This window comes from Methylobacterium sp. AC832, assembly GCF_979256025.1.
The window spans coordinates 1441656-1547326 of sequence record NZ_CEEDMV010000001.1 but is presented as its reverse complement, the minus strand read 5'-3'; the positions used below and the strand labels follow the sequence as shown (position 1 = coordinate 1547326).

The 105671-nt window shown below is 65.3% G+C and carries 95 protein-coding genes and 6 tRNA genes (1 of these 101 only partly in view); 49 read left to right on the top strand and 52 right to left on the bottom strand.

The genetic code is table 11. The features are described 5' to 3' along the window. Positions 1–123: 123 nt before the first annotated feature. From AC0IXR_RS07225 to AC0IXR_RS07190, 8 genes are all read right to left on the bottom strand, one after another. Complete coding sequence (locus AC0IXR_RS07225) at positions 124–1170, bottom strand: vWA domain-containing protein (RefSeq protein WP_471760201.1); 1047 nt, start codon at positions 1168–1170, stop codon at positions 124–126. Positions 1171–1250: 80 nt separating this feature from the next. Further along, a complete protein-coding gene (locus AC0IXR_RS07220) occupies positions 1251–2171 on the bottom strand; it encodes a nonribosomal peptide synthetase MxaA (protein ID WP_471760199.1) in 921 nt (306 codons plus the stop codon). An 8-nt stretch (positions 2172–2179) separates the two neighbouring features. Beyond that, positions 2180–3052, bottom strand: coding sequence for a DUF58 domain-containing protein (locus tag AC0IXR_RS07215; protein WP_471760197.1), 873 nt, complete (start codon positions 3050–3052; stop codon positions 2180–2182). Further along, on the bottom strand, positions 3049–4080 hold the full coding sequence (locus AC0IXR_RS07210) for an AAA family ATPase (RefSeq protein ID WP_471760195.1): 1032 nt from the start codon (positions 4078–4080) through the stop codon (positions 3049–3051). Before AC0IXR_RS07210 ends, AC0IXR_RS07215 begins: the two co-directional genes overlap by 4 nt. A 110-nt stretch (positions 4081–4190) precedes the next feature. Then, a complete protein-coding gene (locus AC0IXR_RS07205) occupies positions 4191–4481 on the bottom strand; it encodes a methanol dehydrogenase [cytochrome c] subunit (protein ID WP_056255295.1) in 291 nt (96 codons plus the stop codon). A 90-nt stretch (positions 4482–4571) separates the two neighbouring features. Then, complete coding sequence (gene moxG / locus AC0IXR_RS07200; RefSeq protein WP_471760194.1) at positions 4572–5162, bottom strand: cytochrome c(L), periplasmic; 591 nt, start codon at positions 5160–5162, stop codon at positions 4572–4574. Between the two features lie 88 nt (positions 5163–5250). After that, a complete protein-coding gene (gene moxJ / locus AC0IXR_RS07195) occupies positions 5251–6099 on the bottom strand; it encodes a methanol oxidation system protein MoxJ (protein ID WP_311274746.1) in 849 nt (282 codons plus the stop codon). Positions 6100–6337: 238 nt separating this feature from the next. Further along, positions 6338–8221 carry a methanol/ethanol family PQQ-dependent dehydrogenase gene (locus AC0IXR_RS07190; protein ID WP_420604569.1) on the bottom strand — a complete coding sequence of 628 codons (1884 nt, stop codon included), beginning with the start codon at positions 8219–8221 and terminating at the stop codon, positions 6338–6340. A 569-nt stretch (positions 8222–8790) separates the two neighbouring features. Here AC0IXR_RS07190 and AC0IXR_RS07185 point away from each other — a divergent pair. Together AC0IXR_RS07185 and AC0IXR_RS07180 are read left to right on the top strand one after the other, a co-directional pair. Continuing rightward, the gene (locus tag AC0IXR_RS07185; RefSeq protein ID WP_244483667.1) at positions 8791–9093 is read left to right on the top strand and encodes a hypothetical protein; all 303 of its coding nucleotides are present in this window, start codon (positions 8791–8793) and stop codon (positions 9091–9093) included. A 203-nt stretch (positions 9094–9296) separates the two neighbouring features. Further along, positions 9297–10073, top strand: a complete 777-nt coding sequence (locus tag AC0IXR_RS07180) for a serine protease (RefSeq protein ID WP_471760192.1) — start codon at positions 9297–9299, stop codon at positions 10071–10073. A gap of 207 nt (positions 10074–10280) precedes the next feature. On the opposite strand, the gene AC0IXR_RS07175 is transcribed toward AC0IXR_RS07180, so the two are convergent. Together AC0IXR_RS07175 and AC0IXR_RS07170 are read right to left on the bottom strand one after the other, a co-directional pair. Beyond that, positions 10281–10541 carry a DUF6894 family protein gene (locus AC0IXR_RS07175; protein WP_056430323.1) on the bottom strand — a complete coding sequence of 87 codons (261 nt, stop codon included), beginning with the start codon at positions 10539–10541 and terminating at the stop codon, positions 10281–10283. A 368-nt stretch (positions 10542–10909) separates the two neighbouring features. After that, a complete protein-coding gene (locus AC0IXR_RS07170; RefSeq protein ID WP_471760190.1) occupies positions 10910–12346 on the bottom strand; it encodes an amino acid permease in 1437 nt (478 codons plus the stop codon). Positions 12347–12500: 154 nt separating this feature from the next. On the opposite strand from AC0IXR_RS07170, the gene AC0IXR_RS07165 reads away from it, so the two are divergent. Then, on the top strand, positions 12501–13568 hold the full coding sequence (locus AC0IXR_RS07165; RefSeq protein ID WP_471760188.1) for an ornithine cyclodeaminase: 1068 nt from the start codon (positions 12501–12503) through the stop codon (positions 13566–13568). A gap of 72 nt (positions 13569–13640) precedes the next feature. After that, complete coding sequence (gene rocF, locus AC0IXR_RS07160; protein WP_471760187.1) at positions 13641–14570, top strand: arginase; 930 nt, start codon at positions 13641–13643, stop codon at positions 14568–14570. Positions 14571–14706: 136 nt separating this feature from the next. Here the strand turns inward: rocF and AC0IXR_RS07155 are convergent, their stop codons facing one another. From AC0IXR_RS07155 to AC0IXR_RS07140, 4 genes are all read right to left on the bottom strand, one after another. Then, positions 14707–14979 carry a hypothetical protein gene (locus AC0IXR_RS07155; RefSeq protein ID WP_471760186.1) on the bottom strand — a complete coding sequence of 91 codons (273 nt, stop codon included), beginning with the start codon at positions 14977–14979 and terminating at the stop codon, positions 14707–14709. A gap of 1 nt (position 14980) precedes the next feature. Further along, positions 14981–15655 (bottom strand): RNase A-like domain-containing protein, encoded by a 675-nt coding sequence (locus AC0IXR_RS07150; RefSeq protein WP_471760184.1) that lies wholly within the window; start codon positions 15653–15655, stop codon positions 14981–14983. Positions 15656–15797: 142 nt separating this feature from the next. Further along, positions 15798–17210 carry a type I glutamate--ammonia ligase gene (glnA, locus tag AC0IXR_RS07145; RefSeq protein WP_056430308.1) on the bottom strand — a complete coding sequence of 471 codons (1413 nt, stop codon included), beginning with the start codon at positions 17208–17210 and terminating at the stop codon, positions 15798–15800. Positions 17211–17444: 234 nt separating this feature from the next. After that, positions 17445–17783, bottom strand: coding sequence for a P-II family nitrogen regulator (locus AC0IXR_RS07140; RefSeq protein WP_003600526.1), 339 nt, complete (start codon positions 17781–17783; stop codon positions 17445–17447). A 214-nt stretch (positions 17784–17997) separates the two neighbouring features. On the opposite strand from AC0IXR_RS07140, the gene AC0IXR_RS07135 reads away from it, so the two are divergent. Continuing rightward, positions 17998–19491 carry an NAD(P)H-hydrate dehydratase gene (locus tag AC0IXR_RS07135; protein WP_471760182.1) on the top strand — a complete coding sequence of 498 codons (1494 nt, stop codon included), beginning with the start codon at positions 17998–18000 and terminating at the stop codon, positions 19489–19491. Here AC0IXR_RS07135 and AC0IXR_RS07130 read toward each other — a convergent pair. Further along, on the bottom strand, positions 19484–21013 hold the full coding sequence (locus AC0IXR_RS07130; RefSeq protein WP_471760181.1) for a multicopper oxidase family protein: 1530 nt from the start codon (positions 21011–21013) through the stop codon (positions 19484–19486). The two genes, AC0IXR_RS07135 and AC0IXR_RS07130, sit on opposite strands and share 8 nt — an antisense overlap. A 196-nt stretch (positions 21014–21209) precedes the next feature. Between AC0IXR_RS07130 and AC0IXR_RS07125 the strand changes: the two genes are divergently transcribed. From AC0IXR_RS07125 to AC0IXR_RS07095, 7 genes are all read left to right on the top strand, one after another. After that, positions 21210–21294 (top strand) — tRNA-Leu (locus AC0IXR_RS07125). A gap of 175 nt (positions 21295–21469) precedes the next feature. Then, positions 21470–22906, top strand: a complete 1437-nt coding sequence (tig, locus tag AC0IXR_RS07120) for a trigger factor (protein ID WP_056430576.1) — start codon at positions 21470–21472, stop codon at positions 22904–22906. 131 nt (positions 22907–23037) lie between these two features. Beyond that, complete coding sequence (locus AC0IXR_RS07115) at positions 23038–23664, top strand: ATP-dependent Clp protease proteolytic subunit (RefSeq protein WP_026176059.1); 627 nt, start codon at positions 23038–23040, stop codon at positions 23662–23664. Between the two features lie 223 nt (positions 23665–23887). Beyond that, entirely contained in the window at positions 23888–25159 is a 1272-nt protein-coding gene (clpX, locus tag AC0IXR_RS07110) for an ATP-dependent Clp protease ATP-binding subunit ClpX (protein ID WP_019904739.1), read from the top strand. A 254-nt stretch (positions 25160–25413) separates the two neighbouring features. Beyond that, complete coding sequence (gene lon / locus AC0IXR_RS07105; RefSeq protein WP_056430302.1) at positions 25414–27843, top strand: endopeptidase La; 2430 nt, start codon at positions 25414–25416, stop codon at positions 27841–27843. Positions 27844–27976: 133 nt separating this feature from the next. Further along, positions 27977–28052: transfer RNA gene (locus tag AC0IXR_RS07100), tRNA-Val, on the top strand. 39 nt (positions 28053–28091) lie between these two features. Beyond that, entirely contained in the window at positions 28092–28346 is a 255-nt protein-coding gene (locus AC0IXR_RS07095) for a hypothetical protein (protein WP_207410612.1), read from the top strand. A 25-nt stretch (positions 28347–28371) separates the two neighbouring features. Here AC0IXR_RS07095 and AC0IXR_RS07090 read toward each other — a convergent pair whose 3' ends face one another. From AC0IXR_RS07090 to AC0IXR_RS07075, 4 genes are all read right to left on the bottom strand, one after another. Further along, positions 28372–28887 carry a CAP domain-containing protein gene (locus AC0IXR_RS07090; protein WP_471760180.1) on the bottom strand — a complete coding sequence of 172 codons (516 nt, stop codon included), beginning with the start codon at positions 28885–28887 and terminating at the stop codon, positions 28372–28374. Between the two features lie 178 nt (positions 28888–29065). Beyond that, positions 29066–29281, bottom strand: a complete 216-nt coding sequence (locus tag AC0IXR_RS07085) for a hypothetical protein (RefSeq protein ID WP_056430291.1) — start codon at positions 29279–29281, stop codon at positions 29066–29068. Positions 29282–29408: 127 nt separating this feature from the next. Next, positions 29409–29485 (bottom strand) — tRNA-Asp (locus AC0IXR_RS07080). A gap of 57 nt (positions 29486–29542) precedes the next feature. Further along, positions 29543–29619 (bottom strand) — tRNA-Asp (locus AC0IXR_RS07075). A gap of 318 nt (positions 29620–29937) precedes the next feature. On the opposite strand from AC0IXR_RS07075, the gene rpmI reads away from it, so the two are divergent. The 12 genes from rpmI to AC0IXR_RS07015 all read left to right on the top strand — a co-directional run bounded on the left by rpmI (position 29938) and on the right by AC0IXR_RS07015 (position 41035). Then, the gene (rpmI, locus tag AC0IXR_RS07070; protein ID WP_018044555.1) at positions 29938–30141 is read left to right on the top strand and encodes a 50S ribosomal protein L35; all 204 of its coding nucleotides are present in this window, start codon (positions 29938–29940) and stop codon (positions 30139–30141) included. A gap of 46 nt (positions 30142–30187) precedes the next feature. Further along, positions 30188–30562, top strand: coding sequence for a 50S ribosomal protein L20 (gene rplT, locus AC0IXR_RS07065; protein WP_018044556.1), 375 nt, complete (start codon positions 30188–30190; stop codon positions 30560–30562). A 199-nt stretch (positions 30563–30761) separates the two neighbouring features. Then, the gene (gene pheS, locus AC0IXR_RS07060; protein ID WP_056430288.1) at positions 30762–31844 is read left to right on the top strand and encodes a phenylalanine--tRNA ligase subunit alpha; all 1083 of its coding nucleotides are present in this window, start codon (positions 30762–30764) and stop codon (positions 31842–31844) included. A gap of 22 nt (positions 31845–31866) precedes the next feature. Next, positions 31867–32175 (top strand): hypothetical protein, encoded by a 309-nt coding sequence (locus AC0IXR_RS07055; RefSeq protein WP_056146206.1) that lies wholly within the window; start codon positions 31867–31869, stop codon positions 32173–32175. Then, the gene (locus tag AC0IXR_RS07050) at positions 32175–32660 is read left to right on the top strand and encodes a hypothetical protein (protein ID WP_056430285.1); all 486 of its coding nucleotides are present in this window, start codon (positions 32175–32177) and stop codon (positions 32658–32660) included. The genes AC0IXR_RS07055 and AC0IXR_RS07050 overlap by 1 nt, the downstream gene beginning before the upstream one ends. 17 nt (positions 32661–32677) lie before the next feature. Continuing rightward, the gene (gene pheT / locus AC0IXR_RS07045) at positions 32678–35101 is read left to right on the top strand and encodes a phenylalanine--tRNA ligase subunit beta (protein WP_471760178.1); all 2424 of its coding nucleotides are present in this window, start codon (positions 32678–32680) and stop codon (positions 35099–35101) included. Between the two features lie 38 nt (positions 35102–35139). After that, a complete protein-coding gene (locus AC0IXR_RS07040) occupies positions 35140–35976 on the top strand; it encodes a DUF1186 domain-containing protein (protein ID WP_471760177.1) in 837 nt (278 codons plus the stop codon). A gap of 120 nt (positions 35977–36096) precedes the next feature. Next, positions 36097–36675 (top strand): NADPH-dependent FMN reductase, encoded by a 579-nt coding sequence (locus AC0IXR_RS07035; protein WP_420604571.1) that lies wholly within the window; start codon positions 36097–36099, stop codon positions 36673–36675. A 299-nt stretch (positions 36676–36974) separates the two neighbouring features. Next, positions 36975–37301, top strand: a complete 327-nt coding sequence (locus AC0IXR_RS07030; RefSeq protein ID WP_471760176.1) for a hypothetical protein — start codon at positions 36975–36977, stop codon at positions 37299–37301. A gap of 138 nt (positions 37302–37439) precedes the next feature. Next, a complete protein-coding gene (gene rnr, locus AC0IXR_RS07025; protein ID WP_471760175.1) occupies positions 37440–39752 on the top strand; it encodes a ribonuclease R in 2313 nt (770 codons plus the stop codon). Between the two features lie 103 nt (positions 39753–39855). Continuing rightward, positions 39856–40335 (top strand): DUF983 domain-containing protein, encoded by a 480-nt coding sequence (locus AC0IXR_RS07020; RefSeq protein WP_056430270.1) that lies wholly within the window; start codon positions 39856–39858, stop codon positions 40333–40335. Then, the gene (locus AC0IXR_RS07015) at positions 40292–41035 is read left to right on the top strand and encodes an NUDIX hydrolase (protein ID WP_311275297.1); all 744 of its coding nucleotides are present in this window, start codon (positions 40292–40294) and stop codon (positions 41033–41035) included. Before AC0IXR_RS07020 ends, AC0IXR_RS07015 begins: the two co-directional genes overlap by 44 nt. Positions 41036–41310: 275 nt before the next feature. Here the strand turns inward: AC0IXR_RS07015 and AC0IXR_RS07010 are convergent, their stop codons facing one another. The 5 genes from AC0IXR_RS07010 to AC0IXR_RS06990 all read right to left on the bottom strand — a co-directional run bounded on the left by AC0IXR_RS07010 (position 41311) and on the right by AC0IXR_RS06990 (position 47487). After that, positions 41311–42711 (bottom strand): class II 3-deoxy-7-phosphoheptulonate synthase, encoded by a 1401-nt coding sequence (locus AC0IXR_RS07010; RefSeq protein WP_207410630.1) that lies wholly within the window; start codon positions 42709–42711, stop codon positions 41311–41313. A 228-nt stretch (positions 42712–42939) separates the two neighbouring features. Beyond that, complete coding sequence (locus AC0IXR_RS07005) at positions 42940–43239, bottom strand: RNA polymerase sigma factor region1.1 domain-containing protein (RefSeq protein ID WP_056430260.1); 300 nt, start codon at positions 43237–43239, stop codon at positions 42940–42942. Between the two features lie 82 nt (positions 43240–43321). After that, positions 43322–45619 carry an FdhF/YdeP family oxidoreductase gene (locus AC0IXR_RS07000; protein WP_471760267.1) on the bottom strand — a complete coding sequence of 766 codons (2298 nt, stop codon included), beginning with the start codon at positions 45617–45619 and terminating at the stop codon, positions 43322–43324. A gap of 84 nt (positions 45620–45703) precedes the next feature. After that, the gene (gene gor, locus AC0IXR_RS06995; RefSeq protein WP_471760172.1) at positions 45704–47089 is read right to left on the bottom strand and encodes a glutathione-disulfide reductase; all 1386 of its coding nucleotides are present in this window, start codon (positions 47087–47089) and stop codon (positions 45704–45706) included. Positions 47090–47202: 113 nt separating this feature from the next. Beyond that, positions 47203–47487 carry a hypothetical protein gene (locus tag AC0IXR_RS06990; protein ID WP_471760170.1) on the bottom strand — a complete coding sequence of 95 codons (285 nt, stop codon included), beginning with the start codon at positions 47485–47487 and terminating at the stop codon, positions 47203–47205. Between AC0IXR_RS06990 and AC0IXR_RS06985 the strand changes: the two genes are divergently transcribed. The 5 genes from AC0IXR_RS06985 to AC0IXR_RS06965 all read left to right on the top strand — a co-directional run bounded on the left by AC0IXR_RS06985 (position 47486) and on the right by AC0IXR_RS06965 (position 52898). Next, entirely contained in the window at positions 47486–47872 is a 387-nt protein-coding gene (locus AC0IXR_RS06985; protein ID WP_056430254.1) for a hypothetical protein, read from the top strand. The two genes, AC0IXR_RS06990 and AC0IXR_RS06985, sit on opposite strands and share 2 nt — an antisense overlap. A 50-nt stretch (positions 47873–47922) precedes the next feature. After that, the gene (locus AC0IXR_RS06980) at positions 47923–48558 is read left to right on the top strand and encodes a general stress protein (protein ID WP_056453977.1); all 636 of its coding nucleotides are present in this window, start codon (positions 47923–47925) and stop codon (positions 48556–48558) included. A gap of 258 nt (positions 48559–48816) precedes the next feature. After that, positions 48817–50022, top strand: coding sequence for a tyrosine-type recombinase/integrase (locus tag AC0IXR_RS06975; protein ID WP_471760168.1), 1206 nt, complete (start codon positions 48817–48819; stop codon positions 50020–50022). Positions 50023–50800: 778 nt separating this feature from the next. Further along, positions 50801–51016 carry a helix-turn-helix transcriptional regulator gene (locus tag AC0IXR_RS06970; RefSeq protein WP_471760167.1) on the top strand — a complete coding sequence of 72 codons (216 nt, stop codon included), beginning with the start codon at positions 50801–50803 and terminating at the stop codon, positions 51014–51016. Positions 51017–51164: 148 nt separating this feature from the next. Beyond that, on the top strand, positions 51165–52898 hold the full coding sequence (locus AC0IXR_RS06965; RefSeq protein WP_471760166.1) for a bifunctional DNA primase/polymerase: 1734 nt from the start codon (positions 51165–51167) through the stop codon (positions 52896–52898). Between the two features lie 219 nt (positions 52899–53117). Here AC0IXR_RS06965 and AC0IXR_RS06960 read toward each other — a convergent pair whose 3' ends face one another. Further along, positions 53118–54416: a DUF4238 domain-containing protein gene (locus tag AC0IXR_RS06960; RefSeq protein ID WP_471760165.1), complete on the bottom strand. Its 1299-nt coding sequence runs from the start codon at positions 54414–54416 to the stop codon at positions 53118–53120. A gap of 187 nt (positions 54417–54603) precedes the next feature. Beyond that, a complete protein-coding gene (locus AC0IXR_RS06955; RefSeq protein WP_471760164.1) occupies positions 54604–56988 on the bottom strand; it encodes a type I restriction endonuclease in 2385 nt (794 codons plus the stop codon). A gap of 1089 nt (positions 56989–58077) precedes the next feature. Between AC0IXR_RS06955 and AC0IXR_RS06950 the strand changes: the two genes are divergently transcribed. Continuing rightward, a complete protein-coding gene (locus AC0IXR_RS06950) occupies positions 58078–59103 on the top strand; it encodes an AAA family ATPase (RefSeq protein WP_471760163.1) in 1026 nt (341 codons plus the stop codon). Positions 59104–59163: 60 nt separating this feature from the next. Then, positions 59164–61710, top strand: a complete 2547-nt coding sequence (locus AC0IXR_RS06945) for a S8 family peptidase (RefSeq protein ID WP_471760162.1) — start codon at positions 59164–59166, stop codon at positions 61708–61710. 124 nt (positions 61711–61834) lie between these two features. Here AC0IXR_RS06945 and rpmG read toward each other — a convergent pair whose 3' ends face one another. The 11 genes from rpmG to AC0IXR_RS06890 form a co-directional block, all read right to left on the bottom strand. Then, complete coding sequence (gene rpmG / locus AC0IXR_RS06940; RefSeq protein WP_056255359.1) at positions 61835–62002, bottom strand: 50S ribosomal protein L33; 168 nt, start codon at positions 62000–62002, stop codon at positions 61835–61837. A 99-nt stretch (positions 62003–62101) separates the two neighbouring features. Next, positions 62102–63283, bottom strand: a complete 1182-nt coding sequence (locus tag AC0IXR_RS06935) for an MFS transporter (RefSeq protein WP_056430246.1) — start codon at positions 63281–63283, stop codon at positions 62102–62104. 123 nt (positions 63284–63406) lie between these two features. Further along, on the bottom strand, positions 63407–64738 hold the full coding sequence (locus tag AC0IXR_RS06930; RefSeq protein ID WP_471760161.1) for an efflux RND transporter periplasmic adaptor subunit: 1332 nt from the start codon (positions 64736–64738) through the stop codon (positions 63407–63409). Beyond that, positions 64735–67962, bottom strand: coding sequence for an efflux RND transporter permease subunit (locus AC0IXR_RS06925; RefSeq protein ID WP_471760160.1), 3228 nt, complete (start codon positions 67960–67962; stop codon positions 64735–64737). Before AC0IXR_RS06925 ends, AC0IXR_RS06930 begins: the two co-directional genes overlap by 4 nt. 159 nt (positions 67963–68121) lie before the next feature. Beyond that, positions 68122–69219, bottom strand: a complete 1098-nt coding sequence (locus tag AC0IXR_RS06920) for a M48 family metallopeptidase (RefSeq protein ID WP_471760158.1) — start codon at positions 69217–69219, stop codon at positions 68122–68124. Continuing rightward, positions 69219–70511 (bottom strand): YjgN family protein, encoded by a 1293-nt coding sequence (locus AC0IXR_RS06915; RefSeq protein ID WP_471760157.1) that lies wholly within the window; start codon positions 70509–70511, stop codon positions 69219–69221. Before AC0IXR_RS06915 ends, AC0IXR_RS06920 begins: the two co-directional genes overlap by 1 nt. A gap of 249 nt (positions 70512–70760) precedes the next feature. Further along, positions 70761–70985: a YbdD/YjiX family protein gene (locus tag AC0IXR_RS06910; RefSeq protein ID WP_461224671.1), complete on the bottom strand. Its 225-nt coding sequence runs from the start codon at positions 70983–70985 to the stop codon at positions 70761–70763. Positions 70986–70990: 5 nt separating this feature from the next. Further along, on the bottom strand, positions 70991–73051 hold the full coding sequence (locus AC0IXR_RS06905) for a carbon starvation CstA family protein (RefSeq protein WP_471760156.1): 2061 nt from the start codon (positions 73049–73051) through the stop codon (positions 70991–70993). A 107-nt stretch (positions 73052–73158) separates the two neighbouring features. Then, positions 73159–73770 (bottom strand): TPM domain-containing protein, encoded by a 612-nt coding sequence (locus tag AC0IXR_RS06900; RefSeq protein ID WP_207410641.1) that lies wholly within the window; start codon positions 73768–73770, stop codon positions 73159–73161. 1 nt (position 73771) lies between these two features. Then, positions 73772–74560, bottom strand: a complete 789-nt coding sequence (locus AC0IXR_RS06895) for a TPM domain-containing protein (protein ID WP_471760155.1) — start codon at positions 74558–74560, stop codon at positions 73772–73774. A gap of 7 nt (positions 74561–74567) precedes the next feature. Beyond that, complete coding sequence (locus AC0IXR_RS06890) at positions 74568–75221, bottom strand: LemA family protein (protein ID WP_156467849.1); 654 nt, start codon at positions 75219–75221, stop codon at positions 74568–74570. Between the two features lie 199 nt (positions 75222–75420). On the opposite strand from AC0IXR_RS06890, the gene AC0IXR_RS06885 reads away from it, so the two are divergent. From AC0IXR_RS06885 to AC0IXR_RS06860, 6 genes are all read left to right on the top strand, one after another. Continuing rightward, entirely contained in the window at positions 75421–75726 is a 306-nt protein-coding gene (locus AC0IXR_RS06885) for an Rdx family protein (protein ID WP_056430561.1), read from the top strand. 65 nt (positions 75727–75791) lie between these two features. Further along, the gene (locus AC0IXR_RS06880; RefSeq protein ID WP_471760266.1) at positions 75792–77996 is read left to right on the top strand and encodes a sensor histidine kinase; all 2205 of its coding nucleotides are present in this window, start codon (positions 75792–75794) and stop codon (positions 77994–77996) included. 511 nt (positions 77997–78507) lie between these two features. After that, positions 78508–79890 carry a methyl-accepting chemotaxis protein gene (locus AC0IXR_RS06875; RefSeq protein ID WP_419951463.1) on the top strand — a complete coding sequence of 461 codons (1383 nt, stop codon included), beginning with the start codon at positions 78508–78510 and terminating at the stop codon, positions 79888–79890. Between the two features lie 123 nt (positions 79891–80013). After that, positions 80014–81552 carry a class I adenylate-forming enzyme family protein gene (locus tag AC0IXR_RS06870; protein WP_471760154.1) on the top strand — a complete coding sequence of 513 codons (1539 nt, stop codon included), beginning with the start codon at positions 80014–80016 and terminating at the stop codon, positions 81550–81552. Between the two features lie 100 nt (positions 81553–81652). Then, positions 81653–82483, top strand: coding sequence for a glycosyltransferase family 2 protein (locus tag AC0IXR_RS06865; RefSeq protein WP_471760153.1), 831 nt, complete (start codon positions 81653–81655; stop codon positions 82481–82483). A gap of 12 nt (positions 82484–82495) precedes the next feature. Then, positions 82496–82587 (top strand) — tRNA-Ser (locus tag AC0IXR_RS06860). Between the two features lies 1 nt (position 82588). On the opposite strand, the gene AC0IXR_RS06855 is transcribed toward AC0IXR_RS06860, so the two are convergent. The 3 genes from AC0IXR_RS06855 to AC0IXR_RS06845 form a co-directional block, all read right to left on the bottom strand. Continuing rightward, entirely contained in the window at positions 82589–82975 is a 387-nt protein-coding gene (locus AC0IXR_RS06855; protein WP_471760151.1) for an alpha/beta fold hydrolase, read from the bottom strand. 265 nt (positions 82976–83240) lie between these two features. Further along, on the bottom strand, positions 83241–83576 hold the full coding sequence (locus AC0IXR_RS06850) for an alpha/beta fold hydrolase (RefSeq protein ID WP_471760150.1): 336 nt from the start codon (positions 83574–83576) through the stop codon (positions 83241–83243). After that, positions 83551–84696, bottom strand: coding sequence for an MFS transporter (locus AC0IXR_RS06845; protein WP_471760149.1), 1146 nt, complete (start codon positions 84694–84696; stop codon positions 83551–83553). The genes AC0IXR_RS06850 and AC0IXR_RS06845 overlap by 26 nt, the downstream gene beginning before the upstream one ends. Before the next feature lie 117 nt (positions 84697–84813). Between AC0IXR_RS06845 and AC0IXR_RS06840 the strand changes: the two genes are divergently transcribed. From AC0IXR_RS06840 to AC0IXR_RS06830, 3 genes are all read left to right on the top strand, one after another. Continuing rightward, positions 84814–85323: a MarR family winged helix-turn-helix transcriptional regulator gene (locus AC0IXR_RS06840; protein WP_207410654.1), complete on the top strand. Its 510-nt coding sequence runs from the start codon at positions 84814–84816 to the stop codon at positions 85321–85323. A 259-nt stretch (positions 85324–85582) separates the two neighbouring features. Then, complete coding sequence (locus tag AC0IXR_RS06835; RefSeq protein WP_471760148.1) at positions 85583–86731, top strand: alpha/beta hydrolase fold domain-containing protein; 1149 nt, start codon at positions 85583–85585, stop codon at positions 86729–86731. 270 nt (positions 86732–87001) lie between these two features. Next, positions 87002–87199 (top strand): hypothetical protein, encoded by a 198-nt coding sequence (locus AC0IXR_RS06830; protein ID WP_471760147.1) that lies wholly within the window; start codon positions 87002–87004, stop codon positions 87197–87199. A gap of 50 nt (positions 87200–87249) precedes the next feature. Here AC0IXR_RS06830 and AC0IXR_RS06825 read toward each other — a convergent pair whose 3' ends face one another. Beyond that, positions 87250–88044 carry a bestrophin-like domain gene (locus tag AC0IXR_RS06825; protein ID WP_471760145.1) on the bottom strand — a complete coding sequence of 265 codons (795 nt, stop codon included), beginning with the start codon at positions 88042–88044 and terminating at the stop codon, positions 87250–87252. A 332-nt stretch (positions 88045–88376) separates the two neighbouring features. Between AC0IXR_RS06825 and AC0IXR_RS06820 the strand changes: the two genes are divergently transcribed. Both AC0IXR_RS06820 and AC0IXR_RS06815 read left to right on the top strand, forming a co-directional pair. Beyond that, on the top strand, positions 88377–88796 hold the full coding sequence (locus AC0IXR_RS06820) for a hypothetical protein (protein ID WP_056430548.1): 420 nt from the start codon (positions 88377–88379) through the stop codon (positions 88794–88796). Between the two features lie 62 nt (positions 88797–88858). Next, a complete protein-coding gene (locus AC0IXR_RS06815; RefSeq protein WP_471760265.1) occupies positions 88859–90085 on the top strand; it encodes an extracellular catalytic domain type 1 short-chain-length polyhydroxyalkanoate depolymerase in 1227 nt (408 codons plus the stop codon). A 61-nt stretch (positions 90086–90146) separates the two neighbouring features. On the opposite strand, the gene AC0IXR_RS06810 is transcribed toward AC0IXR_RS06815, so the two are convergent. The 4 genes from AC0IXR_RS06810 to AC0IXR_RS06795 form a co-directional block, all read right to left on the bottom strand. Then, a complete protein-coding gene (locus tag AC0IXR_RS06810) occupies positions 90147–90284 on the bottom strand; it encodes a DUF2474 domain-containing protein (RefSeq protein WP_471760144.1) in 138 nt (45 codons plus the stop codon). Further along, positions 90284–91291 carry a cytochrome d ubiquinol oxidase subunit II gene (cydB, locus tag AC0IXR_RS06805; protein ID WP_311275322.1) on the bottom strand — a complete coding sequence of 336 codons (1008 nt, stop codon included), beginning with the start codon at positions 91289–91291 and terminating at the stop codon, positions 90284–90286. Before cydB ends, AC0IXR_RS06810 begins: the two co-directional genes overlap by 1 nt. A gap of 10 nt (positions 91292–91301) precedes the next feature. Then, on the bottom strand, positions 91302–92720 hold the full coding sequence (locus AC0IXR_RS06800; RefSeq protein WP_419951472.1) for a cytochrome ubiquinol oxidase subunit I: 1419 nt from the start codon (positions 92718–92720) through the stop codon (positions 91302–91304). Positions 92721–92812: 92 nt separating this feature from the next. Next, the gene (locus AC0IXR_RS06795) at positions 92813–93217 is read right to left on the bottom strand and encodes a DUF983 domain-containing protein (protein WP_056430199.1); all 405 of its coding nucleotides are present in this window, start codon (positions 93215–93217) and stop codon (positions 92813–92815) included. 186 nt (positions 93218–93403) lie between these two features. Between AC0IXR_RS06795 and AC0IXR_RS06790 the strand changes: the two genes are divergently transcribed. The 3 genes from AC0IXR_RS06790 (at position 93404) to AC0IXR_RS06780 (ending at position 96254) form a co-directional block, all read left to right on the top strand. Continuing rightward, positions 93404–94795, top strand: coding sequence for an aminotransferase-like domain-containing protein (locus AC0IXR_RS06790; protein WP_471760142.1), 1392 nt, complete (start codon positions 93404–93406; stop codon positions 94793–94795). 257 nt (positions 94796–95052) lie between these two features. Then, on the top strand, positions 95053–95817 hold the full coding sequence (locus tag AC0IXR_RS06785; RefSeq protein ID WP_471760141.1) for a sigma-70 family RNA polymerase sigma factor: 765 nt from the start codon (positions 95053–95055) through the stop codon (positions 95815–95817). A gap of 212 nt (positions 95818–96029) precedes the next feature. Further along, entirely contained in the window at positions 96030–96254 is a 225-nt protein-coding gene (locus AC0IXR_RS06780) for a hypothetical protein (RefSeq protein ID WP_056430194.1), read from the top strand. Between the two features lie 148 nt (positions 96255–96402). Here AC0IXR_RS06780 and AC0IXR_RS06775 read toward each other — a convergent pair. Further along, positions 96403–96477, bottom strand: a tRNA-Glu gene (locus AC0IXR_RS06775). A gap of 155 nt (positions 96478–96632) precedes the next feature. Between AC0IXR_RS06775 and rlmB the strand changes: the two genes are divergently transcribed. After that, the gene (gene rlmB / locus AC0IXR_RS06770) at positions 96633–97448 is read left to right on the top strand and encodes a 23S rRNA (guanosine(2251)-2'-O)-methyltransferase RlmB (RefSeq protein ID WP_056430189.1); all 816 of its coding nucleotides are present in this window, start codon (positions 96633–96635) and stop codon (positions 97446–97448) included. Positions 97449–97458: 10 nt separating this feature from the next. Here the strand turns inward: rlmB and AC0IXR_RS06765 are convergent, their stop codons facing one another. Continuing rightward, on the bottom strand, positions 97459–99006 hold the full coding sequence (locus tag AC0IXR_RS06765; protein WP_471760140.1) for a CYTH and CHAD domain-containing protein: 1548 nt from the start codon (positions 99004–99006) through the stop codon (positions 97459–97461). A 209-nt stretch (positions 99007–99215) separates the two neighbouring features. Between AC0IXR_RS06765 and AC0IXR_RS06760 the strand changes: the two genes are divergently transcribed. The 3 genes from AC0IXR_RS06760 to AC0IXR_RS06750 all read left to right on the top strand — a co-directional run bounded on the left by AC0IXR_RS06760 (position 99216) and on the right by AC0IXR_RS06750 (position 101568). Next, the gene (locus AC0IXR_RS06760) at positions 99216–99962 is read left to right on the top strand and encodes a TlyA family RNA methyltransferase (RefSeq protein ID WP_471760139.1); all 747 of its coding nucleotides are present in this window, start codon (positions 99216–99218) and stop codon (positions 99960–99962) included. Positions 99963–99973: 11 nt separating this feature from the next. Then, positions 99974–101239, top strand: a complete 1266-nt coding sequence (locus AC0IXR_RS06755) for a class I SAM-dependent RNA methyltransferase (RefSeq protein WP_471760138.1) — start codon at positions 99974–99976, stop codon at positions 101237–101239. Between the two features lie 173 nt (positions 101240–101412). Continuing rightward, on the top strand, positions 101413–101568 hold the full coding sequence (locus tag AC0IXR_RS06750) for a hypothetical protein (RefSeq protein WP_471760137.1): 156 nt from the start codon (positions 101413–101415) through the stop codon (positions 101566–101568). 17 nt (positions 101569–101585) lie between these two features. Here the strand turns inward: AC0IXR_RS06750 and AC0IXR_RS06745 are convergent, their stop codons facing one another. From AC0IXR_RS06745 to AC0IXR_RS06725, 5 genes are all read right to left on the bottom strand, one after another. Then, positions 101586–102347 carry an SOS response-associated peptidase gene (locus AC0IXR_RS06745; protein ID WP_471760136.1) on the bottom strand — a complete coding sequence of 254 codons (762 nt, stop codon included), beginning with the start codon at positions 102345–102347 and terminating at the stop codon, positions 101586–101588. Between the two features lie 85 nt (positions 102348–102432). Continuing rightward, positions 102433–103437, bottom strand: a complete 1005-nt coding sequence (locus AC0IXR_RS06740; RefSeq protein WP_056430177.1) for a magnesium transporter CorA family protein — start codon at positions 103435–103437, stop codon at positions 102433–102435. Positions 103438–103447: 10 nt separating this feature from the next. Next, entirely contained in the window at positions 103448–104314 is an 867-nt protein-coding gene (locus tag AC0IXR_RS06735) for an SDR family oxidoreductase (protein ID WP_471760135.1), read from the bottom strand. A gap of 10 nt (positions 104315–104324) precedes the next feature. Then, positions 104325–105134, bottom strand: coding sequence for an SDR family NAD(P)-dependent oxidoreductase (locus AC0IXR_RS06730; RefSeq protein WP_471760263.1), 810 nt, complete (start codon positions 105132–105134; stop codon positions 104325–104327). Between the two features lie 38 nt (positions 105135–105172). Further along, a protein-coding gene (locus AC0IXR_RS06725) for an enoyl-CoA hydratase-related protein (RefSeq protein WP_471760134.1) crosses the window boundary here: on the bottom strand, positions 105173–105671 show its 3' portion. The gene runs 260 nt beyond the window's last position; only the last 499 of its 759 coding nucleotides appear in the window; the start codon falls outside the window, past its right edge — the gene reads right to left on this strand; the stop codon is at positions 105173–105175.

Genomic DNA, 105671 nt, shown 5'->3' with positions numbered 1-105671 from the left:
AGGGTCGGGAGAGGGGAGCGCGCTGTCCGGAGAGGTCGCCCCCTCTCCCGGTCGCTCCGCGACCACCCTCCCCCGCAGAGGGGGGAGGGTTGGCGCCCTGTGGGGCAAATTTCGGCGAGGTCATCATGCGGCGAGCCTCCGTTGCGGAGTGGTCGGCACGCCTGTTTGCGAGGTCCGCGACCTCCCCCTGTTCCGCCCCAGATCCGCCTCGGCGAGCTTGGCCGCGACGAGCAGGATCAGGCCTAACAGGCTGATTCCATAGGCCCATCCCGCGAGGTCACGGCGCGGCCGCTGTTCGATATAGGGGATCGGGTCGCGCTCCAGACGCTCGATCTGGCCGATGGCATCGGCCACCGCCTCGGCGCCCTCGGCCTCGAAGGCGCGGTAGGGGATGCCGAGGCTCTTGAAGAACAGGTCGAGATGACGTTCGGGCGCGGCCTGAGGGGTGTCCTCGCCCGCTGGCCTGTCGGAGATGGAAGGCGAGCCCTTCGTCCGCAGGAACAGCCAGTAGAGGTTGGGACGAAGTCGCGAGAATTCGGCGCGCAACGTCCCCTGGACGCGGGGATCGATCACCGCAGCGCCGTCGGAGACGATGAGCAGGGCGCGCGAGACATTGGCGGTACTGGCGCCGAACTGCGAGAGCGCCATGCCGAGGCCGCGCGCCACGTTGGTGTAGTCGAGGCCCGGCCGGTCGATGGCGGCGATGGCCGCGCGGACCGCCTCGTGCCGGTCGGTCATCGGCACCACGAGCATGGGGGCCGTGGAGAAGGCCGAGACGGCGAACTGGTCATGGGCGCGGCTGCCGACGAACTCGCCGAGCAGCCGGCGCGAGGCCGCCGCCTTCGATTCCTCGGCACCGTAGGGCTGCAATCCGGCGAAGGTCTCGTTCATGCTTCCCGAGCGATCGACCAGGATCGAGACCTGGGCCCCGATGCCGGTCCGGGTGATGGTCTCGCCCTGGCGATAGGGGCCGGACAGGGCGACGACGAGGCCGCCGATGGCGAGGATTCCGGCCGCGCGCAGGCTCCAGCCGATGAGGCGCGACAGGCCGTCGACGGGGCTGGCCGCGATGCTCGACAGCGGGGTGACCCGCTGGCTCGACGCAGCGAGCGGCAGCAGCGCCAAAGGCAGCAGCCACAAGACCCACGGAAAATCCGCCATCAAGCGCATGACACCACCGCCATCAGACCCATGCTTCGACCGCCATCAGACCCATGCTTCGACCGCCATCGGACGGGTTTTCGGCTCGTTCATGATTGCCGCTCGATGGCGGTGAGTTTCCGGGTCAGGGCGACGATGTCGGCCAAGGGCAGACGCTGCATGGTGGCGGCCGGACCGGGTCCGAAGAAGCTGTGACGCGACGCGTCGAGGAAGGCGGCAAGGCCGGCCCGTTCCCGCGCATAGGCGGGATGGCGGGTGAGGAAGGCCGGCAGGTCGTCGGCCAGGACCCGGCGCCCGTCGGTCTCGTCCAGCGCCCGGTGAAGCGCGAGAAGCGCGGTCTCGTAGGCCGCCTCGTCCTCCCTCCGTCCGGCGAGGACGCGCAGGCGGCGCAGGCACGCCGCGAAGGCGCGTCCTTCGCGCTTGGCGAAGGGCCACCATGTCCGGTCCCAGGCGAGACCCGCGAAGGCCAGCAGGGCCATGGCTATGAAGCCGGCGCCGCCGACGACGAGGGGTTGCGTGTCGAGGGACGCGACCCGCCCGTCCGGACGCAGGTAGTTCCTCGGGTCTTTCTGAGCCGGCGGCTGGACCTCGCGCAGGGGCGAGATGTTGAACGACCACGGCGGAACCTGGGCCTTGGCCGTGGTCGCGCCCGTGTCCGTCTCGCTCACGAAGGTGACGACGAAGCCGGGGATCTCCAGGGCGCGGGCATCGAGGGCGGCGTAGAAGTTCTGGTAGGTGAGATCGAGGCGCACCCGGCTGCCGCCGCCCACGGATGCCTGCGTCACCGCGACGGTGCGAAGGTCGAGCCAATAGGTGATCGCGCCGGGCTGGGGCAGCGAGGCGGCCTGCAGGGCAAAACCCGGCTCGACCACGATATCGACCTGGGCGCGGACGAGATCGCCGAGGAAGTAGCCGAACGGGCGCGGCGTGCGCACCTCGACGGTCCGCACCTGGGACTGGGCGGCGAGCGATGAGCAGAGCAGGAACAGGAGCGGGGCGAGGCGGCGCATGGGATGCCTCAACTCGCCAGGAGGTGGCGGCTGATCGCGTCCGGGTCGAAGCGGCCCGCGAGGCGGAAAGGCGGTCGCCCATAGGTGGAGGCGATCCGGCGCAGGGTCTCCGCCCGCTCCGCTTCGCGCGCGATCCAGCGGCGGCGCAGGCTCGGGCGCATGAAGACCACGCGGCGGCCGGCACCTTCGAGATCATCGAGTTCCATCAGGCCCCATTCGGGCAGGCCGTCTTCCTCGGCAGCATCGGCTAGGACCACCGGCACGAGGTCGTGGCCCGACAGGCTCGCGAAGGTCTCGGTAATGAGTGCCTCCGGCCAGCGGAAATCGGAGACCAGGAACACGATCTTGGGACGGCCGACGAGGCGGCGGGCCGCCTGCCCCATCCCGTCCGCGCGGTCGCCGGTACAGGCGGCGTCCATCAGCCTGGAGACGACGTCGCCGGCAATGCTGCGGCGACGGCTCGCGGGCAGGAACACGTCCTCCCGCAGGGTGGCATCGCAGCCGAGCAGGCCGAAAGCGTCCCCGATGCGCGTGGCCGAGGCGGCGAGGCAGCCGCAGAAGGACAAGACGAGCCCCATCCTGTCCGCCTCGCCGGAGAAGCGCATGGAGGCGGTGAGATCGACCAGTGCCCAGATTTCGAGCGCCGTGCGGCTCTCGAACCGCCGGACATAGGTGCCTTCGAACGGATCGCGCAGGGTGGCGCGGACGTCGATGCGGCGGGCATCCGGCATGCGCAGGAACGGCACCTGGTCGCGGAAGGTGCCGAGACCGCCGGCATCGCGGCCGCGATGGGCACCCGCCATCGTGCCGGGAACGCGGCCGCGCGGGCGGTAGACGATGTCCGGCGTCGGCTCCTGGGGCGTTCTCTCGGGCGCCGTCACGGGGCGGGCACGGTGTCGAACACGGCGCGGCAGAGCTCCGGCACGATGGTGCTGCGGCGCATCTCGTAGATCGGCTCGAGGAAGACGCGGTGGGCCATCACCTCGGGGAAGATCGCCCGGATATCCTCGGGCACGAGCCAGTCGCGGCCCTCCAGCCAGGCGCGGACGCGGGCGGCGCGGACGAGGAAGGCGACGCCGCGCGGCGAGGCCCCGCCCTGGATCAGCGCCGACATGTCGATGCCGGGCAGGCGGATGCCGGCCTCGTGCGGGCGGACCAGGGCTTCCCACAGGCCGACCACGTAGGCCTCGATGGCCGGGCTCGCCTGGATGCCGTGCTGGATCGCCGCGCCGATCCCGGCCATGGCCGCGTGATCGAGGACGCTGCCGTCGATGCCGGCGATGAGGGCATCGGTGTCGTGGAAGCGCGGATCGAAGACGAGGGCGCGGCGCGCCTCGGCATCGCGCGGGGCTTCGAGCCCGATCTCCATCAGGAAGCGGTCGCGGGCGGCGGCCGGGAGCTCGAAGGTTTCCTCGCGCTCGACGCGGTTGCGGTCGGCGAAGACCTGGAGGTTGGGGAAACGGTATTCGCGGTTGAACGCGGTCAGGCTGCGCTCGGCCATGAGGCGGAGCAGGAGCGAATGGACCTGCGGACGCGCGCGGTTGATCTCGTTGAAGAAGAAGATCGAAAGGTCTTCGGATTGCCGCAGCACCGGCCCCGGCTCCACGCGCGGGCGGCCGTCATCGGCGAGGTAGGTGTGATAGATGAGGTCGGACGGCATCATGTCCACCGTGCCCTCGATGCGCTCGTAGGCGCCGCCGAGCGCCCGCGCCACGGCGCGCAGCAGGGTGGTCTTGCCGACGCCGACATCGCCTTCCAGCAGCACATGGCCCCGGGCGAAGAGGGCGATGGTGAGAAGCCGGATCGCGCGGTCCTGGCCCACCACGGCGCCGCGGACCGCGCGTTCGAAACGGCCGGCCGCCTCGCGCCAATCGGTGAGCATCGCGTCGCCGGAGCGGATGTCGTTCATGGGGTTTGCCTTTGAGGACAGCGGCCGCGATCCCCGGACGGAGCGGTCCAGGCGCCTGAGGGGATCGCGGTCACCGTGATGGCCGCCCAAAGCGATGGGCGGCGACGACGTCAGTTGGAGGAAATCTTGGTGACGTCGTATTCGAACTTGCCGGTCTTCTTGGCGGCTTCGATGCGCTTCTTGTTGCGCTCTTCCATCTGCTTGATCGAATCGGCCTGCTTGTTCAGTTCTTTCGGATCGTGCTTCGGGTCGTATTTCGTGCCGGCGATCTTCTCGGGGAAGCCGGGCTTGGGCTGCCAGCAATCGCCGGCGGCCTTGCACTTGGTGCCGTCATAGGCGAGCGCGGGAACGGCGAGCAGCGCGCCCGCACCGATTGCGAGAGCCGTGATGAGTGTCCGCATGGTCGTTTCCTCTGGTTTGATTGTTACGGCGTTCGCCGCTTCTCGCTCACCGCGCGAGGCATCCTCGCGCGACGTGACTTCCCAAGACTGCTACTCCAGCGGTGGGCACTGGCCCGGAGCGTCCTTGGGGAAGGTCTCGCCCTGCTTGTAGGGCGTGTAATTCTTCTTCTGCTCGTCGTTGAGCCAGACGGCGTCCTTGACCGGGCCGGTATAGAGGTGCCGGATCCAGGCGATCGTCTGCAGCATCTCGTCGGGCGTCAGGTTCTCGTTGTGCGGACCCATCATGCCGTTGGCGCCGCCGAAGATGGTGGCGAACAGGCCGGTATCCTCGGTGTTGGACGGATAGGTCCAGTAATTGTCGTTGAGGCCGGGGCCGAGCTTGCCTTCGGCGAGGTGGCCGTGACAGCCGGAGCACGAGGTCGCGAACAGCGACTCGCCGTTACGCAGGCAGGACTTGTCGTCGATGTAGAGGTTCTTGCCGGTCTGGAAGAACTCCTTGACGGCGGGAGTGTCGCGCCCGCCCTCCTTGCCTTCCGAGACGTTCAATTCTTCGCCGGTCACGGTGTTGCGGAAGGTGATCCCCGTCGAGGGGCCCGCGGAGGGCTGGGCCAGGGCCGCCAGACCGGCGGAGGCGAGGCCGAGCCCCAGAAGGGCGGCGAGGACACGGTTCGTATGACGCATCAATTTGCTCTGTTTATCCCCGGACTTGCGGCCGAGGTGGGCGTACCGGTGCTCAGCGCACCGGCGACGCGGGACAGGGTTCGGAGAATCAGTTGGAAACGGGGGTGACGGGCACGCCGTCCTGGCGGAGGATCGCCTCGATCTGCGGGCGAGCCTTGGCGATCGCGGCGTCGAGGGCCGTCTTGAGGGCCTGGTCGTCGCGGCGGACGCCCATGGACTGGTCGAAGCTCTGCGGCACTTTCTGGCCGTCGCTGCGCACCGTATCGTCTGGCACCGGATTCATGCGCAGGGGCTGGCTCGAATCCTTGACGTAGCGGGCGACGTCCGGCGCGAAGGCCACGGCCACGTCGGCCTTGTTGGCGACGACTTCGCTGACCATCCGGGCCGGATCGATCTGCGTGTAGGTGTTGCGGGCCGCGCGGAAGTTCACCAGCGAGTAGAGGTAGGCCATATCCTCCTCGTAGCGGCCGATATCCTTCAGCATCGCCTCGCCGGGCGTGCCGAAACCGACGACCATGTGGTCGATGGTCTTCAGGCGCGGATCGGACCAGGACTTGATGTCGAGGTCCCGGTCGGCGCGGGTGATGAAGACGTAGCCGCTGCGGTAATAGGGCTTCGTGGTGAGCACGCGCGGGTCGTCGCTGTCGAGGCCGACCACCACGTCGCAGAGCTTCTTGTCGAGACTGTCGCGCACGAGATAGATCGCGGCCTTGTCGGACCAGACGAACTGCGCCTTGCGCCCCATGGCCTCGGCCACGGCGGAGACGATGCGGTTCTCGAGCCCTGAGCCGTCCTTCATCGAGAGCGGCGGCTGGTTGGCCGCGCAGACCCGGAGCACGGTGTCGTCGGGCGCGGATTTCGTATCGGCCTGCGCGAACGCGGCACTGCCGAGGGCGAGGAGAGCCGCGACGGACAGGCATCCTTTGGCGAAGGACATGAGAGCGTTTCCGTTGTTTTTATGGGTCGGATTCTTTGGGATCGAGCCGGCACAGTTGGACGCGGCCCTCCTCCCCAGCGGATCTCGGGCTTGCCCGAGATCCGTCGAGATTGTGGGGAGGAGTTGGAGGTGGGGGTGGCTCCGCTGGCCTCTGCAGCCTGCGGGTCACCCAACCACCCCCACTCCTAACCTCTCCCCACAAGGGGGAGAGGGACGCGCTCGTTTCCCGATGCAGCCGTTACTTGGCGGCTGCGGTCTGGTACTCGCCGATGCTCGGATCGTCGTACGGACCCTTGCCGTTCAGCGAGAACACCATCACGCCGCCGCCCATCTGGGTGTAGTTCGCGAGCTTCTTGAACGCGCCCACCGCGCCGAGGCCGGCAGTCGGGTCCTGAAGGTCGAACACGAGGCCGACACCCGGCCAGCCGCCGACGCCGTAGTAGATAGCGACGTACTGATCACCCTTGTGGCTGTAGGTGATCGGGTAGCCAATGGCGCCCGACGGCATCTTGAACTTCCAGAGAAGGTCTCCGTTGTCCGAATTGCGCGCCTTGATGTAGCCGTCCAGCGTTCCGTAGAACACGAGACCGCCGGCGGTCGCCGTCGTTCCGCCCCACACGGCGAAGCGCTCCATCTTCTCCCATTTGAACTCGCCGGTGATGGCGTTGTAGCCCTTGATCTGGCCCAGACCTTCGTAGTTCTGGCGATCGCCCTTCGGGCCGGGATACATGTTCAGAGTGGCACCGACGAAGAACTGACCGGCACGGTAGGGAAGCATGAAGGGCTCCCAATCCATGCAGATGTGGTTGATGCCCATGAAGAAGAGCTTGCGCTCGGGATCGTAGGAATCGTGGCCCTGGTTGTGGTAGCCCATCGCCGAGGGACAGATGTCCTTGGCGAGGTGGTCCATGCGGGTGCCGTATTCGGGATCGCGCACCGGCTGGCCGGTCTTCAGGTCGACCGACTTGAACACGTTGACGGTGTCGTCGATCTTGTTGGCCGAGACGAGCGAGCCGTCCGTCCGGTCGAGCGTGTAGACGATGCCGTTCCGGTCCGGATGGGTCAGGAGCTTGCGGTCCTTGCCGTCCTTGTCCTTCTGGTTCGACAGCATCATCACGTTGACGCCGGCGTAATCCCACTCGTCGTGCGGGGTCTTCTGGTAGCCGAACTTGGCCTCACCCGTATCGGCGTCGCGGCCGAAGATGGTCATCGTCCACTTGTTGTCACCGGGACGCATGGTCTCGTTCCACGGCGCCGGGTTGCCGGTGCCGAAGTAGATCAGGTTGGTGCCGGGATCGTAGGCGTACCAGCCCCAGTTGGTGCCGCCGCCGATCTTCCAGGCATCGCCCTCCCAGGTAGAGGTGCCGAGGTTCTTCTGGCCGTAATGGGGGTTCTTGATGTTGAAGTCGGAGGCGAGCAGCAGGTCCTTGTCCGGGCCGGTCGCGTAGGCGCGCCAGACCTGGGAACCGGTCTTCACGTCGTAGGCGGTGAGGTAGCCGCGCACGCCGAGCTCGGCGCCCGAGGAGCCGATGATGACCTTGTCCTTCACCACGTAGGGGGCGATCGTCAGCGTGGAGCCGACCTTGATGTCGGAATTCTCGACCTTCCACACCGTCTCGCCGGTCTCGGCGTTGAGCGCCATGACGTTGCCGTCGAGCAGGGTCTTGAGGATCAGCGCCGGGGTCTTTCCGTCGCCGGGCCAGTAGGCGAGACCGCGATTGACGAGATCGCAGCAGGCGACGGCGCGGGCGGCCGGGTTCTGCTTGGGCTTGTCCTGCCACAGGATCTTGCCCGGATCGTCGAGGGCGAGAGCAAAGGTGTTGTTCGGGAAGGAGGTGTGGATATACATCTTGTTGTCGACGACGACGGGCGCGCCCTCGTGGCCGTTGAGCAGGCCGGTCGAGAACGACCAGGAGACCTTGAGGTCCTTCACGTTCGTCGTGTTGATCTGCTTGAGCTTGCTGTAATTGTCCGAGTCGTAGTTCTTGCCCGGCATCACCCAGTTTTCATCGCTGTTCGACAGATCGATGAGCTTGTCGTTGGCCGAGGCGATCCCTGACAATCCGATCGGTGCCAGGGCCAAGACGGCCAGCACCGAGACTGAATTCAGTAACCTGTTCATTCTGCGTCTCCTGCCCTTCTGCCGCGTGCTCGACCCCAGGGGATCGGCCGCAGCCATTGCTTTCGCCGGTTCAGCAAACAGTCAGTCGATCGATATTATGAACGTATTTATAAGAATAACCTGACGCTGGCCGCTCTTATAAAAGACTTATTACTGATCCATCGGCTAGCTATATAATCATTTGCTTTGCCTGATGTCTTTAGCCACTTCAACCTTTTTTTACAGGACGATTTGGCAACTTGTTCCATGCTTTTATCCCTGTTCGGAGGGTGATCCTGGCCAAGACTTGTGGAAGAGCGACATAGGTGAACGACCGGTCTTTCCCTTTCGGTCGAAGCACTTGCTCTGTGGATTGAAGCACTTGCGCTGCAGGTTGGCCGTCGTCGGCCTCTCGGAGCGGTCCGGCGTTCGGTGGCGCAGAGGCACGGGAGCCGGACGATGCGCGGTCGCGATGCGCAAGGTTTATGCACAGTGTCGCAGCAGGAAAAGCGTCCTGTGCCGGTGAGCCTGTGCTTTACTCGTTGCCGACCAGCGCTAAACTGATGGTGGGTAGGAAACAAAAACGAGACATGCCGATGATCAGAAGAACAACTGCGCTCGTGATTTGCCTGATTGTCCTGCCGTCGATTGCCGATGCGGCACGGTTGACCATGGACGACAAGGTATCGCGCTGGCCCCGCGCTTCCACGGACGAGAAGATCGATTTCGCCACCCGCATGGGCAAGGCCTTCTCCAGCCTGAACGCCGAGCTCGACAAGAATTACTTCATCCGCTGCCTGGAAGAGACCGCGAATATCGGCAATCCGGGCGAGATCAAACTGGAATCTGCGGTGAAGATGTGCGTGTCCGTGAAGAAGGACCCGCCGGAATAAGCGGTCCCCGCGGGGCCCTGCCCCGTGCGCGAGGCCGACGACATTCCGAACCGCCCTCCTCCTCGGATCGAGCGGCGATGGCGCAGCATCAGCATCGGTTCACATCACAGATGATTCCTGTCGCAGCCGACAGCTCGATCCGCCGGAGGCACAATGGCCGGTCCCGCCCGCTGCGGAGATGGGCGCTGGCCGGGCTCGCAATCATGGTGTCAGGGGCGGCCTCGGCGGAGGAAGGGCGCATGGCCGCTCTCTATCCGCATGACGGGCGCCGCGATCTGACGGGGGCCGACATCACCCGCTATCCCGGCGCGGGCGTCCTGTTCTGCCATCGCCGGCCGGACGGTATCCCGCAGAAGGCGGCGGCCGCCTGGCTCGTCGGTTCGTCACGCCTCGTGGTGATGAACGCGCACAATTTTCGCAACCGCCGCATGGAGGTGACGCGGGAGGTGGAGGATTGCTTCTTCCAGATCGGCGGGCGGAATTACGGCTTCGTGCCGGCGAGCCTGCGCCTCGGCGCGGCGCCCGACGCCAAGGCGCTGCACATCACCGACGATTGGGCCTTGCTCGACCTCACCGAGGCGGTGGTCGGCGCGCCGCCGCAGCCGGTCCCCGAGGCGCCGTCTCTGGCAACGGGCGTCGCGGAGATTCCCGTGGTGATGGTCTCACCCGGCGGGCACGAGAATTATCGCGGGCCGAGCAGCACCGAGACCTGCGCGATCCACCAGATCGATCCGCCGACGGAGGACGACATCCGCCGCGCCCGGCACAATTGCAACGATGGGTTCGGCGGCTCGGGCTCCGGCCTGTTCGACCTGTCGGGCCGTCTCGTGGCGATGCAGAGCGCCTCGCTCTCGATGAACTCGCGCCGCCCCTTCGACCTCGACTTCCATTACGGTTCCGCCCTGCTCTTCGAAGGCGCCCTTCTGGCGGCGATCCGGCAGGCCGTTACGGCGGAAAGCGAGGCTCCCAAGACCCGGTGAGGCGCGGGGGGCGTCCACGGCTTGTTTCCGTCGTTTTTCCAGGGCTTCACCTCATCCTGAGGTGCCGCGTAGCGGCCTCGAAGGAGGCTTCCAGGGATCGCGCGCCCGCTGGAGGGCTCCTTCGAGGCCCGCTGACGCGGGTACCTCAGGATGAGGTGGTCTGCTGGGATGATCGGCTCCGGCATGAGCATCCAATCAAGCCGGCACTCAATGCACGGTGGGGCCCGGCTCTTCCGGCGCGAGGGTGACCACCTCGGAAAACGGGAATTCGAGAACCGTTTCGCCGGATTCGTCGGTGACGACGAGGATTGCCCCCATCAGGCGGGCCTGGGCCTCCGCCTCGCTCATCGTCGCCTGAATCGTGTCGCGGGCGACCTCCCAGGCATGGTCGGCATCCCGCAATTCGGTGCCGGTGGGATCGGCGATGACCTCCCGGCCGATATGGGTGTGAAAGAAGAAGCGGGGCATCGCGACACTCGATCGGCTTGAGGAACAGCCGATATCAGCTGGAAACCGAGGTGCGGCGGCGCAAGTCCCGCTGGCCCGTCTTGCAGGGCGGAACCGGTCCTCCGCTGTGTCATCGCAGGCAGGCAAAGCCCATGAGGCACGCTCGTCGCAGTCTGGTCTCAGAGCAGATGTGAGGTATTTTTCCAACGCACCACCTCATCCTGAGGTGCCGCGAAGAGGCCTCGAAGGAGGCCTCCAGTCGACGCGCGATCCCTGGAGGCTCCCTCAAAGCCCTTTGCTTGCGCAAAGGTCACCTCAGGATGAGGTGGTCGGCTTGGATGATCGATCCTGGCAAGACGATACGCAGGGAAACCTCATCAGACCGGCTCTCAGGCCCGAGCCAATCGCGAATGACGCTGGGAATAGGCGGTGTAGATCACCAGCGCGACACCGATCCAGAGCGCGAAGAGCAGGTAGGTGTCCCGTGGCAGCGCCGCGATGAGCATCAGGCAGCAGGCGAGGCTCGCGAGGGGCACGAGCGGGTAGAGCGGCACGTGAAATCCTCGCGGCAAGTCGGGGCGCCGCCGGCGCAGGATCATGACGCTGAGGGAGACCGCCGTGAAGGCCACGAGGGTGCCCATGCTGGTGAGGTTGGCGAGCACGTCTAGGGGAACGAGCGCCGCCAGCGAGGCGACTAAGAGCGCCACCGCCAGCGTATTGGCGTTCGGGCTCCGGCTGCGCCGGTCCACGCGCTGGAACAGCGTCGGCAGCAGCCCGTCCCGGCTCATGGCGAAGAGGATACGGGTCTGGCCATACATCGTCACCAGGGTCACGGAGAAGATGGAGATGACCGCCCCGATCGACAGGACGAGGGCCGGCCAGGCCGTTCCGGTGACGTTGCGCAGGATCACCGCCAGCCCGGCATCCTGCCCGGCAAAGTGCGTCCAGGGTTGGGCTCCGATCCCCGCGAGGGCGACGAGGAGGTAGATCGCGGTGACGATGACCAGGGAGAGGAGAATGCCCAGGGGCAGCGTGCGGGCCGGGTCGCGCACCTCCTCGCTCGCCGTCGAGATCGTATCGAGGCCGATATAGGAGAAGAAGATTGTCGAGGCGGCGGTGCCGATCCCGGCCCAGCCGAGCGGCGCGAAGGGCGTGAGGTTCGCTGGCTCGAACGCCGTGAGGGCGACGACGGCGAAGAACACCAGCACGGCGAGCTTCAGGACCACGAGGAATGCGTTGATCGCAGTGGATTCGGCGGTGCCGCGCAGGAGCAGCAGGGTGCACAGGCCGATGAGGACGATGGCCGGCAGGTTGACGTAGCCGCCCCGGCCGGGGGGCTGGCTGATGGAATCGGGCATGGTCCAGCCGAGGAGCGCACCGAAGACCTCGTTGAGATACTGGCCCCATCCGACGGCGATGGCCGAGGCGGAGACCGCGTATTCGAGGAGGAGGCAGGCGCCGACCAGGAAGGCCGCGAGTTCCCCGAGGGTGGCGTAAGCATAGGAATAGGACGAGCCCGAGAGTGGAAGCGCCGAAGCCAGTTCCGCGTAGCAGAGCGCCGTGAGCCCCGCCGTGACGGCGGCCAGCAGGAACGAGACCAGGATGGCGGGTCCTGCCTCGGGCACCGCCGCGCTCAGGATCACGAAGATGCCGGTGCCGACCGTGGCGCCGACCCCGAGCATGACGAGACGGAAGAGGCCGATGGAGCGTTCGAGGGGCCGGGCTCCGGTATCGGCACCCTGCGTCGCGGGGGATACGGGTTTCCGCCGTAGTACCGACCGGCGCCAGTCGCTTGGTCCCCCGCTCGATCCGATCAACGACCCCATCGCGACGCGACCTCACAGCGACCGGGTCGAGAGGTGCCGATCATGATGCCCTGTCCATTTCGCCCTCTCTCATCGCAGCAAGGGCTATGCCGCATCGCGCGGGCGCGCATCCTGCCTATGATCGATTCGGTATCGGTCCGGGAGACGAGGCGTCATGGCGGACAAACTGAATGTCGTTCCCTTCGTCAGCGTCGACAACATGATGAGGCTCGTCCTGGCGATCGGCGTCGAGCGGTTCCTGCGGGAATTGGCCGCCACGATCGAGGAGGATTTCCGGCGCTGGCACCTGTTCGACAAGCAGCCGCGCCTGGCCTCCCACAGCGCCGACGGCGTGATCGAACTGATGCCGACCAGCGACGGCACCACCTACGGCTTCAAATACGTCAACGGTCACCCGAAGAACGCCCGCAGCGGGCGCCAGACCGTGGCCGCCTTCGGCGTGCTGGCCGATGTGGGCAACGGTTATCCGATGCTGCTCACCGAGATGACGATCCTCACGGCTCTGCGCACCGCCGCCATGTCGGCGGTCGCGGCGAAATACCTCGCCCCGAAAGGTGCGCGGACCATGGCGATCATCGGGAACGGCGCCCAGGCCGAGTTCCAGGCCCTGGCCTTCAAGGCCCTCATCGGCATCGATTCCCTGCGCCTCTACGACATCGACCCGGCCGCCAGCGCCAAGTGCCGGCGCAACCTCGCGGGGTTCGGCTTCCGGATCGCGATCTGTTCGAGCACCGCCGAGGCGGTGGAGGGCGCCGACACCGTCACCACGGCGACGGCCGACAAGCAATGCGCCACCATCCTCACCGACAACCTCGTCGGCCCCGGCATCCACATCAACGCCGTCGGCGGGGATTGCCCCGGCAAGACCGAGCTCCACCCCGACATCCTTCGCCGTTCGGACATCGTCGTCGAATACGCGCCCCAGACCCGGCTCGAAGGCGAGATCCAGCAATTGCCGGCCGATCACCCCGTCACCGAACTCTGGCGGGTGATCGCCGGCGAGGTGCCGGGCCGGCGGAACGACAGGCAGATCACGCTGTTCGATTCCGTCGGTTTCGCGGTCGAGGATTTCTCCGCCCTGCGATACCTGCGCTCGGTGCTGGCCGGCACCGGCTTCTTCGAGGATCTCGACCTGCTGGCGGACCCGGACGATCCCCGCGACCTGTTCGGGATGCTGCTTCGGGTGGAGGGCCGGGCTGGTCCCGATCCTGCGGCGCCATGACGATCCGCCGGCCCGCGCCTCACGGCTGTCGTGCGCGACCCCTATGGTGTCGGCGGATCGGAGAATGAACCCATGGACGAGAAACGCTGCATCCTCATCGGCGTGCCGGTCCAGGAGGGCACGAGCCGGCTGGGCTGCGACATGGGCCCGAGCGCTTACCGGGCCGCCGGTTTGGGCGGCGCCCTCACCTCCCTCGGCCTGGTGGTGGAGGATCGCGGGAACATCGCCCCTCCCCCCGGCGAGGCCGTCGCCCATCCCAATCCGAGCGTGACCAACCTCTCCGACTTCGCGCGCTGGACGTCGGCGCTCAGCGAGGCCGCCTATCGGGCCGGGGGCGAGGGCCTTCCGATCTTCCTCGGCGGCGATCACAGCCTCTCGGCCGGTACGGTCTCGGGCATGAGCCGGCGGGCGGCCGAGGCGGGCCGCGAGTTGCACGTGCTCTGGCTCGACGCGCATCCCGACCTCCACACCCTGGAGACGACGACGAGCGGCAATCTCCACGGCGTGCCGATGGCCTATGCGATCGGTCTCAAGGGGTTCGCCCCCTACCTGCCGCCGCCCGTCGCGCCGGTGAAACCGCACAACGTCTGCATGATCGGCCTGCGCAGCGTCGATCCGGCGGAGCGGCAGACGATCCGCGAGGCCGGGATCACCGTGCACGACATGCGCGCCATCGACGAGTTCGGCATCGGCATTCTGCTGAAGGCCTTCCTCGAACGGGTGGCTGCTGCCGGCGGGTGGCTGCATGTGAGCCTCGACGTGGATTTTCTCGATCCCGGCATCGCGCCCGGCGTCGGCACCACGGTTCCGGGCGGGGCGACGTTCCGCGAGGCGCATCTCGCCATGGAGATGCTGCACGATAGCGGCCTCGTCCGCAGCCTCGATCTCGTCGAGCTCAATCCGTTCCTCGACGAGCGCGGTCGCACCGCGATCCTGATGACGGATCTCGCCGCCAGCCTGATGGGACGCAGCGTCCTCGACCGGCCGACGCGGAGTTTTTGACCGACCGGGTTCACACCACTCCTCGGACAGGCGGAGCGCGTCCCTCTCCCCACAAGGGGGAGGAGAGCCGCGTATCCCGCGAAATGTGTGATGATCGTAGGCTGCCGACACCCGCGCAGGGCGAACGAAACGGCGTTCAGAGCCGGTCGCGGGCGCCGGTCAGGAATGCGCGCGGATCCTGCGCGGTGGGGAAGTAGATGTCGGCGTCCGTCTCCTTCCACAATCCCTTCAACGTCTCGTCGGACGCCTCGCGGAGGGCGCGGTCGATGAACTGCCGCAACCGGACGCGCTCCTCGCCGCGGAAGAGGTTGAGAACGAAATCGTACATCTCGTCGAGCGTCGGCGCGCCGCCACCGATGTCCTGCATGAACCAACGGCCGAACTTCAGGAATTCCGGGGACGCTCGCATGTCAATCTCCGTCGTTGCCCGGATAGGCGGTATGGATGCGGTACCCGCGGGGGTTGCCCGGATCGTGAAGGATAAAGATTCCGACACCGTAAGTCGTGCGCATGTACGGCTCAAGCTGCCCCGCCGTGTAGGCTTCCCGAACAGTTTTGTATCCAAATCGGGACTTTAGGAATGCATTGGCCTTTTTCCCGGTTGCGACGTCATCAACTTCGGAGGCGTTCTGTTCCAAGGTGCGGTTGATGAGATCGTTTGCGGTCTCCACAGACTCGAACGTGCCATCTCGCCTGAGGCCATAGTCTACGAACAGAAATCTCCTTTTGCTGGACTGGACGCGCTGCATCATCTGCGCGTCCGTCTTACCGACATGCTCGCGAAGCGTATGGCCGCCGCGCACCTCTTCTTCGGAGAGCACGACCGTGTACCGACGGTTGAGGTCATCCGAGACGTGGACGATCCGCGCATCGTCACCGGAATCATATCCGTCGCCCGCACCGCCGTCCGTCCATTGGCCGCCGTCCGGATGTCCGGCCGGCACGCGGGGTTGATCGGCGTGGTACGCACGGAGCGACAGACGCAACCGCTGAAACGCGACCTGAACACGGCACGACGTGATCAGCCATTTCGCCCGCAGAAGGGCCGTTGCGCTCGACGACATCGGATTCACCCCCTTGATCAAGCCATTATACCTATAAAGGAATAATAGCATAATATCAGTTACGAAATCGGGGGGGTGAAACGCGAAACGCCGGAGCCCCTTTCGAGGCCCCGGCGTCGCGCATTGTCCGAATGGCCGGGCGAGCGCGCCCGACCCGCTCGCCTCAGAGCGAGTAGTACATCGTGAACTCGACCGGATGCGGGGTCATCTCGTAGCGCATCACTTCCGTCATCTTCAGTTCGATGAAGGAGTCGATCTGGTCGTCCGAGAACACACCGCCGGCCTTCAGGAAGCCGCGGTCGCGGTCGAGGTTGGTCAGCGCTTCACGCAGGCTGCCACAGACGGTGGGGATCTTCTTCAACTCGCGCGGGGGCAGGTCGTAGAGATCCTTGTCCATGGCCGGGCCCGGATCGATCTTGTTGATGATGCCGTCGAGACCGGCCATCAGCAGGGCCGAGAAGGCGAGGTAGGGGTTCGCCATCGGGTCGGGGAAGCGGACCTCGACGCGCTTGGCCTTCGGGTTCGTCGTCCACGGAATACGACAGGAGGCCGAGCGGTTGCGGGCCGAGTAGGCCAGCAGCACGGGGGCCTCGTAGCCGGGCACCAGACGCTTGTAGGAGTTGGTGGACGGGTTGGTGAAGGCGTTCAGCGCCTTGGCGTGCTTGATGATGCCGCCGATGTACCAGAGGCATTCCTGGCTGAGATCGGCATACTTGTCGCCGGCGAAGATCGGCTTGCCGTCCTTCCAGATCGACTGGTGCACGTGCATGCCCGAGCCGTTATCGCCGTAGACGGGCTTCGGCATGAAGGTCGCGGTCTTGCCGTAGCTCTGGGCCACGTTGTGGATCGCGTATTTGTAGATCTGCATGTGGTCGGCGAGCAGGGTCAGCGTGTCGAACTTCATGCCGAGCTCGTGCTGGGCCGAGGCGACCTCGTGGTGGTGCTTCTCGACCTTGACGCCCATGGATTGCATGGCGGCCAGCATTTCGCCGCGCATGTCCTGCGCCGAATCCTGCGGCGGCACCGGGAAGTAGCCGCCCTTGGTGGCGACGCGGTGGCCGAGGTTGCCGCCCTCGTAATCGGTGAAGCCGTTGGTCGGCAGTTCCACCGAATCGAGCTGGAAGCCGGTATGGTACGGGTCGGAGCCGAACTTCACGTCGTCGAACACGAAGAACTCGGCCTCGGGGCCGACATAGATCGTGTCGCCGATACCGGTGGACTTGAGGAACGCTTCGGCGAGCTTGGCGGTGCTGCGCGGATCGCGCGAATACGGCAGGCCGGACGAGGGCTCGAGCACGTCGCAGACGATCGACATGGTGGAGGCCGAGAAGAACGGGTCCATGCAGGCCGTCGCCGGGTCGGGCATCAGCAGCATGTCGGATTCGTTGATCGCCTTCCAGCCGGCGATCGACGAGCCGTCGAACATCGTGCCTTCGGCGAAGATTTCCTCATCGACGAGGGACACGTCGAACGTGACGTGCTGCCACTTGCCCCGGGGATCGGTGAAGCGGAAATCGACGTACTTGACGTCGTTGTCCTTGATTTCCTTGAGGACCTGATCGGCGGTCTTTGCCATCCCTGTGTCTCCTTCGAGGCTCAGCCTGTCTCGGCCGTGGTTTTGCCGCACCACGCGGTGGCGTGCCGCGGATTGGGAAGGGGCGTGCGCGAGGGACTTAGCTTCTAGGGCGGCGCGAGGCTAGAGCCGCGCTTGGCCGGATTGTAACAGGCCGGCGCCTTCGCCCCATCGTTCCGTTCGACCGCCGCCGCCGGCCGGCCGGAGCCATGCCGGAACATCCGCCGGAAGCGGGCGCTAGATCGCGTCGGTGCCGGTCTCGCCGGTGCGGATGCGGATCGCTTCCTCGATGGTCGAGACGAAGATCTTGCCGTCGCCGATGCGTCCGGTCTGGGCCGACTTGCGGATGGCTTCCACGGCACCTTCGACCAGAGCGTCGGAGAGGACGATCTCGAGCTTCACCTTGGGCAGGAAATCGACCACGTATTCGGCGCCGCGATAGAGCTCGGTATGGCCCTTCTGCCGGCCGAACCCCTTGGCTTCGATCACGGTGATGCCCTGAAGGCCGACCTCTTGAAGGGCCTCCTTCACCTCGTCCAGCTTGAATGGCTTGATGATCGCTTCGATCTTCTTCATGCCGAACGGGCCTGACCTGAATGCTGCTCCGGGCCCTTTTCCTACCATCGCGGCACGGCCTTCGCCACGCCGTTTTCCCCGAGACAGGCGTTAAATTGCCCATTCGGTAGGCAACGAATGCAAATCGTTTCAGCCAAGCCCGCTTTGCGCCTGAAATAACGGCGCGGCATGAGCGGTGCGCAGGCATGGACACATGGACAAGGCGAAGTTTCGAATGCCCCCACACCGTCTGATCACCGTCGAAGCGATGCGGAGAATGGACGCCGCCGCCATAGCGGCGGGCGTTCCGGGGATCGAGCTGATGCGCCGAGCGGGCGCCGCCGTGGCCGAGAGGGCCGCCACGATGGTCGCCGCGCCCTCCCGCATCCTCGTCCTGTGCGGACCCGGCAACAATGGTGGGGACGGTCTCATTGCCGCCCGCCTCCTCGAACGCAGCGGCTATGCGGTCGACCTCGTCTGCACCGTGCCGGTGGAGAGCCTGACCGGCGACGCCGCGTTGGCCGCCGCTGACTGGGAGGGGTCCGTCCTATCCGAGGCCGATCCGGCGGGGGCCGCCCTCGTCATCGATGCCCTGTTCGGGGCGGGCCTGTCCCGCGACCTCGACGGCGCGGCGAAGGCCATGGTCGAGCGGGTCGCGGCGGCGAACGTGCCCGTTCTCGCCGTCGATATTCCGAGCGGGATCGACGGCGATACGGGCGCTCTACGCGGGGTGGCGCTCAGGGCGCGCGAGACGGTGACTTTCGTCGCGTTGAAGCCGGGCCACCTGCTGCAGCCGGGCCGCGACCATTGCGGCCATCTCCATGTGGCCGATATCGGCATCGGCGATGCCGCCATCCAGGAAGGACTGGCCGGCACTCCGAGGGTTTGGCGCAACGGGCCCGATCTCTGGGGCTCTGATTTTCTGAGGCTCGACGCCGTGAGTCACAAATACACGAGGGGGCATGTCCTCGCCCTGTCCGGGCCCGCCTTCAAGACCGGGGCGATCCGCCTCGCGGCACGGGCGGCGTTGCGGGTCGGGGCCGGCCTCGTCACCGTGGCCTCCCCCACCGCCGCCATGGCCGAGAACGCCGCGCATCTGACCGCGATCATGCTGACGCCATGCGAGACCGCAGACGACCTCGACGATCTCCTCGTGGACGAGCGCCTCAACGTCATCCTCGCCGGCCCCGGCATGGGGAGCGGCGAGGCGACCCGCGAGCGTGTCGCCGTGGCGGCCGGCGTCGGGCGAAGCCTCGTCCTCGATGCCGACGCGCTCACGAGCTTCAAGGGTCAGGTCGACCAATTGGCGAGCTTCATCGCGGATGGCGGGGGGCAGGCAGTGCTGACCCCGCATTCCGGTGAGTTCGGCCGCCTCTTTGCCGATACGGCCGCTATCGACCCGAAGGCGAGCAAGCTCGAACGGGCCCTGAGGGCGGCCTCCCTCGTGGGGGCGGTCGTCGTGCTGAAGGGCGCCGATACCATCGTCGCCGCCCCCGACGGACGCGCCGCGATCAACGACCACGCCACGCCCTATCTCGGCACGGCCGGTTCGGGCGACGTCCTCGGCGGCCTCGCGGCCGGCCTGCTGGCGCAGGGCATGCCGGCCTTCGAGGCCGCCTGCGCGGCGGTCTGGCTCCACGGCGATGCCGGTTTGCGGCATGGGCCGGGTCTCGTCGCCGAGGATCTGCCGGAGATGATGCCGCGGGTTCTCGCCGGCCTGGTCAAGTGACCTCGAAGCTCGTCCACAATCCGGTGTCGAACCGCTCCAGCACCGTGGAGCCGATGACCCAGCGGCCGGGATTGTCCGCCTTGAAGGCGATCCGGGCCGTGCGGCCTTCGAGCAGCTGGAACGTGTCGAGCCAATAGGGCTCCCAGCCGTCGTCCAGCGGGTGAAGCAGCCGGAAGGCGTGGCCGTGGACGTGCAGGGCCTGCGGGAAGGCGGTGTCGTTCCGGATCGCCAGGACCACCACCTGGCCGCGCTTCACAGTGAAGGAGGGAGCGGTGCCGGAGGCTCCCGTGATCCCGTTGATGGCCCAGACCCGATTCGGATCACCGGAATAGGCCGGTTCGGCGTTGGGCTTGTCCTTGTCGAGCTTGGCGCCGCCGGTGATCGCGATGTCGCGGCGGATTGCGTTCTGGAGCTTGACCTCGGCGGGCAGGAGCTTGTTCTCGCCCACCGGTGCGATCGGCGGACGCTTCTCCGTCACCGGCTGGCCCTTGACGGTGAGTGTCGCCAGGACGAGGCCGTTGCCCACCAGGGCATTGACCGTGACGCTGGCGCCGGCTTCCGCCGGCATGTCGAGCATCAGGTCGTAGCGGGTGCCGGGGGGGAAGGGCAGCGTCGCCCGCAACGGCTCGAACGTGTCGGTGGGCTGGCCGTCCACCGCCACCACGTAGACCTTGGCGCCCTCGAACCGGATGCGGGTTCCGCGCGCGTTGCAGACATTGCCGAGCCGCAGGCGGATCCGCGATCCCGGGCGAACCTCCACCGCTTCGGGAACCGGCTTACCGTTGATCGTGACGAGATTGCCGAGGCGCCCGGAGGCCGCGGCGAAAGCCGCCTGCCCGAACGGCATCAGCGCGCCGTTCTCCTCCAGCCGCCAATCCTGCATCAACAAGGTGAGATCCTGGTCGAGCGAGGGCGGCGAGGTCTCCTCGACGATCAACGCGCCGGCAAGGCCCCGCCCCGACGGTTCGCTCGAACCGCCCACAACGAGGGGCCGGATCAGGAACGTGCCCGCATCCGGCGGGACGAAGGAGTAAGTGAAGTCCGTCCCCGGAGCGATCGGCGGCTGGGTCACGCCGCCGACGCCGTCCATGGCGTTCTGGTTGCGGACCCCGTGCCAGTGGAGGGAGAGCGGCTTGTCCGTCTTGTTTTCGACGCGCAGGCGGACGGTGTCGCCGAGTTTCGCCCGGATGACGGGAAGGCTCGCTTTGCCGTCGAAGGTCCAGATCGGCGTCTCGGCGGCCGGCTCGGGTTTCAGGCGGTTCGTGCCCGGTCCGGCGACGAGCGCGCGCGGTTCGGGCAACGGCTCGGCCGGCTTGGTCTCGGCTGGCTTGGTCTCGGCCGGCTTGGCCGGCACGGGCGCTGCCTTTGGGGTCGCCTTGCCCGATCCCGTCTGCGCCACCGCGCCCGCGATGAAGGCCGGTCCGGCAAGGCCGAGGGCCGCCGCCCGGCCGATCAGCGAACGGCGGGACAGGCCGCCGGTCTCCGAGGGCGGGTGGTCATTCTTCAGGTCGGAACTCGGCATATCACCTCGGACGGGAATGAAGGGATGCTCAGGCGCATCCGGCGCTTTCGCCCGCTTGTAGACGGCGGTCCCGCGCGGCGCCAACCGCCGCCACGCCCCTGATGGGCGAGGTCTTATTTTTTTGCTGCGGACTTGCGCGCGCATGCTATAGGACCGCGCTCTGGCGGCTGAAAAGGCACGCCGGGCGTTGGCGCTTGCGGGCGTGGCGGAACTGGTAGACGCGCTGGATTTAGGTTCCAGTGACGAGAGTCGTGGGGGTTCGAGCCCCTCCGCCCGCACCAGCCTTCGCCGTTGGGAACGGAATGGCTCACAGCGATGGCCGGCCCGCTCTGCCGCTCGGAGTCGGCCTCCGGTCGGGCGTGCTTCGTCAAACGCCGCCTGTGGTGTCCCGCCCTCGACGGCGGCGCCATTCGAGATTTTTTGACCGATCACACGGACGACAGCGGGAAGACGACGATGCAGGTGACCGAGACACTCTCCCAGGGTCTGAAGCGCGAGTTCCAGGTGCTTCTGGCCGCCAAGGAGCTCGAAGAGCGCCTGACGACCGAGCTGTCCACCCTCAAGGACAAGGCCCAGATCAAGGGCTTCCGCCCCGGCAAGGTGCCGGTGGCCCATCTGCGCAAGCTCTACGGCCGCTCGGTGATGGCCGACGTGCTGCAGAACGCGGTCAACGAGGCCAACCAGAAGATCGTCACCGACAACAACCTCAAGCTCGCCCTCGAGCCGAAGATCGAATTCCCCGGTGAGGCTTCCATCGTCGACCGGGCGCTCGAGGCCAAGGACGACCTGTCCTTCAACGTCGCCCTCGAAGTCCTGCCGAGCTTCGAGCTCGTCGACCTGTCCGACGTCACCCTGACGAAGCAGGTCGCCAAGCCGAGCGACGAAGAGGTCGACGAGGCAATCAACCGCATGGCCTCCTCGAACCGCGCCTTCACCCCGAAGGACGAGGGCGCCGAGGCCGCCACGGGCGACCGCGTCACGATCGATTTCGTCGGCAAGATCGACGGCGTCGAGTTCGACGGCGGCAAGGGCGAAGGCGTGGATCTGGAGCTCGGCTCGGGCTCGTTCATCCCCGGCTTCGAAGACCAGCTGGTCGGCGCCAAGGTCGGCCAGTCGCTGGTGGTGAAGTCGACCTTCCCCGAGGCCTACGGTGCAGAGCATCTCGCCGGCAAGGATGCCGAGTTCGACGTGACCGTCACGGCGATCCAGGCTCCGGGCGAGACCAAGATCGACGACGAGCTCGCCAAGGGCTTCGGCATGGAATCGCTGGAGAAGCTGAAGGAAGCCGTCGCCGGCGCCCTCGGTGGTGATTTCGAGGCCCAGTCGCGCCGCAAGCTCAAGAAGGAGCTCCTCGACGCCCTCGACGGCAAGTACGCTTTCGACCTGCCCCCGAGCCTCGTCCACCAGGAATTCGCTGCCGTGTGGGCCCAGGTCGAGCAGGACCTGAAGACCCGCGGCAAGACCTTCGAGGACGAGGGAACCACCGAGGAAAAGGCCACGGCCGAGTACCGCAAGATTGCCGAGCGGCGCGTCCGTCTCGGCTTGGTGCTTGCGCAGGTGGGCGAGACCGCCGATATCAAGGTCAGTGACGACGAGGTGAACCAGGCCCTGATCGCCCGTGTCCGGCAGTATCCCGGGCAGGAGCAGCAGGTCTGGGACTTCTACCGGAAGAACGCACAGGCCCTGGCCGAGCTTCGCGCACCCCTGTTCGAGGAGAAGGTCGTCGACCATGTCCTCGCCCAGGTGAAGCTGGTCGAAGAGCCCGTTTCGAAGGATGCTTTGTTCGCGGATGAGGACGCCGATGCGGCCAGCGCCGGATCGACGGAGTCGGAGACGGACAAATCCCAGGCTCCTTCGGGCGACGATCTCCCGGCCGTCGCAAAGGCCGATTGAGCTCGAGGCTCCGAAAAGGGCGGCGGGCTTGGATGTAAAGGCGGCGTTCACCGCCGCCGTAGTTCGCTGACACGTCCGGCTCGCGCGCCATTCGCGCGGCCGGACCCCTTGAAGCCTGGGGCACGAGAATGATGAGAGATCCGGTCGACTATTATAACAGCGCACTCGTTCCCATGGTGGTCGAGCAGTCGAGCCGCGGCGAGCGTGCGTTCGACATCTATTCCCGCCTGCTGCGTGAGCGGATCATATTCCTCACCGGCCCGGTCGAAGATTACGGCGCTTCGCTGATCGTCGCGCAGCTGCTGTTCCTCGAAGCCGAAAACCCGAAGAAGGAAATTTCCTTCTACATCAACTCGCCCGGTGGCGTGGTGACGTCGGGCCTGTCGATCTACGACACGATGCAGTTCATCCGCTGCCCGGTGACGACCCTCTGCGTCGGCCAGGCCGCCTCGATGGGATCGCTGCTGCTCACCGCCGGTGAGCCCGGCCACCGCTTCGCCCTGCCGAACGCCCGAATCATGGTCCACCAGCCGTCCGGCGGGTTCCAGGGCCAGGCCACGGACATCCTGATCCATGCCCGCGAGATCGAAGCGCTGAAGAAGCGCCTCAACGAGATCTACGTGAAGCATACCGGCCGCGACTACGACACCATCGTCCAGGCGCTCGAGCGCGACAATTTCATGACCGCCGACGCGGCCAAGGAATTCGGCCTGATCGACGAAGTGATCCAGAAGCGTCCCGAGCCGGCCGCAGCCTGATCTCGACCGCGCCGTGGCCGCATGGCGGCCCCGGCGCGTCCTTTAGAGGCGGGCCGCCAATGCGGCTTTGCCTTGATCCCGTCGCGGCAGCATGCTTGCATCGCGAGTCTGACCTACCGGCAGAAAGCGCGCAGGTGACTGTTTCTTTAGGCGGGCGCCCTTAGATCTTAGAAGATGCGCGTGCGCCCCGGGGCTGGCGTCGCACCCGCGAACGGAGACCGATATGAGCAAGACTGGCGGCAACGACTCGAAGAGCACGCTGTACTGCTCGTTTTGCGGCAAGAGCCAGCACGAGGTCCGCAAGCTGATCGCGGGCCCGACGGTGTTCATCTGCGACGAGTGTGTCGAACTGTGCATGGACATCATCCGTGAGGAATCGAAGTCCTCGCTGGTGAAATCGCGCGACGGCGTGCCCACGCCGAAGGAGATCCGCCGCGTCCTGGACGATTACGTCATCGGCCAGGATTTCGCGAAGAAGGTTCTCTCCGTCGCGGTCCACAACCATTACAAGCGCCTCGCCCACGCCTCGAAGCACAACGACGTCGAGCTGGCGAAGTCCAACATCATGCTGATCGGGCCGACCGGTTCGGGCAAGACTCTGCTCGCGCAGACCCTCGCCCGCATCCTCGACGTGCCCTTCACCATGGCCGACGCGACGACGCTGACCGAAGCCGGCTATGTCGGCGAGGATGTCGAGAACATCATCCTGAAGCTGCTCCAGGCGTCGGATTACAATGTCGAGCGGGCGCAGCGCGGCATCGTCTACATCGACGAGATCGACAAGATCTCGCGGAAGTCCGACAACCCGTCGATCACCCGCGACGTGTCGGGTGAAGGCGTGCAGCAGGCCCTCCTGAAGATCATGGAAGGCACCGTCGCCTCCGTGCCCCCGCAGGGCGGTCGCAAGCACCCGCAGCAGGAATTCCTGCAGGTCGACACCACCAACATCCTCTTCATCTGCGGCGGCGCGTTCGCCGGGCTGGAGCGGATCATCTCGGCGCGCGGCAAGGGCACCTCGATCGGCTTCGGCGCGACCGTGCAGGCCCCGGACGACCGCCGCACCGGCGAAATCTTCCGCAATGTCGAGCCCGAGGACCTGCTGAAGTTCGGCCTGATCCCCGAGTTCGTCGGCCGTCTGCCCGTGCTGGCGACGCTGGAGGACCTCGATGAGGTCGCCCTCAAGCGCATCCTGCAGGAGCCGAAGAACGCCCTGGTGAAGCAGTACCAGCGCCTGTTCGAGATGGAGAATGTCGACCTGACGTTCCAGGAAGAGGCGCTCTCCATGGTGGCCCGCAAGGCCATCGAGCGGAAGACCGGCGCCCGCGGCCTGCGCTCGATCCTGGAGACGATCCTGCTCGAGACGATGTACGACCTGCCCGGCCTGGATTCGGTGGAGCAGGTGGTGATCGGTCCCGAGGTGGTCGAGGGCAAGTCGCGCCCGCTCTACATCCATGGCGACCGCAACAAGGACGTTCCCGCGAGCGTCAGCGCCTGAGGGCGCAAAGCGGCGGCAGAGACTTAGCCGCCGAAACGGTCCGGGGAGAATTCTTGAAAAAGCTCTCCCCGGCTTCCATCTGAAGTGTCAGACGGCGATGGCCGCACGCTCACCTTCTGAGGTGCGGTGTCCCGCCTCCAGCCTCACAGTTCAGCGATGCTTCCGACCCCGCGATGCGGACTGGTCGGTCCGTGGCAGGATGCTTGCTCATTTCGAGGAGCTAGAGCCCGGAATCCATCAAGAGGAAGTCCGACATGACCCAATCGAAATCTCGCCAGCCGGTCGTCCCGGGTTCGACGGGCTCCTACGCCGTTCTGCCCCTGCGTGACATCGTCGTCTTCCCGCACATGATCGTGCCGCTCTTCGTCGGCCGCGAGAAGTCGATCCGCGCCCTCGAAGAGGCCGTCCGCACCGACCGCCACATCCTGCTGGCCACCCAGATCAATGCCAGCGACGACGATCCGTCGACCGATGCGATCTACAAGATCGGCACGCTCGCCAGCGTCCTTCAGCTCCTGAAGCTGCCCGACGGTACCGTGAAGGTGCTCGTCGAAGGCGCGGGCCGCGCCAAGATCACGAACTTCAACAAGTCGGATTCCTTCTACGAAGCCGATGTCGAGACGCTGACGGATGAGCTCGGCGATCCCGTCGAGGCAGAGGCCCTCGCCCGCTCGGTCATCTCCGAGTTCGAGAACTACGTGAAGCTCAACAAGAAGATCTCGCCCGAGGTGGTCTCTGCGGTTACCCAGATCGACGAGCCGTCGAAGCTCGCCGATACTGTCGGCTCGCATCTCGCGGTCAAGATCGCCGACAAGCAGGCGATCCTCGAAATCCCCACGGTGGCGGAGCGCCTCGAGCGCGTCCTGTCGCTGATGGAGAGCGAGATCTCCGTGCTGCAGGTGGAAAAGCGCATCCGGACCCGCGTGAAGCGGCAGATGGAGAAGACCCAGCGCGAGTACTACCTCAACGAGCAGATGAAGGCGATCCAGAAGGAACTGGGCGATTCCGAGGACGGCAAGGACGAGCTCGCCGAAATCGAAGAGAAGATCGAGAAGACCAAGTTCTCGAAGGAAGCCCGCGAGAAGGCGATGGCCGAGCTGAAGAAGCTTCGCCAGATGTCGCCGATGTCGGCCGAGGCCACGGTCGTGCGCAACTACCTCGATTGGATGCTCGGCATCCCGTGGTCGAAGCGGTCGCGGATCAAGAAGGATCTGCTGGGCGCCCAGGTCATGCTCGACCAGGACCATTTCGGTCTGGAAAAGGTCAAGGAGCGCATCGTCGAGTATCTCGCCGTGCAGCAGCGCGCGAACAAGCTCACCGGTCCGATCCTGTGCCTCGTCGGTCCTCCCGGCGTCGGCAAGACCTCGCTCGGCAAGTCCATCGCCAAGGCGACCGGTCGCGAATTCGTCCGGATGTCGCTGGGTGGTGTGCGTGACGAGGCCGAGATCCGCGGTCACCGCCGGACCTATATCGGCTCGATGCCCGGCAAGATCGTGCAGTCGATGCGCAAGGCCAAGACCTCGAACCCGCTCATCCTGCTCGATGAGATCGACAAGATGGGCCAGGACTTCCGCGGCGATCCGTCCGCGGCTCTCCTCGAGGTGCTCGACCCGGAGCAGAACGGCACGTTCAACGATCACTACCTGGAGGTCGATTACGATCTCTCGGACGTGATGTTCGTGACGACGGCGAATACGCTCAACATCCCTGCGCCCCTGATGGACCGCATGGAGGTGATCCGCATCGCCGGCTACACCGAGGAAGAGAAGCTTCAGATCGCCCGCAAGCACCTCATCCCGGGGGCGGTGAAGAAGCACGGCCTCACGGCCAAGGAATGGGAGATCGACGATTCCGGCGTCCTCATGCTCATCCGCCGTTACACGCGGGAAGCGGGCGTGCGTAACCTGGAGCGCGAGATCTCGAACCTGATCCGCAAGGCGGTGAAGGAGATCCTCATCACCAAGGTGAAGGCCGTTGCCGTCACCGAGGAGAACCTGCCGGTCTTCCTCGGCGCGCCGAAGTTCCGCTACGGCGAGATTGACGAGGAGGATCAGGTCGGCGTGGTGACGGGTCTCGCCTGGACCGAGGTCGGCGGCGAGTTGCTGACGATCGAAGGCGTCATGATGCCCGGCAAGGGCAAGATGACGGTCACCGGCAACCTGCGTGACGTGATGAAGGAGTCGATCTCGGCGGCGGCGAGCTATGTCCGCTCCCGGGCCCTCGACTTCGGCATCGAGCCGCCGCTGTTCGAGCGTCGCGACATCCACGTCCACGTTCCGGAAGGGGCGACCCCGAAGGACGGTCCGTCGGCCGGTATCGGCATGGCCACCGCCATCATCTCGACCCTCACCGGCATCCCGGTGAGGAAGGATGTGGCGATGACCGGAGAGGTCACCCTGCGTGGCCGCATCCTGCCCATCGGCGGTCTGAAGGAGAAGCTGCTCGCTGCCCTGCGCGGCGGCATCAAGACGGTCCTCATCCCCGAGGAGAACGCCAAGGACATCGCCGAGGTGCCCGACAGCGTGAAGAACGGGATGGAGATCATCCCGGTCTCCCGGATGGACCAGGTGCTTCAGCACGCCCTCGTGAGGGTGCCGGAGCGCATCGAGTGGGAAGAGCCGCTCCCGGTCGCCCGCCGCCCGGTGGTCGGCGAGGACGAGCCGACCACGGTGATCGCCCACTGAGCGTCATCCGCAGGTGGAAAAATGGAAAGGCCCCGGGGTTTCCCCGGGGCCTTTTCGTATGGTCCTCCACCGGCCTCGTGCCGAGGAGGGTTGCCATCCCGACGATGCTTGGATTAACGATGCGGCGCGCACCGGGCGGTTAGCTCAGTTGGTAGAGCGTCTCCTTTACACGGAGAGGGTCGGCGGTTCGAGCCCGTCACCGCCCACCATCCCGCTGCCCCTCCCCTTCCCGGCGACAGAGACGAGCGATGACCGCGCGCGGCTTCCCCACCCCCTGGCTCGTCGTCGAGAAAGTCGAGAGTTTCTGCGTCGAGGATGCGGACGGAGCGGCCGTCGCCTGGACCTACTTCTCCGACGAGCCGGAGAAGCGAGAGGCAACCGGCCTCATGACCCGCGAGGAGGCGTTGCGGATCGCCAGGGCCATCGCGATGATCCCCGAGATGCGCACGATCATTCGCAGCATCCAGGACGGGTTGACCGAGTCGGATCAACTTACGGATTGAGCCGCGCGGCGAGGACGTATGCGCCTCAGTTTCCGGCGAGGACCAAGGCCCAGAAGCGCTTGTAGCGCGTACCCGGCGCATCGACACGGGCGATGCCGATTCGCTTCAGCTGAGGCATCAGCATGTTCTTGTTGTGCTCGGATGAGGCTTTCCAGCGTGCCAGCACCTCGTCGAACGTATTCGAACCGGCGCTGAGGTTCTCGGCGGCGAAGGAGCGGCCGAATCCCGCCCGCGCCATGCGCGAATCGAACGTGCCACCGATCTCGTGGCTGAGCTTGCCGGCCCGGGCATTGGATTCCGCCTGGTAGGAGGCCGCCCGGATCAGGCTCGAATCCAGCACCACCGGGCCGAGCCCGTGCGACGCCCTGTAGCGGGAGATCGCGGCGGCGGCGGCACCCTCGTCGAGAATCACCGGGCTCGTGAGGTTGTCGGCATCGGGCAGGATCGTCGGTCCGCCGCAGCCGCCCATCGCCAGCAGGCTTCCCAAGAGGACGATGCCGCCCAGCCGCGACAGGGGGGGTGAAAGGGGGAAAGCCATCATCGCTCGGTGCCGGTTCGCTGCGCTGCCATGTCGTCGGCTTCGCCATCCCGGTGCGATGGGGCGAAATCGCGGCGGCGGCGCGAACGGGATCGCGGCACGGGCCGGTGTGTCCGATCCGCCACGCCATTGCACTCTGGCGAAGAAACTTGATCGATGCGCGAGAAGGTGCCGATTCGCGTCAGATCCGCGTACCGAGATCGCGGGGCGGCGACCCGCAGCGCCACGCGGTGATGCGGTAATCGGGATGGGTGTCGACCCATCGCGCCAGCTGCGGCTGTGCTACGCGGATGCATCCTCGCGCATCGACGACGTCGAGCGGAAGACGCTTCGATTCGCAGGTATCCGGTGCATTCGCCATGCAGGCGGTGAAGTACAGGAAGAAGAAGCCCGCCATGGTTCGGACAGCCCGTTTCGCGAGTCACGCTCGGGAAAAGGCTAGTGCACGAATGCCCCATGTCGAGGTCATCACGCAAAGCAACCCGTTTGGAGGCTGCGTCATCGGATGCGTGAATTCTTGAGAATGGCGCGGGCGACGGGACTCGAACCCGCGACCTCCGGCGTGACAGGCCGGCACTCTAACCAACTGAGCTACGCCCGCGTATCTGGGTAGCCGGGCATTCGGATCGTCCCGCATGATGCAGGCCGATGATGGACGTGGCGCGGGCGACGGGACTCGAACCCGCGACCTCCGGCGTGACAGGCCGGCACTCTAACCAACTGAGCTACGCCCGCACGGCGTCCCGCCCCGTTTCCGGCGGTGTCGGGGGTCTAGTTTCCGCACCCCGGCCTGTCAAGCAACCGGACGCAGCATTTCCAAGGAAAATCCGACGGCGGTCGCTTTGCCGAGCGCTCGGGGGCGAGAGGCGACGACCCGGCGAGCGCAGCCGCCATTGAAACCACGTCTCTTTTCTGTCATACGCCCCCTCGCGTTGAACCGCCCGGCCGATAGGGCTGCCGTGGCGGTTCGTGCTGCTCCATCAGAAGCATCAACCGAGCGCACGCCTTCGACCTGTCCCAGGGTCGGAGGGCATGCGCGTTCAGGAGAGCCAAATGCCCAAGCTGAAAACCAAGTCGGGCGCGAAAAAGCGCTTCAAGATCACCGGCACCGGCAAGGTCATGTATGCCCAGGCCGGCAAGCGCCACGGAATGATCAAGCGGACGACGAAGCAGATCCGCAACCTGCGCGGCACCACCACCCTGTTCGAGGGCGATGCTGCCAACGTGAAGAAGTATTTCCTGCCCAACAGCCGGTAATCCTTCGCCGCAGCCGATACTGTTTTCGTAATCCAGGAGAGAACCCATGGCCCGCGTCAAGCGCGGCGTGACCAGTCACGCAAAGCACAAGAAAGTCCTCAAGGCCGCCCGTGGCTATTACGGCCGGCGCAAGAATACGATCCGGATCGCCAAGCAGGCGGTCGAGAAGGGCATGCAGTATGCCTACCGTGATCGTAAGAACAAGAAGCGCACGTTCCGCGCTCTCTGGATCCAGCGCCTCAACGCCGCTGTCCGCGAGCACGGCCTGACCTATTCGCGCTTCATCAACGGTCTCGCGAAGTCCGGCATCGAGGTGGACCGCAAGGCTCTGTCCGAGCTCGCCATTCACGAGCCGGCCAGCTTCGCGGTCGTCGTGGAGAAGGCCAAGGCCGCTCTTCCGGACCTCGCCAAAGCTGCCTGATTCGTGAAGGCTGCCTGAGGCGCGTTCACACGCCCTCTCATTCGTCGATGCGAAAGGCGCGGGCCGAGAGGTGCCGCGCCTTCGTCTTTTGCAAAGGATCGTCGGCAGGCGCGCTTGCATTGGCGGCGCTTACCCGCAAAACCGCTCGCGGGGGCCGCACACGATCCGAAGGCCAGATGCCAACCGGTGGTTTGAACCGATGACCGATCTCGAAACCCTCGAAGGTGATCTGCTCGGACAGGTCGGGAGCGCATCCGACGAGGCCTCCCTCGACGCCGTGCGCGTCGCTGCGCTCGGCAAGAAGGGCTCGATCTCCGACCTGCTGAAGACCCTCGGCAGCATGACGCCGGAGGAGCGCAAGGAGCGCGGTCCGCTCATCAACGGCCTGCGCGACAGGGTGCAGGGCGCCATCGCCACGCGGCGCGAGGCGCTCACAGAGGCCGCCCTCGAAGCCCGCCTCGCGGCGGAGCGGATCGACGTCACCCTGCCGGTGCGTGAGGCGCCGGAAGCGCGTGGGCGCATCCATCCGATCAGCCAGGTCATGGACGAGATCACCGCGATCTTCGCCGATATGGGCTTCTCGGTGGCCGAAGGCCCGGACATCGAGACCGACGACTACAACTTCACCGCTCTCAACTTCCCGCCCGGCCATCCGGCGCGCGAGATGCACGACACCTTCTTCCTGGCGCCCGACCGCAACGGCCAGCGCAAGGTGCTGCGCACCCATACGTCGCCGGTCCAGATCCGCACCATGCGGTCCCAGGAGCCGCCGATCCGCGTGATCTGCCCCGGCCGTACCTACCGGCACGATTCCGACCAGACCCATACGCCGATGTTCCATCAGGTGGAGGGGCTGGTGATCGACAAGAGCGCCACCATCGCCAACCTGAAATGGGTGCTGGAGGAGTTCTGCCGCACCTTCTTCGAGGTCGATGCGGTGAAGATGCGCTTCCGGCCGTCCTTCTTCCCCTTCACCGAGCCGTCGGCCGAGGTCGATATCCAGTGTTCGCGCAAAGGCGGCGAGATCCGCTTCGGTGAGGGCACCGACTGGCTCGAAATCCTCGGCTGCGGCATGGTCCATCCGAACGTGCTCAGGAATTGCGGCTACGACCCGGACTTCGTCCAAGGCTTCGCCTTCGGCATGGGCATCGACCGGATCGCCATGCTGAAATACGGCACGCCCGATCTGCGCCCGTTCTTCGAGGCGGATGTGCGCTGGCTGGAGCATTACGGCTTCCGCCCGCTGGACATCCCGAGCCTGGTGGCCGGGCTGACGAGTTAGGATGCCGAGGGAGGGATCGTGCATGACCGAGCAGGAGATCCGACAGGTCGCCAACGAGGTGCTGCGGGAAACGCTCGGACCACACGGGTTCGAGAGCGCCGATGTTCGTCCGGCTCCCGACTTCGACGGTGAGCCCTCGCTTCATGTGACGGCGCATTTCAGGCCGAAGGCAGGGGTGACCAGCGGAGACGCTTCGACCAGGGCTCTGTCGGCTCTACGGAAACGGCTGCTCGATAAGGGGGAGGAGCGATTTCCGTACATCCGCTACGATTATCCGGATGACGAAGTGCTCGGCGACGACCCATCGGAACCAATGCCGGACCGGCACTGATGCCGAGGCTCGGAAATCCACTCGTCTACGATCTCCTGGAAACATCCCGCACGCTCGCGGACACGCGCGGCCGGGTGAACCTGCGCAAAGCGGCGATGCGCCGGGCGGTCAGCGGGGCCTACTATTCTGTCTTTCACGCTCTCTGCTTCATTTGCGCGAGTGAATTGATCGGGTGGACCCAGGAGAACGACATCGTCGAACCGATCTACCGCCTGCTCGATCATGGAACGGCAAAGAAGCGTCTCAACAGCCGGGATGCGAACCTGATCGGACCGACCGTTACCGATATCGGCAATAACTTCCTGAGTTTGCAGGAAGCTCGAAACGCCGCCGACTATTCGCCGCCTACTCTGAAGGTTCGTCATGACGAGACGTTGCGCTACATCGAGCTTGCGGAACAGACCGTGACGTTGATCGAATCTCTCACGACGCTCGACCGCAAGAAGCTTGCGGTTCTCCTGATCGCCAGAACCCGGCCCCTCTGAGCCGAAGAGACGAACTCATGAAATTCACCCTCTCCTGGCTCAAGGAGCACCTCGACACCGACTCGTCTCTGGAGAACATCTCCGAGACGCTGACGCGGATCGGTCTCGAAGTCGAAGGCATCGAGGACAAGGCGGCGGCGCTCGCGCCTTTTGTCGTCGCCCATGTGCTCACGGCCGAACAGCACCCCAATGCCGACCGTTTGCGTGTCTGCACCGTGGATGCCGGCGACGGGCAACCCGTCCAGGTCGTCTGCGGAGCGCCGAATGCGCGCGCCGGGATGAAGACGGTGTTCGCGCCCCCCGGCACCTACGTGCCCGGTCTCGACAAGACCTTGGCGGTCGGCAATATCCGGGGCGTCGAGAGCCTCGGCATGCTGTGCTCGGGCGCCGAACTCGGCCTCGGCGAGGAGTCCAGCGGCATCCTCGATCTGCCGGCGGACGCCCCGACCGGCCAGGCCTACGCGCTCTATGCCGGGCTCGACGATCCGGTCATCGAGATCAACCTCACCCCGAACCGCCCGGATTGTACCTCGATCCACGGCATCGCCCGCGATCTCTCGGCTGCCGGCATCGGCGTCTTGAAGCGCGAGCCGATGCCGCCTGTGCGTGGCGAGGGCGAGTGCCCCGTGCCGGTCGCCCTCGATTTCGAGCCCGCGGACAAGGGATTGTGCCCCTATTTCGCCCTGCGCCTCGTGCGCGGCGTGAAGAACGGACCCTCCCCGGACTGGATGCAGGCCCGCCTGCGCGCCATCGGCCTTCGCCCGATCAACGCTCTCGTCGACATCACCAACTACCTCACCTTCGATCGCGGACGCCCGCTCCACGTCTTCGACGCGGCCAAGGTGAAGGGCGCTCTGACGGTCCGACGCGCCCGCGACGGCGAGAGCCTGAAGGCGCTCGACGGCAAGACCTATGCGCTCGATGACGGCATCGTCGTCATCGCCGACGAGAACGGCCCCGAATCCATCGGCGGCATTATCGGCGGCGAGGCCTCCGGCTGCGACGACGCCACCGTGGACGTGATCATCGAATCCGCCCTGTGGGACCCGGTGAACATCGCCCAGAGCGGCCGGCGCCTCGGCATCATCACCGATGCCCGCTACCGCTTCGAGCGCGGCGTCGACCCCGTTTTCGCCCTGCCGGGGCTCGACCTCGCCGCCCGCATGGTCGTCGAGATCTGCGGCGGCACGGCGAGCGAGGCGGTGATCGCCGGTGACTTGCCCGAGACCGAGCGTGTCATCGATTTCCCCTGGACCGAGACCCGCCGACTCGCCGGGATCGAGCTGTCCCGCGCCGAGATGAAGGTGACGTTGGAGACCCTCGGGTTCCACGTGGCCGGCTCGGGCGACCGGGTGAAGGTTCTCACCCCGTCCTGGCGCCCGGATGTGGAAGGCAAGGCCGATCTCGTGGAGGAGATCATCCGCATCGCCGGCCTCGACCGGATTGAGCCGAAGCCGCTGACCCGTGGCGATGCCGCCATCGCCAAGGCGACGCTGACGCCCCTGCAGAAGCGCACGCGTCTCGCCAAGCGGGCGCTGGCCACGCGCGGCCTCGTGGAGGCGGTGACGTGGTCGTTCATCCCGCATGACGACGCCGTCCTGTTCGGCGGCGGCAAGGCGGATCTGGCGCTGGCCAACCCCATCGCCGCCGATCTCTCGGACATGCGCCCGAGCCTCGTTCCGGGCCTGCTCCGGGCGGCCCAGCGCAACGCCGACCGCGGCTATGGCGACGTAGCCCTGTTCGAGGTCGGGCAGTGCTTCGAGACCGACCAGCCCGAAGGCCAGTCGATCCGCGCCACGGCCATTCGCCGGGGAACGGCACGCCACGATGGCGCCGGCCGCCATTGGGCGGGGGCCGCCGCCACCGTCGATGCATTCGAGGCCAAGGCCGACGCCCTGGCGCTCCTCACCGCCCTCGGCGTGCCGACCGGCGGTCTCCAGCTCGTGGCGGGTGGCCCCGCCTGGCTTCATCCCGGACGCTCCGGCACGATGCAGTTCGGGCCGAAGAACCCAATCGGCTATTTCGGCGAGATCCATCCCCGTGTGATGAAGGCTCTGGACCTGAAGGGCACGCTCGTGGCCTTCGAGATCACGCTGGATACGATCCCCCTGCCGAAATACCGCCCCACCAAGGTGAAGCCTGCGCTTGCCCTCTCCGACTTCCAGGCGATCTCGCGCGACTTCGCCTTCGTCGTCGGGCGCGACGTTGCGGCGGGCGACGTGGTGAAGGCGGCGCAAGCTGCCGAGCGCAAGCTCATCGCCGGGATCGACGTCTTCGACATCTACGAGGGGACGGGCATTCCCGACGGCTCGAAATCCGTCGCCATCGCGGTTCGGCTCCAACCGGTGGAGCGGACCCTCACCGACGCGGAGATCGAGGCCGTGACGGCCAAGATCGTCGCCGAGGTCGCCCGCAAGACCGGCGCGACTTTGAGAGGCTGAGGCCGGCTCTCGGAACCTCAGACAAGGAAGCCGATCACATGGCGAACCAGGAACTGATCGACGTCTTGTCGGCCGCCAAGCATCTGCCGAAGGAGGCGATGCTTCAGGCCCTGGCGAGCCCGGCCGACATCGCCGAACCGGTCCTCGCCGTTCTCGCTTTGGCGGCAGACGGCAAGGAGCTCGACGAAGCGCAGGGCAACCTGCTGTTCTGGGGAGTACACATCCTGGCGGCGGTCGGCGAGACGCGGGCCTTCGCTCCGCTTCTGACCATCCTGCGGCGCGAGGATTCCGACGGGCTCGACGCCCTCCTCGGCGACGCGCTGACCACCACCATGGCGAAGGTGCTCACCAGCTTGTTCGACGGGGACGTCGCGCCGATGCATGCGCTGCTGCTTGATTCGACGGTGGATGGCTTTGCCCGCAACGAGGTCTTCGCCGCCCTTGCCTACCTGACCCAGACCAGACGGATCGACCGGACCCAGACCCACGATCTCCTCGTCCGCTTCGACGACAAGCGCGCCGCCGTCGAGGGCGACGTCGCCTGGGTCGGCTGGGAGGAGACCATCGCGCTCCTCGGCTACGCCGACCTGGCCCTGCGGAGCACGGCCGCCAGGGCCAACGGCCGCCTGAGCGACGAGTTCAGCGATGCAGGGTGGTTTCATACCACCCTTCGCCGGGCGACCGCGAAGCCCAACGACATGCAGCGGTTCGACGGACAGCACTACGGCACGTTCGACGACCCGATCGGGGCCTTGGCCTGGACCGCCGAGGGGGCGGGCCTTCCAATCCGCAATCCGGTGAAGATCGGCCGCAACGATCCCTGCCCGTGCGGAAGCGGGAAGAAGTACAAGAAGTGCTGCCTCAACGCGGCCTGACGAAGGGCGAGGATCGGCCCTGACCGTAAAGGTCCGGCGTGTTCGGTCGCGAGGACGCGACAGCCTTCATCTGCGGCGTTACGATGAACTCACCGCGTTCATCTTCGCCGGAGCAGTGCCATGTCCCTCGTGATCCCCGTCATCCTCGGTTCCGTCCGCAGCGAACGCCAGGGCTTGCGCGCGGCGCGCTTCCTCGTGGCGCGCCTGCGGGAACGCGGCATCGAGGCTCCGCTGGTGGACCCGGCGGAGTTGAAGCTGCCGCTCCTCGACAAGATGTACAAGGAATATCCCAAGGGCGAGGCGCCTCCGGTGCTCGAGGACCTCGCCACGCTCTACCGCCGGTCGGATGCGTTCGTGGTCGTCTCGGCCGAGTACAATCACTCGATCCCGCCGGCCCTCTCGAACACGCTGGATCACTTCCTCGAAGAGTATTTCTGGCGGCCTTCGGCCATCGTCTGTTACTCGGCCGGCCAATATGGCGGCGTCCGCGCGGCGATGCAGCTCCGGGCGATGATGGCCGAGCTCGGCGCACCGAGCATCGCGTCGCTGCTGCCGATCCCCCGCATCCACAAGGCGCTCGACGAAGAAGGCGTGCCGCAGGAGGAATGGCTAGGCAAGGCCGCCAAGCGGTTCCTCGACGAACTCGTTTGGCATGCCGAGGCCCTGAAGGCGCAGCGCGCCAAGGGCACGCCCTACTGACTGGGGTCTGTTTGATCGCATGTCTCGGCGGATGCTGATGCCAGGGTCGATCATCCCAGCAGACCGCTTCATCCCGAGGTGCCCGCGTCAGCGGGCTTTGAGAGAGCCCTCCAGTTGGCGCGCGATTTCTGAAAGCCTCCTTCGAGGCCGCTACGCCGCACCTCAGGATGAGGTAGAGCGTTGGAAAAGCGACTCAAACAGGCTCTGAGGGTGGTGCTTCGTGCCGGGGATCCGCCGATGCGTCGCCCGGCGCGGGTTTTGCGCGTTGACCATCCATGATGCCGGAGGCCGCAGCAAAGATGACGATTCTTCAGACCCTTCTCGCCAGTCTCGTGAAGGCGGCACTGATCTCCGACGACGCGACGAGTCTTCGCTGGCGTGACGAGGCGAGGCGCGCCCATGCGGCGCTCGCCTCGGACCCGTCGGCGGTGGCGGGGTTGAAGATCGACGGGATCTGGACCTTGGCCGTCCGCGAGGCGGAGGCCCCCGAGCTTCGTGCCTCTGAGAACAGGGTCTCGTTCACGCTGCCGGTCGCCTGCCCGTTCAGCCTCGCCGACATCACCGATCCGGGTTTCGACATTGATGCCGGGGTGGAGCGGATCGTCGGTTCCGCGTCCACCGGTTGATGAACATCGGAAGAACATTGCCCCCGGCCTCGCGCGGTCCCATGTTAACGGATGTGGAAAGGCCCGAGCCTGAGGCTTTTCGACCTCTCGCCGCGAAGACATGAGCGGCGGGTTAGACGAGTTCGAGCCCAGAGACATTTGGCCAGACGCATCAATCCCAACCCCGGGCAGAGCGCCCTTCCCTCCCGCGAGCAGATTCTCGCCTTCATCGCGCAGGCGACCGAGAAGGTCGGCAAGCGCGAGATCGCCGCGGCGTTCAACATCAAGGGTGCCGATCGCATCGGCTTGAAGCGAATCCTCAAGGAGATCGAGGAGGAAGGGGAGATCGAGCGCGGACGCGCCGGGCTGGTGCCGCCCGGCCGGCTGCCGCCGGTGACGCTGGCCGATATCAAGTCGCGCGATCGCGATGGCGATTTCTTTGCCGTTCCCGTGGAATGGGACCATGCGAAGGGACCCCCGCCGAAGATCCTGGTTTCTTCTCCGCGCAGCGGCAAGAAGCCGGGCCGGGCCGCGCCCGGTATCGGGGACCGCGCCCTTCTGCGCGTCGAACTCATTCCCGGCGAGAGCGGGCGCTATTCCGGCCGTGTCATCAAGGTGATCGGCAAGAACAAGGCGGAGGTGATCGGCGTCTACCGCTCCGGCCCCGATGGCGGTCGCATCGTGCCCGTTGAGAAGCGGGCGCAGGGCCGCGAGATCGCGATTCCGGCCGGCGAGGAAGGCGAGGCGCGGGACGGCGACCTCGTCAGCGTCAGCCTCGTCAGCGAGAGCCGGTTCGGCTTGCCGCGTGGGCGCGTGACCGAGCGCCTCGGGTCGCTCGGCTCGGAGCGCGCCGTGAGCCTGATCGCGCTGCATCTCCACCACATCCCCCACGTCTTCGCCGCCGACACTCTGGCCGAGGCCGACGCGGTGGAGCCGGTGGGGATGAAGGGCCGTGAGGATTGGCGCGCCGAGCCGCTCCTGACCATCGACCCGCCCGACGCCAAGGACCATGACGACGCTGTGATGGCGGTGCCGGACCCGGACGAGGCCAATCAGGGCGGCTTCGTCGTCACCGTCGCCATCGCCGATGTGGCCGCCTATGTCCGCCCCGGCTCGGCCCTCGACCGCGAAGCGCTGTTGCGCGGCAACTCGGTCTATTTCCCGGACCGCGTCGTGCCGATGCTGCCGGAGCGCATCTCCAACGACCTTTGCTCGCTGAGGGAAAAGGAGGATCGGCCCGCCATCGCGGTGCGCATGGTGATCGGCCCCGACGGCGTGAAGAAGCGCCACAGCTTCCACCGGGTCATGATGCGCTCGCGCGCCAAGCTGTCCTACGCCCAGGCGCAGGCGGCGATCGACGGATTCACCGACGAGACGACCGCGCTCCTGCTGGAGCCGATCCTTCGCCCGCTCTGGGCCGCCTACGCGGCCCTGACGGCGGCGCGCGAGGCACGCGGCCCCCTCGCCCTCGATCTGCCGGAGCGGAAGGTGCTGCTGACGCCGGACGGGGCCGTGGACCGGGTGGTGGTGCCGGCCCGCCTCGACGCGCACCGGCTCATCGAGGAGTTCATGATCCAGGCCAACGTGGCCGCCGCCGAGACCCTGGAGCAGGCGAAACAGCCGCTGATCTACCGCGTCCATGACGAGCCGGCCCTGGAGAAGATGCGCGCGCTCGGCGAGGTTCTGGCCTCCATCGGCATCAAGATCCCCAAGGAAGGTGCCCTGCGCCCTGCCCTGTTCAACCGCATCCTCGGCGCGGTGGCCGAGACCGAGCATGCGATCTTCATCAACGAGGTCGTGCTGCGCTCGCAGGCCCAGGCCGTCTATGCCGCGCAGAATCTCGGGCATTTCGGCCTGAACCTCAGGCGCTACGCCCATTTCACCTCGCCGATCCGGCGCTATGCCGATCTCATCGTCCACCGGGCGCTGATCGCCGCCTGCCGCCTTGGCCCGGACGGCTTGTCCTCCGACGTGACGGTGGGTGCTCTCGACCAGATCGGCGAGCAGATCTCGGCCGCCGAGCGTCGCGCCATGGCGGCCGAGCGCGAGACCATCGACCGGCTCATCGCGCATCACCTCGCCGACAGGGTCGGTGCTACCTTCACCGGCCAGATCTCGGGCGTCACCCGCGCCGGGCTCTTCATCAAACTCGACGAGACCGGCGCCGACGGCTTCGTGCCGATCTCCACCATCGGCAACGATTTCTACCACCACGACGAGGGGCGGCATGCTCTGGTCGGCTCGCGCAGCGGCGAGACCCATCGCCTCGGCGACCGGGTGGAGGTCAGGCTGGTGGAAGCGGCGGCCGTGGCCGGCGCCCTGCGCTTCGAACTGGTCTCCGAAGGTCAGTCCCGGCCACAGGTCGGCGGGGCGAGATCCCCGCGCTCGCCGAGCTTCCACAAGGTCGGCCCGCCCGGCAGGCCCGCCGGCATCCGCAACACCGGGTCGCGCCACCGCGAGTCGCGCCGCTAGGGCGGCTGGTGTAGGATCGGGCCTCGTCGGAACTGGTCTTCCCAGCCCCAACCTCGGCGATGAGGTCGCGGCGTTGGACATCCGAAGCGGAAGGTAGATCGCCATGACCGAGAGCGTCGAGACCCTGCCCGGAGAGCGTGTCGGCCTCGTCAAGTCGATGGCGCGCGGCTTCCTGTGCCGCTGCCCGCATTGCGGCGAGGGCAAGCTCTTCGGCAAGTTCCTGAAGGTCCGTCCTTCCTGCGACGCGTGCGGGCTCGAATTCCACCACCACCGGGCCGACGACCTTCCGCCCTACGTGGTAATCTTCATCATCGGCCATATCGTCGGTTATTTCATTCTCGAACTCGAGACGAATTACGACGTACCGTTGTGGTTTCAGCTCTCGTTCTGGCCGATCGTGACCCTCGGATCGGCGCTTGCCCTGCTGCAGCCGGTGAAGGGCGCGGTAGTCGGATTGCAGTACGCCCTTGGCATGGGAGGCTTTGCCACGCTACCGACGGGGACAAGCGTGGCAATTGCGCGATCCGAGGAGGTTCAGCTTGGACCAAGCGACAATCCTACCCCCGGCCTCGGCCGCCTCTGAGCTTCGACGGCGCCCGGCCACCCTACGGCCGCGCAACGCGGCCACCCTCATCATCATCGACCGCACGGCGCGCCAGCCCAAATTCCTGATGGGCAAGCGCCATGACGGCCTCGCCTTCATGCCCGGCAAGTTCGTCTTCCCCGGCGGGAGGATCGAGCCCGGAGATCGCCGCATGAGCGTCGCCGGAGCGCTCTCGACGCGCGCGGAAGATGCCCTGGCCAAGCGCGTGCCGCGCGCCTCGCATTCCCTCGGGCGAGCGCTCGCTTTGGCGGCGATCCGCGAGACCTCCGAGGAGACCGGACTTTTCCTGGGCACCAAGGAATACGGACCGCCCGACACCGCGCCGGAGGGAAGCTGGTCGGCCTTCAAGGAGTTCGGAATCCTGCCGGACCTCGAATCGCTCCACCTGGTGGCGCGCGCGATTACGCCCCCCGGCCGACCGCGCCGGTTCGACACCCGCTTCTTCACCATCGACCGGAAAGCCGTGGCGGCGGAGCAGCCGGGGATCGTCACGCCGACATCCGAACTGGTGGAGCTTGCCTGGGTGAGTTTCGCCGAGGCGCGCAACCTCGACCTGCCGCGGATCACCCGCGTCGTCCTCGACGAATTGGAGCTGCAGATCGCCGGTGGGTTCGCGCCCTACCTGCCGATCCCGTTCTTCTACGAGCGGAGCGGCAAGCATGTCAGGGAGGTTCTGTAGACGGCCGCAGGAACCGTATCCGCTCACATTCCGTTGATCGAACGATGATGTAGCTGGAGTATGACGATGCTGAAAGGCGGATTGTTGTGGTTGATCGGTATCCCATTGCCGATCATTTTGCTGATCTACTTCTTCACGTCCTGGCTGCACTGAGCGGAACTGAAACGGGACGTACCGCCGAGGCCGATGAGCCGGCTCATCGGCGGGCATGACATGAAAAAGCCCTCTCCCCCGACCGGGGAGAGGGCTTTTTCGTTAGTAGATACGAGCGCCAGCTACTCGGCGGCGTCGAGGCGCGGGCGGACGATTTCGGCGCGTTCGCGCTTCACCAGTTCGGCCGTGAGGAACGCGACTTCCAACGCCTGCTCCGCATTGAGGCGGGGATCGCAATAGGTGTGGTAGCGATCCTGCAGGTCGTCGGCCGTCAGCGCGCGGGCGCCGCCGGTGCATTCCGTGACGTTCTTGCCGGTCATCTCGAGATGGATGCCGCCGGCGATGGTCTGCTCCGCCCGGTGGACGCCGAAGAAGCCTTCGATCTCCGTCATCACCCGCTCGAACGGACGCGTCTTGTAACGTCCGGCCGCGATGGTGTTGCCGTGCATCGGATCGCAGACCCACACGACCTTGCGGCCCTCGCGCTCCACCGTGCGGATCAGCCCGGGCAGATGCTCGCCGACCTTGTCCGCGCCGAAGCGGCAGATCAGGGTCAGACGGCCCGCTTCGTTCTCCGGGTTGAGCTGGTCGATCAGTTTGATCAGCCCTTCCGAGGTCATCGACGGCCCGCATTTCAGCCCGATCGGGTTCTTGATCCCGCGCGCATACTCGATATGCGCGTGGTCGGCCTGGCGGGTGCGGTCGCCGACCCAGAGCATGTGGCCCGATGTGGCGTACCAGTCACCGCTGGTGGAATCGACGCGGGTCAGCGCTTCCTCGTAGCCGAGGAGGAGCGCCTCGTGGCTCGTGAAGAAATCCGTGGTGCGGACTTCCTGATGCGTCTCGGGGTTGATGCCGATGGCGCGCATGAAGTCGAGGGCGTCGCTCATCCGCTCCGCCACGTCCTGGTAGCGTGAGGATTGCGGGCTGTCCTTGACGAAGCCGAGCATCCAGCGATGCGCGTTCTCGAGATTGGCGTAGCCGCCGGTCGCGAAAGCGCGCAGCAGGTTGAGCGTCGCCGCCGACTGGCGGTACGCCTCCAACTGCCGGCGCGGATCGGGGATGCGCGCCTCCTCCGTGAAGGTGATGCCGTTGACGATGTCGCCCCGGTAGCTCGGCAGGCTCACGCCATCCATCGTCTCGGTGGGCGAGGAGCGCGGCTTGGCGAACTGCCCGGCGATGCGCCCGACCTTCACGACCGGCGAGCCGCCCGCGAAGGTGAGCACCAGCGCCATCTGCAGGAAGACGCGGAAGAAATCGCGGATGTTGTCGGCCGAATGCTCGTCGAAGCTCTCGGCGCAATCGCCGCCCTGCAGCAGGAAGGCTTCGCCGGTGGAGACGCGGGCGAGCGCCGATTTCAGCTTGCGCGCCTCACCTGCAAAAACGAGGGGCGGAAAGCTGGCGAGCTGGGTCTCGACCGTCTGGAGCGCAGCGGCATCCGGATAGGCCGGTACCTGCTGGATCGGCAGGTTGCGCCAAGATGTCGGCGTCCAACCGCTCTTCGATGTCCAACGCTCGCCCATGATGATCTCCCGTCCACCTCTCGGCCGGCTTCACGAAAGGGGAATCCCTCGCGAAGAGCGGGGCTTATAGAGCGGTTCTCGTAGAGAAGCGAGGGATACGCACCGGCCGGTTCCGCCGGTCGCGAGAGTGTCCCGCCCGATAAGGCCAAGGTCGACCCAGTAGATGGAGATTGGCCGTCGTCGACTCAAGACGCCGCGCGCTCGGCGGGATGCCCGGAGAGGGAGTTGCTACTCGCCCTCCCCGTCCTCTACGGCGATGCCGTGCTCCGACAGGATCCAGAAGATCGCTTCGAGATCCTCGGCCGTCACGTCGCGCGGAGGCAGGGCCTCCTCCAGATCCTCGTAGGTCAGGCGGCGCGCACGCTGCGCTTCGGCCTTGGCGAGAAGACGGTCCACCGTCTCGCGCATATCCTCCGGCAGGGCATCGTGGCTCGGCAGGCGACGCTCGACGTCCGGAAACAGCGCCTGTTCCAGCATTCGGTCGATGATCGCCTGGCGCCGGTCATGCGCGTCGTCGTTCTGTGCCATGTCCCGTTATGGAGCGCGGAAGCCGCTCGAAACAAGTGAGCGTTATATCACCGACCTCCGGGCGCCGGAGGACGCGGCGACCTTAACCCTGGAGGGTCGAGGCCGAGCGGGCGATGGTCACCGGGATCGCCTTGGCGGCCGGCGTCTTCGATTGCTCGTCATGGTGCCAGAGCGGGATGAGCGGATTGAGCTCCGGGTAGTAGCCCGCGCAATTCCCTGGCGGGATGTTGTAGGCCACGATGCGAAGCCCCTTCACCGAACGGACCCTATCGTCGGCGACCGTCGTCACATCGACGATCTGGGCATCGGCGAAGCCGAGCCGGGCGATATCGGCGGCATTCATGAACAACACCATCCGGGTGCCCTTCACGCCGCGGAATCGGTCGTCGTAGCCGTAGACAGTGGTGTTGAACTGGTCGTTCGAGCGCAACGTGATGAGGTCGAGAGCCTCGGCGCTCCGCAGCGGCATGTCGGGATCGGCCTCGATTCCCTCGGGAACCGTGAAATTGGCCTTGCCGGTCTCCGTCTCCCAGCGGCGTTCGCGGGCGGCCAGGGGCTTGTGGATGCCGCCCGGCTCGAACATCCGGCCTTCGAGATTGTGGAACACCGAGGGGTAAGTCGTCTCCATGGCCCCGCGAATGCGGGAATAGTCACCGACCCATGCGTCCCAGGGAACGTTCGGGTTTGGCTCCAGGGTCGCCTTGGCGATCTCGGCGACGATCCACGGCTCGGAGCGGACCTGTTCGCTCACCGGATTGGTCTTGCCCCGCGAACCGTGGAAACACGAGGTCGAGCTCTCCATCGAGACCGCCTGCGAACCGCTCGCCTGGGTGTCGATTTCGATCCGGCCGAGGCAGGGCAGGATATAGGCAACCTCACCGTTGATGAGGTGCGAGCGGTTGAGCTTGGTCGAGATCTGCACGGTGAGGCGCATGCCCGGCCACGCCTCTTCCATCCGCACCGTCTCGGGCACCGCTCGAACGAAGTTGCCGCCGAGGCTGACGAAGGCCTTCACCTCCCCGGAGACGATGCCATCGCAGGCCTCCACGGTGTTGAGGCCCTTCTCGCGCGGCGGCTCGAAACCGTATTGCTCCTTCAGCATGTCCAGCGGCGCGAGTTCCGGCTTCTCGGTGATCCCCACCGTGCGTTGGCCCTGGACGTTGGAATGGCCCCGAACCGGAGAGGGCCCGGCGCCCTTCCGCCCGATATTCCCGCGCAGGAGGAGGAGATTCACGAGCATCTGCACGGATTCCGTGCCCTTGCGATGCTGGGTCAATCCCATGCCGTAGACGCCGATGACGGCACGCGCGCGGGCATAGACGGTGGCCGCCGCCTCGATGGCAGCGCGGGTGAGACCCGACCGGCCTTCGAGGGCCGCCCAATCCTGTGACTCGCAATAGGCCGCGAAGGCGTCGAACCCATGGGTGTGTTCGTCGATGAAGCTCCGGTCGAGGATGCCGGGGCGCCCGACGCTCAGCGCCTCTCGGTCGGCTGCGATGAGCGCCTTGCACATCCCGGTGATCGCCGCGAGATCGCCGCCGGCCTTGACCTGATGGTACTGGGTCGAGATCTCGGTGGCGTGGCCTGTCGCCATTTCCACCACCGACTGGGGGTTGGTGAACCGCTCCAATCCGCGCTCGCGCAGCGGGTTGAAGGTGATGATCGGAACCCGGCGTTTGCGGGCCTCCTGCAATTGATGCAGCATCCGGGGGGCGTTCGAGCCGACATTCTGGCCGAAGAACAGGATCAGGTCGGTCGCCTCGAAATCGTCCAGCACCACCGTTCCCACGGGGACGCCGATCGATGCCTTCAGCCCGACGGAGGTCGGCTCGTGGCACATGTTGGACGAATCGGGCAGGTTGTTGTTGCCGTACATCCGGGCGAAAAGCCCATAGATGTAGGACGTCTCCAGCGAGGCGCGGCCCGACGTGTAGAACACCACCGATTTCGGATCGAGGGCGCGCAATTGACGGCCGATCGCCGCCGTCGCCTCGTCCCAGGAGACCGGCATGTAGCGATCGCTCGTTGCGTCGTAGCGCATCGGATGCGTGAGCCGGCCCTGCTCCTCCAGGGCGTAATCCGTCCAGCCGCGGAGTTCCGTCACCGTGTGCTTGGCGAAGAAGTCGGGTCCGCAGCGCTTGGCGGTCTGCTCCCAGGCCGTCGCCTTCGCGCCGTTCTCGCAATACTCGAACGTCAGCGGCTTGGCGGGTTTGGCCCAGGCGCAGGACACGCACATGAAGCCGTCCGGCTTGTTCTGCTTCATCAGCAGCGCCGCGCCGGAGACGGGAATCTCTTCCCGCAGAAGAATTTCGGTGAGAGATTGCGCCGAGCCCCAGCCGCCGGCCGGCCCGTCATAGGCCTCGATCTTCGGCTCCGCCATCTTGTCGGTCATTCGCTGGGCCTTTGCCGATGAATCGGTTCAGAGCCCAACGGCAGCGCCGAGTACCTGTTCCGGGGTGCGGCTCTAACCCACTCCTTCCGGCCGCTTGGTCACGGCGGGCACCCGCATGGTGACGAGTTCCTCGCCCGCCGTGGGATGGACCGCGATAGTCCTGTCGAAATCGGCCTTCGTCGCTCCCATCGTCACCGCGATGGCGACGGCCTGGATGATCTCCCCGGCATCGTGGCCGACGATATGGACGCCGAGCACCCGGTCGCTGGCGCAGTCCACGATGATCTTCATCAGGACACGCTCGGCGCTGCCGGACAGCGTCGCCTTCATCGGGCGGAAGCTCGACTTGTAGACATCGATAGTCTCGAACCGCTCGCGCGCCTGCTCCTCGGTGAGGCCGACGGTGCCGATCTCGGGCGTCGAGAACACGGCGGTGGCGATGAGTTCGTGGTTCACCGCCCACGGCCTGCCGCCGAATACGGTGTCGGCGAAGGCATGGCCCTCGCGGATGGCGATGGGCGTCAGGGCGGCGCGGTTGGTGACGTCGCCCACCGCGTAGATCGAAGGCACGCTTGTCTGCGAGAAGGCGTCCACCGGGATCGCACCGCTCTCGTCGGTCTCGATCCCCACGGCCTCCAGGCCGAGGCCGGTGACCGCCGGCCTGCGCCCGGTGGCGACGAGGACCTGATCGACTTCGAGAACGCTGCCGTCGCCGAGGGTCGCGGCAATGCCGCCCTCACCGCGTTCGAGGCGCTCCACCGTCTGGTTGAGCCGAAGATCCAGGCGCTTCTCATAAGCGAGGCCGAGGGCGTCGCGGACCTCATCGTCGAACCCGCGCAGCAGGCGGTCGCCCCGGTGCAGCAGGGTCGTGCGCGAGCCGAGATGCGCGAAGACGCTGGCGAACTCGACCGCGATGTAGCCACCTCCGATGACCAGGATCCGCTTCGGCAGGGTCTCGAGTTCGAAGACCTCGTTGGAGGTGATGCCGAGATCGCCGCCGGGAATGACCGGCACCTTCACCGGATACGCGCCCACCGCCACGAGGATGTACTTCGCCCGCACACGGCGACCCGAGCCGACGAGGCGGATCGTATGCGCGTCCTCGATGACGGCCCGTTCGGGGATGATGGTGACGTTCATCCGTTCGAGGTTGGTGTCGTAGATCGATTCGAGGCGTGAGACCTCGGCGTCCCGGCGCGCTTTCAGCACGCTCCAATCGAAATGCGGCTCACTCACCGACCAGCCGAAACCGGCCGCGTCCTCGAACTCGTCGGCGAAGCGCCCGGCATAGACCATCAGCTTTTTCGGGACGCAGCCGCGGATCACGCAGGTGCCGCCGATCCGGTACTCTTCGGCGAGACTCACCCTGGCGCCGTAGCCGGCGGCGATGCGTGCCGCGCGCACGCCCCCCGAGCCACCACCGATGACGAATAGATCGACGTCGAATTCGTCGGTCATGGCAGGCTCCTCACAGCGACGGATGCAGGTTCGGCGATCCTGGTGGAACGCGGGGCTCATTCTGTCCGCTCTATCGCAGGAACACGATGCCCGTCATCGCCGCGCGGCGAAATTCAACGCTGCCGCTTCGGTTCGTCACTGAGGGCATGGATCGGGCCGGTCAGATCGGCGGTCCAGAGACGGGCGACAGCTTCGCGCCGAGCAAGCGAAGGTGCTGTCGTAATTTCATGGAACAATAATCTAGCCAACGAAATGGAACAGGTGCGGGAGAGGGCGAATAGAAAAATCAATTTCCCTTCGAGATAAAGCCACGCTTCATGATGAAGCGTTGCGACATCTCGACGGAACGCTTTCGCTTCCTTCCGGATTGAATAGGTCCGATCGAGGGAGAATAACATGCGACATCAGCTGGCTACACTCGCGTTTGTGGCACTTCTAGGCTCGGGCACGGCCTATGCTCAGACCACCGTGACCGGCAAGCCCGCCACGGATGCCGAGACCAGCGCCAAGTCTGGCGGCCAAGAATCCGTGACGCGCCCGAACACCGACAAGCCCGATGCGAAGAACCCCGCCACCACCCAGGCGGCGACCAACGCCAAGCTGGAAGAAGGCGCGAACAGCTTCACCGAGGGCCAGACCCGGAGCCGCCTCGAACAGGCTGGCTACAAGGACGTCAAGGAACTCAAGAAGGACGACAAGGGCATCTGGCGCGGGGCGGCAACGCTCAACGGGAAGCCTGTCACCGTCGGCGTCGACTTCAAGGGCAACGTCGCTGCTCAGTAGCGACATCTCGGACGTCGCAGACTTGTCGATACAGTGAGAGGAACGATCCCATGGCAAACCAGACCATTACCGCACTCTACGATTCCTATGACGATGCCAGCAAGGCCGTCGCCAAGCTCGAAGCTTCGGGCATCAGCCACAGCGACATCAGCATCGTCAGCAGCAACGAGAACGACCGCCATGCCGGACGTGTAGCGACCGGCGATCATACCCGCACCGACACCGCCGAGACGGCGTCGACCGGTGCCGGGACGGGCGCCGGCGTCGGTACGCTCCTCGGCGGCGCGGCCGGTCTCCTGACGGGCCTCGGCCTGCTGGCGATCCCCGGTGTCGGTCCCGTCGTGGCCGCTGGTTGGCTTGTGACGACGCTCGCCGGTGCCGGCATCGGTGCCGCGGCCGGCGGTCTTGTCGGCGGCCTGACCGGCGCCGGTCTGAGCGAAGCCGATGCGCATACCTACAGCGAAGGCGTGCGTCGCGGCGGTACCCTCGTGACCGTCAAGGCCGACGATGCCCGCGCGTCCCTGGTGATGGACGTTCTCGAGGAGCACGGCTCGGTGAACGTGACCGAGCGTGCAGAGGGTTGGAAGGCCGAAGGCTGGACCGCGCCGAGCGCCACGCCGTCCGAGGCCACCACGGTCCCGGGCAACCGTACCGGCGTGCGCTCCTACCCCACCGCCTCGCTCTAACCGAGACGACCCATCCACGAATGGAAAAAGCCGCCCCGAAAGGGCGGCTTTTTCATGCCGTCTCGAAGGGGAGACGAAGCTTACTTGATCTTGGTACAATTTCCTTGTAAATCGCTGAAACCTAGGGGAACCAACAACCGGTTGATTCTGCTATATTTTTTGTTCCTACTTGTTTCATTATTTTCCATGCAGTACCGTCATTCTGTGACCCTGAGGTGACCCAGAGACCGGGCTGCGAGTTCAACCTTGCCTGCGAGAATGCTGACCGACGTCGAGGTGCGTTCACTAAAGCCTAAGGGCTCGGAGCGGCTCCTGATCTATGACGCGAAGGCCCGCGGCTTGTGCCTGAGGGTGTCAGCTAACTCGAAGTCGTGGAGCTTCATCTACCGGCCTAAGGGGAGTGTGAGCCAAAGGAGGTACACGATCGGGGATTATCCAGCATGGTCCCTATCTCAGGCTCGTGAGAAAGCGCTGGCGCTCCGCAGGATGGTGCAGGACGGGGATGACCCCGTCGCGGCGGACAAGAAGCGCAACGACGCGTTGACGGTGGCCAGCCTCGTGGAGCGCTTCATCGAGAAACACGCCAAAAAAAAGCTCCGATCCTGGCGGGACTACGAGGGGCTGCTGAAGCGCGATGTTGTGCCCGCGATTGGCCGAAGCCGAGCCGACGAGGTAACGCGAGGCGAAGTTGCGAACTTGCTCGACAAGGTCGCTGAGCGAGCCCCGGTCGTCAGCAATCGGGTGTTGAACACGCTCAGTTCCGTCTATTCCTGGGCGGTGTCCGAGGGCCTCGTACCTATGAACCCGGTCACCGGCCTAAAACGCAGGCACACTGAGGTACCGAAGGAGCGATACCTTTCTGACGGGGAGATCAAGGCCTTTTGGGAGGTCAGTGCATCCGCGGCTCCTGCCTATCGCGACGTCTTCCGGCTCATTCTGCTCACGGGGCAACGTCCCGGCGAGTGCGCTGGTATCAGAGCTGAGGAGGTCGATTTGGCCAAAGGCGTGTGGACGCTGCCGGCGGCGCGCACGAAGAATAAGCGGAAGCACACGATCCCGCTTGTTGGCGAGGCTTTTGTCATCATTCAGAGACTCCACAGAGAGCAGCCAACCGGTCCGCTGATCTTCAGCCCTCGCGGGAAAGTGCTTTCGCCTCAGAACATCGCCAAAGGCTTCGAACGGCTACGAGAAGGTGTCTTCGACACCAGCGCCACGCCACACGATCTGCGGCGGACGGCGGCGACGATCCTCGGCCGACTCGAAATTGATCGCATGACGGTCGCCTACATCCTCAATCATGCCAGCACCACGAAGAGCACGGTCACTGGCTCGACTTATGACCAGAACACCTACTTGCCGCAGAAGCGGCGTGCCCTTGAGGCGCTTGACGCCGAGATACGGGGGATTCTCACTGGAGAGCGAACTGCTTCTAACGTTGTCGAGCTCGACAGGAAACGGGGATGATTTGGGTCGAACGGTACGCAGGCACTCCCTTCACGCGGGAGCAGGTCGACCAACTTGGAACTTTGCTTGGATTACCTAGGCACGATGTAGCACTGATAGCGGCATCACATATCTCAGGCCTACTTCACGTTTTCACATTTTTTGAGCAGCGCCGTCTCGCTGTCCCGGATGCAAGGACTGCTAAGCGTAATCTTGGACGAATTGCGACCCTGACAGGACAGCTAGCGCACCTTCTCGAAGTGGAGCCTCTTGCCGACGAGCTTTTACGGGGCTCGGAGGGCTTTGAGGCTCGGCAGAATGAGGATGGCGGAATTGATATGTCGGTTTTGCTACAAGCAGATCGAGATCGTTTTCGCGATTTGATCCGAATGCTTCGGGCAATCCGTGCCAACGCGGATTTTATTTTACGCGATGACGAAAGCTTTCGCTCAGCTTACGCACTACCTCCAGCCCCGCAAGCGGGACGGTCGCCCTTCGCAAGCCAACTATGGCCTATGCTTTTTGATTTTTGGTCAAGCATGGGTAAGCGACCCGCCCTCACGGTGAACGGTCCCCTTCACCGGTTCGTTGCTCTGATTCATGTGGCCATTGGAGAGCCAGAACCGAGCGGGAGCACTCTTAAAGATGCTGTCATTCTGTGGAGACAGGACGGCCGCATGGCACATGCTGTCCGCAATCCGCCATGGCGGACCGAGGGAAAAGGATGACCGGCAGCCGTAATTCCGCGCGCCTCATATCATGAGCATCATTGGTGTCCCCAGAAAACTGGAGAGACACCATGAATACCTCGAACCGAGTTCTTCGTTTTCCCGAAGTTCGTGAGCGCACAGGCCTCAGCCGCACCACGATCTGGCGGCAAATACGGGCAGGCACCTTTCCAGCACCGGTGAAGATCAGCAAGTCCGCGATTGGCTGGCGCGAGGCTGAAGTGGTCGCCTGGGCAGCGGCACTTTCTCACGCTGAAAGTGCCACGCGTCCTGCTTCACACGCCTGACGGCTAGCGCCGCGATGGACCGAATTCAGATCCATACCGCCGAGCTCCGACACGCGCATCACGAGACGCGTATGGCTGCCCGCTTCGTGCCGCGGGCAGCCCACGACTCAAAACTCATACTTCTCGAACGCATAGGGGAGGCCGTGCGATGACCACATTCGCTCGCCTCGCCGTTCGGCTCATCGCAGAAGGTTACCAGCCCATTCCGGTTCGGCCGGGCAGGAAGGAGCCTGCGACCGCATCATGGCAGGTTAAGCCGTCCGCTAAGACTCTAAGCCGGTGGGTTGCTCGGCACACAAATGCTGGCGTCGGTCTCGTCGGTGGGCAAATTGTCGGGATCGACGTCGATGTCCTTGACCATGAGGGAGCACAGCGACTCGTCGATCTGGCGACGGCGCTACTCGGGCCAACGCCGCTCATCCGGGTTGGCCGGGCGCCAAAAAGGTTACTCGTCTACCGGCTCTCCGTACCCATGCAGACACGTCGCCTCACCTTGAAGAATGGCAAGCTGGAGTTGCTGGCCGAAGGTGCCTTTTTTGTCGCCTACGGCATCCATCCCGAGACGGAACTGCCATATCAATGGATCGATGAGGGCACGCCGGCCGATACGCCGGCTAGAGCCCTTCCGACCGTGACACCCCTCCAGCTAGAAGATCTGCTATGTCAAGCGGTTAGGCTATTTCCGGCGACGCAACATTCTAAAGTTCAGAGCGGTTCTGCGGCGCTTGGCAAGGCAGCTAGGATAGAACGGCAGCCAATCGTTCGATGCTCGCGAACAGGGAAGGTCATTGACGGACGCGAAGCGCATCTCGCGCAACTCGTGTACAACGAATGGCGCGCCAGGGATTTTGCATCGTCGAGAGAGATTGCGGACGCCGCATGGCTTGAGTTCGAGTCGACAACCGATCTCACCCGGCCAGCGCACGACGGCAAAGCCCCATGGCGGCTGCTGGATGCTGAGCGCCGAGCCCAGAGCCTTATCAGGAAAGCACAAAGGGGTGCGATCAAGCGCATCGTGAAGGCCCGGGGCCGGATGGCGACCCCGACGGGACAAGAACTAACCGATCAAGAACAAGCAGTTTTCAAGGCGCATGTTCTCGCCATGCACCAAGCTGGCCATCTGAGCCGCAATGACTGGCGCATCTCAGACTTAATGCTTTCCCGCATGCGAAGTGGGCAGTGCGTGGACTCAGTTGGCTACCTCGCCACGGCATTGAAAGTCAGCAACCCAACCGTACGGCGCGCTCGCCGAAATCTGCTCTTGAGCGGACTTTGGAATACGGGTCGACAGCTCGGAAATCGGGAGACCACTGCGCCCTACTTTTTGAACGCAACGAAGCTGGCGAAGCTCCTGACGACAAAGTCACTTTTAGATGGAGGGCAATCATCTTTGATACCCAATACCGTAGGGGGATCTAGGGGGGAAGGGGGGGCTCGGGCTGATGCTGAAAACGCGGTGCCTCTTCAGCCTACGCTTCCGGCTCAGCCTGCAGACACGATCCAGTTCAATTGGCTACCGTCCGAGGTCACTGATGGCGAGTTGAAGACTGCTCTCGATAGGTGGATGTCCGGACCAATTCCGGACATCGTGCGGCTCGCCTACACGGAAGCGAAGCGTCGGCGAGCCGTTCGTGAAGAGGACATTGCCCGTTCGGTGCAGATCAGCCGAACTCACGTCAGCAATGCCCGCCATGACACGTACGACTTGAGCGCGGAGGCGGCTGCACGGGTTAAGCATTGGCTCATGCCGGCCGCTTTCCCAGTCCCGAACGAATTCGTTCCTCAAGGCAATCGGCTTGCCCGCCCGCAGCACCGACGTGGGAGCCGCCGTCTGCCGGACCTGGGTTCAGCACAGCCAATGCTCATCCTACGCCCGTTCTAAATCATTGGCAGAAGCGAGCCCGAACAACACACCCCAATCTACGATAAGACTGAATATTCGCAGCCGAATGGTCTGTTGTACCGCAATTGAAACGTTTTGCGTGGCATTAGTGTACTGATGCCTGCGTAACGTGCAGCGGGTAGCGCAATTTGTCCGTCGTTAGTAATGGCTTGGCGGACATGCGCCTGATCGATTCGTCTGTGCACCAGAACCTTCTAGCTATATCTCGACCTCCGACTGCACTCGGTGCGCCGCAATGGCTTTCATGACCTGATTTAGCGACGGGTCGCTGTGCACGATACGGAAGAGTGTTGGCATACCGGGCGAGACCAACTCGACAATCACTTCCCTCATTCCGCGGCGAGAGTGACCATTCTCGAAGATTTCGGCCTGGACAAGCGGTGCATCGCCGAGTGCCGCTCCCAGCGTCACACAATCTCTCGTCGACGCTACGATCGGCTCGGCATTTGCGTTCCAGCCCTCGATCGGCAGCATGTGTAGGTTCCGTGTACCCTTTAGGACGAGCCAGAGACCGTCCGGCATGCCTTCTCGTCGCGGCGGCCCTTGGCCCAGCCGACCGACATCGAGATCGGTTCGCACATGCTTCAGTTCGTGCCGCACGTTAAGAAACTCTCGCGCAAGCCCGAAATCGTCACGCCTTGAATACAGGAAACGCGCACTATTCAACATCTGCATTCGGTTGAACCGCGCGACCAAGATGTCGTCGTGGCGGGCCGGGTTACCGTTCAGGATGGCGTCGTGAAGTGCGACCAGTCGGTGCAATCGGTCACCGTCGATCGCCAGTCCATTTATTCGGGCAGCACGAAGTCTAGACTCGATGCCTGGGCACAAAAGGCCCAGCATTAGATCTGGGGCTAGCGGGAGGTAGACCTCGACTCCGGGAGAACTAAGCCCGACGTCTCCGAACGGGATCGAGTTAGTGCGCACTACCGGATGGTCGGAAATCCAGAAGCACGCGTCGCCGCCGGGTTCGATCAGGATCGGCAGCTTCGCTTCGAGTGCGTCGGTTAAGCCGGCTCGATTAAGAAAAATTTCAATCGCCGCGCTACGGGTATCGTTCACAGTCGGTAGCATGAAATACGCGAGACATTCCGGACCTAACTCGGATTCCACCAAGCCTGCAATGAAGGCCTCGGCGCTCGCCTGCATTGTCGTACGTAAGAGCTTAGTGCGTATGAGCTGAACGGCGACGATGTCCGCAAGGTCGCGGCGATCTTTCGGATCGAGGAACGTAAGGCTGCGCTCCACCGCGATCCGATTGAGGAGCTCCGCGCCTCTGTCATCAACGTCTTGGTACAAGGACTCGAAATTAACGATGCCGTCCGGCCCTTCGAGGGTATTGAAGCGCTTTTCTGACCCTGAATCCCGGATAGCTGCAGGGTAACTCTTGCCGATTGACTTATCGAAGACAAAAATTTGCCTGCCAGCAGCGTTAATGCTGAATCGGCGAAGGTGAGCTTGAGGCACGAAGTGGTGCTTCTTAGATTCGGCCGTCAACGCGGTTCTCCTAGGCGGCGAGATGGCCAAATTAATGATCAGTGATTTAGAAATCGACGAGACTGCCAATGGTTCGCCCGTTGGACCATACGTCTGAGGCACACCTCTGCTACTGATCAACCATCATGCACCAAGCGAACGCCATGCGGTCTTATGGTCGCCGGCGTCAGGTCAAATCAGCCTTAGCTCAGTCCACAGAGGGCGGGTGCAGAGGGGGAAGGTCGGCGAACGCAGAATGCACCGGCCCGCTGAGCATCCCTCTCGCCCAAGTTGCCTTTGTCGCATCCGCCGATCTTGCGATCTCCCGAAGCGCGATATCTACTCTGGCTAGGAGTGGTAGCGACTCGCTGTTACAGGCCGCTTCCATCCAGTCCGACGCCTCACGCCATTCGTGGCTAAGATAGCGCAAGATCGATAGCGTGATTGGCTCAATGATTCCGGAGTGGTGGCAGACAATGCTCCCAATGCCTGCGATGTGGTGCGTGACAACTTCGTTGAAGTCTGGCTCGGAGCAGGGCTGCCGCAGCACCATGGGAGCGGTGCCGACCTCGAGGAGGATCGCAGGATCGATACGCTCTAGGGTGCCGGACGACTCGACCGCGAGCGGGCGACCTGCGAGATGGGAGAGGATGAGCCAGCTATGCAATCTGGTATAGGAGGATCCCGCCTCACCATCCGAGTCTGCTTCGAGCACTTGCCGCCGCCCGCCTACGTAAGCGAGCATTGAGCCGTTCTCTTGCACGGTAAAATCTACCATGCCCACGTCGGGCAGGTGCATGGCGAACTGCATGCCGGGCTCGATAGCCGTCTCCTCTGGCGCAACAGCGATCAGAGCGCGGATCAAGTTGAACGACACTCCGCCATGCCGCGCCGATGCGTCCAGAATTGCCTGAGCGCACACGACGTCGCCGAGCGGCAGATTGCCTGCGGTGCCCGCTAGCCATGCCGCAGCCTCGTCCGGCTCGCCTCGCGACATGGGCGCCAGTTCGATCGCAATAAGATCGGCCAACTCGCTCGCGATAAGCTCAGGCAGTCGTACCACAACGATCGCCTCGCCGCTGCTGTGGATCGCCAACTTAAGGTAGCCGCGCGAGATGAGCTCAGCGATTTCCTCCGCGTCGAGATCGGCTGCCAGGGTCTTGCGCCGACAGATGTAGACGCCGAGCGACTCTAAGATGAGCGGCATGGGGCGCGTCCGGTCGCGGGCATCGTCCAACACTGCGCGCGCTACCTCCCTCGCCAACCGGCGCAGCTCGGGATCGGTGAACCTCTCGCGTGCATGCGCGATCAGGTCCAGACTTAACAGCGGCGGCAAGGACGCCACTAACGTCTCGTCCTCATATTGGGGGCGTTGAACGACCGCAGCGCCCATTGCGCGGAGCACCCAGGGGGAGCGGAGCTCGAGAGCCGAACCCCCACCTTTCATGATCGTGATGCGATGATCCGAGAGGATCTGTTGCGCTAGCTCGAACTCTTCGTCGTCTAGCCGATCGACGGTGATACGCTCAGCACGCCGACCAATGGGCGAGGTGGCGCGCCTTTTGGCGTTCATGATCAGCTGGTCGGCCGCTGAGTCATCGATGGCGATAACGATCCTCACGCCTTCTCCGAACGCCGCAGAGGTAAGGTCTTCGATTTCGCGTCTGAGCTCGGCCTGATTGGCTTCGAATCCGTCGATGGCGAGCACCAATGCGGGGCCGTCCGTCCGGGAGAGGCGCATGAGCCAGCTGCGCGCCTCGTCGGGTGTAATTGGCCATGATAGCTCATTTGCTAGCGCGTCGGCGAGCGCCTGCCCGATACCGCACCCAGCGGACGCTTCCAGTAAGAAGGTCACGAACTCGTCTCCTGCACGGGTGCGGTAGACGAGCTCCCGCAGGACGTTGCTCTTTCCGATAATTGGTGGGCCTTCGACTATTACGAGGCGCTTGCCCCGCTTCAGCCAGATGTCCACTAACGCGGTGGCCTTCCGAGGGAGGAGGAAGTTCGGCACGAACGGCAGGGCAGGAGCGTCCCACTTCGCCGTCAACTCGGCCATAACAGCCTCTGTCACATGCTCTACCGCCTGCCGCCAGACTGCTGGCGTTGAGCCCATGAGGGTCTGAATTGCCACCTTCAAATCGTCCACCGCGGCACGTGCTGCTGCACTGACCATGGTCTGGAATTCTGCTTCAGAAGTGGACACGCCAGCCAGCGCTGCCCCACTATGAGTGGACAGCAGGCGCACCTCATCGCCGTTCGTCACGATAATAAGCGGTGGTGATGGGTGGAGCATTCTAGCGTAAGACAGCCCCTGCGCCTCGTCTCCCTTTGTGAGAGCAACGCCGCCCCGCTTGAGCTCCAAAACCGCGAGAGGGCGTTCGCCGTTGTAAAGGATGATGTCAGCGCGGGCCTCCTTGCGGGAGTCTCTTGCTCCGTCAACGTTGATCGTGGCTCTTCCGAATGAGAACGCGAACTTCGTCTGATGACGGACCGCGCCAGACGGGATCCAGGGGAATACACGCCCGATCGCTGCATGGATGGCGGCCTCAAGATCGCCTTCGGTCGGAAAGGTCGTAAGCTGCTTCACCGCCATAACCTGAATCCTGGCACTGGTCGCTTCCCCACGGCCTAATTCAGGGGGCTAGCGCCGCCTTGCTAAGGGGGGCATCGAAAGTTCGGGCACATTGGGGCGGTCACCGCACGGAGTGCCATTCGCATGAAATTTTTTTCGGCGCAGCCTGAGAATTCGGGCCTTAATAAAAAATGGCAGTCTTCTGGGCTTAGGAATTTTCGGGCATTTCCGTTTTGCCCGATCGCACTGAGCGGCAACCACACCAGAATCATTGGCTGGTACGTGCCCTGAATCGCCACCGGGATGTGACTCCGAGACGGGTGCGGTGTCTTCAATCTTTCTGGAGCAAAGCCGGCACAGCGCAATCGACGCAATCTGCGAACGATTTGTTCGGCGGTCGCCACGACAAAAAAAACTAATGGGTGAAGACTGAGGTGTCGGATCATTGAAGTGCTAGTCGGGAAGGGCCGCATTATTGGGCACCCTACGAATTTCTCGGGCCGTCGCGCCGATAGCATCCTGATGCGGCTCAGGATCCTGAGCAATTGCGGGCTATGCACTTACGGCATTTAGACGCCTATCGGCACCATGTCTGTTTCCATCAACCGCCCGGCAAGAGCCAAGCGGTTCGAGGATGAGTAGGCGAGAGGACGAATCAGCCTTTCCCTGCCAGTATGAGGGTAGCACATGGAAAGCGGGCTCATGAGCGAGACCAATTTCGAGCAAAGACCATTCGCCAACGCCGAATTCGCCGAGAACCCTGAGAACTGATGCCCATTGCTCCTCCTACTCGACAACTCGGTTTCGATGAGAGGAAGGCCCATCAACGAAATGAACTCCCGCCTTCAGGCGCCTTTCGAAGGACTCCACGACACTCAGGTAGTGCGTGGCCAACATGGTACGACCCTGCCTTGCTCGTCTAATTGAGTTTTGTCGTCCCTGAGAATGGCGCCGAGGCCCGAGTGAATTGGCCGTTGACGCGGGACGTGACCCTGCCCACCGTCAAAAAGGCGGTCCCTATGGAGCTCTACCCATTAAACGGCTAGGAGATATCTTCATCGTTGGGCTGTAAGGAAGCCTTATCCAGCAGGTTGGTGATCCGGCGCATTTATGGCTACCGCTCGGCAGATCGTTGCGCTTCTGAACTGCCACAATCAGGGCGATGAGGAGCAATTTCTCTCGATCGCTCTGCAGGTGGCGGCTGACGAAGCACGTCGCGGTCGCAAGGATGTGGCTGACGAATTGAAGCAGCTCGTGGATACTGCCCGCCAACACAGACCTCGGCCGGCAGCAAAATCGAACGGTGAACGTGGCAATGTCGCGATTCCGATTTCGCGCCCCCGCGGCGAGCTGCAGAATCTCCTCATTGCAACATATCCGAAGACTCAACTCGCTGACGTGGTGCTCCGTGCAGATACGCGTTCGCGACTGGTAGAATTCGTGAACCAGCAACGGCAACGCGATCGGCTGCGTGCCTTTGGGCAGTCCCCAAGTACGCGGCTGCTGCTGGTTGGGCCTCCCGGCTCGGGAAAGACCCTGACCGCTTCGGCGCTCGCCGGCGAGCTGCACCTTCCGCTGTTCACGATCCGATTGGACACCGTCATCACGCGCTTCATGGGAGAGACGGCCGCAAAGCTACGCCTGATCTTCGATCAGATCGCGTCTGCCCGCGGTGTGTACCTGTTCGATGAGTTCGATGCGATTGGCGGCCGACGCACAGCCGACAACGACGTGGGCGAGATGCGACGAGTGTTGAATTCGTTTCTGCAATTCCTTGAGGAGCCGAATAGCACGGACAGCCTCGTGGTCGCAGCCACCAACCACCCAGAGCTTCTGGACCGAGCTCTGTTTCGACGGTTCGACGACATCCTTGAATATGTTCTGCCCGATCCCGAAGGAATCCGGAGCGTTCTTTCGGCACGACTGAGAGCGTTCAGGCCCAGCCGGATTGCTTGGGCAAAGGTCGTCGACGCAGGACTTGGTCTCAGCCAAGCCGACCTCGCCCGCGCCGCCGACGAGGTAATAAAGTCGGCCATTCTTCGGGAAACTGATACCGCTTCGACTGAGGAACTGATCTATGCTCTGCGAAAGCGCCGCGCGGTGAGAGAAACCGTTTTAGGCATCGTCGAAGCGTAGGGGCGGAAGAGACGGTTCCATCTTTCCCTTTCCATTCTCAACAGCGCCGCTCGAGCATATATGGCCGATAACCGCAATGACCGTCGATCTCATCGGCTCGATCACATCCGCGTTGATGGATTTCGGAGTGGCACGACTTACAGCCCACCGAGCCGCGATCTGAGCGGCATCTCATCCGGACGAAACCGCGATATTCATGGACCCAAGCTCGAAAGCGAGCTCGCCGCTGCCTTTGAGGCGGCACATGCACTTCTCACCGCCCGTGATCCAGCCATGCAGGCTGGCCAAGCCGGAATCTACCTCGAGATCACGAGCGCTGAGGGCGAGAAGCTGCCAGACCTCAGTTATTCGTCGCAAGGCATCCGGATGGGAGCGCTACGCGTCGGGGAAGGAGACACTGAGACAGGAACTCTGTTCGTCCCAGCGGCAGCGGAGGGTTTCCTAAGTGAAAAGGTCCGCGAGTACGCGCGCGAATCCACTGCGAAGCAATTGCCGAGGCATGAAGGGAAGTTCTCGCCGGTTGAGACATTCCGCGCCGCGACCATCGAAAGTCATTGGACCGATCAACGCCCGCTTCCGGAATCGCCCGACGAGGCCATTTGGTGGGAGTGCTGGTGTTGGCGAGACCGTGTTGAGAACCTGCTCAATGCCGCGAGGCGTCTCGGGCTTCGAGCGAGCGAACGGCGCCTCAGGTTTCCTGAATTCGAAGTCGTCCCAGTCTACACTGACCGCGTGGGGTTACTTCGTCTACTTCAGAATTCTGATGCCATCGAAGAGCTTCGCCGCGCGAGCGATACGCCAACTTTTTTCACAACCGACGTTCGCCGCGAGCAGTCACTCTGGGTCAACGATCTCGCCGGCCGCGTTGAGGGGCCCGCCGCTCGAAGCCCGGTTGTCTGCCTGCTCGATAATGGAGTGGCGCAGGCGCATCCACTTTTAGTGCCGGCCCTCGATGCGGTGGACTGTCACTCGGTGAATCTGGCCTGGGGCGTCGACGATCACGACCCTGGAGGCCACGGCACCAATATGGCCGGTGTCATCCTCTATGGCGACCTGACGTACCCACTGGCTGATTCGCGTAGGGTGTTGCTAGATGTGCGACTTGAGTCGGTAAAGTTTCTGCCACCGGCCGGATTCGAACAGACGGAGCCGACGAACTATGGCGCGATCACGCAGTCTGCGATCGCGCTTCCCGAGATCGCTGCTCCGGATCGTGCTCGCGTCTTCTGCATGGCAGTTACAAATCGTGACGTTTCTGGCGAGAGGCCGACGAGCTGGAGTTCGGCTCTCGATCAAGTCTGCGCTGGCGCAGTCCCCGACGATGAAGATGAGGATGGCCCCGGTGAGCCGGTCCGGCGTCTAGTTTTCGTGTCTGCGGGCAATGTGCCCGATGCATCAGATCCTGATCACGTTTCCGACCCCGACGAGTTCCCTGTTGAGGATCCCGCTCAGGCCTGGAACGCGGTCGCCGTCGGCGGATTCACCGATAAGGTCGAGATCGCCGCGGCAGACGGACTTAATGGCTGGTCGGCGCTCGCTGGCGTGGGTGACCGCAGTCCTTACAGCCGCATATCTACGGATTGGGATCACTCCCGCACCCCGATTAAACCTGAGATCGTTTTTGAGGCTGGCAACCGTGCCCTCAGCCCGGGCGAGGGCGAGCTTTTGGCAGGCGTTGACTCCCTATCACTGCTGACCACTGGACGCGACTTTCTCGCAAGTCCGCTGACGACCTTCTGGGCTACGAGCCCGGCGACGGCGCAAGCGGCTGGTATGGCCGGTACGATAATGGCTCGCTATCCTGAATACTGGCCTGAAACCATCCGCGCCCTCATGGTGCATAGCGCAGAGTGGACGCCGGCGATGCTGGCTCGCCTGAGGGCATGTAGGGGCCGCAAGAAGGACTGCATCGCCTTAGCGCGGACTTTTGGCTATGGCGTGCCTCGTCTCGATCGAGCACTCGCGTCTGCACAGAATGATCTCGCACTAGTCGCGCAGACGACGATCCAGCCTTTCAAGCGCGAGTACAAGCGCAATACCGCCGGTCGATTTGTCCTCGGCGACCCTACCTTCAATGAGGTGCATTATTACGAGTTGCCTTGGCCACAACAGGCACTAGAGGAGATCGGTGACCGCGATGTCCGGCTGAAAATCACGCTTTCGTACTTTGTCGAGCCAAGCCCAGGCGATACCGCGCCCGTGACCCCAGCTCGCTATCAATCGCATGGACTGCGATTTGAGCTGAAGCGGCCCATAGATACGCCAGAGATTTTTAAGCAGCGGATAAACCGGCTCGAGCGCGGCGAGGAGAGGCTGCCGGAGGCGGATCCAGACACGCGATGGACCTTTGGTAGTCAGAGTGTCGCGGCAGGCTCTCTGCATTGTGACGTATGGGTTGGACCAGCTGCACAACTCGCCGCACGTAATTACATTGCTGTCTATCCGGTCAGCGGGTGGTGGCGTTACCGCACGCACCTAAGGCGTTGGAATTCGCAATCGCGCTACAGTCTCGTCATCTCCATTACCGCGGATGAAGCCGAGATCGAACTCTACACGGAGATCGCTAATTTCATCGGCATCGGTGCGGTTGCTGAGGTGGAGGTCTGAAACGAGCCAATCCAAAGGCCCGCAGCATCATCTTCCCGTGACCCGCGTGTGACCCATAAACGAAAAACCGCCCCGGTTAAGGGGCGGTTTTTCTTTTAAAAACATAAACTTAAGCCGAGGCCGCTTACTTGATCTTGGTTTCTTTGAAGTCGACATGCTTGCGCACGACGGGGTCGTACTTCTTCATGGACAGCTTTTCGGTCTGCGTCCGGGAGTTCTTCTTCGTAACGTAGAAGTAGCCGGTATCGGCGGTCGAGATGAGCTTGATCTTGACGGTGACGGCCTTGGCCATGGCGCGGTGCTCCTGAAGGTGGCGGCATTCCGCTTGAGCGAAACGCAAAATGGCCGGCACGGACCGGCTGAATTCCGCGCGGTCATTGCCTCATCGGGCTCACTTCGTCAAGGCCGAGGCGGTTTTCCGAAGCCGCCACAGGACGAGGCCGGCATAGGCGACGAGCACGCCGCACATGGCATGGGCGAAGCCCTGAGGGGGCATCAGGTCCATGCCGCCGCCAATGATCGGAGGCCCCACCATCAGGCCGACATTGTAGAAAATCAGGAAGGCGGCATTCGCGCCGGCGAGTTCGGCCCCGCGCACGCTGGCCCCAAGATGGGCCAGGCCGACCGTGTAGAGCGTGCCGGTCAGGCCGCCCCAGATCAGCAGCAGGATGGCGAGCCAGAAAGGGGATGCCGACGCCGCCGGGATCAAGGCCGCGCCGATGGCGCCACCCAGGGCCGAGGCGAGGAGGAGGCGGCGACGGTCGAACCTATCGGCCAGGAGGCCGAAGGGGATCTGGAACAGGACGTGGCCGAGAGCGAGCATACTGACGAGCCCGGCGGCGCTCTCCGCATCGAGCCCGATCCGCAGGCCGTAGAGCGGTAGGATGGCGAATCCCCCGGTCTCGACGGCACCGTAGACGAGGGCCGCGAAGATGGCGGCGGGGGCCAGCCGGACATAGCCGAGCACACCGCGACTACCGGACCCTTCGATCTCGGGGGAGAGACCGCGCGCCAGAGCGATGGGCACGGTGCCGAGCAGGAACAGGGCGGCGCCCGCACAATACGGCGCGTAGCCCTGTGTGCCGATGAGGACGAGGAGCGTCGGACCCACCGCGAAGCCGAGGGCCAGGACCGTCGCGTAGATGCCCATGACGAGGCCGCGCCGGGCCGGGGGCGCGACCTCGTTGATCCAGAACTCGGACAGGACGAAGAGCACGCCCAGCGTCGCCGAAAAGACGAAGCGGAGGGGGAACCACCAACGGATATCGTGGAGCAGCTTGAACCCGATGAGGGAGGCCGCGCCGATGAAGATCGCGAGAATGAGAAGCCGTACGACGCCGATCCGGGCGGCCAGACGCGGCACGAACGGCACGGTGACGATGCTGGCGAGACCCGCCAGGGCCGTATTGATGCCGATGACCGTGCTCGACACGCCCATGCGCTCCATCTCGAGGGAGAGGAGCGGGATCGACAGGCTTAGGCCGATGCCGACCACCGCGACACAGGTGATCGCGGCGCTCATCGCCGCCACATGAGCGCGATCGAGAGTGTCCGAGGCGGGGCGGTCGAGCATGATCGTGGGGCGTTCCGGGGGAGGCGCGAGCGGGCGCACCGAACGGTGAGGCTCTACGCCATCATCCGCCTTCGACGGAACCTGCCGGACGGCTGGGCTGGCCTGCGCCCCGGCCAGCCGGTGCTATCGCGCCGCCGATTTCAGCGGCTTTCCCTCCTGCTTGGGTGCCTGGCGCTCCATCCTCTGCCCATCGCGCAGGTCGACGGGCGGGCTCAGGACGATCTGCTCGCCCCCATCCAACCCCTGGTCGATCTCGATTGTGGTGCCGAGGTCGCGCTGGATGTGGACGCCGCGCCATTCCACCGTGCCGTCCTCGCGGGAGATCGCGACCTGGGTGCCGCGCTGATTGAAGACGAGGCCTTCGGCCGGGATGACCGTGTTCCTCGCCGTCCGCGGCACCTTCAGCGTCACGTAGACGTAGAGGCCGGGCCGCAGGCTGCCGTCGCGGTTGGGAACGTCCACCTGCGTGGTCAGGGTTCGGGACGAGGTCAGCAGGGCGACGGAGCTTCGCTCGACCTTGCCGGAGAAGGTCCGGTCCGGGATCTGCGGCACCTTGATCGTCGCGGCGACGCCCGGACTCACCCCGACGGCGAGATTCTGGGGCACGTTGACGACCACGCGCAGGACGTCGTCCCGGTCCATGGACAGCAGGGCGGTGCCGGTGCCGTCCGCCTGGACGAGATCGCCGACATCGACGCTGCGGGCGGTCACGACACCATCGAAGGGGGCGATCACGTCCTTGAAGCCGGTCAGTGCCTTCAGGCGGTCCACGGTGGCGCGCTGCGCCTTGATGTTGGCCTCGGCCACTTTCACCCCCGCTTCCGCCGAGGCGAGGCTCGCGCCCTGGCTCAGGACGCTGGCCTGGGAATTGTCCGCGTTCTGCTTCGAGGCCCAGCCCTGCACGGCGAGGGTCGAGGTGCGGCTGTTGGTGGCGGTGGCGAGATTCACGTTGGCCTTCGCCTGATCGACCATGGCCCTGGCCTGGAGCAGCTGGGCTTCGAGTTGGCCGACCTGCGCCTGGGCCTGCGCCAGCTGCTGGTCGAGATCGGGGGCGGCGATGCGGATGAGGATGTCGCCCTGCTTGACCCGCGTGCCGATATCGACCCTGCGCTCTGCGATGTAGCCCGTGGCACGGGCGAAGAGGGACGCCCTGGCGAAGGCGTCGGTCTGTCCGGGCAGGGTGATGTCGATGGGCTGGTCGGCCCGCTCCACCGCGATGGTCCGTAGCTTCGGCACGAACTCCCTGGCCTTGCGCTGCGTCTCCTCGGCCGCGGCGGTCTTCTGCCAATGGCCGTACCCGCCCCAGCCGAGCAGGCCGACGGCGATGAGCCCGGCGACGAGGAACGGCCCCTTCCCCGGCGGCGGCGGGATCTCCGCCGGGCCTCGCCCCGATTCATGAGCCGTCACCGTGCCGGTCTTCTCATCGATCGCGTCACCAGGGCTGTTCCCGCTCATGCGTAATCCTGAAGCGGCTTGACCTCGCCCCGCCTGAGGAGGGTGTAGAGGAAGGGCACGAAGAGCAAGGTCGAGGGCGTACCGACGGCGATGCCGCCCATCACGGCGCGGGCCAGCGCCGCGTTCTGTTCGCCGCCCTCCCCCGTCCCCAGGGCCATCGGGATCAACCCGAGGAACATCGCGCCCGCCGTCATGAGCACCGGCCGCAGCCGCGTCTCGCCCGCCAGGAGCGCGGCCTCGGTGGCGCTGCAGCCGGTGGCCTCCCGGTGCTCCTTGGCGAAGGTGACGAGGAGGATGGAATTGGCGGATGCGATACCCACCGACATGATCGCCCCGAACAGCGACGGGATCGAGAAGGTCGTGCCGGTGATGAACAGGCTGGCCACGATTCCGCAGAAGGCGAGCGGGAGCGCCGCCAGCACCACGAGCGGGTCGCCCCAGCTCTGGAAGTTCACCGCCATCAGCAAGTAGACCGCCACCAGGGCGATGGAGAGGCCGATTCCCATGCGGAAGAAGGCCGATTGCATGTTCTCGATCTGCCCGCGCACGGTGATCTTGTCCGGCGCCGGGAGGGCCTTCTGTTCTTCCTCGACGATTCGGCGAATGTCTTTGGCCACCGAACCGAGATCGGAATCCTGCACCGCCGCGTAGATGTTGAAGGTCGGCTGCGTGTTGACGTGGTTGATTACCGTCTGCGACCCCTCGCGGCGCATGGTCGAGACGCTGGACAGCAGCGTCAGCACGCCGGGCGCATCGGAATTGCCGCTGACGAGGAGCGGGGTGTTCTGGATCGCCGTGAGGCTGTCGTTGCGGTGTTCCGGCGTCTGCACCCAAAGCTGGTAGGGGATGCCGGTCTTCGGGTCGGTCCAGAAGTTCGGTGTCACCTGGAAGGAGCCCGACAGGGAGACGTTGAGGCCCTGCGCGATCTGCTGCTCGGTGAGGCCGAGCTCGGAGGCGAGGCGCCGGTCGACATCGACGAAGAATTGCGGCGTGCCGACGATCTGGTGGAGATGGACGTCCACCGCCCCGCGCGTCTCCTTGAGGCGACGGACGATGTTCTGCGCGGCGGCGAGGTCCTTGGCGGTGTTGCGGCCCGAGACCTGGATGTCGATCTGCGCCAGCGTTCCGAAATTCAGGATCTGCGTGATGATGTCGGAGGGCTGGAAATAGACGATCAGGTCGGGGAAGCGCTCGCGCAAAACCTCGCGCAGGCGCTTGGTGTAGCCGGCGACCGAGCCGTGGCCTTCCTTCAGGTTGATGAGCATCTGCCCATCGTTATTGGCGACGAACGACCCGTCCGAGAATGCGAAATTGTAGTTGTTCGCGGGCAGGCCGAGATTGTCGAGAACCTGGTCGATCTCGCCCTCGGGAATGACCTCGCGGACGACGGCCTGGACTTCGGCGAAGGTCTGCACCGCCGTCTCGATGCGCATGCCCGGCCGGGTGCGCAGATGCAGCGTCATCTGGCTCGATTCGACCTGCGGGAAGTAATCCTGGCCGACGAAGCCGAACAGGCCTGCCGTGCCCGCGAAGATCACCGCCACGGTGGCGAGGGTGACGACGCGGCGGCGCAGGACCACGTGGAGCAGGCCGAGATAGCTGCGGTGGAAGCGGGCAAACCGGGCTTCGAATCCCTGGCGGAACCAGCCCGCGAGGCGGAAGATCGGTCCGAACAGCCAGCCCAGCGCGCGGGCGACGCGGCCCCGACGCGGAGCCTGCCCGCCCTTGCCGTGATGCTCCTCGTATTCCCGCGCCACGAGCACGTCGATCAGCACCGGCACCAGGGTGCGGGACAGGACGTAGGAGGTCAGCATCGCGAAGACGACGGCGAGCGCCTGGGGCGTGAACAGATATTTCGGCGTGTCCGTGAGGGCGAAGACCGAGACGAAGGCGGCGCAGATCGAGAGGGTCGAGATCAGCGCGGGTTTGGCGATGCCGGCCGCGCCCTCCACCACGGATTTTCGGAACGGCTCGCCCTCTTCGAACAGCCGGTAGGTGTTCTCGATGGCCACCGTCGCGTCGTCCACGAGGATGCCCACCGCCAAGGCGAGCCCGCCAAGCGTCATGACGTTGATGGTCTCGCCCAACGCCGTGAGGATTGCGAGCGAGGTCAGGATCGAGAGCGGGATCGAGACGAGCACCACGATGGTGGAGCGCCATGAGCCGAGGAACAGCAGGATCGTCAGGCCGGTCAGCGCAGCGGCGATGACTGCCTCGTGGATCACGCCCTCGATGGCGGCGGAGACGAAGACCGATTGATCGAACAATTCGCGTAGCGCCATTCCCTCCGGTGCGGCGGCGCGGATGTCCGGCAGGGCCTTCTTCACGTTGTTGACGACGTCGAGGGTCGAGGCGGTGCCGTTCTTGAAGATGCGCATCAGCACCGAGTTCAGGCCGTCGGCCCGCACGATGTTCACCTGCGGCGGGCCGCCGTCGCGGACATTGGCGACGTCGCGCACCAGCACAGGCTGTCCGCCGACCACTCGGATCGGCACCTGATTGAGCGCTTCGATGGCGTCCGGCGTGGCGTTGAGCTGGATCGGGTATTGTTGCTCGCCGATCTTGGCGAGACCGGAGGGCACGGTGAGATTCTGCGCCGTCATGGCGTTGGTGACGTCGAGCGCCGTCAGGCCCAGAGCGCGCAGGGCCTGCAGGTCGAGATCGACCATGATCTGGCGCGGCGTGCCGCCGAAGGGCGAGGGCAGCGTCGAGCCCGGCACCTGGGTCAGGCGCTGGCGGATTCGGTACTGCGCGTAATCGTAGACCTTGGTCAGGCTCTCGCTGGTGGAGGAGAGCGAAAGCTGGATCACCGGGACGGAGGAGGCCGAGAACCGCAGGACGATGGGCGGCTGCACCCCCGGCGGCATGGTCGAACGGATCGAGTTCATCGCCGAGACTGTCTGGGCGATGGCGAGATCGATACTCACCGATTGGTCGAAATAGACCTTCTGGATCGCCGTGCCCTGCAGCGTCGTCGATTCCATCCGGGCGATGTTGTTGACGTTGTTCGAGAGCGAGAACTCCGCATAGGTCGTGATGCGACGCTCCATCTCGGAGGTCGAAAGACCCGTATAGGTCCACACCACCACGACCACCGGAATATCCACGGTCGGGAGGACGTCCTTGGGCGCCACGATCACCGAGGCCGCGCCGCCAAGCATCATCAGTACGGCGAGCACGTAGATCGTGATGCGAAACTTCAGAGCATACTGGACGAGGCCCATACGGTATCCGCGCAAACCTGTTCGGGCTGGTGTACCACGTTCGTCGCATGCCACGAGGTCATCTGTAGACGTGACGCCGCGACGCAATCGGCGGACCTGAGCGGGAATTTTGTTTCCGGATGTAACTCGCGCACGGACAGGCCCGGCACGGTCACGCGCCTATTTCGTGGGTTTGGCCGGCACGTTGCGGCAGATGCCCTTGAGCGTTGCCCATTCGGTCTCGTCGAGAATGCGGCGACCCAGCGTTTCCGTGCCCGCCATCGCGCGGATGCGGTTGGCGCGCTCCTTCGTGAAGGGATGGCTGCGGAGCAGGCTCGCGAACTCGGCTTTCTCGTCGTCCTTGGCGATGCGTTCGAGGATCGTCGCCAACGCCGTGGCATCCCCGCCCGACCGGCGCATGACCTCCACCGAATAGGAATCCGCCGCGTTCTCGGCCTCGCGGGAATAGCCGGCCGAGATGGCGGCTTGGCCTACCGCGACGAGGATCGTGGAGCCGGTCAGGTCGCCCAGCACGAGACTGAGGAGGAATGAGCTTCCGCTCGCCGCCAGCAGAGCCCGCATCGGGTCGCGCGCGGCGACATGCCCGAATTCGTGAGCCAACACGCCGGCGAATTCGTCCGGCGTCCGGGACTGGTCGATGAGGTCCGACAGCACGACGACCCGCCCACCGGGAAGGGTCAGGGCATTGGCGATGGCGTGCCGGCGAACGCTGATCGCCGGATCGACCGGCAGGCCGCCATCCGCCGTCATCCGCTCGATCAAGCGGTCGAGGACGGCCCGCGCCGGGGCATCGTCGCAGACCGGCGGGTCGCCGAGAATCTTGACGATCTGCCCGTCCACCGCCCCGCCGAGCCGCGCTTCGATCGCTGCCGGGACGACGGGCGCCAGACGCACCGCGATGGCCGGGACGCCGTAGATCGCCAGACCGATCACCGAGATCCCGGCCGCGATCGACCACAGGACGAGGCGCAGGCGACCGCCCGAGGCGGAGGGGTCGGATCGGTACAGGTCCGGACAGCGATCCTTCAGCGCGGCGGCCAGGGCCTCGTTGGTGAACTCGACCCGCTCGGCACGTCCCGCCGGGCCGACCCGCATGAGCGGGGCCGCCGTGTCGCCGGCGGCGAGCTCGGCGAGTGTCCAGGCGAGGCGTAGATCCTGCCCGGTGATCTCCAGGCTGTCCTCGAGGACCAGGGTCACCGGATGGGCCCTGGCGCTCAAGCCATCGTAGTACGTGCCGTGGACCGCTTGTGCCGGCACTAGAACCCTACTTCGAGCGCGCCGCCGACATCGAGCGCGTCGGCGAGGCCCTCGTTGAGTCCGCTGCCCACCCGCCGGCTCGACGCGAGCACGGCATCGAGGCCACCGGCATTCTCGACCACCGTGGTGGTGGCGACCGCCGCCCAGAGCCGCGCGGTGATGACCCGGACATAGAGCACCGCGAAGAACAGCGCGCCGCCGAGATAGCCGAACGCCATGCCGAACAGGAGCGCCCAATGGGCTCCGCTCTCCATGCCCTGGGTCTGCAGGAGCAGACCGCCGCCGCCGATGACGAGGCCGAGGATCAGGACGAAGCCGATCACGGAGAGGAGGTAGACGAAATAGGGCCAGTAGAACTGGCGGGCCTTCAGGGTGGACGAAAGGCGCACGGAGCCGAGGCTGGCCGCGTTCATGAAGAGTCGCGTCTCCCGCGCCCGGTAGAAGGGGATGAGCAGGAGCCCGAGGGGAAACGTGATGCCGAGCGTGCTGAGGAAGAGCACCCCGAACGTGGCGATGGGCGTGCCCTCATAATCGCTGTTGAACTCCGTCTCGCCGGGCTTGCCCCCCTCTTTGGGGACGAACAGGTCGTTGGGAATGTTGAAATCGGTAGCCACGAGGAAGGCGATCAGCGCGGCGGCGATGGGAAGGAGCACCACCACGTAGAAGGCCAGCCAGGGAAGCAGCAGCGAGCGCCCGCGCGCGGTGGATTCCATCCGGCTCGACCCGATGAGGGTGTGATTGATCCGGTACCGCTCCAGGCTCGCGCGCATGAAGGGGAAGGCGAGGCCGAGGGTGAGGAGTGTCAGCAGCGACCAGCCGATGGCCATCAGCGCATAGGTGATCGCCGAACCATCCTGGCCGAGGCGGATGCCGCGCCACAGGGTGCGTGAGGCCCGGTAGCGCCGGCCGCGATAGACCGCGAATTGGCCGAGGACGAAGAGGATGAGGAAGGACAGGACGCTGCCGAAGGCCGCGAGCCAGGGCGCCGAGATCGTCGCGACGAAGATCAGGACGTAGACGGGGATCAGGATGGCGATGGCGACGAGGAAGCCGAGGAACAGTTCCTTGCCGGTCCCGGAATACTCGGCCGGGCTGCCGTCGACGACGGTCCTGTTCCAGAAGTAGCGCCGCAGCTCGGTGACGTACCAGAATCGGTAGATGCCGAAGGTGACGAGGGACAGGAGGAAGCCACGGACGGCGATGCCGGTGAGGCCCTTGAGTGTCCTGTCGAAGGTGATCGCGCCGGAGCGGTCCATCCCGGATCGCGTCTCGGTCATTGGCGGCTGCGACATGAGACCTCCTCTCTCGGGAGGCGACATATAAGCGTATCGTCCCGGATGAGGCCACCCGCCGATACCACTTTAGATCGGCATGCACTTGCGCCGATGAAGTATGGGGCTGCCGACGTCGTTAAAAAGCCCCGCTCCGGTCTTGGAATTTCAATTCCGAGACCGGAGCCCGAAACGTCTTCGTCGCATGATCGCGATAGAGAGGAAGATCTGTCGCGCCGAAGGGGTCGTCACCGAAGGCGATAGACTGGATCAGCAGCAGCGGAATCCATTCCGGTTACCCACACCGAACCGGGCATTCTCCCTGTTCCGGTAGAATTCCCGCTCGCTCATCGGCTCCTGATCGGTATGGGTCCGGCGAATATGGGCGGCATAGGCCTCGTAATCGCCCTGCCCCACCATCAGGCGGGCGCCGTCGCAGACGCATTTCGAGAAGGTCTTCAGCCGATCCCGCAGTTCCGTCGACGACAGCGCCATATCGGTTACTCCGCCGGGACGGCGGTGGGGCCGCCGCTTTCGAGGGCCGTCCAGCGCTCGGCGCGATAGGCCTTGACGCAGGCCATGATGCCGAAGGCGGCGATGGCGACGACGAGGCCGACGAACATCACGGCGAGTGCCGCGTCGATCCGGTCGTTGAAGACGATCTTGTGCATGTCGGCCATGTTCTTGGCCGGACCCAGCACCTTGCCCTCGGCGATCGCGGCCGAGAACCGGTCAGCATGGGACAGGAAGCCGATCTTGGGGTCGGCCGAGAAGATCTTCTGCCAGCCCGCATTGAGGGTGCAGATCAGCAGCCACACGGTGGGGATGATCGTGACGAAGGCGTAGCGCTCACGCTTCATCTTGAAGATCACCACGGTGGCGAGCGTCAGCGCCACGGCCGCCAGCATCTGGTTCGAGATGCCGAAGAGCGGCCACAGGGTGTAGATGCCGCCGAGCGGGTCGGTGACGCCCTGGTAGAGGAAGTAGCCCCAGGCCGAGACGCAAAGTGCCGTGGCCAGGATGCTGGGTGCCCAGGCCGTGGTGTCCTTGAAGGTCGGCGAGATCAGGCCGAGCAGATCCTGCAGCATGAAGCGTCCCGCACGCGTGCCGGCATCGACGGCGGTGAGGATGAAGAGGGCCTCGAACAGGATCGCGAAATGGTACCAGAAGGCCATCATCGTCTTGCCGCCGATGGCGGACGAGATGATGTGGGCCATGCCGACGGCGAGGGTCGGAGCGCCGCCGGTGCGCGAGATGATCGAGTGCTCGCCAACATCCTTGGCGGTCTGGGTGATCACCTCGGGTGTGATCGGGAAGCCGAGATTGGTCACCGCGGCCGCCGCCGTCTCGGCGGAGGTCCCGAGCAGGGCGCCGGGCGAATTCATGGTGAAGTAGATGCCCGGATCGATCACGCTCGCGGCGACCAGCGCCATGATCGCGACGAAGCTCTCCATCAGCATGCCGCCATAGCCGATGAAGCGGGTGTCCATCTCGTTGTCGAGGAGCTTCGGCGTCGTTCCCGACGAGATCAGCGCATGGAAGCCCGAGACCGCGCCGCACGCGATGGTGATGAACAGGAACGGGAACAGGGAGCCCGCCCAGACCGGGCCGGTGCCGTCCACGAACTTCGTCATGGCCGGCATCTGCAGGTGCGGGGCGACGACGACGATGCCGAGCGCGAGGCCGATGATGGTGCCGATCTTGAGGAAGGTCGAGAGATAGTCGCGCGGGGCGAGCAGGAGCCAGACCGGCAGGATCGAGGCGATGAAGCCGTAGCCGATCAGCATCCAGGTGAGCTGGGTGCCGGTGAAGGTGAAGGCCGGTCCCCAGACCGGGTGTTCGTTGATCTGGCCGCCGCCGATGATGGCGGCCATGAGCAGGATGAAGCCGAGGATCGAGACCTCACCGATCTTGCCCGGCCGGACGAAGCGGGCGTAGAGGCCCATCAGGATGGCGATCGGGATCGTGGCTGCGACGGTGAAGGTGCCCCAGGGGCTCTCGGCCAGCGCCTTGACCACGATCATCGCCAGGACGGCGAGCAGGATCACCATGATCATGAAGGTGCCGAACAGCGCGATCACGCCGGGGATCACGCCGAGTTCGGCCCGGATCAGTTCACCCAGGGAGCGCCCGTCGCGCCGCATGGAGATGAACAGGATCATGAAGTCCTGAACCGCGCCCGCGAGCACGACGCCGGCCAGGATCCAGAGCATGCCGGGCAGGTAGCCCATCTGCGCGGCCAGGACCGGGCCGACGAGGGGACCCGCGCCTGCGATCGCCGCGAAATGGTGGCCGAACAGGACGGTCTTGTTGGTGGGAACGTAGTCGAGCCCGTCATTGTGACGATGGGCGGGTGTCTCGCGCGCCGGGTCGAGGCGCATCACCTTCTCGGAGATGTAGAGCGAGTAGTACCGGTAGGAGATGAGGTAGACGCAGACCGCGGCCACGACGATCCACAAGGCGTTGATCGATTCGCCACGGCTGGTGGCGACAATCGCCAGGGCTGCCGCGCCCAACGCACCGACAAGGGCCCATGGCCCGTGCTTCTGTATCGCACTCATCGACGTCTCGCTCCCGCGACCCGTCCTTGATGGCGGATCGTCAAGGCTCTTCTGGCTCAAAAATTCTTTCGGGGCCAGAGGAGAAAAATACAAAGACGCGGACGCTGTCAGTCCGTGACGATCACCCGGTTCGGCAACTCGTCGATATCCCCCGGCCGGCGCGGCAGGTGTCGCTCGAGGATGGCGCCGATGGACTCGACGGCCGTGACGAGGCCCTCCGTCGCCTCGCGCCGTCGGAGCGAGGCCAGAAGCGAGTCGATCGCCGACGACCACGCCGCCGGGGAGATGCGCGAGGCGATGCCCGTATCGGCGACGATCTCCGCATGTCCCTCGGCGACGGCGAGATAGATGAGGATGCCCGTTCGCCCGCGCGTCCCGGCCAGTCCGCGCGCGGCGAATTCCCTCGTCGCCGCCTCATGGGCCCGCGCCCGCCGGATCGAGCGGGGAACGAGGCCGAGACGGGTTCGCGGATGGGAGGCCGCGGCAAGTGCCAGGAGGACGACCGCCGCCTGCGTCAGGGCGATCGACGCCGCACTCCACGGCGTGAACAGGATCAGCGGCCAGGGCACCGCGAGCCCGAGGGCAAGTGCCGGTACGAGGGCTGCGGACCGGTACAGCCCGGCGCGGGCGGCGACGAGAACGACGATCTCCGCCGATGTCGTCGATTCGGCCTTGGCAATCGCTCCGGCGATCCGCGTCCTGTCGGTGTCGCTCAGCATCCTACCAATCCCCGGAGGCGCCGCCTCCTCCCGATGAGCCACCTCCGCCCGAGAAGCCGCCGCCATCACCGAAGCCGCCGGAGACGCCCCCGCTCCAGCCGCCGGACGATGGCCCGGGAAGGATGATGAATCCGCCACCCGTGCGACCGCGATTCATCCGGTAGACGACGAACAGGATCAGCAGGAACAGGATGATGAAGCCGATGACATGGGACGGCTCGGCCTCGTCGCTGCGTACCTTGCCCCTGCGCTGCCATTCCTCGGCATCGCCGCTGAGGATCGACAGCATGGCATCGATTCCGGCCTTGATGCCGCCGCCGTAATCGCCCGTCTTGAAGCGGGGCGTGATGGAAGTGGTGATGATGACCTTCGACAAGGCGTCGGTCAGCGCTCCTTCGAGGCCGTAGCCGACCTCGATCCTCACCTTGCGGTCGTTGGGCGCCACCAGCAGAAGTGCGCCGTTGTTGGTCTTGGACTGCCCGATGGCCCAGGAGCGGAACAGTCGGTTGCCGTAATCCTCGATCGTCAGCCCTTGCAGGTTCGGCACCGTCGCGACGACGACCTGATCGGAGGTCTTCTCCTCGTAAGCCTTCAGCTGTGCGTCCAGTGCCGATATCTCGTCCGGCTTGAGGATCCCGGCCGCATCCACGACGCGACCGCTGAGGGACGGGAAGGTCGGCTCCGCGGCCAGAGCCTCGCCGCGCGCCAGCAGCACCATCCCCGCCAGGACGACGAGGACGAACGCCAGGACCGGCGCGAGCGCGCGCCCTCGAAGAAACGCCGCCCTCATCACCGCGCTAGAACTTCACGGACGGAGGCTTGTCCGAATTGGGCGTCGCCGTGAACGTCTCCATCGGCTTCGATTCCGGATAGAACCACGCGGCGATCCAGCGGCCGGGGATGGTGCGGACCTCGGTGTTGTAGGCCTGGACGGCGCCGATATAGTCGCGGCGTGCGACGGCGATCCGGTTCTCCGTGCCTTCGAGCTGCGACTGCAGCGCGAGGAAGTTCTGGTTCGACTTCAGATCGGGATAGCGCTCCACGGTGACGAGGAGCCGCCCGAGGGCGCCGGAGAGCTGATTCTGCGCGTCCTGGAATTCCTTGAACTTCTGGGGATCGGACACCGTGGAGGCATCGACCTTCACGCTGGAGGCCTTGGCGCGGGCTTCCGTGACGCCGACGAGGACATCCTTTTCCTGCTGCGCGTAGCCCTTCACCGTCTCCACGAGATTCGGGATCAGGTCGGCACGGCGCTGATACTGATTCTGAACCTCGCTCCACGAGGATTTCGCGCTCTCCTCCAGCGTGGGCACCCGGTTGATCGCGCCGCAGCCCGAGAGGGTCGTGGCCAGGGCGACGGCGACGAGCGCGGACCGCATGCGGCGAAACACCGAGGGTCGAGGCGAAGGCGCGAAGGTCGCGGTGGCGTCGGGACGCAGAACTGACAACATCGGGGGCTCCTCGTGGACGGGCGCGGCATGGCGCGTCCACGCCCCTGCCGCCCGGCGACGCATGTTGAGATAGGGCGTGATACCGCCGGTGAAAGGCTGGATCGCGATGCGTCCGCGACGAAACTCCACGCACATCCCGTGGTCGAACTCCCACGGGGGCAGGTTGACAAGGCAGCGTGCATGGGTCGCTGTGCCGGCCATGGATGAACTGCCACCTACCCCCCGGGTCGAAAAACCGAGGGTTTCCATCACCTACTGCACGCAGTGCCAGTGGCTCCTGCGTGCCGGCTGGATGGCGCAGGAGCTTCTTTCCACTTTCCGCGACGAGGTCGGCGAAGTCGCCCTCGTGCCGGGGACAGGCGGCGTCTTCATCATCGTCTGCGGGTCGGAGACGATCTGGGACCGAACGCGGGACGGGGGATTTCCCGACGTGAAGACCTTGAAGCAGCGCGTCCGCGATCGGCTGGCGCCGAGCCGGGATCTCGGTCACATCGATAGGCCATGAACGCCGAGACGGGGAAAGCCAAGATCAAGAACCAAGAGCCGAAGAGCGCCGAGTCCAAGAGCGACATGGAACCTGCTTTCGAACGGACGAGAACCGGTGGGTGGCAGGGCACGGCACCTGGCCGGCTGTTCGCACGCATCCGGGATCGAGGCTTCTCGACCCAGGTCTACCTGATCGCCCTCGTCGTGGCGCTGATCGGGCCCGGGCTTCTGTTCACCGCGATCCTGCTGTTTCGCTATGCCGGAACAGAGCGGGCACGGTTCGAACAGGATGCCCGCGAGAACGTTCGCGGCATCGCCCTGTCCATCGACCGCGACACGGCGGGCCTCGTCTCCGTGCTGCAGACCTTGGCGACGTCGCCCCGCCTGAAGGATGCGGAGTTCGAGAATTTCGACGCCCAGGCACGCCTCGTTCGCGAAACCGTCGGGCTCGACATCCTCCTGCGCCAACCGGACGGGCAGCAACTGGTCAATACGTCGGTCCCGCGCGGGGCCCCATTGCCGAAGACCGCCTTGCCCTTCGACCGTGAGCTGACATCCGGAACGCAGCGGGCCATGATCTCCGGCATCCTGTCGGGCAGCATGCCCGATCGGGCGACCTACGCCATCGCCGTCCCGGTGCAGAACGAGGGCGAGGTCGTCTACCTGCTGAGCTTTCTTGCGCCGGTGAACCGGCTCCAGGGCATCCTGAGCCGGGAATACGTCCAGGGCTGGATGACGGGGGTCTCGGACCGGGATGGGATCGCCCTTGCCCGTATTCCCGACCCGGCCTCCATCGTCGGGCGGCCGCGCCTGGCGACCCTTCGCCAGCGCCAGACCGATACGCCGGGAGTCTGGGAGGGCAAGGATTTCAACATGCGCCCCGTCACGGTCGTCGAGGCGCGCTCGCGCCTCACCGGGTGGACGGTGAGCGCCGTGATTCCGAAGGCGCTGGTGGATGCGCGGCTGCGCGGATGGATCTGGGCCTTTACCGGCTTCGGCCTCCTCGTCCTGGCGACGTCGTCGATCCTCGCCATCAATCTCTGGTCGAAGGTTTCGCAGCCATTGCGCCGGCTCGTGGCGTCCGGCCCGGCGCTCGCCCGTGGCGAAGCGATTCCGCGCATTACCTCGCCGATCCACGAGATCCGCCGCCTCGGCGACGTTCTGGCGGACGCATCCCTGCGCCTGCGCACGCGCAGCGAAGAGCGCGATACGGCGCTCGCCGAGACGGAGCGCGGGCTCTCGGCCCTGCGCGAGAGCGAGGCGCGGTTCCGGCACATGGCGGATTCGGCCCCCGCATTGATCTGGATGACCGACGAGCTTGGCGAGATCAGCTTCGCCAACCTGCATTTCGACCATCTATTCGGAAAACCCGCCAGCGCGCTCGCGGCCGGCGGGTGGCAGACGATCGTCCATCCGGACGACCAGACGGCGTTCACGTCCAAGTTCTCCGAGGCCTTTGCCGAGCGTCTTCCCGTGAGGGCGGAGGTCCGGGTGGTGGATCGCGACGGCGAGGTACGCTGGCTGCGTTGCGAAGGCGTGCCACGCCTCGACGATACCGGGGCCTTCCTCGGCTATACCGGCTGCAACGTCGACATCACCGACGCCAAGCGGGCGGAGGAGCATCTCCTGCTCCTCATCCACGAACTCAACCACCGTGTGAAGAACACGCTCGCGACCGTCCAGTCCATCGCCATGCAATCCCTGCGCGGCCTCGACACGGTGGAGGCGGCGGCGGCAAAAGCCGCGTTCGAGGCGAGGCTGCTCGCCCTCGCCCGGGTGCACGATGTGCTCACCCGCGAAAGCTGGGAGGGTGCGGAACTCGGCAACGTGGTGGCGGATGCCATCGCTCCCCTCGATTCCACCGGGGCGGGCCAATCCCGCTTCATCGTGTCCGGGCCGCAACTGCGCCTGCCACCTCGGCTTGCGCTCTCCATCGCCATGGCGCTGCATGAACTCGGCACCAACGCGGTCAAATACGGCTCGCTCTCGCAGGAGGGTGGGACTGTGGAAATCACCTGGTCCGTCGTGAAAGAGGCGGAGACCCGCCTCCTTCTGCGCTGGAGCGAAAACGGCGGACCGCCCGTGACGCAGCCGACACGCACCGGCTTCGGTTCCCGCCTCATCGAGCGTAGTCTGGCGCGCGAGCTTGCCGGCGAGGTTCAGCTCCTGTTCGAGCCCACCGGGGTTGTCTGCTCGATCGAGGCGCCCGTACCGCCGCCGACCTTGCTCGAGCGCAAGGCCGGCCTCGTCCCGCTGCGACCCGCACCGCTTCTCCCTCATTCGGCCTGATCGCTCGCGCCTAGAACAGTCCTCATGCGCGCTCGCCCGAACATGCGCGTGAGGATGGTGCCCCATCATGGCTCGCCCTTCGATCCGATGCAGTCGCTCACGTCGAGCGCGCGAACTTCGCAAAAAAGTTACTCTCCCATGTGCGACACTGGGCGAAATTGAATTCAACTATAAGTATGTTTCTTGTTCGGTGCCGCCGCGACATCAATTCTTATGGCGAGACGTCATACATGGTTGGAGTATGCGCCAGCCAATTTTCGTCTACGCGTGATACTGGAGAAGAACCAGCGGTTTGATTGGTAATCCTGTTTTTTGAGGAGCAGGTCGGATACTGTTCGAAAGAAGAAAATATTAGAATCCAGCCGCTTGGTTACCATTGACGACTGGCGTCTGGCTCAAGGAAGCCGACCTTTCTCGCGTTCCGGCGGTCGCGGAGAGCGGGTATGCTAAGGCACTATTAAACAATAGAGTTTATTACATTGCCCTATCGATATCTCAGGGTTGTAGTTTTATGATTGGCTTCTCCCGCAAGCGTCCCGCCTCCGACACGACTGCGGTGCCTGCCGTTGCCCAGCAGATCGAGGCCGATGAGGTTCGTCTGAGCGCGGCCGTCGAAGCACTGATGTCGAGCCAGGGTTTGACCGCCGTCGACCTGCCAGACGGTAGGCTCAAATCCGCCCTCGAACGCCTTCGCAGCCATGGCGATGACGATAAGCAGCGTAGCCTGTCCTCCATCGCGTCCATGGCGAAGGAAGCCTCGGAGGCCGCCATCAATATCGGCTGGATGACCTACGATGTCGGCGAGGTGGCGAGCGCCACGCAGACGATCGCGGGTGCAACAGAGGAATTGGCGGCGTCCATCGCCGAGGTCTCTCAGACGTCCGACACGGTCGTCACCGTTGCCCAGGACGCGCTGACCGCCATGAGCGCCTGCATCGGCGACGGACGCCAGGCGAAATCCGCCATGCAGGAGATCGAAGCCCGCACCTCGCTCATTTCAGAGCGCGTCGTGGTGCTGGAGCGAGCCATCGCCCAGATCGAAGTGATGGCGACCGCCATCGCGTCGATTTCCGCCCAGACCAATCTGCTTGCGCTGAACGCCACGATCGAAGCCGCGCGTGCGGGTGAAGCCGGACGCGGGTTCTCGGTGGTCGCCGCCGAGGTCAAGTCGCTCTCCGCCCAGACCGCCAGGTCGACGGGTGAAATCCGCGGCCTGCTCAGCACCCTCACGGCCGAAATGGGAGCCATCTCGGTGGCCGTCGGCGAGAGCCGCAGCGCCGTCACGTCCGGCCGGGCGATCGTCGAGCAATTGGAGACGCGGGTCGAGCAGACCAACGAGCGGATCTCGCAGGCGAGCGACCTGAATCAGGCGATCTCGCACATGCTCTCGCAGCAGCGCTCTGCCACCGCCGAAATTTCCACCAGCGTCCAGAACATTGCCGGCAAGGCCGCGAAGACCCACGAGGAGATCGACAAGATCACCACCCGCCTCGTGAAGGCGGAAAGCTTCGGCCGCACCGCTTTGGCTGCGGAAAGCGGCCGCGTCAGCGCTCATGGCCTGGTCTGCCTGCCGGCGGATGTGGGCATGTGGAAGCGCAAGCTGGCCCGCATCCTGGTCGGGCTCGCTCCGGCCGCCTCCACCGAAGCGACGATGCTGGGCATTGCGAACCACAGCGTCTGCACGGAGTTGCGGAACGGCCCGTTGCGCGATCACCCGGCGCTGGCCCGTCTTGCCGATGCCGAGAAGACCGCTCTCGAAGAAGCGAAGAAGATGATCGATGCCGTCGCCGCGAACAATTGGGACGTGGGGACGCCGGCTTATCAGGCCGCTTCCGCTGCCATGAAGTCGATGCTCGCCGCCGCCAACGAGTTGCTCGACACCAAGGCTGCGTAATCGCCGCTCATCGCGGATGACGCGCAGGCAAACCCATCGACATCCTGCGGCCGGCTCTTGTTGCCGGCCGCAGGTTTCGTCATGGCTTGAGCGCATCGCCACGAGAGAGCCCGAACCTTTCGAATGATCCTCCCGGACGCTCCCCTACCGGCCCGTTTCAATGCCGCCCGCCACTGCCTTGCGGACAATGCGCGCCTGCGGGGAGGCAAGACGGCGCTCGTCATGGCGGGCGCAGAAGGCGAGACGCTGCGCCTCACCTTCGCCGAGGCGGACCGGGCCGTGCGCGGTATTGCCGCCGGCTTTCTCTCCCTCGGTCTCGCACGCGGCGACCGGGTGATGATCCGGATGGGCAACGAGGCGGATTACGTCCTCGTGTATTTCGGCGCGCTCGCCGCCGGGCTCGTGGCCCTCCCCTCTTCGCCCCAGCTGACGCCGGCGGAGGCCGCTTTCCTCATGGAGAATTCCGGTGCGGCCGTCGTGGTGACCGGGGCGGGCCACCGTCTCGACGCGGCGGAGGCCGTGGGCCGCATTGTCCTCGGTCCCTCCGAGATCGCCGCGATGAAGCGTGCCGAGCCGATTGCGGATTATGCCGACACCGCGGCGGACGATCCGGCGACCCTGGTCTACACGTCGGGCACCACCAGCCGGCCGAAAGGGGTGCTCCACGCCCATCGGGCTATCTGGGGGCGCCGTCCGATGCATGCGCATTGGCTGGGGCTGACGGAGGCCGACGTCATGCTGCATGCCGGCACCATGAACTGGACCTACACGCTCGGCGTCGGGATCACCGATCCCTGGTCCTGCGGCGCCACGAGCGTGCTCTACGATGGGCCCCGTGATCCTGCCATCTGGCCCAGTCTCATCGCCCGCCACGGTGCGACGCTGTTTGCCGCCGTGCCGAGCGTCTATCGACAGATCCTGAAATATGCCGATCTCGATTCCTGCGATCTGTCCCGGCTTCGCCACGGCTGCACCGCCGGCGAGGCCCTGCCCGCCGACTTGCTGGAGGCCTGGACGCGGCGGACCGGCAAGCCCCTCTACGAGGCGCTCGGCATGAGCGAAATCTCCACCTACATCTCCAGCGGTCCCACCATTCCAGTAAAGTCCGGTTCCCCCGGCATGCCCCAGCCCGGGCGCCGTGTGGCGATCCTGCCCCTGGACGGGCCGGGCGAGCCTTTGCCCAAAGGCGAGACCGGGCTTCTCGCCATCCACCGCACGGAGCCGGGCTTGATGCTCGGCTACTGGAACCGGCCCGACGAAGAAGCCACCGTCCTGCGCGGCGAATGGTTCGCCGGCGGCGATCTCGCGAGCTTGGACGAGGACGGCTACCTCTGGTTCCACGGGCGCAACGACGACCTGATGAACGCTCTCGGCTACCGGGTCTCTCCCAACGAGGTCGAGGGCGTGGTCGGCTTGCATCCCTCCGTGGCCGAAGTCGGCGTCGCTGAGCTCGCCGTCCGGGCCGACCTGAAGGTCATCGCCGCTTTCGTCGTCCTGAGGCCAGGGGCGGAGGCGGACGGACCGTCGATCCTGGCCTGGTGCGCCGAGAGACTGGCGGCCTACAAATGTCCGCGCGAGATCCGGTTCGTGGAGGCGCTGCCCCGCACCGCCAACGGGAAGGTCCAACGCAAGCGGCTGGGCGACCAGCCGGTCGCGGCCTGAGCACGACGCCGCCGGCCCTAGGGGGACGATCCTCGATCCATGACGACACTGTCGAGAAAACAGTATCGGCCAGCCGGGCCGATGCCGTAGAGCCCTCCCCATGTCCGCGCCGCCGCTCTCGATCTTCCTCATCGCCTTCAACGAAGCCGACCGGATCGGCGCGACCATCCGAGCCGTACGTGACCTCACCGACGACCTCGTCGTGGTCGATTCCGGCTCCACCGATGGAACGCAGGCCCTGGCGGCCTCCCTTGGTGCGCGGGTGATCCACAACGCCTGGTCCGGCTACGGCCCGCAGAAGCGCTTCGCCGAGACCGTCTGCCGTCACGACTGGCTGCTCAACCTCGATGCGGACGAGGTGGTGCCGCCGGACCTGTCCGACGCCATCCGCGCCCTGTTCGCCGCCGGCGAGCCCGCCCATCCGGCCTATCGCATCGCCATCGCGGAGATCTTCCCCGGTGAGACGAAGCCCCATCCCTGGGCCTATGCCCTGCATCCCGTCCGCCTCTATCGCAAGGACAGGGGCCGCTACTCGCCCTCCCCCGTCCACGACCGGGTGGAACTCGATCCCGGCGCCAGCGTCGGACGCGTGAAGGGGGTCATCCACCACTTCTCCGTCCGCTCGCTCGGCGACCAGCTCGACAAGCTCAACCGCTATTCCGACCAGCAGGCCCGGGATCTCGAAACGCGCGGCGTCACGATCCCGGCCTGGCGGATCTTCGTCGAGCTGCCGCTGAACTTTCTGAAGGCCTATCTCGGCCGGCGCCATTTCGTGAGGGGCGTCTATGGCTTCCTCACCGCCGCGAACTACGCGATCTCCCGCCATCTGAGGGTCGCCAAGCATTATGAGCGGCGCAACGCACGGATTTCCACCCCATTGGCGCCTATCGAGCCAGCGAAGCGGGTTGACCCGTCCGACGCGAAATTCTAGAGCCACCCCTACGGAGACGTGGCCGAGCGGCTGAAGGCACTCGTTTGCTAAATGAGCATACCCCGAAAGGGGTATCGAGGGTTCGAATCCCTCCGTCTCCGCCATTTAGCCGCTTCTACGCCATGGTGCGCCATTCTGCGCGGCAGATACGCAACCACCGCGGGTCTTTTCTTGGACGCAGTCCGTGGGGGCAGGCGCCATCCACCCGCACCGCAGATTCTTCTGTCCATTTGATCCGGGTAAATCGGGCCTCTCCGTCCCTTCACCCAGAAATTCCAGCAGTCGGGCTGAAAACCGATCCGCTGAATCGACGTTGGAGATGTGTGCGGCGCCGTCGATTTCGGCGTAGCGGCCCTGTGGCGCGCGCTCGGCCATGCGATGGCTGGTCTCGGGCGGGGACATCCCATCGAGGTTGCCTGCCATGAAAAGCGTCGGCATGGCGAGCGAGGCGATGCGTTCGGTGACGTCGAACGCGGATGCCGCGCGCAACATGGGCGAGCGAGGCGCCATCGGCCGTCGCCGCTATGCCATGCCAGACTTGATAGGTCCGCAAACCCTCCGGTGTCGTCTGGAACGCGGGAGAGACAAGCGACGGCTGGCTTTGTTCCAACCGTTGAACCGGAACCGGGGTGCTCGAAAATCGTCGCCCAGCCTTGCGCCAGCGCGTGGAAGACGGGCGTGCTTGTCTTGTCGAAGCTGTTCGCGACGACCAGTCGGCCGATACGTTCTGGGTCTCGGAGCGCAAGCTCCAGCGCGATCATGCCCCCCAGTGGAGGCCAACCAGATCGACAGGCCCTATATTCAGATGAGTGAGCAGTGCTTCGATATCGCCCGCGAGCGCGGCGACGCCTATGGGCGTCGTCAGCTTGCCCGGCGCGCCATGCCCGGCATGATCGGGCACGATCACCCGATAGCCTGCCTCGACCAGCGGAGCGATCTGTGGTACCCAGGCGCGGCCTGAATTACTGATGCCATGCAGAAGGACGATAGGGCGGCTAGCGCCGAATTCGATGAAATAAGCGGTGCGGCTAGCCGTGTCGTAAAAGGCCTTTGTAAGCCTCCTGTCATCAGAGGCGGAGGAAGAGACGGTCACCGGGGCGAAAGCGCGCGGCGATGAGCGCGAGCGCGAGGCACAGTCCCGCCATCAGCCACCAGGCGGGGGTGAGGTCCGCCAGATGCTGACGCAGCAGTCCGGCGACCAGCGGCAGCGCGGCGGCGAGGACATAGCCCCCACCCTGCACGAAGCCGGCGAGCGCGCTTGCCTGATCGGCATCGTCGCCATGATCCATCGCGACGATCAGCGAGAGCGGGAAGAGCGCGCCAATGCCGAGCCCCGCCAGCAGCGCCGCCGCCCATGCGAGCTGCAGTGGCGCCACGCAGAGGCAGAGCATTCCCGTCAGCAGCGCGGCAATCGCGGTGAACAACACCGCGCGACGATCTGGCGATCGATCAACCCAAAGCGAGACGGTAATGCCCGCGACCACCTCCGACAGCGTGACGGCTCCAAGCATCGCGCCGGCCGCCTGCTCGGACCAGCCGAGCTGGGTGTAGAAGGGCGGCAGCCAGGCGAGGACGAGCGTATAGGCACCCGTGCCGAAGCCGAAGAACAGCATCAACAGCCAGGCGCGTGGCGCATGGTGCACCGGGCTGCGTTGCACCGATCCTATTCTCTCTTGCGGTCCCCGCGGTACCAGAAGCCAGACGCACAGCCCGAGGAGGGCAGGCAATGCCCAAATGCCCAGCGCGGTCGGCCACCCCAATGCCTGCGCGATCCAGGCTCCCGCCATGCTCGACATCAACGCTCCACCCATGATCGCGGTGGAGTAAAAGCCCATCAGGCGCCCGCTCCGTGGTCCCGCTCGACGGCGGATGGCGCCCGGCATCAGCGACTGAACGATGGCGATGCCGACGCCGCCAACGATGGCGGTCAACACCAAAGCTGCCTCCTGCGGCCACACCCAGCGGCCCAGGCAGGCGAGAAGAATGAGCAGGACACCAGAGGCGATGCCTGCCCGCTCTCCCAGCCATCCGCGCAGCCATGCCGTTCCCAGCAGGCAGATGCCCATCAATAAAACCGGGAACGTGGTCAGCAGACTCGCGCCGATGTCGCCAAGGCCCGTGTCGCGCTGGATCGCGTCGAGCAGTGGGCCGACCGAGGCCAGTGCCGGGCGCAGATTGATGCCGACGAGCAGGATTCCGGCCGGAAACAGCATCCGACCTGATGTTTCCCGCATGGTGGTCTCCGAGCAATATGACCTTGTCAGGGTCGCCGCGTTCAATATTATCTCCACATAGAGATATGTATCTCGACGTCAAGATAGGGGCGCGGAATGGACAGGGCTGCAATGGCTGCGGAACAATGGGCCTGCGAACGGCCCGATCTCGATATCGGGCCGATGGTGCTGCTGGGACGGCTGGGTGAAGCAGCGCTGCTGATCTCGCGGGATCGGCTCAATCCGCTATTTGCGGAATTTGGCCTGCAACCCGGCGAGTTCGACGTGCTGGCGACGCTCCGGCGCAGCGGCACACCGTATGCGCTCACGCCCACCGCGCTCTATGAGGCGGCGATGATTTCATCTGGAAGCATGACCAATCGCCTCGATCGGCTCGAGAATGGCGGACTGGTCGAGCGGAGGCCCAACCCGGCGGATAAACGGGGAACGTTGGTGGCGCTGACAGCCGATGGTCTGGCGTTGATCGATCGCGCAATAGAGGCTCACATCGCAAATCAGCAGAGCATCGTTAGTGGTCTGGATGAGCAGGAGCGAGGTCAGCTTGCCGCGCTCCTCGGCAAATTGATCCGATCTCAACAGCACGCGGACGGCGTTAGAGGGCTATAGCGTAGACGTAGTGCTCATCATCATCGGGCGTGGCCCGCCATCTTGGCCAAGCTGACGACGTACACGACCGTTCGGTTTCCGAATGCCGTCGATTTCCCCTCCCTGGCTCTTTCGCGTCTCAGCTAAGCCGGCATCGTGACCGGCGTTGCCGGATCGAGCGTTCGGCCGCGAGCGAAGGCCGCATGGCGCGACCTCATTGCCTCGCTGGATCTCAGACATTCCGAACATGTCGGCGTGCTTCCTGAGCGACTTGCGACGGATGACGGGCCTTCTATCGCTTCCGTTCGGCTGCACCGCTGAGGCTATGGCGCTGACACATGTCCTTGCCGGTTCGTGGTGTAGAAGGGTCGCACCGCAACCGACAAAGGCGCATCACATGAGAATGATCCAAGCCCTTAGTTTGGGAGGCGTCATCGCTGTGAGTGTTCTTACCCAGCAGGCCTCGGCAGGCGACGCCCAGCTGCCAGGTTATTCCGAGGGGGCTCAGGTCGTTCGGGTGGAAGGAAACCGGAGCCAGGTCGATCAGATCAGTGGTGTGATCTATTCCCAGATCCGTTCGATGCGTGCGATCCGGCAATTGCGCATGTCGCTGCTCGTGCCGCGCACCAAAGACAAGAAGCCTGCGATCGTGTATTTCCCGGGCGGTGGTTTCACCTCGGCTGATCATGAGAAATACTTCGAGCTGCGCTCGGCTCTGGCCGCGGCCGGCTTCGTCGTTGCCGCCGCCGAGTATCGTGTCGTCCCCGACAGGTTCCCGGCGCTGGTGGAGGACGGCAAGGCCGCCGTACGTTACCTGCGGGCTCACGCGGCCGAGTATGGCATAGACCCGACCCGGATCGGCGTCCTCGGTGATTCCGCCGGCGGCTATCTCTCCCAGATGGTGGGCGTCACCGGTGGAGAGAAAGCCTTCGACAAGGGCGATCATCTCGATCAGTCCTCGGATGTGCAAGCGGCCGTCACCCTCTACGGAATTTCGAACCTCCTCAATATCGGTGAGGGATTTTCGCCGGCGGTCCAACTCATGCACCAATCGCCTGCTGTGACGGAGGCGCTTCTCGTCAACGGGCCGGCTTTTCGTGACTTTCCCGGTGCTTCGATTTCAGCCGATCCCGACAAGGCGCTGGCTGCAAGTCCCATGGGCCACCTTGGCGGCGACGAGCCGCCCTTCCTGATCATGCACGGAACCGCCGACAGGCTCGTCTCGCCGGTGCAGAGCAAGCAATTGTTCGAAGGCCTGCGGGCAAAGGGCGGCAAGGCGGACTATGTGCTGGTCGAAGGAGCGGGCCATGGCGACCTCACTTGGTTTCAGCAGCCGGTGATCGATCGGGTCGTCGCATGGTTCAAGGCGACGCTCGGGGGCCCCATCCCCGGAGGCGGTGGAAAAGCCGACCCGAAGTCGGACCTCTGACCACCTTCCCATCCTCGGACTATGGTCTTTCGCGGAGGCGGTCTCCGTCGATGGAGGCCTCGCCCTCCCCCGTCGTGGGGAGGGCGAGGCCTGCGGGGTCTTTCGATGGGATGATCCATCTTGGATGGGTCTGCGCAAACCGGCCATCATCGGTGAAAATCTGACGGACGAGTTCACGGCCTCGCCGGCAGCACCGCCCGTATGGGAACCCGACGCCGACCCCGTGCTTGCCCCTTCGAGCCGGCATTCCGCCCGGCCTCGGAGATGGCGATGCCGAGCGACACCGAGAAACACAAGGCTCTCCTGGCCGCGCTCAAAGCCGCCCAGGGCAAGGGCGACGGTTCCTTCGAGCAGGCCGTCACGCGAGCCTTCGAGCACGTTTTCGAGCATCTCGAGCGCCTCAACGCCGTCAGCGACGCGGATGAGCAGCGCGCTCTTCAGCCCGGGGAGTCTCCCACCCTGCGGTAGCCCGACGGCAGACCGGCTGGGATCCGCTCATATGGCGCGAAGCGTCGCTCTCAGCCGGCGGCTACGACGAGCGTGCGGACTTGATCCAACAAGCTCGGGCCGAGGGCGAGCGGGCCATCGAACGGACGTTCGTGCATGGCGATCACCCCCAGGGTGATCACCAGCGCGGAGCCGAAGATGCTCAGGGAAGCGGCCTGAGACGACGGACGCTCCACATGAATGGCGGCGATGACCAGAAGGGCGAGAGCCGAGAGAGCGAATAGGGTCACCCATTTGCTGTCGTCGCCCTCCATCTCGCTCAGGGCGAGCCTTTCGCTGCGCGCGGTCTGCAGGTTGAGCACCGCCGCGAGCAGGGCCGAATGGTTGGCTTTCCCAACGACCACGTCGAAATTCGGCGCAACCACCGCCTGAAGCAGTTTGCCGAAGGCATGGTCGGCCCGTGACGACGCCTTTCCGCCTTTCGCCATGGCGGGCCATTCCTCGTCGACGATAGACTCGATGTAATCCGCGAGCAGGATGCGGAAGTCCGGCAGGTCCTTGGATACGGATCGGCTCAGATTGTAGACGGCACGCGCCTGGGCGCTCTCCGTCTGTACCACGCGGGACGCCTGGCGCTGACGCTCCCAGGCATCGTTGGCGACAAAGCCAATCAGGAGCGAGAGCAGGACCGAGACCACGCCGACGAAGGCGGGAGCGATGCCGGTCGAGACACCGACGATGAAGGGACGCGTCCGCTTGGTGTTCGTCAGGGTGATCAGCATCAGGCACCAAGCCAGGACGAGACAGGCGAGACTTCCGAAAATCAACCAGATCGGCTGATCGAGCCAGAACGTGAGCATCTGCATGGGTCCGGGTCGGTTGGCGCGGACTTCGATAAAGCAGCCGCCGGCGAAGCGATATGCGGCGTTCGCGCCTGTCCGTGATGGGCTCTGGCACGACCGGCTCGGATGGCGCGGGGCCATCCTTCATCCGCCGGATTTCGGAACATCAACCTCACAGGACGCTCACGTTCTCATCGTGGCAGTGGCCATGAGGCGAGGCGGCATCGTTGCGTCAGCCTGTCGACACACCGTCGATGCGAGAGCCGGACGACAGGAGACGAAGCCAAGGGCCTTGCACCGATCTCATCGATAACCAACTGTAGACCATCCAATGGGATGGTTCTGGGATGGTCGGTATGGTGGATCGAGTTCGTGAGGTGCGCCCGAAAGTGCCGGACAGCGAGAAGCTGACCCTCAATCTCGGCTTCGTCGATCTTGGGCAGATCGACCTACTGGTTCGGGATGGATTCTATGCCAACCGTGCCGATTTCATCCGGACGGCGGTGCGCAATCAGCTCGACCGTCAGGGCGATGCGGTGAAGCAATCGGTCGCCCGTAAGCAGCTCAGCCTCGGCCTGTCGCACTATACCGCCCGCGACCTCGAAGCCGCGCGGGATGCGGGCGCGCCGTTGCATATTCAGGTGCTCGGCCTCGCGAGCATCGCGTTCGATGTGACTCCCGAACTGGCCCGACAGGCCATCGCCTCCGTGCAGGTTCTCGGCGCCTTCCAGGCCAGTCCCGACGTCAAGGCGGCTTTGGCCGACCGTATCGCCTGACCCCTCGCAGAGACCCGCGTGGATCGTCGTTCCACAGCCCCAGCGCCGCCAGGATCATGATGATGAAAGCTTTTCCCAAGATCGACATGGCCGAGGTGACCCGTCTCACCCGTGCCGGACAACTGAGCGAGGCGATGGCCCTGCTGCAGGGACAATCCGTACCGCCGGCAAGCGACGTGGTGGCCGGCGAGACCATCGACATGGTGGCGCCCGCTTTCCACGGCGGCGCCTGGACGGCGCCCGCCGCCGGCCCAACTGCCACCGACCATGCGGCGCACTCGGCGGGCCAAGCCTCTGCACGCCCCGGCCTCGCCGAGACGATCCGAGCCCTACGCGAGCGCTTTCCGAAAATGGGCGATATGCCCGATTTTGGGAAAGGCATGCCCGATATTGGAGGTGGAACGAGGTCCTCCCGCGGGGCGAGGGTCGAGGTTCCGGCAGGAGCGCGGTTCGAGGAGCGGAGTTTCGCCAACGCGGCGGGCAGCCGGACCTACAAGGTCTATGTCCCGAGCGGCTACGAGGGCCAAGCGCTTCCGGTCGTGATCATGCTGCACGGATGCACCCAGAACCCGGATGATTTCGCCCTGGGAACCGGCATGAACGCTTTGGCCGAGGGGCAGACCTTCATCGTGGCGTATCCCGGCCAGCCGCAATCGGCCAACATGCAGAAGTGCTGGAACTGGTTCAATGCCAGCGACCAGCAACGCGGAAGCGGCGAACCGTCCCTGATCTCCGGGATCGCGCTGGAGGTGGTGAGGGAGTTCTCGGCCGATCCGAACCGGGTCTATGCGGCTGGCCTGTCGGCCGGCGGGGCGGCGGCCGCGATCATGGCCGCGACCTATCCGGATGTGTTTGCAGCCGTCGGCGTCCATTCCGGGCTGCCGTGCGGAGCAGCCACCGACATGCCCGGCGCATTCGCGGCCATGAATGGCGGCGGCACCGTCAAGGCGCGGAAGGACGGCCCGGGCATACCCACCATCGTCTTCCACGGGGATGCGGACAAGACGGTGAAGCCAATCAACGGCGAGCAGGTCTTTGCTCTCGCCATGCCAAACGCGGCGCTCTCCCAGGCCGTGAACCAGGGTGAATCCACGGAGGGGATGGCCTTCACCCGTACCGTCCGGGCGGATGATGCCGGACGGCCCATGCTCGAGCATTGGGCTCTGCATGGTGCCGGCCATGCCTGGTCGGGTGGAAGCAGGGACGGAAGCTACACCGATCCGCGTGGGCCCGATGCCAGCCGGGAGATGGTGCGGTTCTTCATGACGCACACCAAGAGCCCGGCATGATCCGCACCCCGTCTCACGTCATCGACCGTCAGGCGGAGTACTGAGGGTCGTGTTTCCCGCCCTAGCCCGCCTTCAGCCAGGTGCGCAGGCCGAATGCGACGATACCGAGGGCGACGATGCTCGCCGCCCAGATCGCCGCGAACCAGAGGAGCCGCCGCCACAGCGGGGGCGAACCTCCGGGGGACGAGCCATCGAGCATCAATGGTACCCCGATGCGTCGACCTTCCCGCGAAAGACCCAGTACGAGTAGGCCGTATAGGCCAGGATGATGGGGATCAGTATCGACGCGCCGGCGAGGAGGAAGACCTGACTGGCATGCGGGGATGCCGCCTCCCAGATCGTGATGCGCCCCGGCACGATGTCCGGGAAGATGCTGATCCCAAGACCGGTGAAAGACAGCAGGAACAGGCCGAGGGACAGGAGGAACGGTGCCGTCTCGGCACCTTTTCTGAGGAGATGGAAGAACAGGAACGAGGCCAGGACCACGAGGATCGGCACCTGCGCCGTGAGCAGGACGTTCGGCATCGAGAACCAGCGCTCCCAATACTGGCCTTTCAGGAACGGCGTGGCGGCGCTGACAGCCGCAACGGAGGCGATGGTCGCCGCGCCGAGCCAGAGCGAGAGCGTGCGGGCGCGTTCCTGCAGCGACCCTTCCGTGCGCATGACGAGCCAGGTCGCCCCCAGGAGCGCATAGCCGCAGACGAGACCGAGGCCGACGAGGATGCTGAAGGGCGACAGCCAATCCCACCATCCGCCGGCATAGGCCCTGCCCTCGACTTTGATACCCTGTAACAGAGCCCCGAGGGCGATGCCCTGGGCGAAGGTCGCCACCACCGATCCGCCGGTGAAGGCGACGTCCCACAGGGCCCGGTGCCGGGGGTCGCGCCACCGGAACTCGAAGGCGACGCCGCGAAAGATCAGACCGAGCAGCATGGCGATGATCGGCGCATAGAGGGCCGGCATGATGACCGCGTAGGCGAGCGGAAAGGCAGCGAACAGGCCTCCCCCGCCGAGGACCAGCCAAGTCTCGTTGCCGTCCCAGACCGGAGCGACGGAGTTCATGGCGGTGTCGCGCTCCTGCCCCGGCTTGAAGGCCGGGAACAGGATGCCGAGGCCCAGGTCGAACCCGTCCATGACGATGTACGCGAAGACCGCGAAGGCGATGATGAAGGCCCAGACGACGGTCAGGTCGATGCTCGCGAGCATGGTGATGTCCTCACTCGGCCGGCTGGAGGGAGCGGTCGGGATTGACCGAAGTTGCTGGGGTGATGCCGGCGGTGCGGATCGGTGTTCCGGGCTCGATCCCGTGCTCGCCGAGATGCGGGGATTTCGCCATCAGGTGCAGGATGTAGAGAATCCCCATCCCGAAGACCGCGAAATAGATCAGCACGAACGCGACAAGCGAGGAGCCGACCGCCGGCGCCGACAGGGGCGAGGCGGATTCGGCCGTTCGAAGCAGGCCGTAGACCGTGAAGGGCTGCCGCCCCACCTCGGTGGTGATCCAACCGGCTAAGACGGCGACGAAACCTGCCGGCCCCATGGCGACGGCGAAGCGGTGCAGAGGCTTCCAATCGTAGAGGGCCTTCCTGTACCGCGCGAACAGGCTGCAGACGCCGAGAAGCAGCATCAGCATCCCGAGGCCGATCATGACACGGAAGGACCAGAACACCACCGGAACCGGCGGCCAGTTCTTGCGGTCCACGGTGTCGAGGCCCTTCAACGGCTCGTTCAATCCGTGTTTGAGGATCAGCGAGGACAGTTTGGGGATCGAGACCTCGTAGTCGACCCGGCCCGCTTCCTGGTTCGGCAGGCCGAACAGGATCAAGGGAGCGCCGTCCGGATGGCTCTCGAAATGCCCTTCCATCGCCATGACCTTGGCGGGCTGATGCTCCAGGGTGTTCAGCCCGTGAGCGTCGCCCGCCAGGATCTGGAGCGGCGCGACGATGGCGGCCATCCACATCGCCATCGAGAACATCGTGCGCGCGCCGAGATTGTACCGGTCGCGCAGCAGGTGCCAGGCTCCCACCGCGCCGACGACGAGGGACGTCGTCAGGTAGGCGGCCAGCACCATGTGCACGAGGCGGTACGGGAACGAGGGGTTGAAGACGATCGCCCACCAATCCTCCGGCACGAACTGTCCGGCGGCGTTGATGCCGTAGCCTTGCGGCGTGTGCATCCAGGAATTCACCGATAGGATCCAGAAGGCCGAGAAGAAGGTCCCGATCGCCACCATGAGGGTCGCGAAGAAATGCAGTTTCGGCCCGACCTTGGACATGCCGAACAGCATCACGCCGAGGAATCCGGCTTCGAGAAAGAAGGCGGAGAGCACTTCATAGGCCATCAGCGGTCCGAGCACCGGTCCCGTCTTGTCCGAGAAGACCGACCAGTTCGTGCCGAATTGGTAGGACATGACCAGACCGGACACGACGCCCATGGCGAAGGCGATGGCGAAAATCTTGATCCAGTACTTGAACAGATCGAGGAAGACCTGCCGCCCGGTCGCCAGCCAGAGCCCCTCCAGAACCGCGAGGTAACTCGCGAGTCCGATGGAAAAGGCGGGGAACACGATGTGGAACGCCACCGTGAAGCCGAATTGGATCCTCGCCAGGAGGAGAGCGTCAAAGTCCGACAGCATGTCGATCAACCTGAATGGTTGCTGGGAACGGGCAGGAAACGACTCGGCAGCTCAGTCTGCGGGACCAACCCTGCCCCATTGCGTCATCACGCTCAACGGCCGGTCCCCGGCTCCGCCTTTGGCGCGACCCGGACGGCGAAGCGTCCTTCCTCGGCTTTGTTGATGTATTGGCTCGCGATGAAGAGACCCTTGAGAGGGCGGATGATCGGAACGCAGGCCAGGAGAAGCAGCGGCAGCGTGACAACCGCATGGATCCAGAGCGGGGGATCGTAGGAGAGTTCCAGCCAGATGCCGAAAGCCGTGACGGGGAATGCCATCGACATCATGATGAAGAAGGCCGGCCCGTCCGCCGGGTCGGCAAAACCGTAATCGAGTCCGCAGGCTTCGCAGTTCGGCTTCAGGGTGATGAAGCCATCGAAGAGCCGTCCCTCGCCGCAACGGGGGCATCGGCAGCGAAGGCCCACGGAGAGGAGCGATTGATCTGTCGTCCTGTGCATTCTCGATGTCCTTGTTTCGCGGTGCCATCCTGACGAGCGGCGGAGATGCGGATCATCGAAGCCGATTGTATGGCCTAGATATCCATACAAACATCCTATAAGCCGGACATATCGTCACGGGAGTCGTATGGATCGCCTAACTATGTATGCTAAATGTATGCATACAAAACTGTGTCGCGAGAGGCAATGATGGAGGCGTGGAATCCAACGATACGGGACGAGGAGGGGCCGAAATATTTGGCCATCGTCAGAATCCTGGCAGAGGATATTCGCTCGGGACGGCTTCCTCCGGGGACGCGGTTGCCGCCTCAGCGCAGCTTGGCCAAACATCTCAACGTCGATCTCACCACTGTCACGCGGGCCTTCAACGAAGCGCGGCGGACGGGCCTGATCGATGCGTCCGCCGGGCGGGGAAGCTTCATTCGCGCCGCCTCGCCGTCGCTGGCGAAGGCCGCGACCGCCGACCCGTCCGGCAGCGTCGATTTCAGTATGAACATGCCGCCCCAGCCGGCGGCGGCCCGGCTCGCGGAGCGTATGGAGAGCGGTCTGTCGCGGCTTTCCGCGTCGGCGGGGTTCCTCGACCGGATGCAGTACCAGGACAGCGCCGGAAACCTCGCGGATCGCGCCGCCGGGGCGGATTGGCTCGGCCGCCGTCTGGGGCCGGTGCCGGTTCAGCGTGTCATCGTCGCCGGCGGGGCGCAGGCGTCGCTCGCCGCGATCCTCGCCGTGGTGCTGAAACCCGGCGATGCCCTCTGCGTCCCGATCCTGACCTATCCGGGGCTCCGCATGGCGGCCGAGCGGCGTGGGGCTCACTTGCGCCCTGTGTCAGCCGATGGCGAGGGTATCCTCCCGGACGCGTTCCTCGAATGCTGTCGTCTCCACCGTCCGCGCGCCCTCTATCTGGTACCGACCCTCGACAACCCAACCACGGCAACGATCCCGACGCACCGACGCGAAAGGATCGCCGAGATCGCCCGAACCCACGGAGTCGCGATCATCGAGGATGACGCCTATGGCACCCTGCCACCCGATGCCCCGGCTCCCTTCGCGTCATTCGCGGGCGACATCACCTGGCATATCGCGACCCTGTCCAAATGCGTCAGCCCGGGGCTGCGCATCGCTTATGTCGCCGTACCCGGCACGAACGAAGCGGTCCGCCTCGCCGCCGAGCTACGCGCCATCAGCATGATGGCCTCGCCGCTCGCCGCCGCCCTCGCTTCCCATTGGATCGCCAATGGGGATCTCGATTCCATCGTCGCTGCCATCCGGCACGAGAATGGACATCGTCAGGCCGTGGCGCGGGAGGCCCTGCGGGGCCTCTCTGTCCATGCCCATCCCTGCGGGCATCACCTCTGGCTGCCATTGCCGCCACCCTGGCAACGCGGAGAATTCGGCGCTCATGCGCGTCAGAGCGGGTTGTCCGTGATTCTGAGTGATGCCTTCGCGGTCGGCCCGGCGCCCGATGCGATTCGCGTTTCCCTCGGGGCCGCCCCCGATGGCGAGGCTTTGCGCTACGGTCTCAGCCTTCTGGCGAACCTGTTGGCGCATCCGCCCGGTGCCATCACGAACATTGTCTGAGACGAGTCAAGCAAGCATCGGTCGGGGCGTTCGGGCATTCCCGCCCGCGCTACTCCTTGATGCCCAGGGCCGAGAACGGGCATATCACCGATCGCCGATCAGGTGAGACAGCGTGGTTTTGTCGCTCAGTTTAGAACTCCTTTAGCCAACGTTCAGCTTTCCTTTGCCAAAACATCCCGCAGGCATTGCCAAATGCGCCCGGCGCATGGGGCATAGCATGGGCAAAGGGGGAATGGATGGGCGCTCGCGATCTGGGAATGACGGCTTCGAGGCCAGCGCACGGTTCTGAGGCTCAGCCCTCGGAGCGTCCTGCCGGGGCAAAGATACCGGACGCGGCGCGGGTTCATATCGGTGCCGAACTGAGGGCGTTCTACGCCTGCATTCTCGCCGAGGAGCAGCCGCCGGCCCTGTTGGATCTGGTTGCGCGCCTCACCCAGGCTTCTACGGGGCGTGACGCCGCGGCTTACGCTGCCTTCAGCGCCGATCTACTCACCGCGCTGCCGGGTCTGAGGGCCTTCGCCCTGTCGCTGGCCATCAACGCGGCGACGGCGGACGACCTCGTACAGGAGACGCTCCTGAGAGCATGGCAGAACCGGCACCGGTTCGAGCCCGGCAGCAACATGATGGCCTGGCTCTGCACCATCCTACGCAACTACTTCTATACGGAGTGCCGCAAGCGGAAACGGGAGGTCGAGGACGCGGATGGGGCCATGGCCGCACAGGTCGCCGCGCCGGCAGCCCAGGAGGCGAGCAGCGACCTCAAGCGGGTCTGGCAGCATCTCGGCAAATTGCCGCCGTCGCAGCGGGAGGCCCTGATCCTCGTCGCGGCCCAGGGCATGACATACGAGGCCGCCGCTGAGCTCATCGGCTGTCAGGTCGGTACCATGAAGAGCCGGGTGAGCCGCGCACGGTCGTCACTGGTGGGATCTCTCGGAATGGACGTGCACCAGAAGACGCCCATGGGCCAGATCGCCAGCGACAGTCTCGAACCCGCGGCGGTACAGATCGGTCTCGGCGCCTGAATGCAGCGGGACGGGATGCGTAGTTAACCGCGACCGGTCTGAGGACAGGTTGTGGGACAGAGCCGCGCACGAGAGGTAGGTTGTCTTGACGGCAGAGCTGACATGAACGGCGACTGACCTCGAACATCGTCGCCGAGAGTGACGGATACTTTCTGGCGGGATCGACGTTCCGTTCCATTCGCCGTTTCACGATAACGGTCGAAGGATAGCCGATGACAACAGCGCCGTATCGCGTCGATATCTTCGCACCCGATGGACGCCGCAGCCTCGTCGCGTTCACGGAGCGGGAGGTCGCCCTGAAGGCCGAGTCCCTGCTCGCCTTCTACAAGGGGAACGTGCTCAGCGTCGGCTTCACCGTGACCTGCCACGATCCGGAAGCCGCGCGCCGGATCGCCTTTTACCTCACCGATGTCTCACGCGAGCTCGAACTGATCTGAGACTGGCGATCCTGTTCGGCCAACTCTCGCGGCCATCAGGATATGCATCGGGACGGGGTTTTGCCGACGTCTGGAATCTGCATGAATGTAGAAGCCAGAAAGCTGTCGCGCCAACAAGTCGTCGACATGGCTGAGCATCTCGATGTGTTGGCGCGCCCTGCGGGAATCGAACCCGCCTTTTCAGCGTGAAAGGCTGACGTCCTAACCGATAGACGAAGGGCGCTTGCTCGAGAGCGAGGGTTCTATAGGCGGCTTCCCCCGGCAGGGCAACCGGTGTTTCGCGGTGTTTCACGCTTGACGAACGGCATGGCGGTCGCTTTGTCGCTTCTCAGCACCCGCGCGGCGTCTCTGTCGTGCCTTCAGGCAGTGGATAACACCATGAATACGCGACGCGACGGGCCGGGCGGGCCCCGCACCAGCCGGCCGGGCGGCCAGCGCGACCGGTTTCGGCATGGGCCGCCCTCTTCCGGGCCCCGCGGTGTCAGCGGCGATCACGTCGTGCTCTATGGATGGCACCCGGTGTCGCAGGCGTTGGCGAATGAGGGCCGTGGCCTGCATCGGCTTCTCGCCACCGAGAACGCCTTGGCGCGCCTGACCGAGGAGCTGGGTCAGCTCAGGATCGACGCCGAACTCGTGCGCCCCAACGCCATCAACGCCTTGCTCGGGCCCGATGCCGTGCATCAGGGCCTCTATCTGGAAGCCGATCCCCTCCCCGGCCCGGATCTCGACGACCTGCCGGACGATGCGCTGCTGTTGGCCCTCGACCAGATCACCGACCCCCATAATGTCGGCGCCATCGTCCGCACCGCCGCCGCCTTCGGCGTTGCGGGCATCATCACTACGGCGCGGCACTCGCCCACCGCCACGGGTGTGCTGGCGAAATCCGCCTCGGGCGGGCTCGAACACGTGCCGCTCGTGATCGTGCGAAACCTGTCGGATGCGCTGATCGATCTCGGCAAGCGCGGCTTCACCCGCATCGGTCTCGATTCGGAGGGAGAGGCCACCCTCGATTCCGTCGGGCCGAAGCGGCCGGCGGTGATCGTGCTCGGAGCCGAGGGCAAGGGCCTGCGCCAGCGCACGCGGGACAATTGCGACGTCCTGGCCCGCATTCCGTTCAGCGGCGAAATTCGCAGCATCAACGTCTCGAACGCCGCCGCGATCACGCTCTATGCCTTGAGCGTTCGCGGCGGCTGACGCGTCGGTCTCAGCGCCAGAACGGCTTCACATCGAGAAGCGCCTCGTGCGCCTTCTCCGCCGCCTTGAGCAGTTGGCCCGTGCGGGCCTCTCCGTCGGCGGCGGTGAGACCGGCGGCGAACAGCGCCCGCCCGTCGACGCCGGACGTCTCACCGTTTCCGGTGTCGGCCAGGCTCGCCAGTACGGAGTGTGCGGTGGCGAGGTCGTTCAGCGCGCCGAGGTGATCCTGCAGGTCCGAGAGGGCCGCGACGAAGGCCTTGTGGCGCTTCTGCGCTGACTTCTCCGCGTAGAGCGAGGCGAAGAACTCGGCACCGTAGCGCAGCTTCTTGGCTTCGATGCGGACCTCGTGGCGGGCTTCCGCATCGATGCGATGGAGATGCCGGCCGCGTTTGCGGATACGCCGGCGGGCCTTGTCGAGCGTGGCTTCGGCATGGTCGCGGGCCGAGACTGCCTCCCGCTTCCCGTCGCCCCGCCACGGCCCGGTTTCGATCCAGGCGGAGAGGTCGAGAATCAAGCTGCGCCAGGCTTGCGATTCGAGGATCGCGAACACGGTCCCGTAGGCGCGGTCGCGTTCGGCTTCGAGGCGGATTCGCAGATCGTCGAGCCCCGCTTCGTCCGGCCTGCGGGTCATCTCGCCGGCCAGGGTCTCGCTGAGGAAGACGTCGAGGTTGCGGGCATGCCCGAACGGCTCGGTGACGCGCTTGATCTCCTGGCGCAGATGGGTCGCGGCAGGATCGCTCGCGAGGATCGGCTGGAACAGGGTGAAGGCCGAGCGAAGGCGCCGCAGGGCGACGCGGATCTGATGCAGACCCTCCGGATCGCGCGTCTTGAGGAAGACATCCTCGTTGAGCCGCAGATGGGTGAGGCAGGCGATGGCGATGGCACGGAACGCCTCCGCCGCCGACCCGTCCGGGCTCAGCTTGACCGATCCGGCCTTGCTCGGCCTGCGCAACGTACCGCTGAGGATCCTGAAACCACGCTCGCTCTTCGATAGGACGCCGAGGCGCAGCGGCACCGTCTCTGCAAGGGTTTGGGCGAGGGAGAACAGGTCGGCCGGGTCACCCTCGATCAGTTCGAGTTCGAGCTCCCAGATGGGAGCGTCCCCGTCCGGCGTCTCGACCCTGCCTTGGTCGAGGGTCGCCGAGATGCGCGAGGTTCCATGGGCCACGGCGCGGGTGCTGCGCTCGATCACGGTGGTGACGACGGCATTGAGGTCGGGCGAGGACGCGCTGCCGAGCACGTCCGGGACCGGTGTATCGTCGATGAGTGACAGGTCTGGGGTCGGGCCGTCCACGGCCCATTCCCATTCCGACCGGTCGAACAGGCCGGCCGCCGACGAGGCGGCCTTCACCGTCTGGACATGGCGCTCCCCGTGCCTGCGCACCCGCAGGGTTATTCCCTGGCGGTGGAGCGCCCGCTCGGCCGTGTCGTAATAGGTGGCGGAGAGGAATTCCGGGTCGGTCGGCCCCTCGATGGCGAGGAGCGGGTGGCGCGCCAGTTCCAGCAGTTCGGCGGCGCCGCAATCCAACTTCAGCTCGATTTCCCTCGGGGTAACCATCGGTCGTCCTGTTCTCTGGTCCGGTGTGACGAGTGCCAACGCCCGAGGACCGGTTGTGGATCATCCCCGTGCTTCCCGGGCCGCGCAAGCGCGCTATGCCGCTGCCGGATGGACAAACGTGAGAAATCCCGTAGCTGAGGCGGGATGGCCCGATGAATCGGGCTTCGGTCCGGCGCGTAGGATCATAGGCACGGGATCGTAAGGGTTCGATGACGGTAGACCGGGTAAGGGCCGATCGGCTCCTGGTCGAGAATGGCCATTTCGAGAGTCGGGCGAAGGCCCAGGCGGCGATTGAGGCGGGTCTCGTCACCGCAGACGACCGTCCCGTCACCCGTGCCTCGGACAGGATCGACCGGCGGGCGCGTATCGTGGCGAGCGCTCCCCATCCCTTCGTCTCGCGCGGCGGGCTGAAGTTGCAGGCTGCGCTGGACGCGTTCGGGTTCGATCCGGCTAGCCTTGTCTGTCTCGATGTCGGCGCTTCCACGGGAGGATTCACCGATGCGCTGCTGCGGGCCGGCGCCCGGCACGTCTATGCGGTCGATGTCGGCCGGGATCAGCTCCACGCCTCTCTCCGCGGCGATCCGCGCGTGACCAGTCTCGAGGGCCAGGACGTGCGCGGTCTCGATGCAATGACGATTCCGCTTGCGCCGTCCCTCGTGGCGATCGATGTGAGCTTCATCGCCCTTCGCCTTGTCCTGCCCGCAATCGTGCCGCTCATGGCACCGGGCGCGGCATTGGCCGCCTTGATCAAACCTCAATTCGAGGCGGGGCGCGACCGGGTCGGGCGCGGCGGCATCGTTCGCGACGAGGCCGTCCACCAGGCTGTCTGCGAGGAGGTGACGAACCTCGTCGCCGATCTCGGCCTGTCGGTCCTCGGCCTCATCCCCTCCCCCGTCGCCGGTGGCGACGGCAATCGCGAGTTCCTCATCGGGGCACGCTCTCAGGTGCGCCCATGACGGATATGACCATGACCGAACAATCGAACCTCTCCACCCTCGAGATCGCGCGTCTCGGACAGCGCGGGGATGGCATGGCGACGGACGGCACCATCGTGCCCTATGCCTTGCCCGGCGAGCGCGTCTCGGTTCGCCGCGATGGGGCTCGGGTTTCCCTCGTGGCGGTCGAGACCCCCTCCCCGGACAGGATCGACCCGTTCTGCGGCTATTTCGGAACCTGTGGTGGCTGCGCGGTGCAGCATCTCGCACCCGAGCCCTACGCCGCCTGGAAGCGGGGCAACCTCGCGCAGGGCCTGGCTCAGGCCGGAATCGAGGTTCCGTGCGAGCCGACCCGCGATGCGCATGGATCGGGCCGCCGCCGGCTCACCCTCCATGTGCGCGAGATCGACGGCAAGGGCGTCGCCGGGTTGATGGAGGCGCGCAGCCACGCCCTCGTGGCGATCGATCATTGCCCGATCACGGTCGAGCAGCTGCACCGTGCGCCCGCCGTCGCGCGGGCACTGAGTGCTCCCCTCGGTCATGGGCGCAAACCCCTCGACGTCGCCTTCACGGCCACCGAAGCCGGCCTCGATGTCGACTTGCGCGGACATGGCCCGGTGAGTGAAGGTCTGCGCGCCACGCTGGTGCGGCTGGCGGGCGAACTCGACCTCGCGCGCCTGTCCCTTCACGGCGATATCGTGGTGGAGCGTCGCGCGCCCGCGATCACGACCAGCGGGGCCCGCCTCGTGCCTCCGCCGGGAGGATTCCTGCAGGCGACGGAGGCCGGCGAGGCCATGCTCGCCGAACTCGTGGTCGCGGCCCTGGACAAGCGTGTGAAGCGCGTCGTCGATCTGTTCGCCGGGGCCGGCCCGTTCACTCTCGCCATGGCCCGTACACGGGATGTCCATGCTGTAGAGGGTGAGGCCGCGGCGATCGCCAGCCTCGACCGGGCGTTTCGGTCGACACCCGGTCTGCGCCGGATCACGAGCGAAACGCGCGACCTTTTCCGCCGGCCGCTTCTCCCTATCGAACTCGAAACCTACGACGCCGTGGTGTTCGATCCGCCGCGCGCCGGAGCACAGGCCCAGGCCAAACGCATCGCGGAGGCGAAAATCCCTCTCGTCATCGGGGTCGCCTGCGACATCGGCTCGTTCGCGCGCGATGCCGCGACCCTGATCGAGGGGGGCTATCGACTCGAACGGGTCGTTCCTGTCGACCAGTTCAAATACTCGAGCCATCTCGAAATGGTGGGCGTGTTCCGGAATGATGTCGCCAAGCGCAGGCCCTCGCTGAGGTAAGAACCGGTCACCGATGGGCGGTCGGCCACCTCGATCCCAGGGCGCAGTGCGCTGCGGCACATGGCAGGGGGCCGTGAGGTCATGGCAGCCTCGCTCAGAATCCCATGGTCGGCGGGGGCTATCATCGCCACGTTAGCGGGAGCCAAACCTTACCCCATTCAGGATTCTTCGTCGTGGACGTCTACACCGCAAAGATGCTGGTTTCCGCAGCCCTCGTCACGGCCATTGCCGGTTTCTCCCTCCTGACCGCTGGTTGGGCCCTGCTCGATGTCTATAGCGACTACCGCAATGGTGCCGAAGAGCGCGCCTCTTCCGCTCCCCGGAACTGAGCATTCTCGGGTCCCGATCAGAACAGGGTTCCTTGAGCATCCTCATCGCTGGATCGCGGGCGGTCTTTCGGCGGAATGTTCGCGATCGGGGCCGGTCCGGCACGACCGACCGGGACGGCGAGGTCCGCGCCCTCATTGCGGGCGTCATTGACCCGCGCACTGACCGGATCGAGGGTTAGCCACTCGTCGGGGCATGGCCGACACAGCGCGGCCGCCTCTTCCGGTCCTGTGCCGAGATGGTCGAGCCAGGGCGCGATGGCATCGGGCGACAAGATGGCGGGCATACGGTCATGGACCGCCGCCATTGTGCCGTTGGCGCCCGTGGTGACGATGGCGGCGGTGTCGATCTCGGACCCGTCGGCACCGAGCCAGTTCTCCCACACGCCCGCGAAAGCCATCGGCGCCCCGTCCGCCCGACGGATCATGTAGGGCGTCCGCGTCATGGTCTTGCCGGTTCCCTCCCGGCGCCATTCGTAGAATCCATCGGAGAGGAAGACGCAGCGGCGGTGGCGGATAGCCCCGCGGAACGTCGCTTTCTCCAGCAGCGTCTCGACGCGCGCGTTGATGATGAGCGGAAAGCCCTTCGGGTCTTTCAGCCAGCTCGGCAGGAAGCCCCAACGTACAAGCCGGAAGTGCCGTTCTCCGCGTTCCGCCAGCACGATCGGCACCGGCTGTGTCGGCGCCACGTTGTAGCGCGGCGGGAAGTTCGGTTGCTCGGGATAGCCATAGAACGCCCGGAAGACGTTCGGATCCTGTTGGATGAGGAAGCGACCGCACATGTCGCTACCCCCGCTTATCGCCGGCGGCCGGGTTCTTCCGGGACGACGTATCGATGGTCCGAGATCGCTCGAGGTCCATTCCGTCCTACAGCCATTTCTTCCAGCGAAAGAATACGTATGGCAGTACAGCGGCCACCACCATCATGACCACGGCCATGGGATAGCCGAAGTTCCAGTCGAGCTCGGGCATTGCCTTGAAGTTCATGCCGTAGATCGAGGCGATCAGCGTCGGCGGCATGAACACTACCGCCATGACCGAAAACAGCTTGATGATGTTGTTCTGCTCGAGATTGACGAGGCCCAGCGTCGCGTCCAGCAGGAACTGGATTTTGGACGAGAGGAAGGTCGCGTGCTCCTCCAGCGACTGCAGATCGCGCAGGGTCGAGCGGACGTCTTCGCGCAACTCGCGCGGCGCCTTGGTGGTGCGGTAGGTCGCCGAAAGCGACAGCAGAATGCGCTCCATGGAGACCAGGCTCTCGCGCTGCTTCGAGATCAGGTCTCCCAGGCGCCCGAGTGCCCGGAGCGTGTCCTGCAGGGCGGTGTTGCGGGCCGATGGGTCCTCTTTCTCCTCGAAGATCTTGCCCGAGAGCCGGTCGATCCGCTCACCCTGGAGCTGAAGCACGTCGGCCGCTCGGTCGATCACGGTCTCGATCAGCCCGGCGAGGATCGTCTCGCCCGACGGAGCGGCGGAGGGCCCGTTGCCGGTCGAGCGGCCGGCCCGTTGTGTGTACATGCGGAAGGCCTGCGGCTCCTCGTAGCGCACCGTGACGAGACGGTTGCCGCGCAGGATGAAGGTGATGCCGGCCAGCCCCGGTTCGTCAGCGTCGCTGACCTTGCTCAGCACGCGCCCCGTCATGTAGCGCGCCCCGTCCTCCACATAGAGGAGTTCGGAGGGCTCGATGTCCTTCATCTCCTCGCGGGTCGGCACCGAGATGCCCATGAAGGCCTCGACCTTGAGGTCTTCCTCCCGCGTCGGGCGGATCATGTCGAGCCAGACGGTCTCGTCGGGAATGGGGTCCTGCAGTTCGAGGGGACGGCGATCGAGCAGGATGTGCCCAGGGCCGGCGATCGGCTGATGGATGAAAATCACGCGTTACGTCTCAGGCGAGGGCCCCGGAAGGCGGTGTGTTCGCATCCGGCACGAAGAAGTCCGGCGCAAGGGGTATACCGGGTGTGACGCGGTATTGTGTGAAGTCCGTGACACCTTGCTCGGCGAGGAAGCTGTCGTCGATGAGGAAGCGGCCGGTGACCTCGCGGGAAGGCTTGAGAAACAGCGCATGGGCGGCATCCGCCATGATCTCCGGTTTGCGGCTCGCCTGGATCAGCGCCTCGCCGCCGAGCAGATTTCGCACGGCAGCCGTCGCGATGGTTGTGCGCGGCCAAAGGGCGTTCACGGCGATGCCCTGGCGACGCAATTCGCCGGCGAGGCCGAGTACGCAGAGCGACATGCCGAACTTCGCCATCGTGTAGGCGAGATGCGGCGCGAACCACTTCTCCGCCATGTCGAGGGGCGGCGACAGCATCAGGATGTGCGGGTTCTCTGCCTTCTCCAGATAGGGGATCGCGTATTTCGAGACCATGTAGGTGCCGCGGGTGTTGATCTGGTGCATCAGGTCGAAGCGCTTCATCTCCGTCTGCGGCGTACGGGTGAGCGAAATCGCGCTCGCATTGTTCACGACGATATCGATCCCCCCGAAGGTTTCCGCCGTCCGCGCGATCGCTGCGGCGACGCTGGCCTCGTCGCGCACGTCGACGAGGAGCGGCAGGGCCCGCCCGCCCGCCGCCTCGATGGCCGCCGCCGCCGTATGGATGGTGCCTTCGAGCTTGGGATGCGGCGTCTCGGTCTTCGCGGCGATGGCGACGTTGGCGCCGTCGCGCGCGGCGCGCAGGCCGATGGCGAGGCCGATGCCGCGCGAGGCCCCGGTGATGAACAGGGTCTTTCCCGCCAGGGAGTTCAAATCCGTCATGCCCGTTTCCTCATGGTCCAATTTGAAAGCGCGGCGGCTGCGTGCCGTCTAGATCGGTGAAGCCGTATTCAGCGGCGAGATCGCCTGCATGGAGGATGTGCCCGGTACGGGCATGGACGATGGGATCGGCGGCCAGGGCCGCCAGGGCCCGGCCGGCATAGAGCGGGCTTTCGGTTGCCCGGTCGGCATGGCCGTTGTCGCGGGCTCGCTCCGTGCCGACGAAACCCGGCGAGAGCCCGAGCACCGTGACGCGATGGGGCGCGAGGCCCTGGGCGCAGGCATAAGCGAGACGGTTCGTCGTCGCCTTGGCAAGGTCGTAGAACACGTCACCCAGATAGCCGGGCTGCGTATCGAACGAGGCGAACGCGATCAGCCCCCGTTTCGCAGAGACCATGGCGGGTGCGACCGCACGCGCCAGGAGCAGGGCCGGTAATGGGCCGGTTTCGAAGAAGGACGAGAGCGGCTCCACGGAGCGTCGCCAGAACGGGGTGCCCCATTCTACTCCATCGACGTAGCGCTCGCCGTCGAAACCCTCATTGCCGCCCCAGACGCTGGAGACCGCGACATCGATCCGCCCGAAGCGGCGCAAAGCCCATTGGACGAGGCGATCCACCTCCCGCTCGCTGGTATGGTCGCAGATGTAATGATGGCCGTGGCCGCCTGCGGCATCGACCGCACGGGCCGTATCCTCGATCGTCTCCGGCCTACCCTCGGTGCGAGGCCCCGTCTCGCTCGATCGTGCCGTGACGATCACCGTGGCGCCGGCTTCGCCCAATCCACGTGCAAGGCCACGTCCGACGCCGCGCGAAGCCCCGGCCACGAGGCAGATCGCGTTGCTCAGGTCGGGCGCATTCCTGCTCACGGTGCTTTCGTTTTCCCGAGGAAGCGCGCGAAGGCTTCCTGCGCCTCGGGCGCTCGCAAGCGTTCTTCGAAGGCCACGGCCTCGGCTTCCAATGCGGCCTCGATGTCGGCCTGGTCGCCACGGATGAGCTTGCGGGTCGCCGCGACCGCCCCCCGTGGCAATCCGGCGAGGCGGGCGGCCTGGGCCATGGCGTGATCCTCCAGAAGGTCGGATGCGACGACATCGTTGACGAGACCCAACCTCCGAGCCTCGTCGGCATCGAGGGGCTGTGACAACAGCAGGAGTTCGGTGGCCTTCAGGAGCCCGACCCGTCGCGGAAGCAGATAGGACGAGGCCGCCTCCGGCACGAGGCCGAGTTCCACGAACGGCATCCGGAACCGCGCCGCCGGGCTCGCATAGACGAGGTCGCAATGCAGCGTCAGCGTCGTGCCGATCCCCACCGCGATCCCGTCCACCGCCGCAACCATCGGCGTGGCGGTCCGGGCGAGCTGCCGG

Coding starts and splice junctions, on each gene's coding strand:
- rplT (WP_018044556.1), top strand. CDS start 30,188: ATGGCCCGCGTCAAGCGCGGCGTGACCAGTCACGCAAAGCACAAGAAA.
- AC0IXR_RS07095 (WP_207410612.1), top strand. CDS start 28,092: ATGACCGCGCGCGGCTTCCCCACCCCCTGGCTCGTCGTCGAGAAAGTC.
- AC0IXR_RS07140 (WP_003600526.1), bottom strand. CDS start 17,783: ATGAAGAAGATCGAAGCGATCATCAAGCCATTCAAGCTGGACGAGGTG.
- AC0IXR_RS06845 (WP_471760149.1), bottom strand. CDS start 84,696: ATGCTGTTTCCGGCCGGAATCCTGCTCGTCGGCATCAATCTGCGCCCG.
- AC0IXR_RS06965 (WP_471760166.1), top strand. CDS start 51,165: ATGACCACATTCGCTCGCCTCGCCGTTCGGCTCATCGCAGAAGGTTAC.
- AC0IXR_RS06890 (WP_156467849.1), bottom strand. CDS start 75,221: ATGTTGTCAGTTCTGCGTCCCGACGCCACCGCGACCTTCGCGCCTTCG.
- AC0IXR_RS07030 (WP_471760176.1), top strand. CDS start 36,975: ATGACGATTCTTCAGACCCTTCTCGCCAGTCTCGTGAAGGCGGCACTG.
- AC0IXR_RS06785 (WP_471760141.1), top strand. CDS start 95,053: ATGACGGCTTCGAGGCCAGCGCACGGTTCTGAGGCTCAGCCCTCGGAG.
- AC0IXR_RS07165 (WP_471760188.1), top strand. CDS start 12,501: ATGGCGGACAAACTGAATGTCGTTCCCTTCGTCAGCGTCGACAACATG.
- AC0IXR_RS06745 (WP_471760136.1), bottom strand. CDS start 102,347: ATGTGCGGTCGCTTCCTCATCCAACAGGATCCGAACGTCTTCCGGGCG.
- AC0IXR_RS06865 (WP_471760153.1), top strand. CDS start 81,653: ATGTCCGCGCCGCCGCTCTCGATCTTCCTCATCGCCTTCAACGAAGCC.
- AC0IXR_RS06930 (WP_471760161.1), bottom strand. CDS start 64,738: ATGAGCGGGAACAGCCCTGGTGACGCGATCGATGAGAAGACCGGCACG.
- glnA (WP_056430308.1), bottom strand. CDS start 17,210: ATGGCAAAGACCGCCGATCAGGTCCTCAAGGAAATCAAGGACAACGAC.
- AC0IXR_RS07040 (WP_471760177.1), top strand. CDS start 35,140: ATGGCGAACCAGGAACTGATCGACGTCTTGTCGGCCGCCAAGCATCTG.
- AC0IXR_RS06825 (WP_471760145.1), bottom strand. CDS start 88,044: ATGCAGATGCTCACGTTCTGGCTCGATCAGCCGATCTGGTTGATTTTC.
- AC0IXR_RS07205 (WP_056255295.1), bottom strand. CDS start 4,481: ATGCGGACACTCATCACGGCTCTCGCAATCGGTGCGGGCGCGCTGCTC.
- cydB (WP_311275322.1), bottom strand. CDS start 91,291: ATGCTCGCGAGCATCGACCTGACCGTCGTCTGGGCCTTCATCATCGCC.
- AC0IXR_RS06830 (WP_471760147.1), top strand. CDS start 87,002: ATGCCGAGCGACACCGAGAAACACAAGGCTCTCCTGGCCGCGCTCAAA.
- AC0IXR_RS06765 (WP_471760140.1), bottom strand. CDS start 99,006: ATGGTTACCCCGAGGGAAATCGAGCTGAAGTTGGATTGCGGCGCCGCC.
- gor (WP_471760172.1), bottom strand. CDS start 47,089: ATGACCGACGAATTCGACGTCGATCTATTCGTCATCGGTGGTGGCTCG.
- AC0IXR_RS06780 (WP_056430194.1), top strand. CDS start 96,030: ATGACAACAGCGCCGTATCGCGTCGATATCTTCGCACCCGATGGACGC.
- rocF (WP_471760187.1), top strand. CDS start 13,641: ATGGACGAGAAACGCTGCATCCTCATCGGCGTGCCGGTCCAGGAGGGC.
- AC0IXR_RS07005 (WP_056430260.1), bottom strand. CDS start 43,239: ATGGCACAGAACGACGACGCGCATGACCGGCGCCAGGCGATCATCGAC.
- AC0IXR_RS06900 (WP_207410641.1), bottom strand. CDS start 73,770: ATGCTGAGCGACACCGACAGGACGCGGATCGCCGGAGCGATTGCCAAG.
- pheS (WP_056430288.1), top strand. CDS start 30,762: ATGACCGATCTCGAAACCCTCGAAGGTGATCTGCTCGGACAGGTCGGG.
- AC0IXR_RS06880 (WP_471760266.1), top strand. CDS start 75,792: ATGGAACCTGCTTTCGAACGGACGAGAACCGGTGGGTGGCAGGGCACG.
- AC0IXR_RS06735 (WP_471760135.1), bottom strand. CDS start 104,314: ATGACGGATTTGAACTCCCTGGCGGGAAAGACCCTGTTCATCACCGGG.
- rlmB (WP_056430189.1), top strand. CDS start 96,633: ATGAATACGCGACGCGACGGGCCGGGCGGGCCCCGCACCAGCCGGCCG.
- AC0IXR_RS06955 (WP_471760164.1), bottom strand. CDS start 56,988: ATGGCGGTGAAGCAGCTTACGACCTTTCCGACCGAAGGCGATCTTGAG.
- lon (WP_056430302.1), top strand. CDS start 25,414: ATGACCCAATCGAAATCTCGCCAGCCGGTCGTCCCGGGTTCGACGGGC.
- AC0IXR_RS06895 (WP_471760155.1), bottom strand. CDS start 74,560: ATGAGGGCGGCGTTTCTTCGAGGGCGCGCGCTCGCGCCGGTCCTGGCG.
- AC0IXR_RS07010 (WP_207410630.1), bottom strand. CDS start 42,711: ATGGGCGAGCGTTGGACATCGAAGAGCGGTTGGACGCCGACATCTTGG.
- AC0IXR_RS07000 (WP_471760267.1), bottom strand. CDS start 45,619: ATGGCGGAGCCGAAGATCGAGGCCTATGACGGGCCGGCCGGCGGCTGG.
- rpmI (WP_018044555.1), top strand. CDS start 29,938: ATGCCCAAGCTGAAAACCAAGTCGGGCGCGAAAAAGCGCTTCAAGATC.
- AC0IXR_RS07035 (WP_420604571.1), top strand. CDS start 36,097: ATGTCCCTCGTGATCCCCGTCATCCTCGGTTCCGTCCGCAGCGAACGC.
- AC0IXR_RS06910 (WP_461224671.1), bottom strand. CDS start 70,985: ATGGCGCTGTCGTCGACGGAACTGCGGGATCGGCTGAAGACCTTCTCG.
- AC0IXR_RS06950 (WP_471760163.1), top strand. CDS start 58,078: ATGGCTACCGCTCGGCAGATCGTTGCGCTTCTGAACTGCCACAATCAG.
- AC0IXR_RS07190 (WP_420604569.1), bottom strand. CDS start 8,221: ATGAACAGGTTACTGAATTCAGTCTCGGTGCTGGCCGTCTTGGCCCTG.
- AC0IXR_RS06800 (WP_419951472.1), bottom strand. CDS start 92,720: ATGCTGTCGGACTTTGACGCTCTCCTCCTGGCGAGGATCCAATTCGGC.
- moxG (WP_471760194.1), bottom strand. CDS start 5,162: ATGCGTCATACGAACCGTGTCCTCGCCGCCCTTCTGGGGCTCGGCCTC.
- AC0IXR_RS06925 (WP_471760160.1), bottom strand. CDS start 67,962: ATGGGCCTCGTCCAGTATGCTCTGAAGTTTCGCATCACGATCTACGTG.
- moxJ (WP_311274746.1), bottom strand. CDS start 6,099: ATGTCCTTCGCCAAAGGATGCCTGTCCGTCGCGGCTCTCCTCGCCCTC.
- AC0IXR_RS06870 (WP_471760154.1), top strand. CDS start 80,014: ATGATCCTCCCGGACGCTCCCCTACCGGCCCGTTTCAATGCCGCCCGC.
- AC0IXR_RS06905 (WP_471760156.1), bottom strand. CDS start 73,051: ATGAGTGCGATACAGAAGCACGGGCCATGGGCCCTTGTCGGTGCGTTG.
- pheT (WP_471760178.1), top strand. CDS start 32,678: ATGAAATTCACCCTCTCCTGGCTCAAGGAGCACCTCGACACCGACTCG.
- AC0IXR_RS06990 (WP_471760170.1), bottom strand. CDS start 47,487: ATGTTATTCTCCCTCGATCGGACCTATTCAATCCGGAAGGAAGCGAAA.
- AC0IXR_RS06980 (WP_056453977.1), top strand. CDS start 47,923: ATGGCAAACCAGACCATTACCGCACTCTACGATTCCTATGACGATGCC.
- AC0IXR_RS06810 (WP_471760144.1), bottom strand. CDS start 90,284: ATGCTCGATGGCTCGTCCCCCGGAGGTTCGCCCCCGCTGTGGCGGCGG.
- AC0IXR_RS06875 (WP_419951463.1), top strand. CDS start 78,508: ATGATTGGCTTCTCCCGCAAGCGTCCCGCCTCCGACACGACTGCGGTG.
- AC0IXR_RS06935 (WP_056430246.1), bottom strand. CDS start 63,283: ATGCTCGACCGCCCCGCCTCGGACACTCTCGATCGCGCTCATGTGGCG.
- clpX (WP_019904739.1), top strand. CDS start 23,888: ATGAGCAAGACTGGCGGCAACGACTCGAAGAGCACGCTGTACTGCTCG.
- AC0IXR_RS06815 (WP_471760265.1), top strand. CDS start 88,859: ATGAAAGCTTTTCCCAAGATCGACATGGCCGAGGTGACCCGTCTCACC.
- AC0IXR_RS07090 (WP_471760180.1), bottom strand. CDS start 28,887: ATGATGGCTTTCCCCCTTTCACCCCCCCTGTCGCGGCTGGGCGGCATC.
- AC0IXR_RS07020 (WP_056430270.1), top strand. CDS start 39,856: ATGACCGAGAGCGTCGAGACCCTGCCCGGAGAGCGTGTCGGCCTCGTC.
- AC0IXR_RS06790 (WP_471760142.1), top strand. CDS start 93,404: ATGATGGAGGCGTGGAATCCAACGATACGGGACGAGGAGGGGCCGAAA.
- AC0IXR_RS06835 (WP_471760148.1), top strand. CDS start 85,583: ATGACGGGCCTTCTATCGCTTCCGTTCGGCTGCACCGCTGAGGCTATG.
- AC0IXR_RS06915 (WP_471760157.1), bottom strand. CDS start 70,511: ATGTCGCAGCCGCCAATGACCGAGACGCGATCCGGGATGGACCGCTCC.
- AC0IXR_RS06975 (WP_471760168.1), top strand. CDS start 48,817: ATGCTGACCGACGTCGAGGTGCGTTCACTAAAGCCTAAGGGCTCGGAG.
- AC0IXR_RS07170 (WP_471760190.1), bottom strand. CDS start 12,346: ATGGGGTCGTTGATCGGATCGAGCGGGGGACCAAGCGACTGGCGCCGG.
- AC0IXR_RS07055 (WP_056146206.1), top strand. CDS start 31,867: ATGACCGAGCAGGAGATCCGACAGGTCGCCAACGAGGTGCTGCGGGAA.
- AC0IXR_RS07185 (WP_244483667.1), top strand. CDS start 8,791: ATGCCGATGATCAGAAGAACAACTGCGCTCGTGATTTGCCTGATTGTC.
- AC0IXR_RS06945 (WP_471760162.1), top strand. CDS start 59,164: ATGGCCGATAACCGCAATGACCGTCGATCTCATCGGCTCGATCACATC.
- AC0IXR_RS07115 (WP_026176059.1), top strand. CDS start 23,038: ATGAGAGATCCGGTCGACTATTATAACAGCGCACTCGTTCCCATGGTG.
- AC0IXR_RS07135 (WP_471760182.1), top strand. CDS start 17,998: ATGCCCCCACACCGTCTGATCACCGTCGAAGCGATGCGGAGAATGGAC.
- AC0IXR_RS06840 (WP_207410654.1), top strand. CDS start 84,814: ATGGACAGGGCTGCAATGGCTGCGGAACAATGGGCCTGCGAACGGCCC.
- AC0IXR_RS06885 (WP_056430561.1), top strand. CDS start 75,421: ATGGATGAACTGCCACCTACCCCCCGGGTCGAAAAACCGAGGGTTTCC.
- AC0IXR_RS07225 (WP_471760201.1), bottom strand. CDS start 1,170: ATGCGCTTGATGGCGGATTTTCCGTGGGTCTTGTGGCTGCTGCCTTTG.
- AC0IXR_RS06755 (WP_471760138.1), top strand. CDS start 99,974: ATGACCGAACAATCGAACCTCTCCACCCTCGAGATCGCGCGTCTCGGA.
- AC0IXR_RS07180 (WP_471760192.1), top strand. CDS start 9,297: ATGGTGTCAGGGGCGGCCTCGGCGGAGGAAGGGCGCATGGCCGCTCTC.
- AC0IXR_RS06820 (WP_056430548.1), top strand. CDS start 88,377: ATGGTGGATCGAGTTCGTGAGGTGCGCCCGAAAGTGCCGGACAGCGAG.
- tig (WP_056430576.1), top strand. CDS start 21,470: ATGCAGGTGACCGAGACACTCTCCCAGGGTCTGAAGCGCGAGTTCCAG.
- AC0IXR_RS07050 (WP_056430285.1), top strand. CDS start 32,175: ATGCCGAGGCTCGGAAATCCACTCGTCTACGATCTCCTGGAAACATCC.
- rpmG (WP_056255359.1), bottom strand. CDS start 62,002: ATGGCCAAGGCCGTCACCGTCAAGATCAAGCTCATCTCGACCGCCGAT.
- AC0IXR_RS07155 (WP_471760186.1), bottom strand. CDS start 14,979: ATGCGAGCGTCCCCGGAATTCCTGAAGTTCGGCCGTTGGTTCATGCAG.
- AC0IXR_RS07220 (WP_471760199.1), bottom strand. CDS start 2,171: ATGCGCCGCCTCGCCCCGCTCCTGTTCCTGCTCTGCTCATCGCTCGCC.
- AC0IXR_RS07210 (WP_471760195.1), bottom strand. CDS start 4,080: ATGAACGACATCCGCTCCGGCGACGCGATGCTCACCGATTGGCGCGAG.
- AC0IXR_RS06970 (WP_471760167.1), top strand. CDS start 50,801: ATGAATACCTCGAACCGAGTTCTTCGTTTTCCCGAAGTTCGTGAGCGC.
- AC0IXR_RS07175 (WP_056430323.1), bottom strand. CDS start 10,541: ATGCCCCGCTTCTTCTTTCACACCCATATCGGCCGGGAGGTCATCGCC.
- AC0IXR_RS07085 (WP_056430291.1), bottom strand. CDS start 29,281: ATGGCGGGCTTCTTCTTCCTGTACTTCACCGCCTGCATGGCGAATGCA.
- AC0IXR_RS06760 (WP_471760139.1), top strand. CDS start 99,216: ATGACGGTAGACCGGGTAAGGGCCGATCGGCTCCTGGTCGAGAATGGC.
- AC0IXR_RS06985 (WP_056430254.1), top strand. CDS start 47,486: ATGCGACATCAGCTGGCTACACTCGCGTTTGTGGCACTTCTAGGCTCG.
- AC0IXR_RS06795 (WP_056430199.1), bottom strand. CDS start 93,217: ATGCACAGGACGACAGATCAATCGCTCCTCTCCGTGGGCCTTCGCTGC.
- AC0IXR_RS07130 (WP_471760181.1), bottom strand. CDS start 21,013: ATGCCGAGTTCCGACCTGAAGAATGACCACCCGCCCTCGGAGACCGGC.
- AC0IXR_RS06855 (WP_471760151.1), bottom strand. CDS start 82,975: ATGTTGCGCGCGGCATCCGCGTTCGACGTCACCGAACGCATCGCCTCG.